Origin of the sequence: Methylobacter marinus A45 (assembly GCF_000383855.1) — a bacterium.
Lineage (GTDB): Bacteria > Pseudomonadota > Gammaproteobacteria > Methylococcales > Methylomonadaceae > Methylobacter > Methylobacter marinus.
The window spans coordinates 2,212,658-2,326,294 of sequence record NZ_KB912877.1 but is presented as its reverse complement, the minus strand read 5'-3'; the positions used below and the strand labels follow the sequence as shown (position 1 = coordinate 2,326,294).

Sequence of the window (113,637 nt, the reverse complement as noted above, 5' to 3'; positions counted from 1 at the left end):
ACCGACGCGCGGCGAGACATTGGCATCGGGATCGGTGGATTCATAATATTGCTTGTCCAGAAGATTGCGGATATTGACCTGGGCCGTGACGCGAGATTACCCTAGCGCCCATTTATAGGCCGCCATCGCATCCAGGCGCACAAAGCCCGGCAATTGAAAACTGTTGGCAACATCATCTTCGCACTGGCCCCCGGCTATGCCGCCCAGCCCCATGCTGAACCCGTCAATCGCCTCGATGCCTTTAAATTCGTACTTGACCACAGACTGCCCGCGTGTTCAGGCACATTGTTTTCAGGACGGTAGCAATCGTCATACCATGAACGCTAGGCATTGAAAACAAACAAGTAATTTTTATGTTTTTCCAAAAACCTATTAAAAAACTGTGTTATTTGCCGCGGGGGTTCGGGGTATATGCCCGCTTGTTAGCGCTTTCGTCTGGCCTGAATGAAATCACTCACAGCGTTGAAAGCAGGGGTAAACGTTTTAAAATTATGACGGCGCGGCAACAAAATGTTCGGAATAGGTTTAGGAAGGGTCGATCGTATACAATACGAACACGCTTTAATTTTTAGATATTAATTGGATTCAGTGGAGCAATTCACCAACATGCCGACTCATCATCAACTAATCCTGTGCACATGCCCTGACAGAGACACGGCCGACAAAATCGCCCGCCTGCTGGTGACCGGTCGATTAGCCGCTTGTGTGAACATTTTGCCCGGCATCCTGTCCGTCTATACCTGGCAGGGGCAAGTTGAGTCAGCGCAGGAGCATCTGCTGCTGATCAAATCGAGTAAAGATCGCTATCAGGCGCTTGAAGCCGCAATACGCGACAACCATCCCTACGACGTTCCTGAAATCATAGCCGTCCCTGTTGAAGCCGGCTTACCTGAATACCTGCATTGGATTGACTCATGCCTATCTTCAAAATAATTTTTTTCTGCTTTTTATCACTGGCTCATCTGCCCGTTTTTGCGCTGGGCAATGACGAACTTTTACCACCCGAGCAAGCCTTCAGAATTTCCGGCCGGGCCACTGCCGCCGACCGGCTTGAAGTTTCATGGGATATCGCCGAAGGCTATTACCTGTATCGCGACAAGATGCGTTTCGAGTCCAGGACCGAGGCCATCCAGACGGCGCCGCCCGCTTTACCGGACGGCGAAATCAAGCATGACGAATTCTTCGGCGAAATGGTCATTTACCGGCACGCCTTGACCATCCCGGTACCTTTGACGGTCAGCGACGGCGCCTCATCCCTTCAACTGCGGGTGCGGTATCAAGGCTGCGCCGATCAAGGCATTTGCTATCCGCCGCAAACAACCGTGCTGGACATCACGCTGCCCGCGGCAGCGCCGGCCGTTCAAGCCAACCCGATACAGCAACTGGTCAAGAGCAATCGCGGCATCACCTTGAATCTATCCGAAGACGACTTATTGCCGCCGGATCAGGCGTTCCAGTTTCTGGCGTCGGTAAAAGACGCCCGGACGCTGCGGGCCGATTGGCGGATCGCGGACGGCTATTATCTTTACCGGGAAAAAATCCAGCTTGAACTGATCGACGCGGCCGGCGCCCAGCTTGGCGCTTACGACATACCCAGAGGCATGTCCAAATATGACGAAGCCTTCGGCCAGGTGGAAACGTTCCATAACGAACTGGGCTTTGACCTGCCCCTGCTTCGCTCAAACCCGGCAGCGCAAACCATTACCCTGCGGGCCAAATACCAGGGCTGCGCGGACCGCGGCGTGTGCTATCCGCCCATGACCCAAGAAATCAGCCTTGACCTGCCGGCATCGCCGCAAGATGCCGCGCTCGTCAAAAGCATCCCGTCGGCCGGTAACGCCGCAGCGTCTCCTGAGCTGTCCGAACAGGACCGTATCGTGCAATCGCTACAGCAGGATACCCTGTGGATGACACTGCTGAGCTTTTTCGGCTTCGGCCTGCTGCTGTCGTTCACGCCCTGCGTGTTCCCGATGATTCCGATCCTGTCGGGCATCATCGTGGGTCACGGCAACCGCATCACGACCGCCCGGGCCTTCCTGCTGTCGCTCAGTTATGTCGTCGCCTCGGCCGTGACCTATACGGTCTTCGGCATCCTGGCGGCCCTGTTCGGCAGCAATCTGCAAACCACCTTCCAGCAACCCTGGATCATCGCTTTGTTCAGTGCCGTATTCGTACTGCTGTCACTGTCGATGTTCGATTTTTACCATCTGGAAATGCCGAAGTCACTGCAGGCCAAACTGCACAACTCCAGCGAAAAACATCGCGACGGCTCATTATGGGGGGCGGCCATCATGGGCTCGCTGTCATCGCTGATCGTAGGCCCATGCGTGGCCGCGCCGCTGGCCGGCGCGTTGATCTATATCGGCCAGACCGGCGACGCCGTGCTGGGCGGCAGCGCCTTGTTCACCATGGGCCTGGGCATGGGCGTGCCGCTGTTGCTGCTGGGCGCCTCGGCCGGCAAACTGCTGCCGAAAGCCGGCGGCTGGCTGAATTCCACGAAAGCCGTATTCGGCGTCATCATGCTGGCCGTCGCGGTCTGGATGCTGGACCGCATTTTACCGGCGCCGGTCACCATGCTGCTCTGGGCCATGCTGCTGATCATCCCGGCCATTTATCTGAGCGCGATCGACCCGTTGCCCGAACACGCGACCGGCTGGCGCAAGCTCTGGAAAGGCGTGGGCCTGATCATGCTCTCTTATGGCGTGCTGGTACTGATCGGCTTCAGCATCGGCAATACCAATCCGTTAAAACCGCTGAACGGCCTGGGCATGGGCTCCCTGCAAGCCGCGACGACGCAGGGCATTGCCTTTGAGCGCGTGGCTTCGGTGACGGAACTGGACGCCAGAATCCGCCAGGCCCAGGCCAACAATCAACCGGTCATGCTGGATTTTTACGCCGACTGGTGTACCTCGTGCAAGGAAATGGAGGCCTATACCTTTACCGATTCCAGAGTCAAACAGGTGCTGGCCAATTTTGTCGTGCTGCAGGCCGACGTCACCCAAAACTCCAATGACGACAAGGCGCTGCTGGCGAGATTCAACCTGATCGGGCCGCCCGGCGTGCTGTTCTTCGACACGGACGGCCAGGAACAGGCCGCCTTGCGCGTCATCGGCTATCAGGATGCCGATACGTTCCTTAAGACATTGACCCGGATTCAATCATGAGACCTGCCTTTATCATTATCATCGCCGCCGTTTTGGCGCTGGGCGGCGGCATTGCCGTCCGGCATTTCCTATCTTCGCCCGCCGCGCAAGACAGCCCGTCCGCATCCGCGCCTTTGCCTGATTTCAGCTTTCCCGATGCTTCAGGAAAGGTGCGCCGTGGCGGCGAGTGGCGGGGCAAGATCCTGGTCCTTAATTTCTGGGCCACCTGGTGTCCGCCCTGCCGCGAGGAAATCCCTGAATTTATCACGCTGCAGAAGCAATATGGCGATAAAGGTCTACAATTTGTTGGTATTGCCATCGAGGAGCGCGAACCGGTCGACGAGTATCTCCAATCGATTGCGATCAATTATCCAATATTGATTGGCGGCGATGACGCCATCGCCCTGTCCCAGCAAATGGGCAATGTCATCAATGCCGTTCCGTTTACGGTCGTCGTCGATCGTGAAGGCCGGATTATTCATCGCCAGCCCGGGGAATTTTCCAGGGACCGGATACTGGAAATAATTACACCGCTGCTAGATTAAACCTGACAACCACAGCCTGTTTCCGGAGCCTGCTTTCGCCAGGAAAATGACCGATAATGAAAGTAATAACGGCAAAATCCGCGTTTTTTGTCGCTAACTGTACCGAAAAACGGAATACCTAGACAAACCCATACAAATTAGGCAAAATTAGGGGTTCATTAAGCCCTTTTAACCCGACTGAAAAAAATACTTTAATGGCCAATATTACCGTATTAAATGGACCCAATTTAAACTTGTTGGGCATCCGAGAACCCGGCCATTACGGAAACAAGACACTCGCCGACATACAGAATTCGCTTGAAAAGACTGCGGCCGACCTGGGCCATCAGCTGGATTTTCATCAAAACAATGCCGAACACGAAATCGTGGAATTGATTCATCAAGCCTATACCGACCACGTCGATTTCATCATTATTAATCCAGCAGCCTTCACGCATACCAGCGTCGCCATTCGCGATGCCTTGCTGGCGACCAGAATCCCGTTTATAGAAGTACATTTATCCAATGTGCACGCACGGGAGTCTTTTAGAAAACATTCCTATTTCTCGGACATTGCCAAGGGCGTTATCTGCGGATTGGGAGCAACAGGGTATGAATTGGCCTTAACGGCCGCACATCAAATACTAGACGAGAGACTATAAAGTAATGGATATTAGAAAAATAAAAAAACTCATCGAGATCATTGAAGAATCCGAAATTGCCGAACTGGAAATCAAGGAAGGGGAAGAATGCATCCGCATCAGCCGTTATTCCGCGCCGCCCGCGCAGGTAGCGTATGCCGCCGCCCCCGCGGCACCGGCTCCAGCGCCGGCCGCTGTATCGGCCGCGGCACCCGCGGAAGAAAAAATTACCGGCCACGTCGTTAAATCGCCCATGGTCGGCACGTTTTATCGTTCGGCCTCGCCCGGCTCGAAAGCCTTTACCGATGTCGGCCAATCCGTGCAAGTCGGCGACACGCTGTGCATCATCGAGGCAATGAAAATCCTGAATCAGATTGAAGCCGATAAAAGTGGCGTCATCACTAAAATACTGGTTGAAAACGCCCAACCTGTCGAATACGGTCAACCCTTATTCATCATTGAATAATACAAAAAAGCGGGAAACTCATGTTCGATAAAATAGTGATCGCCAATCGCGGCGAAATCGCACTGCGCATTCTGCGCGCATGCAGAGAATTAGGCGTTAAGGTGGTGGCCGTCCATTCCGAGGCGGACCGCAATTTGAAACACGTGCGCTTGGCCGATGAATCCGTCTGCATTGGCCCGGCCGCTTCCGTGGACAGCTACCTGAACATTCCGGCCATCATCAGCGCCGCCGAAGTGACCGATGCCGAAGCCATTCATCCGGGCTACGGTTTTCTCGCCGAAAACGCCGATTTTTCGGAAAAAGTAAAGCAAAGCGGCTTCGTGTTCATCGGCCCCAACGCCGATACCATCCGCCTGATGGGCGACAAAATTTCCGCCAAAAATGCCATGCTGAAAGCCGGCATTCCCTGCGTGCCCGGCAATGGCGAGCCGCTGACCGATGATGCCAAAAAGAACCTGAAACTGGCTCAGGAAATCGGCTATCCGGTCATCATCAAGGCCGCCGGCGGCGGTGGCGGCCGCGGCATGCGCACGGTACATACCGAAGCGGCCCTGCTGAACGCGATCGCCATGACCAAGGCCGAGGCCAGCACCGCCTTCGGCAATGCGACCGTGTACATGGAGAAATTCCTCGAGGACCCGCGCCACATCGAGTTCCAGGTCATGGCCGACGCGCACGGCAACGCCATCCATCTGGGCGAGCGCGACTGCTCCATGCAGCGCCGCCACCAGAAAGTCGTCGAGGAAGCGCCGGCCCCCGGCATCACCGAGGAACAGCGCCGGTTCATCGGCGAGCGCTGCGCCAAAGCCTGCGTCGATATCGGCTATCTGGGCGCCGGCACCTTCGAGTTCCTGTATGAGAAAGGCGAGTTTTATTTCATCGAAATGAACACCCGCGTACAGGTCGAGCATCCGGTCACGGAAATGGTCACGGGCTTCGATATCGTCAAGGAACAACTGCGCATCGCCGCCGGCGAGCCGCTGTCGATCACGCAGGACCAGGTCAAAATCCAGGGCCATGCCATCGAGTGCCGCTTGAATGCGGAAGATCCGAAAACCTTCATGCCCAGCCCCGGCACGATCGAGCAGTTCCACATGCCGGGCGGTCCCGGCATCCGCTGCGAAACGCATATTTACAACGGTTACAAGGTGCCGCCGTATTATGACTCCATGATCGGCAAGCTGATCGCGCACGGCGAAGACCGCAAAAGCGCCATCGCGCGCATGAACACCGCGTTAAGCGAGATCATCATTGAAGGCATCAAGACCAACATCCCGCTGCAGCACGATATCATGACTGACAGCGCTTTCGCGGCCGGCGGCCAGAACATCCATTATCTGGAAAAGAAACTGGGCATTTATTAAGCCCGGCTGAATGACAGGGCGGCCAAGCCGCCCTGTGTTTTTTCTCGTTACACAAGTCCGATTTTTTTATGGCCTGGCATCAAATCTCCGTCATCACCAACGAAAACACCGCCCCCGAACTTGCCGATTTGTTCAGCGATCTCGGCGCGGTTTCCGTCACTTACATGGATGCCGAAGACGAGCCGGTTTACGAACCCGCGATCGGCGAAACGAAAATATGGAGCAATACTCAGGTCATTGCGCTCTATGAGCTCGACGCGGACCCGGAGTTGGTCAAAGACCAGGTCTACAAGCAGTTTCCGCCCGAACAACTGCACAGCTGGCATGCCGAGGAAATTGCCGACCAGCCGTGGGAGCGCGCCTGGATGGACTATTATCATCCGATGAAGTTCGCCGACAGGCTCTGGGTCTGCCCGACCGGTCAGGAACAGCACGAGCCCGGCACGGTCTGTCTGACACTGGACCCGGGCCTGGCCTTCGGCACCGGCACGCATCCGACCACGGCACTGTGCCTGGAATGGCTGGCCAGCCATGATCTGGCCGGCAAAACCATCATCGATTACGGCTGCGGCTCGGGCATCCTGGCCGTTGCCGCGATCCTGCTGGGCGCCCGTGAAGCGCATGCCGTCGACATCGATCCACAGGCGATCACCGCCACCCAGGACAATGCCCTGAAAAACAAGGTCCAGCACAAAATCCACAGCTATCTCCCCGAACAGTTCGCGCCCTTTCAGGCCGACATCGTGCTGGCGAATATCCTGGCCAAGCCGCTCATCGACATGGCCGGACAGATAGCCGCTCTGGTCAAGCCGGGCGGCCAGCTGATCCTGTCGGGCATCCTTCAGGAACAGGCCGAGTCGGTCATGCAGGCCTACCAGCCCTATATCGACTTCGATCCTCCCACACAACAGGAGGACTGGATCCGGCTGCAAGGCATCAAGCATTGAAAGCCATGTACACCCTCTGCCCCGATTGCCAGACCGTTCACAAGCTGACGCTGGCGCAATTGCGCTCCGACCGGGGCATGATGCGTTGCACTCATTGCTCGTCCTTGTTTGATGTGCTGGAGTTTATCAGCGAGTCGAAGCCGGCCGTTACCGGCAAGCAGGTGGAGCAGAAAGCCCCCCCCGAGCGTCTGCCCTGGGAGCCGGAAAAGAAAACGGGCCGCGCCTACTGGCATGTCGGCCTGATCATCGGCCTGCTGCTGCTGACCGCGCAGATCGTCTATTTTGAAGGCTATGCCTTCAGCCAGAATCCGGACGTCCGGCCCGGTCTGGAAAAATTCTGCCGTTACCTGAACTGCCGGCTGCCCGTCTATAAAAACCTCGACGAGTTCAGCGTATTGGAAGGCTCGTTTACCTTACAGCCGGATCACAATTACGCCTTCCGGGCCATCATCGTCAACCAGGCCAGTTTTTCCCAGGCCTATCCGACTATTAAATTGACGTTATTGGATTATAATGAAAAACCTTTCGCGCAAAGGGTATTTAAACCACAGGATTATTTGCCTGAAGCCGCCGGCGTAACCGCCATGGCGCCTGACGCCGTAACGGAAATACGCCTGACTATCGCGCGCCCCGCCAGCAAAATTGGCGGTTATACGTTTAAACTCATATAAGCTATGTCCCATCCGGAAATTTATTTAAAGAAAAACGAAGACAAACGCCTGCGCAAAGGGCATTTGTGGGTTTTCAGCAATGAAATCGACATCCGGCGCTCGCCGCTCGAGCAGTTCGCGCCGGGCGATCTGGTCCAGGTCACAAACGACGACGGCAAGGCGCTGGGCACGGCTTACATCAATCCGAGGGCACTGATCTGCGCGCGCCTGCTGTCGAGAAAGTCCGTCAAATGCGGCGCCAATTTCTTCAAGGAACGCTTGACTACCGCGTTGGCCCTGCGGGAAAAACTTTTCGACCGGCCCTACTACCGGCTGGTCTTCGGCGAAAGCGACGGCCTGCCGGGTTTAGTGATCGACCGTTTCGGACCCGTCCTGTCGGTGCAGATCACCACGGCCGGCATCGACCGGCGCAAGGAATTTTTGTTTTCGGCGCTGATTGAACTGCTGAATCCTGAAGCGATTGTTCTGAAGAACGACAACAGCCAGCGGCAACTGGAAGGCCTGAGCCTGGAATCGGAAATCGCCTACGGCAAGCTGCCTGAACGCCTGATCATCGAAGAAAACGGCGCCCAGTTCAAAGTCGACATTCTGGACGGCCAGAAGACCGGCTGGTTTTACGATCATCGCTGCAGCCGCGCCCTGCTGGCCGGCATGGCGAAAAACCGGCGCGTACTGGATCTGTTTTCCTATACCGGCGCCTGGGGCGTTCCGGCCGCCATGGCCGGCGCCGGCGAAGTCACCTGCGTTGACGCCTCGGAGGGCGCGCTGGCGCTGGCTCGGGAAAACGCCGGGCTCAACCGGGTCGAAGAGCGCATGCACTTTATCCGCAGCGATGTGTTTGAATTCCTGAAGCAGGCCCGCCAGGACAACCAGCTTTACGACATCGTCGTGCTGGACCCGCCGGCCCTGATCAAGCGCAAAAAGGACTTCAAGCAAGGCTACGAAGCCTACCGGCGCCTGAATCACCTGGCCCTGCAGGTCTTGAGCAAGAACGGCATCCTGGTCTCGGCCTCCTGCTCGCATCACCTGAGCCGCGACAATCTGCAGGAAATTCTGCGCTCATCGGGCCGCCACATCGACCGCCACCTGGTCTTTATCGCCGGCGGCGGCCAGGGACCTGATCATCCCATCGATCCGGCCGCGCCTGAAACAGAGTATTTAAAAACATTCTTTTGTTCGGTATCCTCAAGCCTGTAGTATTGAGGTTTTTTGTATGACCCGGCCAGAAACTAAAGAATATTGCCCCCTTTGCGGTCAACCGGTGGAAATTCAGGACTATGTCCTGAATACGCCAACGGCTAGACTGCACTTTTGCTGCACGGGCTGCCTGAGTATTTATCAGCTCGTCAATAAAGAAAAACTGACAACAACAACCTCCACCACTCAGCTTAATAATAAAGAGGACACAAAAAAATGAAAGCCTGTGAATCCTGCGCCAGCCGCGTTGAAATCGCCAAAAACCACCGAAAAATCCCTGTTCTGCAGCGCGGCATCGGCATGATTTTAATCTATCTGCCTATCCTGACTTTTCCATTCGTCTTCATCAGCGCCTATTTGACTTACTATCATTTGCGCATGGTCGGCGGCAAAAACATCAAAACCTATTCCGATTTCATTCCCGACCGCGCCAGCCACCGTTATGACCTGAAAAGCCAGATCACGATGAAGCCCACTTTCAAGGCCAGCATGGCGCAATCCAAGCTGTTCTGGATCTTGAACTGCACCTGGTATTGTCCTTATAGCGTGGCACTGTTCGAATGGCATGCCTATATGGTCAAGATCGTCGAGAACTGGTGGTGTCCGTTCACGCACGAGAAAAAAGAAAGCTATAAAAATGCCATGATCGATAAATCATTCTGGCATTTATACCCGGAAGATCTCAGCAAACTGGACAAAGAAGACCGCGACAACCCGATCTGGAATGATGCCAGCGACTTGCCTGTCGACGACCAGTCCCAATCGGAAGGAAACCTCGATAACACGCTTGCGGCCAGTTCCAGTATTAAGTAATTTTTGCCCCAGGAGCACGAAGCCTGGATTTTTCTTCGTGCTCTTCCCATGGCGCCGCGTCCCGTCGCTGAATTTTCATTAAAAAAACTCATTGCCATGCCCCGCCGGGCGGTTTTTAGGTTATGATAGGCGCCCTTTTTTGTACACGTGGCAGCTCATGCAAATCGGTCCCTATCAACTTGCCAATAAACTGATACTCGCGCCCATGGCCGGCATCAGCGACCGCCCGTTCAGGGAACTGTGCCGCCGGCACGGCGCCGCGCTGACCGTATCGGAGATGGTCGCTTCCAATCCCGCGCTGAGCCAGCATAAACGGACCTTGCTGAAAACCGACCTCAGCGGCGATACGGGCATCCGTGCGGTACAGATACTCGGCACCGATCCCCGACAAATGGCCGAGGCCGCGAAAATAAACGTGGCGCGCGGCGCCCAGATCATCGACATCAACATGGGCTGCCCGGCTAAAAAAGTCTGCTCGGTGGCGGCGGGCTCGGCATTGCTGCGCGATGAAGCCCTGGTCGGAAAAATTCTTGATGCGGTCGTCGGCGCGGTCGATGTGCCGGTGACGCTGAAAATCCGCACCGGTTGGGATTTATACAGCCGCAATGCGGTCGAAATCGCAAAAATAGCGGAAAACGCCGGTATCTCAGCCCTGACCGTGCACGGACGGACCCGGGCCTGTAAATTCAACGGTCAGGCCGAACATGAAACCGTCAAAAAAGTTAAGCAATCGATCGGCATCCCGGTGATCGCCAACGGCGATATCGACAGCCCTGAAAAAGCCGCATCGGTTCTGCGCTCGACCGGCGCCGATGCCCTGATGATCGGCCGGGCCGCTCAAGGCAACCCGTGGCTGTTCAATCAGATCGATTGTTTTCTAAAAAACGGAAAATTCCTTGAAAGACCGTCGCTTGCCGACGTACACGAAACACTGCTGGCGCATTTGGAACAGCTATACGGTTTCTATGGCAATGTAAGCGGTGTTAGAATAGCGCGGAAACACATCGGCTGGTACTTCAAGCAGCTCGGAACGATGCCCCCGTCCCTACAAGACAAGATCAACCGGGCTCAAGTACCGTCGCAACAACTAGCGCTGATTAATTCGGCTTTTAATCTTTTAACAATCGATCATGCTGCATAATATGAAAGCATCTCAAAAAAGCGCTGAAATCATTGATTTAGATAGCACAAAAAATGCCTCTATCCCTCTGTCCGCTTATGTCAAGAAAGCAGTAGAGATCTATTTATCGCAATTGAACGGTCATGACGCGGTCGGCCTGCACGCCATGGTCATCAGCGAAGTCGAAAGACCCCTGCTGGAAGCGGCTCTGGAGCATTCAGGCCATAATCAGACCAAAACCGCCAAAGCGTTAGGCCTAAGCCGCAGTACCCTACGTAAAAAACTGGACCAATACGGACTATCCTGAGCCTCGCTGCCCAGCCATTTTAAATTTATCTAACTTACCTTGCATCAGAGGTCCGCATGAACAAAAAAATCACCCGCGCCTTAATCAGTGTCTCGGATAAATCCGGTATTGTCGATTTCTGCCGGGAACTGAGCCAGTTGGGCGTAGAAATCCTGTCCACCGGCGGCACGGCCAAAACCCTGGCCGATAACCGGATTCCCGCCACGGAAGTCTCCGACTACACGGGCTTTCCGGAAATGATGGACGGCCGCGTCAAAACCCTGCACCCGAAAGTGCATGGCGGCATTCTGGGCCGTCGCGGCGTGGACGATGCGGTCATGGCCGAGAACGGCATCAAGCCGATCGACATGGTGGTCGTCAACCTGTATCCGTTCGAGCAGACCATCGCCCGGCCGGACTGCAATTTTGACACCGCGATCGAAAACATCGATATCGGCGGCCCGACTATGATCCGCGCGGCCGCCAAGAATCATGCCGACGTTGCCGTCGTCGTCAATCCGGCCGATTATGCCGGCATCATAGCCGAACTGAAAAACACCGACAGCAGCCTGTCCGCCAAGACCCGCTTCAGCCTGGCCCTGAAAAGCTTCGAACATACGGCCCGCTACGATACAGCCATTTCGACCTATCTGGGCAATCTGACCGGCGAGCGTTTTCCGGAAACACTGAACCTGCAGTTTTACAAAAGCCAGGCCATGCGTTACGGCGAAAATCCGCATCAGCAGGCCGCTTTCTATCGCGAAAAAGCGCCGGCTTCGGGCACGATCTCCGCTGCGAAACAGCTGCAGGGCAAGGAACTGTCCTACAACAACATTGCCGATACCGACGCGGCGCTGGAATGCGTCAAGTCCTTCACCGACAAGCCGGCCTGCGTGATCGTCAAGCACGCCAACCCCTGCGGCGTTGCCGAAGCCGACACGCTGCTGGCCGCCTACGATCTGGCCCACGCCACCGACCCGACCTCGGCCTTTGGCGGCATTATCGCGTTCAACCGCGACCTTGATAAAGAAACCGCGGCCGAAATCATCAAACGCCAGTTCGTCGAAGTCATCATCGCGCCGTCCATCAGCGCCGATGCCCAGGCCGTAATTTCCGCAAAAGCAAACGTGCGCGCCCTGGAATGCGGCAACTGGGCCGGCACGGACGAAACCGTGCTGGATTTCAAACGCGTGGCCGGCGGTCTCCTGGTCCAGGACAAGGATCTCGGCAAAATCGCTGCCGCCGACCTGAAAGTCGTCAGCAAACGCGCGCCGACGGAACAGGAACTGGCTGACCTGCTGTTCGCCTGGAAAGTCGCCAAATTCGTCAAATCCAACGCCATCGTCTACTGCAAGAACGGCCGCACCATCGGCGTCGGCGCAGGGCAAATGAGCCGCGTTTATTCGGCCCGAATCGCCGGCATCAAGGCCGCCGATGAAGGACTGGTCGTGTCCGGCTCGGTCATGGCGTCCGATGCCTTCTTCCCGTTCCGCGACACTGTCGATGCGGCCGCCGAAGCCGGCATCACCGCCATCATCCATCCCGGCGGCTCAATGCGCGACGGGGAAGTCATCGAGGCGGCCGATGAACACGACATCGCCATGGTCTTTACCGGCATGCGCCATTTCAGGCATTAATTAAGAAACAGACTGTGGGGGCGGCTTCAGCCGCCCTTTAAAACACTGGCGACTGAAGTCGCCCCCACAAAACATACGAGAATCACCATGAAGATACTGATCGTCGGCAGTGGCGGCCGAGAACACGCGCTGGCCTGGAAAGCCAAGCAGTCGAGCAAAGTCGAGCAAGTTTTTGTCGCGCCGGGCAATGCCGGCACGGCACTGGAACCGGGCATCGAGAACGTGGCGATTGCCGTCGACGATATCGTCGCCCTGCTTGCTTTCGCCCAAAAAGAAGCGGTCGGGCTGACTATCATCGGTCCGGAAGTGCCGCTCGTGGCCGGCATCGTCGACCGTTTCCAAGCCGCCGGCCTGAAATGCTTCGGCCCTACCGCCAGAGCCGCGCAACTGGAAGGCTCCAAATCCTTCTGCAAGGATTTCATGGCCCGTCATCGCATCCCGACGGCCGAATACCAGACCTTTACCGACAAAGCACAGGCGCTGGCCTATATTCAGCAAAAAGATGCGCCCATCGTGGTCAAGGCTGACGGCCTGGCCGCCGGCAAGGGCGTCATCGTCGCTCAGACCGTGGAGGAAGCGAACGCGGCCGTTGAAGATATGCTGTCCGGCAATGTCTTCGGCGAGGCCGGCCACCGCGTGGTCATCGAAGAATTTCTAGCCGGCGAGGAAGCCAGCTTCATCGTCATCGCCGACGGCAAGCACGCACTGCCGATGGCGACTTCCCAGGACCACAAGGCCCGCGACAACGGCGACAATGGCCCCAATACCGGCGGCATGGGCGCTTACTCGCCGGCTCCGGTCGTGACGCCCGAAATTCATGCGCGCGTCATGCGCGAAGTCATCGAGCCGACCTTGAGAGGCATGGCCGCCGACGGACATGCCTATACCGGTTTCCTGTACGCCGGCCTCATGATCGCTCCTGACGGTTCCGTCAAAGTGCTGGAATACAATTGCCGCTTCGGCGATCCTGAAACGCAGCCGATCATGATGCGTCTGAAAAGCGATCTGGTGGTGTTGTGCGAGGCGGCCCTGGCCGGCGAACTGGACAAGATCGACACGGACTGGGACGAGCGCGCGGCGTTGGGCGTCGTGCTGGCGGCCGGCGGCTACCCCGACGCCTACCGCAAAGGCGACGTGATCTCGGGTTTGCCGGCGCAGGAAAGCGAGGACCGCAAGGTGTTTCATGCCGGCACGCAGCAGCTTGATGACAAGATCGTCACGGCCGGCGGCCGCGTATTATGCGCCTGCGCCTTGGGACGCGACATTCAGGAAGCGCAGAGCAAGGCCTATGAGTTAACGCGAGCTATTCATTGGGACAATGTCTACTACCGCACCGATATCGGATTCAAGGCGATAAAGTAGCGTTATTTCGAAGTAGGGTACGCACTGCGTACGAGGCTGTGAAAGAATTAGTGAAAAACGTCATAAAAAGCCTTATTCACCACGAAGATCACGAAGGACACGAAGAAAAAATTAAGTTAATCAAATACTTAAAACTTCGTGCTCTTCGTGTCCTTCGTGGTTAAACCCTTTAAATTGAATACTTTCACAGTCTCGTACCTTTTGGGCTTGAAAATGGTACGCGATGCGTATCTACAAAGCTTGTGTAATAAGCCTGTGGGGGCGACTAAAGTCGCCCCCACATATTGTTAGGCAACAACTCTGCGAAACGTCAGGTTAATCCGGGGCGTTTTCAATTGCTTCGTTTTCGGCAGCGCATGCAGCCAGTGATGCTGCATAGCTCCGGCCATTAACAGCAGATCGCCATGGCCCAGCATGATATCCAGCGAGACCTTCTTGCGTTTTTTATGATGCAGCCTGAACAGGCGCTCATCGCCGAAGCTTAACGAGGCAATGACCGGATCGGGCCCCAGTTCCTTTTCATTATCGGCATGACAGCCCATCGAATCGCGCCCGTCGCGGTACAAGTTGGCCAGGACGCTGTTGAAGCGCTGCCGGCACTGCCGCTCCACCTTTTCTCTGATGGCCTGCAATTCGGCCGTCCAGGGCAGCGGCGCATGGTCGACGCCCGAATAGCGGTAATGCGCATCGGCATCGCCGTACCAGCACATCAGACGCGGCACCTTGACCCATCTGCCGAAGATGAAAATATCCTCCGCCTGCCAGGCCATCCCAGTCATCAGCGCAGCGAACAACCGATCGGACTCGGGCGGCGCATAGAACTGGCGGATCAGGTACAGCCCGCCGTCGAACGGCAGCAGATTGTCGCCGAAGCCAACGACATTATCGTGCAACGCATCGGCTCCGGCATCCATCTTCAATTATCGAGGAAAAAACGCCGCATAACGCGGATCATGGCGTCATGGTCGGACACGCCGGCGCTCTCCCGGATGCTGTGCATGGCCCACATCGGATTGCCGACGTCGACCGTACGGATGCCCAGCCGCGCCGAGGTCATCGGGCCTATCGTGCTGCCGCAGGGCAGATCGGTCCGGTGCGAATATTTCTGGTACGCAACGCCGACCTGTTCGCACCAGTCCGCGAACATGGCCTCCGAAACGCTCTCGGTGCTGTAGCGGTGGTTGGCGTTAACCTTGATCACCGGCCCTTTGTTGACGATGACTTTATGGTCGGGGTCATAAGCATTCGGGAAGTTGGGCTGATAGGCGTGCGCCATGTCGGCGCTGATCATGAAGCTGCGCGCCAGGGCCCGCTGGTAATCGTCCCGGTCAATGTTTGATGCGATGCGCTGCAGCACGTCCGGCAGGAAGCTGCCGTCCGCACCTTTATGGCTTTCGCTGCCGACTTCCTCGTGATCGAAAAAGGCGCAGACCAAGGTGCTGTCGGCCTGCAGCACAGCTTCATCGAGCAGCGCCGATAAACCGGCATGGCATGAAGCCAGATTGTCGAGCTGGCTGTCGGCATAAAACTCCTGCTGCGCGCCCCAGATCACGCCTTTCTGCGTATCGTAGACATTCAGGTCCCAGGACAGGATACGCTCGGCCTCGATGCCTGACGCTTGCGCTAGCAACGACAGGAAATACGGCTGCGGCAACTGCTCTTGCGCAATCGCGGACAGGATCAGCGGCAGCTCCAACTGCTTGTGCAGCTTCAGGCCGTCCTCGTTGACGCCGCGGTTCATGTGGATCGCCAGGTTGGGCAGACGCAGCAGGGGCTGCTCGAACCGGATCAGCCGGCTCGCGATCCGGCCCTGCTCATCCTTATAGCTCAGGCGCCCTGCCAGACTCAGGTCGCGGTCGGTAAAGGTCGCCAGTATCGGCCCGCCGTACACTTCGACGCCCACCCTGACCAGACCGTCGACCCAACCGGCGGCATTGGGCTTGATCCGCAGGCCTGGCGAGTCGGTGTGGGCGCCGATGATTTTGAAGCCCGTCTCGACCAGCGGCTTTTGCCCGTGCACGAACGCGATAATGGAGGAATCGCCGCGCACGACATAATAGCGCCCGCCGGGCTTCAGCATCCATTTTTCGGTTTCATCGAGTTTTGCAAACCCTGCGGCCCCGAGCCTGACCGTCATAGTGCTGACGGCTTGCCAGGGGCTGGGACTGGCATCGATAAACGCCAGCAAGTCCTGAACCTGTGCCTGCGCGCTCATGATCGTTCTTTCAGGTCTAAGGATGCGGAATTGATGCAGTAACGCAAGCCTGTCGGCTGCGGGCCGTCTTCGAAGACATGGCCCAGATGCGCACCGCAGGCTTTGCAGGTTATTTCAACGCGGCGCATGCCGTGACTGAGATCGGTATGGCGGGCCACGCTGTCTTCGGACATGACATCCCAGAAACTCGGCCAGCCCGAGCCTGAATTGTATTTGGTTTCGGAATCGAATAAGGGATTGCCGCAGCACACGCAATGATAAATGCCGTCTTTCTTGCAGTCGGTATATTTTCCGGTAAAAGGGGCTTCGGTGGCTTTATGGCGGCAGATATTGAATTGTTCGGGCGTCAGTTTTTCGCGCCATTGTTCGTCATTCATAATGTTATCCGTCATGCATCAATTGGTAAAACCGCTCATTGTACGCTTTCAAAACCGCATCGCCAAAGCAGACTAAATAGACTTCTTGCGGATCATGAGCGTCTTTTAAACACTCGCTGATGGTCCTGATGGCAATTTCAGCCGCCAGCGACACCGGAAAGCGGTACACGCCGCAGGAAATGGCCGGGAAAGCTATCGACCTGATGTCATGAGCCCTGGCCAGCGCCATGCATTCCCGATAACAGGAAGCCAGCAAGGCCGGCTCGCCCTGTTCGCCGCCGGACCAGACCGGCCCGACCGTATGAATCACATAGCGCGCCTGCAGACGATAGCCTCGGGTTATTTTCGCCTGCCCCGTCTCACAGCCGCCCAGGGTTTTGCACTCGGCCAGCAGTTCAGGGCCTGCCGCCCGATGGATCGCGCCGTCGACGCCGCCTCCGCCCAATAACGAACGATTGGCGGCATTGACGATGGCATCGACCGCCAGCTTTGTGATATCAGTCTCAATAATTTCGATTTTCGCCATTATCATGCCGTTATCATAGTGATCAAAACTCGATTAGTACCGATTTAGGCCTATGATACAATGCCGAGTTTAAAAAATTTTAGAATGATCATGACAGAACTGATGACAAGCGGGATAGAGCTAATGATGGTCGGCATGGGCCTCGTCTTCCTGTTTCTGGCCATGCTGGTGCTGGCCATCAACCTGATGTCGGCGCTGGTGCAGCGCTATTTCCCGGACGCGCCACCGGCCGGCGGGAAGGGCATGGACGCCGGCGTGATCGCCGCGATTGCCGCGGCCGTGCATCAATACCGGACCCGGCCTAAATAACGCTCGGCGTCCGGCGCCGCCGGAACGCCCGCGCCAGCCGCCGTCGTGGGGGACGGGCGGCGCGCACCGATTTCTATTCAACGGATCAAGCGACCCACAAGGTCTTCGATTCAAAACCCAAAAAGGTTATATAGCATGGCCCAAAACAACAACAAGCCGTTAGGCATTACCGACGTCGTCCTGCGCGACGCCCATCAATCCCTGCTGGCCACGCGCCTGCGCATCGACGACATGCTGCCGATCTGCGACAAGCTCGACCGGATCGGCTACTGGTCGCTGGAGACCTGGGGCGGCGCCACCTTCGACGCCTGCATCCGCTACCTGGGCGAGGACCCCTGGGAGCGCCTGCGCCAGCTGAAGGCGGCCATGCCCCGCACCCGCCAGCAGATGCTGCTGCGCGGCCAGAACCTGCTCGGCTACCGGCATTACGCCGACGACGTGGTCGACACCTTCGTCGAGCGCTGCGCCGTCAACGGCATCGACGTGTTCCGCATCTTCGACGCCATGAACGACATGCGCAACATCGAGCATGCCGTCCAGGCCGTGCTGCGCACCGACGCCCACGCGCAGGGCACGATTTCGTACACGACCAGCCCCGTGCACACCCTGGACCTGTGGGTCGACCTGGGCCGTCAGATCGAGGACCTGGGCGCCCATTCGATCTGCATCAAGGACATGGCCGGCCTGCTCAAGCCCTATGACGCCTACGAGCTGGTCAGCCGCCTGAAAGCGAGCGTCGCCATCCCGATCCACATGCAGTGCCACGCCACCACGGGCCTGAGCACCGGCGCCATCCTGAAGGCCGCCGAGGCCGGCATCGACAACGTCGACACCGCCATTTCCTCGATGAGCATGACCTACGGCCACACCCCGACCGAAACCATCGTCGCCAGCCTCGAGGGCACCGGGCGCGATACCGGCCTGGACCTGGTGAAACTCGAGGAGATCGCCGCCTACTTCCGCACCGTGCGCAAGAAATACGCCCAGTTCGAAGGCAGCCTGAAAGGCGTCGACGGCCGCATCCTGGTCGCGCAGGTGCCGGGCGGCATGCTCACCAACATGGAAAGCCAGCTCAAGGAGCAGGGCGCCGAGGACCAGTTCGACGCCGTGCTGGCCGAGATCCCGCGCGTGCGCGAGGACCTGGGCTTCATCCCGCTGGTAACGCCGACCTCGCAGATCGTCGGCACCCAGGCCGTCATGAACGTACTCAATGGCGAGCGCTACAAGACCATCACCAAGGAAACCGCCGGCGTGCTGAAAGGCGAGTACGGCGCCACCCCNGCNCCGGTCAACGCCGANCTGCAGGCGCGCGTGCTGAACGGCGCCGAGCCGGTCANCTGCCGGCCGGCCGACCTGCTGGAACCGGAAATGGACAAGCTGATCGCCGAGGTCCGGGAGAAAGCCCGCGCCGAGGGCGTCACGCTCAGCGAACACATTGAAGAGGACGCGNTGATCAACGGCCTGTTCGCGCAGGTCGGCTGGAAATTCCTGGTCAACCGCGGCAACCCGGCCGCCTTCGAACCGGCGCCGGGCAGCGTGGCCGTGGCNCCGCCGGCGCCGGTCGCGGCCCGCGCCGCGCCGGCCGTGGAAACCTACAGCGTCAACGTCGACGGCCGCCACTACAACGTCGCGGTCGGCCCCGGCGGNNGNGCCCTGAGCGTGCAGCCGGCCGCGGCCGTCAGCGCCCCGGCCACGGCCGGCAACGGCGCGGCGATCGAGGCGCCGATGGCCGGCACCATCCTGAAAGTGCTGGTGCAGACCGGCAGCGCCGTCGCCGAGGGCGATGTCGTGGTGATCATGGAAGCGATGAAAATGGAAACCGAAGTGCGCTCGAAAGCCGGCGGCATCGTGTCCGCCGTGCACGTCAAGGAAGGCGCCGCCGTCACCGTCGGCGACACGCTGATCAGCCTATAACAACAACAGCCCCGGCGGCCGCTTCGCCCCGCGGCGAGCGCCCGGCCGGCGGGGCTTCCCTGATTATCAGACGAGACACATCCGATGGACAATCTGCTTTCACTCTGGCACAGCACCGGCCTGTACAATATCACCGGCGGCCAGGCGCTCATGATGCTGGTCGGCTTCCTGCTGCTGTTCCTGGCCATCAAGAAAGGCTTCGAACCCCTGCTGCTGCTGCCGATCGGCTTCGGCGCCATTCTCAGCAACATCCCGGTGGCCGGCATTGCCGACGAGGGCGGCCTGCTGTACTACCTGTATTTCGGCATCAAGACCGGGCTGTTCCCGCTCTTGATCTTCATGGGCGTCGGCGCCATGACCGACTTCGGGCCGCTGCTGGCCAACCCGAAAACCCTGCTGCTGGGCGCCGCCGCCCAGTTCGGTATTTTCGCCTCCCTGCTCGGCGCCCTGGCGCTGAACATCGTGCCGGGCCTGGAGTTCACGCTGAAGGACGCGGCCGCCATCGCCATCATCGGCGGCGCCGACGGGCCGACCGCGATCTACGTGGCCTCGCGCCTGTCGCCGGAACTGCTCGGCGCGATCGCGGTCGCGGCCTACTCGTACATGGCGCTGGTGCCGCTGATCCAGCCGCCGATCATGCGCGCGTTGACCACGGAAGCCGAGCGCCGCATCGAGATGCAGCAATTGCGCACGGTCGGGCGCAGTGAAAAGATCGTCTTCCCGCTGCTGCTGATCGGCCTGACCGCGCTGCTGCTGCCGTCGGCGGCGCCGCTGGTCGGCATGTTCGCGCTCGGCAACCTGATGAACGCCTGCGGCGTCGTCGACCGCCTGAGCCAGACCGCCCAGAACGAGCTGATCAACATCGTGACGATTTTCCTGGGGCTGTCGGTCGGCTCCAAGCTCAGCGCCGAGGCGTTCCTGCAGATGGAGACCTTAGGGATTCTGGCCCTGGGCGCGGCGGCGTTCGCGATCGGCACGGCCGCCGGGGTGCTGATGGCCAAGCTGATGAACAAGTTCAGCAAGACCCTGGTCAACCCGCTGATCGGCGCGGCCGGCGTTTCGGCCGTGCCGATGGCGGCGCGCGTCGCCAACAAGCTGGGCCTGGAGAGCAATCCGCACAACTTCCTGCTCATGCATGCCATGGGCCCGAACGTGGCCGGCGTCATCGGCTCGGCGGTCGCGGCCGGTATTTTGTTGAGTCTGGTGCAGTAACCGGCAACGGCCTTCGCTTAAACAAAAGCCCTGCCCGGCGTAGCCGGGCAGGGCTTTTTTATCGCTTCCAGCAAATTGATTAAGTCCCGGTACCAGGATCAATAAGTCACTTCTATGTTGTTATTGCCGTTCCAGAACGATGAATTCTTGACGGCTTCCGCTATATATTCAACACCCCGGTTAATCAGCGCTTTTATTTGGCCGACCGACTTTTTCAGCCACGCCAAGGCATAAGAATAAACGTTCCGTCCCAAATCAGGCAGCATGGCAATTTGTTGTCTGCCAGGGTCGGCCAGCCATACCTGGAAAATGATCCGGCTTTGCGCGGGCAATGCCAGCAAGGCAACGACAGCTTCCTCATACCAGACTTTACAGGGATGGAGAATTTTTTGCTCGACCAAGCCCCGGACGGCTTTCAAATAACTGTAGGCTGAACCGATCTTTTCATGGACCAGCAGGTTGACAGGTTCGACGACGGCTTGCTCAAAATACCGCCTCGCTTGTTCGGGCCACTGTTTGACCAGCTCGGAATGACCCTGGATATTCTCGTGAATAACCGTCAGTCTTTTATTGACGACATCCCTGGTTTCATAAACCAATCGCTGCATGACCTCAATCCGCTGACGAATTTTCGCCAATGCCGGATTGATTATTTTTTCGTCCACGCCGTTTTTGATTTGAATCTTGCAACGGTCGATCCAGTTTACCGTTGTTTTCAATTGCGCGTTTTGCGCCTCAATCAGTTTTGCTTCCAGATCTAAAATTTGCGCATCGCGCTCGGTTAGCGACAATTTTAACCGGCTGATGACTTCCTTACTCGATTCCAACTCCGTGGAAAGTGTTGCAACCTGGTCTTCCAACCGGGTTAATTTAACTAATAAGCCGCCCGTGACGACACTGTCGTTAGTGTCCATAATGGCCCTCCCCTCATGTAATTATTTGTGTTTATTATATTTTTGCTAGTATGCGGGCTCATTCATAACAAGCAAAACCGGCAAAGTCAATCAAAAAAGCAGTTCGTGACAGAGCAGGCCGAGCGGCCCCTTACAGAGGTTGATAAACGGGCGGTTACTGCCCGCTCTTTTTGTGAATGCGCCGTCTCGCGCTGCGCTCAGTTGCAGTATCCTCTGGCCATCTGTCTCTGAGTAAGGTCGGTTAGTAAAGAGCATGGAATAAATCACGGAATTGTAGGTGCGAATGAATTCGCGCCTACACCGGAAATTCATCCGCATACCTGAGGAAGTTATTTTATGCGCATTCCTTAGTTATTGATTTCGTCCAGGCTGACTCGCTCGCCCGATAGCTCCGGCCGGCTGCCGCTTTCGGCCGATTGCAAATACGCCTTGGTCACCCTGAACAGCACCGGGCTTAATAGCCCCAAGGCCAGCAAATTCGGGATCGCCATGAGCCCGTTCATGACATCGGCCAACGACCAGATGACGGTCAGTTTGCCCATCGCGCCCAATGGAATCGCGCATAGCCATAACAAACGGTAGGGCTTGATGATCTTGACGCCGAACAGAAACTCGGCGCAACGTTCGCCGTAATAGCTCCAGCCCAGAATCGTCGTGTACGCGAACACGACCAGACCAAACACGACGATATAGCCGCCCCAGCCGGCCAATCCGGTATTGAACGCCAGCGTGGAAAGCGCCGCGCCATTTTCGCCGCTGTTCCAGGCTCCGGTCATGACGATGACCAGGGCGGTCATGGTGCAAACGACCAGCGTATCGATAAAAGTGCCCAGCATCGAAATCATGCCCTGCTGGACCGGGTTGGCGGTTTTTGCCGCCGCCTGCGCAATCGGCGCGCTGCCCAGCCCCGCTTCATTCGAGAAGGCTCCGCGCGCCACGCCGTAGCGCATCGCGGCCCAAACCGCCGCGCCGGCAAAACCGCCGGTGGCGGCCGTGCCGCTGAAAGCGCTGTCGATGATCAGCCCCAGGGCGGCCGGCACTTTTTCCACGTCGAGCATGATAATGACCGCGGCCCCGGCAATATAGGATATGGCCATAAACGGCACCAGCCTGGCCGCGACATCGGCTATGCGATTGATGCCGCCCAGGATGACGAAGGCGGTCAGCACGGTCATGACCGCTCCGCTGAGCCATTCAGGTATCTGAAACATGGATTCGACCGCGTCGGCAACCGAATGGGCCTGCACCATGTTGCCGATACCGAACGAGGCCAGGGTGCCGAACAAAGCGAATGCGACAGCCAGCCATTGCCATCTCGCACCCAGGCCGTTCTTGATGTAATACATGGGGCCGCCGACATATTTGCCTAATTCATCGACTTCGCGGTATTTAACGGCCAGCACCGCCTCGGCATATTTGGTCGCCATGCCGAACAATGCCGTCATCCACATCCAGAACACGGCGCCCGGGCCGCCCAGAAAAATAGCCGTTGCGACACCGGCGATATTGCCCGTGCCGATCGTGGCCGATAACGCCGTCATCAAGGCGGCAAACGCGGTGATATCGCCTTCCTCGCCCGGCCTGGACTTGCGCCCGCGCCAGAGCAGTACAAAGGCATGCGGCGTCTTGCGCCACGGCAAGGCTTTCAGTCCTATGGTCAGATAAACGCCGATGCCCAGCAATAACGCCAGCATTACCGGTCCCCAAATCAGACCGCTGATCTGATTTAGCCAAGCTTCGATGATTTTCATGACGGCAGTTGACCTACTTCCGATCCCTTATCGAAATCGACCCCGACGCTGACGACAAAACTGGTGGCTTCTTCTATGTTCATAGTGGATTTTATGATCTTTGACTTATCGACGATGATAGTAAACCCCGACGTCGGATTCGGAGAGGTCGGCACGAACAGCACATATTTGTCCTCAAACCGGTTGGTGACATAAGCAGGCACCCAGGCGCCCTCTTTTGGATATTCCACATACACCACTTCTTTCGCGATAGCCTTGTCATGGGAGGAGAACATATTCACCACTTTTTTAATAACCCTGTAAACGGTATTTAAAAAGGGAATTCTCTCGATAACATGTTCAAAAGCGGCAATAAACCAGGGGCGCCCCTGCTTGGCGATCTGACGGCCAATGGATACCAGGATAAAGAAACTGACTAAAAAAATCAGCAGCGTATACAAATAGCTGACCGAATAACCATACACCAGCAGAAACAGATCGGACACCAGTGCCTTTACAAACATGATAATTTGTAAAATCAAGACGATGGGAATAACCGCCAGAACCCCGATCAAAAAATAATTAAATAGCTTCTTGATTAACGCGCTCATTTTTCCTCCACTGCTTATAGGGATTTAATCAATAGTAAAATGCCCGATGCCAGTAAAAAGCCGGCAAATAGCCTATTGTATTTTTCATTATCAATTTTGCTGTACAGCATTTCCTCGGTCAGCAGGAATGTCACGACTCCCACCTGAAGAAAGCCGATATTGTCCGCGTAAGACACATCAAACTCATGCCGGATGAAAAACAACGTAGCCAGCTGAAACAGGGCAAAGGTTGCATAACAACTGGCCACGGTCGCGCGTATTTGGTGTTTTTGATACGGTTTGCTGTATACGATCGCGGTTAATAACGAGCCGCCGAGATTAGTCATGCCGTGCACGATTCCCATAACCGCCAGATAGGTTTTTTCATAATTGAACAGGGACTGCAGCGCTTTATCGATGGCCGGCGAAATATTTTTCAGCGCGACGAAAATAAGCAACCCACCCACCAGCAGGCTGATATTGATCTTGATGACAGTGATGATCCATAGGAACAGGACGATGAAAGGGATACTGTAAATCAGTACGTTTTTGAAAAATCCGACATCGATATACCGGTAATGCTTCAATAGCTGCAGGGAACTGATCGCGATGGAAATAGGCAACAGTACCAGCAGCGTATTGATAAAGTCATACCCCAGCAGAAGCAGTATAGGCGTACCGAACAACAATACGCCGACACCGAAAACGGATTGAATGGTAGCGGTCAGAATGACCGTAAGCAGAATGTCGACCGGCATTGAGTTCCTCTTAATTGTTTTTGTTTGCCCGTCTCAATTATAAGCGAATTTATAAGCCCTGCCTGCCGAATTAAAATGCATGCCTATTGAGGAAGAACCATTGGAGGGAAGGAACAGCGAGGTATCGGCAGCGGCCGAAGCCGCTAAAACACGATCAGCGGCAAGCCCGCGTCACCGGAAAACAACAGCTGAAACAACTGCCCTTGCCCGGTTCGCTGACGATATTCAGCTTGGCGTCATGACGCATCAGCACGTGCTTGACGATAGCCAGGCCCAGCCCGGTGCCGCTGACCTTTTTGCTGCGCTTGACTTCCACCCGGTAAAAGCGTTCGGTGATGCGCGGAATTTCGGCGGCGACAATGCCTTCGCCCTGATCTTTGACATCCAGTATGACGGCGCTTTCGGACCGATGCCAACGTATTGTTACCGTGGAATCGTCAGGCGAATACTTCAGCGCATTGCCTAGCAGATTGGTGAAAGCGCTGCGCAATTCCTGTTCCTCGCCGGTAATGCGGGTATCGGTTTCGAGCAATAATTCGATGCGCCCGGCCGCCGTTTCCAGCGCATCGCTTTCCTTGCAAATCTGCTGTAATAACGCCGGGATATCGACACACTGCACTTTCTTCTGCTGCGTTTCCAAACGTGTCAGTAACAACAGGTCATCGACCAGATGCTGCATGCGTTCGGTCTGCCCCTGCATTTGCAGAACCGAATGCGTCAGTAATGGCGAATTGCCGTCATCCATGTCCCGCATGGTTTCCAGATAACCTTTCAATACCGTCAGCGGCGTTCTGAGTTCATGCGATACATTGGCAACGAAATCCTTGCGCATCCGCTCCATTTTTTTCAGCTGCGTGACATCCTGGGCCAACAGCAGCCGCAGACCGGCGCCATATTTAACGACCCGCACGGCCAGCGTTATACGGTGGTCCACCGGCGCGGGCAGGATAACCGCTTCATGGTAATTGCCGGATTTAAGGTAACGGATAAACTCAGGGAAACGGATCAGGTTGGGAATACGCTGACCTTTATCGGACTGATGGAGCCCCAGCACGTCCCGGGCCGCTTTATTGGTCCACTCGATTTCGTCGCTCGGGCCCAGCACTACGGCCGCATCAGGCAAGGCTTCCGTTGACTTGCGAAACTGATCCACCATTTTGCCCAGTTTCTTCTTGCGCTTTCTTTCGTTTTTTTTAATACGGTAAACATGGTGGTAAATATCTTCCCAGATACCGCTCACCCTGGGGTATTCGCCCCGCCCTCCCATGCTTATCCATCTTTCAAAGCGGCTGATCTGTAACAGCTGGCGAATCCAGAGCCCCAGCGTCAGCAGGAACATGAACAGCAGAATATGCCCGGTCAGACTGCCTGAGATCAGCGCAACCAGAAACAGCAGCAGCGCAAAGCCGATCTCCTTTTGCCAGACACTCATAAACTAGTGTGTCAATGAGAATCGGTAGCCGAAACCGCGCACGGTCTGAACCAGGTCCTCCCTGCCGTATTCGCCGAGGATTTTCCTCAGCCGGCGGATATGCACGTCGACCGTGCGCTCTTCGATATAGACGCTGCGCCCCCAGACCTGATCCAGCAACTGCGTGCGGTTGTACACCTTGTCGGGATGGGTCATGAAAAACTGCATCAGGCGGAACTCGGTCGGGCTCACGTCCAGCAGCCTGTCGCCGATGCTGAGGCGGTGCTGTTCGGTATCGAGCACCAGATCGCCCAGCTCGATTTGCGCTGAACCCTGAATTTTTCCGCTTCGGCGCAATACGGCGCGAACACGCGCTATCAGTTCCTTGGGGGAAAACGGTTTGGTCATGTAATCGTCGGCGCCGATCTCCAGTCCCCTGACCTTGTCTTCTTCCTCGCCGCGCGCCGTCAATAAAATAATCGGCAGTTCCCGATACGTTTGGTCTTTCTTCAGGCGCCTGGCCCATTCGACGCCGCTGAGGCCAGGCAGCATCCAGTCCAGCAGAATCAAATCCGGCAGATTTTCATCGAGGACTTTCTGCGCGTCTTCAGCATCGCTTGCCGCAACCGGCGCAAAGCCGGCCTGCTCCAGTACCATCATTAACATGCCTCTGATGGCGTCTTCATCTTCAACAATGAGAATCTTAAATCTAGACATAAAATGAGAAAGAAAACTAAATCGTTGTATTGTAGAGTGCCTTTGTTACCTTTTTATGACAACAAGCTCGACCTGTTCAATTGCGCTATGAAATTTCATGAAACATGCCCCTGGGCGCCTTATCAAACAAGGCATTGCACTCGGCTTCCAACAGGCCGCCAACGATGCGGCTGTTTCGGAACGGTGTTCTGGCAATGACTTCCTCGGCCCGGATTTCGATCTGCCACCAGTTCCGCTTTTGCAGATAGGGAATGGACGTGCCGTAATAGACCGTAGCGATGCCCGCCCACTCGATGGCGCTTTGACACATGGGACACGGCTCAGCCGTCGTATACAGGTCGAATAAGCTCCAGTCAACCGAATGATGCGCCTGCGCGCAATGGTTGATGGCGACCATCTCGCCATGCCAGGTCGGATTCAGCACCGACTGATTAAAGCCTTCACCGACAATCTCGCCGGTCGCCCGCCGCACGATGACCGCGCCGAACGGAAACTCGGGAACCTGCAAAGCCAGCTCGATGGCTCTGCGCATGTAATCTTCGCTATTCATCTGTTCATCCCGTCTATTAATTTTCAAGCTCATTATAATTATAAAGCCACAAATTGACGGAGGCGCTGCGTTAATTTTTAATCGCCGCCGCCACACCCTCCCCCGCAACCGCCGTCGCTACCGCAACCGGAACTGTCCGCCGCCTCATCGGAAATGGCTCCAGAATCCCCCGCGCACCCCGATGAGCAGCCTATATGACTGGCGCAGTAAACGCCAGTCCCGCTTGCGCCCCGGTCACAATGCAATTGATAGGTGAACCCGTCGGGAATATTCAACATACTGTCGATGGCAAAAATCAAAGGCAGCTTGGCCGGTTTTTTCGGATCAATCTTTTCATGGATGCATGCCAGGCGCCAGGCTCTTTTTATGCCGACCCTGGCCCGGGTCGACGTTGCCATGGCCTCGGCGGGCGTATGATGCAAAAAGTAGCCGAACGCGCGCCGGCAAAAATCGCCATAAACCCTCGTCGACAGGATGAATTCATGCCAGGCATCGTCGACTACCCGGGACGGCATGGAGACCAGTTTGCGCTTGCTTCGCAAGCACATCAGAAAATAGTTCCTCAGCGCCTGCATAACCAGTTCAATCTCCTGCCCTGTCAACCCGGGATGCTTTTGTGTTAATTTACTGACGATGCCCTTATGGAAATCATAGCCGGTTATGTATTGTTCGCGCCTGGCCGAAGCGGCCCGCTTGGCGCTAAACCATACCACCGTTGCCACAACCGCTAAAACGATAAGAATTAAAGTCATAGTGATAAATTAATCCGTTAAATGGTGATTCCAGCTTATCAATTTACAAACTCGATTGCACTGCCGGATACGATCTCAACATTCGGTCGCATTGGTAAACCCCGCTACACGCCTATATAATTCATTAGTTACTAATGTTCTTAAGTTCAATATGAAACCCAAACATTACGAACTGCCTGTCACCGGCATGCAATGCGCGGAATGCGAAAACCATATTGTCGAGGCCGTTGCTGAACTCCCCGGCATTATCAAGGCCCGGGCCAGCTTTACCGATGAAACGCTGACATTGGACCTGGACGACGACATCATATCGCTGAAAACAGTTTGCGCGGCAGTCAAGTCGGCCGGCTATGAATGCTCGAACCGCACCCGGCATAAACCGGCCGGGCTGGGCAGACGCTTGTTCCTGATCGTCATTGCCATAGCGGGCATCATACTGCTGCTGCAATTGAACAAATGGGTACAGCTCGATTTGTCCCTGGAAGACATTGGACAAACGGCCAATTACGGCTTGCTGTTTCTGGTCGGCGTGTTGACCAGCTTCCATTGCATCGGCATGTGCGGCGGTTTTGTCATCAGTTATACAGTGGCGGGCACAAACTCGGGCAAGCCTGCTTATCTTAACCACCTGCTTTACGGCCTGGGCAAAACGCTGTCCTATTCCGGTTTTGGCGCCTTGTTCGGGTTGATCGGCGGCGCCCTCACCTTTACGCTGGGCATGCGCAGCATGGTCTCGGCCGTAGCGGGCGTATTTTTGATGCTTTACGGCTTGAGCATGATGGATGCCTTCAGCGGCTTGAGGCGCCTGCATCTGCGCCTGCCGACGTTCATTAACCGTTTTTTGGTTCATCGACGCCAGCGCACATCCAATCCCTTCATCATCGGTCTTCTGAACGGCCTGATGATCGCCTGCGGCCCCTTGCAAGCTATGTATATCATGGCCGCGGGCACGGGCAGCGCCTTGACCGGCGCGACGCTGCTGGCCGTATTCGCGTTGGGTACGCTTCCCGTCATGCTGGCATTCGGCTACTTCGCCGGCATGATTTCCAGCAATGCCACGCGGCGGTTCATGAAAATCTCCGCCATCATCATCCTGCTGCTCGGCGCGGCCATGCTCAACCGCAGCCTTCTGATCTCCGGCACCGGCTATGATGTCAATTCACTGCTGTCGAGGGCGTCGCAAGCGTTAAAAGCACACTTTATGACCTGGCAGCATGACCATGCCGATGCCGGATCGCACCTACAAGAGGGCTATCAGGTTATTTATATGGAAGCCGAGGCGATGGCCTACAAACCGGACGAATTCACCCTGCGCTATGGCGTTCCGGTCAAATGGATCATCAACGTCAAGGAACTGTCCAGTTGCAATAAAAGAATCATCATTCCGGCGCTGGAGATGGGCATCGACCTGAAGCCCGGCCTGCAAGTCGTCGAATTCACACCGCGGCAAGTGGGCGCGATCAGCTGGAGCTGCTACATGGGCATGATACCGGGGACGTTTATCGTGAAGAAATGATGCAGCGGCTAAGTCCAGTCCCTACCGGCATCTGAATCAATGTTCCGAGTAACATCAAATACTAATGCCGATCGAACCAAACACGTTTACCATGTCCATCGACATGTTTACAAAGCAACTCCAAATAATCACCATGAATGAGGCCAACTTTATAGTGATGATCAGGGTTCAAATCGTAATGGCTCAAGTCATGGACAATGAGAGGCATCTCCTCACTATCTATATAACCCGTGCTTACAACTTCGTTTCTTTCCAGATCTTTAATTTCTACTTTGTGAGTTTCCATAATGTTCGCTCTTTAAAGTCAATGAGAAAAATTACAGGATTCATGATTAAAAACCGGTTTTCCTAAACTTTTAGAAAAGAAACTCTGGTTACGGTTCAAACTCGTAAGTGTTTACTACAGCGTATAGATTGGACTGGAACCCTGGCGGAAACCCGGCAGGCCCTCCTGATGTGGAAATTCAGCAACCGGCCTTCGAGCTGTTTGCTGATTTCCTTAGGAACGCGCATAAAATAACTTCCTCAAATGCGCGGAGAATTTCCGGTGCAGGTGCGGATTTAGCCGCACAGTGCGAATACCCTGAAGGGCACAAGTGAATTCGCACCTATACTTATCTGAAAAAATGCGGATACATCACCCGCCCTCTCCTTGAACTGTCACCACCAGACTGCGGCTGCCGCCATGGTTTCGGTGTTCGCACAGGTAAATGCCTTGCCAGGTGCCCAGGTTCAGCCTGCCGTTGGTGATGGGAATGGTCAAGGTGGCGCCCAGGATGCTGCTTTTTAAATGGGCAGGCATGTCGTCGCTGCCTTCGTAGTCGTGCCGATAGTAAGGCTCGTCTTCCGGCACTGATTTGTTGAAGAAACTCTCAAAGTCCTGCCGTACCGTTAGATCGGCATTCTCGTTAATGGTGAGCGAGGCAGAGGTATGCTTCAGCAATATATTCAGCAACCCGCACCGGATGCTCCGCAGCTCCGGTATGGCGCTGAGCACTTCATCGGTGACAAGGTGAAAGCCGCGGGGCCGCGCTTTCAGCCTAAATTCTTTTTGAATCCACATGGTAAGCCCTTAAATAGAAAAATGGCTACAGGCCGAGTTCGCTGAGCCCCGGATGGTCATCGGGCCGGCGTCCCTGGGGCCAGCGGAATTTGCGTTCCGATTCCTTGATGGGCAGGTCGTTGATGCTGGCAAAGCGCTTTTGCATCAGGCCGTTCTCATCGAATTCCCAGTTTTCGTTGCCGTAAGAGCGGAACCAGTCGCCGGCGTCATCATGCCATTCATAGGCGAAGCGCACCGCGATGCGGTTGTTTTCATACGCCCAGAGTTCCTTGATCAGCCGGTATTCCTGTTCGCGAACCCATTTGCGCTGCAAAAACTGGATGATGGCCTCGCGGCCGCACGGAAACTCGGCCCTGTTGCGCCACTGGCTGTCTATTGTATAAGCCAGTGCGACGCGCTCCGGGTCACGGCTGTTCCAGGCGTCTTCAGCCATGCGGACCTTCTGCATGGCGGTTTCGCGCGTGAAAGGCGGCAGTGGCGGTCTGACTTCATTATTCATGGTTATTCTCCAATGATGCGCTTCAAGATTATTATCTGCTGTTAGATATGGATTATCCTCTTGCCGCGCCAAGCATCGCTGCCCTTATCCCGCTTCCGTTAAGTCGACTGAATTCGGCTGCGGCAATTTTGGATGGACAGCATTACGCTGCCCACCCGATAGCGTTTAGCCTTTCAAAAACACCAGCTGGTCATTTTGCACATCCACCTTGACCACATCGCCGGCTTCAAATTTGCCGGCCAGGATTTCCTGGGCCAGCGGGTTTTCCAGCTGATGCTGGATGGCCCGTTTCAGCGGCCGTGCGCCGTAAACCGGATCGAAGCCCGCTTCGCCCAGTTTTTCGAGCGCCGCCGTGCTGATCTCGAAGCCGATTTCGCGGTCCTGCAGCCGCCGGCGCAGATAATCGATCTGGATTTCGGAGATGGCCCGGATGTGATCACGGCCGAGCGGATGGAAAACGACCGACTCGTCGACCCGGTTGATAAACTCGGGCCTGAAGTGCAGGCCGACGATCTCCATGACCGCGGCTTTCATCTCGGCGTAATGCGCCTCGCCGGCCAGTTCCTGAATACGGTCCGAAGCCAGGTTCGAAGTCATGACGATGACGGTGTTCCTGAAATCCACGGTCCGGCCCTGGCCATCGGTCAGGCGGCCGTCATCCAGCACTTGCAGCAGCACATTGAAGACGTCGGGATGGGCTTTTTCGATTTCATCCATCAGGATGACCGAATACGGCTTGCGCCGGACCGCTTCGGTCAGGTAACCGCCTTCCTCATAGCCGACATAGCCCGGAGGCGCGCCGATCAAACGCGCGACGGAGTGCTTTTCCATGAATTCGGACATGTCGATGCGGATCATCGCATCGGCCGTGTCGAACAGGAACTCGGCCAGGGCCTTGCACAATTCGGTCTTGCCGACGCCGGTCGGACCGAGGAACAGGAACGAGCCGTTCGGCCGGTTCGGATCGGACAGGCCGGCTCGCGACCGGCGGATGGCGTTACTGACCGCTTTCAGCGCCTCTTCCTGGCCGACCACGCGCTTACTGAGCGCGTCTTCCATGTGCAGCAGTTTTTCGCGCTCGCCTTCCATCATTTTGGAAACCGGTATGCCGGTCCATTTCGACACGACTTCGGCGATTTCCTCTTCGGTGACCTTGTTGCGCAGCAAGGTCATTTTATGCGGCTCGGTCGATGCCGCCGTATTGAGCTGTTTTTCCAGCGCCGGAATGATGCCGTACTGCAGTTCCGACATGCGCGCCAGATCGCCCGCGCGGCTGGCCGCCTCCAGTTCGATCCGGGACTGATCCAGCTTTTCCTTGATCGACGCGGTGCCCTGCAGCGAGGATTTCTCGGCTTTCCAGATTTCCTCCAGGTCGGAGTACTCTTTTTCCACCTCGGCAATTTCTTCCTCGAGAATCTCCAGGCGTTTTTTGGATGCCGGATCGGCTTCTTTTTTCAACGCCTCGCGTTCTATTTTCAGCTGGATCAGGCGCCGGTCCAGTTTGTCCATGGCTTCCGGCTTGGAGTCGATTTCCATGCGGATGCGGCTGGCCGCCTCGTCGACCAGGTCGATGGCCTTGTCGGGCAATTGCCGGTCGGCGATATAACGGTAGGACAGGCTCGCGGCCGCGACGATGGCCGGGTCGGTGATATCGACGCCATGATGGACTTCGTATTTCTCTTTCAGCCCGCGCAGAATCGCGATCGTGTCCTCGACGGACGGCTCGTCGACCAGCACTTTCTGGAACCGGCGCTCCAGGGCCGCGTCTTTTTCGACATATTTGCGGTATTCATCGAGCGTGGTCGCGCCGACGCAGTGCAGCTCGCCGCGCGCCAGGGCCGGTTTCAGCATGTTGCCGGCATCCATGGCGCCTTCGGCCTTGCCGGCGCCGACCATGGTATGCAGTTCGTCGATGAACAGGATGATCTGGCCTTCCTGCTTGGCCAGATCATTCAGGACGGCTTTCAGGCGTTCCTCGAACTCGCCGCGGAATTTGGCGCCGGCGATCAGCGCCGCCATGTCCAGCGCCAGCACGCGTTTGCCCTTGATGCCTTCCGGCACCTCGCCGTTGACGATGCGCTGCGCCAGGCCTTCGACGATCGCGGTCTTGCCGACGCCGGGCTCGCCGATCAGGACCGGGTTATTCTTGGTGCGGCGCTGCAACACCTGAATGGTGCGGCGGATTTCGTCGTCGCGGCCGATCACCGGATCCAGCTTGCCGGCCTCGGCGCGCTCGGTGATGTCGATGGTGTATTTTTTCAGGGCCTGCCGCTGGTCCTCGGCATTGGGGTCGTCGACCGTCTGGCCGCCGCGCATGGCATCGATGGCTTTCTCGACAGCCTGCTTGGTGACGCCGGCTTTATTAAGGAGATTCTGCAGCGCGCCTCTTTCGTCCAGCGCCGCCAATAAGAACAGTTCGCTGGAAATGTAGGCGTCGTTACGCTTCTGCGCCAGTTTGTCGGTCAGGTTCAGCAATCGGCTCAATTCATTGGAAATCTGCACATCGCCGCCCGAGCCGCTGACCGTGGGGAGCCGGTCAATCTCTTTGTTCAGCTCGGCCCTCAAAGTGTGGGGATTGACACCGACCTGGGTCAGCAGCGGCTTGATGCTGCCGCCTTCCTGATCCAGCAAGGCAAGCATGACGTGCACCGGCTCGATGAACTGATGGTCCTTGCCCAAGGCCAGACTTTGAGCATCGGCCAGCGCCATCTGGAACTTGCTGGTTAGTTTATCCATCCGCATGTTGTTGTACCTCAGATAATTTTTTAAGTTAATGCTAACATAGGGGTAATTCGGCCGTTTTCAAGCCAGATATGTTAATTAATAACGGATGTTACGCAGGCGCAGGGTCAAATTCATAGGCGATGTAGGTTATCTTCCCCGGGACACGAGAAAGATTTATACGTAATACCTGTTAATGACCGGCATTATTCCAGCCTCAAGCACGGCTTGATTTATAGCGGGATTGTTGATTAACTTGATCAGATTAATGAGGAAGAATTTATCTTAAATATGCGATTTCTGAACCACCCGTTTATCAAGCAGCTATTCAGCAGCTTTCTGGATCTGTTGCCGATCCTTGCTGTCGTGATTATCTTTCAGGTTTTCGTAATTCAGCTGCCCATTCCCGATGTATCCGATTTAGTTATCGGCACGCTTTTGGTAGTGCTCGGCCTCACCTTGTTCGTTCAAGGTCTGGAACAAAGCCTGTTTCCGCTGGGAGAGTCGATGGCCCATGCGTTCGCCCGCAAAGGCAGTGTGTTCTGGCTATTGTCCTTCGCCTTCTGTCTGGGTTTTAGCGCGGCGATTGCCGAACCGGCACTCATAGCCATTGCCGAGAAAGCCGCCAATATAGCCGGCACGGGAGGACTTATTGAACAGACTGAGGCTGCCAAGGACAGTTATGCATTAGGGCTACGAATTATCGTCGCCCTGTCCATCGGTTTCGCTATTTTAATAGGCATACTCAGAATTATCCGCGGCTGGCCGGTCTATTACCCGGTTTTCCTGGGTTTTGGCGGCGTTGCAGTCATGACGCCTTTTGCACCTGCGGAGATCGTAGGCATCGCCTATGACTCAGGCGCTATCGCCACATCCACCATTACCGTGCCGCTGGTGACCGCGCTCGGCGTCGGCCTGGCCACGGCCATCAAAGGCCGCAACCCGGTAACGGACGGCTTCGGGCTTATCGTCTTCGCAGTATTGATGCCGATGATTTCCGTCATGGCTTACGGGATGATCATATGATTGAATGGTCAATACATTTGCTAACTGAACTGCTGAAAACCTGCCGGGATATTCTGCCTATCGCGGCAACGATTATCGGTTTTCAGCTATGGGTAATTCGAAAGCCCCTGGCACATCCCAAAAGAACGCTGATAGGTTTTTTCTATGTCCTGCTTGGCATCGTTGTTTTTCTGGAGGGTTTGGATATGGCCTTGTTCCCGCTTGGGAGTCTGATGGCATCTCAGCTGACTTCGCCTGAATTCCTGGGCATCAATCCTACCAACCAACCTGTATCCTGGTTCGCCTATTTTTGGGTGTATGTTTTTGCCGGCAGTATCGGTTTCGCCACAGCTTTAGCCGAGCCTGCCCTGCTGGCGGTTGCCATCAGAGTCGAACAAATTTCAGGCGGAACCATCAATGCCTGGGGATTGCGAATCGCGGTTGCCTTGGGAGTTGCTTTGGGCTTGGCTTTGGGTACATTCCGGATTGTCACCGGCCTGGACCTCTCTTTGTTCATTATTGCGGGCTACGGCATCGTTGTCATACAAACGTACTTTGCGCCCAAGATGATTATCGGCCTGGCATATGACTCCGGCGGCGTGACTACCTCGATGGTCACCGTGCCGCTGGTTACGGCCCTGGGTCTGGGACTGGCCGAAGCCATACCCGGCCGCAACCCGTTATTGGATGGCTTTGGCCTGATCGCCTTTGCCAGCCTGTTTCCTATCATTGCTGTACTGGGTTATGCGCAAATTGCACACTGGCTCGCCAGCAGAACTTCTTCTAAATCCTGAGGTTAACCATGCATTTCAAACTAATTATCGTGCTTGTCGATGATGATAAAACCGATCTGGTGCTTGAAACGGCGCGTAAAAACGGCGCCAAGGGCGCAACCGTTGTCAATAACGCCCGCGGCGAAGGCCTTAATCAATCCAAGACTTTTTTTGGCCTGACGCTGGAGACACAACGCGATGTTCTGCTGTTGTTGGTGGAAGAGCATCTGAGCCGGCATATTCTCGAGACTGTCGCGCAAGCCGCCCAATTTGACAGCCGGCCCGGCACCGGCATCGCTTTCCAGATCGATGTCGAGGATGCCATTGGCGTCATGCATCAGGTCGAAGAATTAACCCATGAAATCGAGGACAAGATATGAATGACAACAAGCCAATAACCCGCGTCAGGGATATCATGAAAACCCAGGTCGGCACCATTGACGGCATTGCCACCGTCTCCGATGCCCTGAAAAAAATGAAAACACTTAAAACCTCCGTGCTGATCGTCAACAAGCGCCATGATGACGATGAATTCGGCATGATCACGTCCGGCGACATAGCCCGCCATGTGCTGGCGAAAGACCGCGCCCCGGAACGGGTCAACGTCTATGAAATCATGACAAAACCGGTGCTCAGCGTGCCGCCGGATATGGATATTCGCTACTGTTCGAGATTGTTCGCCAATTATAATCTGGTCAGGGCGCCGGTCGTTGAAAATAAAGAAGTGATCGGCATGGTAAGCCCCAATGCACTGGTGCTGGACGGGCTCTATAAAATTTTCCAATAGATGGCATCCAGCTAAAAATAACAGTACAATAGCCCGCGATCAGAAGGCAGATGTTGAGTTAGGGATCCCTAGGTTGTTAGGTTGTCCGGTTATCAATGTTTTAGTTCTGTGTTAACCGTAAGTTATTTTTTCAGGAGTTTTCAAAATGGCAACAGGCACTGTAAAGTGGTTTAATAACACAAAAGGTTTTGGTTTTATTGAACCTTCAGAAGGTAGCGAGGATGTTTTCGTTCACCATTCGGTTATTCAGGGAGAAGGTTTTAAAACATTGTCTCCAGGCCAAACAGTCATCTTTGACATCGAATCTGGTCCAAAAGGCTTAACCGCCGCTAACGTGCAGCCTAAATAAGGGATTGCATTCAGATTCCGAAAGGCCCTGATGAGTCATCATCCGGGCCTTTTTTATAGCTGTCGGCAAGCTATTTTAAAGGACGGCCCTTGGCGTCCTTGTCCAGCTGCCCGCCAAAAAGCAGAACCCCTTCAACAAACCCCCAGAGCAAACCGAACCCGCCTGTTACAAAAGTCAGCGCCAACTGGGCCAGGCCGATCCAATAATGCCCCAGATAAAAGCGATGGGCGCCGATGCCGCCTAAAACCAGCCCCAGCACGGCCGCCAGATACCGGTATTTAACGGCTTCCGGCTTAGCCAGATACGCCCCCACCAGGTTCACGTTGACGGCCGCATTGCCCTCCGCGTCAAAACTGACATCATCGCCTGTTTCCGGCAATGGTTCCGCCATCCAGTCACCGGTCTTGAATTCAAACAATGCTTCATCGCTTTTTATGAACCCGGTTTTTGCCTCAGGATCATAGCTTTCAATCTGTCCAATCATTTATAGTTACCTTTCAATATAAGGGCGCTTTATTAATTTTTAGTCAGGTGCGCCCAATCAATTTTTTACTCATTTTTCAAACGCACGGCCAGCACATCGCAATGCGCGTGATGCAATACGCCGTTTGCCGTCGAACCAAGCAACAACGCCAGGCCATGCCGGCCATGCGAGCCGACGACAATCAAATCGACGCCGGTTTCCTCGGCTATCCGGATTATTTCCAGCTTCGGGCTGCCGACCGCAATGCACCGGCGATCCTCGGCGATACCAAGCGTTTCGGCCAGGGTGGCCAATCTGCTTTTTGCCGCCGTCATCAGTTCTTCGGTCAAGTCCAGATCGAACGGAATAACCGGCCCATAGGCCGCATCGGTCAGCGGCAGATTGTCCACGACGTGCACGATGCTCAGCTTTGCCTGATATTTGTCAGCCAGATCCTTCGCTCTATTTGCGACTTCCTCTCCGTGCTTGGAAAAGTCGGCCGCCAATAATATATGTTTATACTCTCCCATGATGCCTCCTATTCAATGCCGGCCGCTTCAGGAAACAACAAGGCCATTACCTGATACGATGCCAGTAAGTATAAAAACGCCAGCCCCAGGCCAAACATTAATGTCTGGTCCAGCGCATGGCGGATAATATGACCGGTAATCGCCCAATGCCAGATCATCAGACCTATCATGACTGAAAACGCCAATAAAGTCATGCCCCCGGTCATCATTGAAGCAACCCCGGGCATGGCGAAAAAACTGATCATGGCGTCCGTACCCAATAGCGCGGAGGTGGTTTGATAGAACCGTGCCCGCTTATGTCCGAAGTACAGCATGGTCCAGCTGAATCCGACCACGAGCAGGATGCCAACACCAACCATCAGCAAGGTATAAAGCCGGTTGACGCCGATATTGATCATCAAAAAATTGACCAGGGCATAAACCACTACGGTTATGCGTAGCAGCCAGGGCGAATAGGGCAAATGCTGCGGCCCTTTCCTGAACAGGCAGATATCAAACAACAGCTTTATGATTTCAAACATTATCTTCCTTCCTGATGCGCGTTAAACCTCGGCAATATTTATTATTATTGGCCAGCATCGACTCAAGCAGAAAGTCCGTCTATTCAATAGCTGAAAGGGATTCGCAATGCGTACCCCACGACTTGACAATGCCCTCGTTCATGGTCCCATGCTTTAAGTTGATGATGCTGTCTTTATTTCGTTTACCCGGCTTTATTTAGCCTCTTCCAGCCTTTCCTCGGCTTCCATCCAGGCGGCTTCGGCTTCATCCAGCGCCTTGTCGACCTGTGCTTTCCGCTCCATCAGTTTTTTCAAGCGCTCCTTTTCCGAATCGATATAGATTGCGGGATCGGCCAACTGCAGTTCCAGTTGCCGCTGTTCGGCATGATATTTTTCAACGGCCTGCTCGGCTTTTTTCAGCGCATCGAACAAGGGCTTGAATTTCTGTCGGCGTTCCGCGTCCAGTTTTCTCTGGTCTTTGCGCGAAACAGTCGGCGCGGCTTCGGCCACGGCTTTTTCCTCGCCTTTTTTCTGCTCGGCCAGCCACAGGCGGTAATCATCCAGATCGCCGTCGAACGGCCTCGCCCTGCCGTCGGCCACCAGCAGCAGCTGATCGGTCACCGAACGCAGCAAGTGCCGGTCATGGGATACGACCACGATGGCGCCTTCGTAGTCCTGCAATGCCACGCTCAAGGCATGGCGCATTTCCAGGTCCAGGTGGTTGGTCGGCTCGTCGAGCAGCAGTAGATTAGGATTTTGATAAACCAGCATCGCCAGGACCAGGCGCGCTTTTTCGCCGCCGGAAAAGGGCTTGACCGCTTCCAGAACCTTGTCGCCCTGAAAGTCGAAACCGCCCAGAAAATTACGCAAATCCTTCTCGTTGGCCTGACTATCCAATTTTTGCAGATGCCACAATGGACTCTCATCCGTGCGCAATTGTTCCAGCTGATGCTGGGCAAAGTAGCCGATTCTCAGCGCGTCCGCTTCCAGCCGCGTTCCCGATAACGGCGGCATGGTGCCGGCCAGCACTTTGATCAGGCTGGATTTTCCGGCGCCGTTCGGGCCCAGCAGACCGATGCGGTCGCCCGGCGATATCGACAGGCCGGCCTGTTCGATCACGCGCGTCTGGCCATAGCCGATATCGGCCTTATCCAGTATCAATAAGGGGTTGGGCATTCTGCCGGGCTTTGGAAAGCTGAAGTTGAACGGCGAATCGACGTGCGCCTGCGCGATCAGCTCCATTCTTTCCAGGGCCTTGATGCGGCTCTGCGCCTGCCGCGCTTTCGTGGCTTTGGCCTTGAACCGGTCGACAAAGCTTTGCATATGAGCGATTTCGCGTTGCTGCTTCAGGTAGGCGGATTGCTGCTGCGCCAGCTTTTCGGCGCGCATTCTTTCGAAGGCCGAGTAATTGCCGGTATAGATTTCGGCCTTGCTCTGCTCGATATGCACGATATGGTCGGTGATGGCGTCGAGAAAGTCGCGGTCATGCGAGATCAGCAGCAGCGTGCCGGGATATTTGCACAGCCAGTCCTGCAGCCAGATCACGGCATCAAGGTCCAAATGGTTGGTCGGCTCGTCAAGCAGCAGGACATCGGAGCGGCACATCAGGGCCTGGGCCAGATTGAGGCGCATGCGCCAGCCGCCCGAAAACGAACTGACCGGGTTCCGTTCCTGATCGGCCGTAAAGCCCAGGCCGCTCATCAGCCGGGAGGCCCGCGCCTGAGCCGTATAACCGCCGATGGTGTCCAGTGTCGCGTGCAGCTGCGCCTGCTTCAAGCCGTCATCGGCCTGTTCGGCGGCGGCCAGTTGCTGTTGCAGATGTCTTAATTCGCGGTCGCCGTCGATGACATAATCGATGGCCGAGCAGCCGACGGCCGGCGTTTCCTGCGCCACATGCGCGATTTCCAGGCCCGGCGGCATGGAAAAATCGCCCTCGTCCAGGTGCAGCTCGTTCCGAAGCAGCGCAAACAGGCTGGACTTGCCGACACCATTGGCACCGGTCACCCCGACCTTCTGCCCCTTGTGGATAGTGAACGAGGCATTGGCGAACAACACCCGGGCGCCCCGGCGCAATGAAATATTTTTAAAATTCAACATGAAAGTACAGCGTTAAAATCAGCTAAAATAGCCAGATGAAAAACAAATCCCGCAAGCCGCCGCATCCCTTGTTCAGGCCGCAAGATAGATATTATGTCAATGAACAGGGCTGGTGGTTTTATACCGTCGACATGATCAGCGGACCGTATAAAACCAAACCTGACTGTGTGGATGCCTGCCGTTATTACATTCAAAAAAGAGATGCCGGCCTTTAAGGAATGGGAATGAAATAAGACCCGCAAATGAGGCAGGATTTCTGTTCATATTCAAGGCGCGCAAACAGGCGCATAGCAAGCTATGTAACTGTTTGCGCAACGCCGAAGATGGACGGAAAGACAAGTCAGTTGCGGAAGTTATAAAATTCACGTTCCTAACTCGCTCTTTCTATCATTTTTTCCACCTGTTCGGCGAATTGTTCCAGATTGCCTTTTTTCACCGTTTCCACGGGAATAACCAGGGCCGTATTCAAATCGACATAAATATAGACATAGCGCTTGCCGTATTCGACCCGCACCAAGTCCTCCCAAGCCATTTTATGCTTGCCGCTGGGCGATTTCTCCAGCAGGTATTTCGGGTTGGCCGGATCGATGGTCAAGGTATAAGTCCCGAACATATTGACCTTTTCCTTGTTGGTGTAATTGGCCAATATCTGCCGGCGCAAATCCAGCATCATAATCTTGGGCGACAGCAGTCCCCACAGAACGGCGATAATCATGACATAACCTGCCGACATCATGTCCCGGTAATAGATGTAATAGAAAAAACCCACCAGCGCCAGGATGCCGGGGACGATCAGACGGTTTTTCCGGATGTTTTTTTGTATTTCCTCGGACCTTGTAAACTGTAATTCATTAAAATGGATCAGGTCTTCTTCGCGGAACTCGTATTCAATTTCTAACATGATAATTTCTGGTAAATTTAAAAAAATAAGGCGCTGTTAATGCATTTTTATTTTTGCATGCGCGCTGCGTCTGAACAGATTGGAAAGGGTCAGCATCGCCGTCCTGAAATAGCCGTGTATCGCCACCTGGTGCATTTTATAAAGCGACAGATAAACCACGCGTGCAATGAAACCGCCGACGCTGACCGAGCCCATCAGATTGCCCATCAAATTGCCGACCGTGGTGTATTTGCCCAACGCAACCAGCGAGCCGTAATCGCGATAAACATAGTTGACCGGCGGGCGGCCGTTTAACCGGTTGACAAGGGTTTTGTATAGCGCCGATGCCTGCTGATGGGCGGCCTGCGCCCGGGGCGGGACATTTTCATCATGGTCGGGCCAAGGGCAGGCGGCGCAATCGCCCATTGCGAAAATAGCGTCATCGCTGGTTTTCAGCGTTTGATCGACCACCAGCTGGTTGATGTGATTGGTTTCCAGTCCGTCCAGTTGTTTCATCCAGTCCGGCGCTTTAATGCCCGCGGCCCAGACTTTAAGGTCGGCTTCGATCATTTCTCCGTCATGGGTTTTGATGCCCTCCTTCGTCACCTCGACCACGCGGCGGCCCATCTTAAGATCGATGCCCAGCTTGATCAACTGCTGTTGCGTCGCGATCGCCAGTTTGCTCGGCAAGGCCGGCAGCAATTGGGTCGCCGCCTCGATAATGGTCAGCTTGACGTTGCTGGATTCATCCAGCCCATAAACGGCCAGCAGATCGGTGACTTCATGCAGTTGGGCCGACAGCTCAACCCCGGTGGCGCCGGCGCCGACAATGGCGATCGACAGCGGTTTATTGTCGGTGTTGCTGCCGGCATGGCTCTTCATATAGGCTTCAACCAGTTGCTTTTGAAACTTGAACGCCTGTGAAGTCGTATCCAGAAACATGCAGTGCTCGGCCACGCCTTTAATGTTAAACGTGTTACTGACGCTGCCGACCGACATGACCAGCGTGTCGTAGCTGAAAGTGCGCCGGGGGATCAGTTCTTCGCCTTTATCGCCCAGGGTCGGACTGACATAAATTTCCTTTTTCCTGCGGTTCAGGCCCTCCATTCGGCCCAGCCTGAAACGGAAATGATTGCGATGCGCCTGATTCAGATATTCGATTTCTTCGGTTTCGCCGAGTGTGCCGGCGGCCACTTCGTGCAACAGCGGTTTCCAGATATGCGTCGATGAAGCATCAAGGAGCGTGATTTCAACCAGCCCTTTTTTGCCTAATTTATTGCCGAGACGGGTAGCCAGCTCAAGACCCGCGGCCCCGCCCCCCACAATCACTATTTTATGTTTTTCGTTATTGTCAGCCATTGTTATCCCCCAAAATGTCCGCCCGAACTGAACGGACCTGAAAAACCAACCCCTCGTTATATGCGCTCTGTGCATATTGCCGAATCGCACAGGCTCTTTTTTACGGCATTATAGCGAATCAATGTACCGGCGACTGATTTTGCTCATATTCAAGCTTGCTTTTAATCAAGCAAACCGCTGCAAACTGTAATAAGATAGGCCAGTTTTTATTCTCAATGAGGCACGACCATGCGCCGTTTTATATTTCTTGGCCTTGTGGCCTTTCCAGCTTTTGCTGTTGATGAGCAACCGCCCAGAATTGAGGCCGTACCGGAAGTGCCCGAACCGCCCATGCCCGTGCAAAGCGGTGAGACGCTCGAACCCGATATCACCATTATCCGCAAAGGCAAGCAGACCATACAAGAATATCGCCGGGGCGGCAAACTATATATGGTCAAGGTCATACCGGATATCGGCCCGCCTTATTATTTTCTGGATACCAATAATGACGGCAAAATGGATGTGCGCCGCGATGACGCCAACAGAGAGGGCAACATCAACATGTGGAAACTGCTGGAATGGTAACAATATAACCGGTGTCTGTTTATACGCCCGTAACCCGCCAACAACTCGAACGCTTCTTCAGCACTTACAGCCTCGGCAAAGTCATCGATTTCGAAGGAATCAAAGACGGCATTGAGAACACCAATTATTTCGTCACGACCACGCGGGGCCGCTTCGTCCTGACCCTGTTCGAGTCGCTGACGGCCAAAGACCTGCCGTCGTTCATGGCGTTAATGACGTACCTGGACAAAAACGCAATTCCCTGCCCCCGTCCCTTGTCCGGCCTGCAAACGAATCCGCTGCGCGTGCTGAACGGCAAACCGGCTGCGCTGTTCAAGCGCCTGACGGGCAGCGCCGTCGACTCGCCATCGATCGCGCATTGCCGGCAGATCGGCCTGCACCTGGCAGGTCTGCACCGCTCCACGCAAGACTACGTGTTTCCGGTAAACAACCGCCGAGGGCTGGACTGGTGCCAACGCGTGTTCGCGGATATCGGCCCGTCCTTATGCCAGGCGGACCGAGCCTTGATCGACGATGAACTGCGTGTTCAACGCCAATACCGCACGGACCGTCTGCCGCGCGGTGTTATTCATGCCGATCTGTTCACGGACAATGTCCTGTTCGCGGACGGGCAACTCAGCGGCCTGCTGGATTTCTACAGCGCCTGCACCGATACGCTGCTGCTCGATATCGCGATTACGGCCAATGACTGGTGTTGCGACAGCGGCACCGTGAATCCGGAAAAATTCATGGCTTTGCTGTCGGCTTATGAATCCCTGCGGCCGCTGGACGCGCTGGAAAAACAGCGCTGGCCGCTGATGCTCAGAGCCGCCGCTTTGCGCTTCTGGCTATCGCGACTGTTGCATCGGCTACAGCCGCGTCCCGGCGAAATAACCCAGCAGAAAGACCCGCTGGTTTTCAGGCATATTCTGGAACAGCACCGACGGCAAACACCGGCTATCCCACCTCGGCCTGCAGCTGGGCCATCATGCTCTCGGCCTGGCGCAGGTAACCGCCGCCGAACAGATTCAGGTGATTCAGAATATGATACAGATTGTACAGCGTCTTCCTGACACGGTAGCCGTCATCCAAGGGCCAGGCATCCCGATAGGCGGCATAAAAATCCCGGCCGAAACCGCCGAACAGTTCGGTCATGGCCAGGTCGGCCTCGCGATCGCCGTAGTAACAGGCCGGATCGAAGATAACGGGAAGCCCCTGCTTGTCCACGGCGGCATTTCCAGCCCATAAGTCGCCGTGCAGCAGGGCAGGTTCGGGCGCGTAACCGTCAAACAAGGCGTCCAGATCGCCGAGCAGCCGCTCGCCGCTCGCTTGCAGCCGGCCGCCGTGGCCATTCGCCGCCGCCAGTTGCAACTGAAAGCCCAGGCGTTGCTCGCGCCAGAAGCCCGGCCAATCGTGGTATTGCCCGTTGGGCTGTCGCGTGCTGCCGATCGTGTTGTCGCGGTGCCAGCCGAAATACGGCTGTTTCACGGCATGCAGGCGTGCAAGCTGCTGACCCAGCAGTCGCTCGGAGGCCCTGTTCGATGAGCCGAACTCAATGTTTTCCAGCACCAGAAAGGCATGATCGGTCGTGCTGCCGGCAGTGATGGCCGCCGGCACGCGCAGGGCTTGCGTCGATGCCAGTTCCTTGAGCCCTTCGAATTCGGCCTCGAACATAGCCGCCAGGCCGGCGCGATTGAGCTTCACGAAATAGCTCCTGTCCCGCCCTTGCAGCCGAAACGCGGAATTGATATCGCCGCCGCCCACGGCTTGTGACGATAAGACCGTAAAAGGCTGCCCTGTCGCCGCCTCGATGTGTTCTGAAATAGTCTGCCAATTCATGATTACCTGCCAGATTGCCAAAATACTCTTCAAAAACGGGCTTATTTGCCGTTATTGCACGGCATCGGGCGTGAATAACGCCTGGCCGTCTTTTTTAAAGGAACGAATAATGGCCTGTCCCTCTTCGCCGGTGATGAAATCGATATATTGCCTGGCCAGATCATAATTCACATGCGGGAAGCGCGCAGGATTAACGGCTATGACATGATAAGGGTTCAGCAGGTTCTCGCCGCCCTCGAATACGATGACCAGGTCGGTTTTGTCCTGATACGCGATAAACGTGCCTCTGTCGGCCAGGGCATAAGCCTGTTTTTCATCGGCCATTTTCAACACCGCGCCCATGCCCTGCCCGGCCGATACATACCAGCTGCCTTTCGGTTCCACACCGGCCGTCCGCCACAATTCCCGTTCTTTCTTGTGCGTGCCTGAATCATCGCCTCGGGAAATAAAAGGCGCGGCGGCACGGCTGATTTTCAAAAAGGCTTCCGCGGCCGATCCGGACGCCTTCACGGCCGCGGTGTCGGCTTTGGCGCCGACCAGGACGAAATCGTTATGCATGACGGCCTTGCGGTCGACGCCAAAGCCGGCATTGACGAAGGCTTCCTCGGCCTTGGGCGCATGCACGAAAACCACATCCACATCGCCGTTTTCGCCCAGTTTCAAGGCCTTGCCGGTACCGACCGCAATGACATCCAGGCGCGCACCGTATTTTTTTTCGAAAACCGGATTCAATACCTGCAGCAGCCCCGAGTTCTCGGTGCTGGTCGTCGTCGACATACGCAGTATGCTTTCGGCGCTGACCCGAGCGGTAAATAATATGGCGCACAGTGCCAATCCTATGGTTATTTTTTTCATGGTTTGAAAGCCTGTCGTTTGAATGAGAAATTCTGTCACTTCACCATCTTGCCGAAGTGACCGCCTTGCATAGTTTACTGATAAAATGGCGTTTTGTTTCCGTAATACCGGCCTTATGACCCATATTTATCGCGGCTGCCCGCCAATGCCTTGGAAAGACGAGGACGTTAGCAGGTGACCTGTGCCTACCAACTGGATAATATCCGCTTTCGCTATGGTGAAAAAACCGCCTTGTCGTTGCCGGCGCTCACCGTTCATGCCGGAACAGTCACGGCGCTGATCGGTCCCAATGGTTGCGGCAAGAGTACGCTGCTGCATTTGCTGGCGTTTCTTGAGGCGCCCGCCACGGGCCGTATCGTGTTCTTCGGCGAGCCGGTTAAAGCCATCGATCCGTCGCTCAGAAAACGTATCGGGTTCCTGCCGCAAAAACCCTATATGCTGCGCGGCACTGTACGGGACAATCTGACCCTTGCCTTGAAACTGCAGGGCCTGCCTAAAACCTTATGGCCGGAAAAAATCCATGCCGCACTGGAACGCCTTGATATCCTCCATCTGATCGATCTGCAGGCCAAAACCTTGTCCGGCGGCGAACTACAAAAAGCGGCGCTGGCGCGCGCCCTGATCACCGGTCCCGACGTGCTGTTGCTGGATGAGCCGTTCAGTTATCTGGACCAGGCCAGCGCGTTGCGGCTGGAGGCATTTATTTCATCGTATATCGAAGAAACACAGGGAACCCTGGTTTTCAGCACGCATAACCGTCTCCAGGGACTGGCGCTGGCCCAAGATGTCATTTCGCTGGTTCAGGGCGAACTGATCAGATCGCCGCTGATCAATCTGTACCATGGCCAGGCCGGGAAAGAGCATATTTTCGACACCGGCAAGATACGGATCATGCTGCCTCGTGACACGCCCGCCTGCCGGCATGTCTCCATCGATCCGCGCGAAATCGTCCTATCCAGGCAGCCGCTGGTTTCCAGTATTCGCAACCGCTACCACGGCAGAGTCGTATCGATCTCGGAGGAAATGGGTAAAGTCAGAGTCGCCGTCGAGGCCGGCGAGATTTTTCAGGTATTGATCACCTATGAGGCGCTGCAGGATTTGGATCTTTCCCTGGGCGACCTGGTCTGGATCCATTTCAAATCCAATTCGGTGGTTGTGTTTTAGCGGTAAAGAAAGTTCAACAGACATTCGGTTTCAGTTAAAATCGCGAATCGCCCGCGACTTTAAAAGTTGATCTTATCCCCTACCGGCACTCGCTGTAGACCATGATCGGACAAATCCATAAAGCTGTAGGCCTTTTATTATAATTCGGCTTATCATGTGAACTGTTTTGCCCATGTATCCCTATTGGGCGCATGGTTGTCGACTATGATTTTTATAGAACACCTCATGAAAAATTATAAATTGCTACTATTATTACTGCTAGGCTCAGTCGCCGCAGGCTGCGGACAGCCGGGCCCGCTTTACTTGCCGGATCAACCCCCGCCAATTCATGCAGAACCGGAAGAAGACCAATAAAAATGGATTATTTTAATTACCGAAACGACGAACTGTTCGCGGAAGATATTGCCGTGCAGGATATCGTCTATAAATACGGCAGTCCGTGCTACATTTATTCCAGAGCCACACTGGAACGACACTGGCAGGCCTTTGACCGAGCCTTTGGCGGCCAGGCGCACCTGATCTGCTATGCCGTCAAGGCCAACTCCAACATTGCCGTTCTCAATCTGCTGGCCCGCCTGGGGTCCGGCTTTGATATTGTCTCGCTGGGTGAAATGGAGCGCGTTCTTGCCGCCGGCGGCGTTCCTGAAAAAATCGTCTTCTCAGGCGTCGGCAAGCGCGAAGACGAAATCCTCGCCGCGCTGAAAGCCGGCATACGCTGCTTTAATATCGAAGTCAGCGGCGAGTTGGACCGGATCAATCGGCTGGCCGGGCAACTGGGCGTTATTGCGCCGGTGTCTTTCCGGGTCAACCCCGACGTCGACGCCAAAACCCACCCTTATATTTCGACCGGCCTGAAAGAGAACAAATTCGGCATCGACATTGACCAGGCCCTGCACGAGTATCGCCGGGCTGCCGCCATGCCTCACATCAAGGTGATCGGCATAGACTGCCACATTGGCTCGCAACTGACCGAAACCCGGCCTTTCCTGGATGCGCTGGACCGCGTACTGAATCTGGTGTCAGTTCTCAAGGACGAAGGCATCCAACTGCATCATCTGGACCTGGGCGGCGGACTCGGCATCCGCTATAAAGACGAACAACCGCCCGAGCCGGTCGACTACATTCAAGCCGTGCTGGCGCACCTGGGCGCCAACGATTTTGAAATCCTGCTGGAACCCGGCCGCGCCATCGTCGGCAATGCCGGCATCCTGGTGACTCAGGTCGAATACCTCAAACCCACGGCCCACAAGAACTTCGCCATTGTCGACGCGGCCATGAACGACCTGGTGCGCCCGTCCTTATACAGCGCCTGGCAAGACATCATTCCGGTCAACAAGCAAAGCCAGGAGCCAGAGATGCGCTGGGATATCGTCGGTCCGGTCTGCGAGACCGGCGATTTTTTAGGCAAGGAGCGCATGCTTAAAATTTCCCAGGGCGACTTATTGGCGATACGGTCTTCGGGCGCTTATGGTTTCACCATGAGTTCAAATTATAATTCCAGGCCGCGTGTTGCCGAACTGATGGTCGACGGCGGCAATCTGCATTTGATCAGGGCAAGAGAAACGATCGCCCAGCTTTGGGCTGGAGAGCAGTTACTGCCTTGAGCATTGGTGCCGGAACCTAACTATCCACTCTATTCCTTAACAAGCCACGTAAATGATCAACTTCACTAAAATGCACGGTCTCGGCAATGACTTTGTGGTCATTGACGCCATCAATCAACACGTCGACTTAACCGCCGATCAGATCAGGCAGCTGTCCGACCGGCACTTCGGCATCGGTTTCGACCAGCTGCTTTTGGTTGAAAAGCCGCTCAGTGACGATGCCGACTTCAAATATCGGATTTTTAACGCCGACGGTAGCGAAGTCGCCCAATGCGGTAATGGCGCGCGCTGCTTCGCCCGTTTCGTGCGCGATAAACAGCTGACCGACAAGAACGAAATACGCGTCGACACCAATTCGGGCCAACTGCTGCTGCGATTTGACGAGGATGACCTGATTACGGTCAATATGGGGGTTCCGCGGCATGCGCCTGACGAAATCCCTATGCTGGCCGAGGAGGAATCCAAATATTACACGGTCACGGTAAACGATACGGAGAAAGCGTTCGGCGCGGTTTCAATGGGCAATCCGCACGCCGTGCTGCAGGTTAATGATATTAAAACCGCGCCGGTGACCGAACTGGGCCGAGAACTGGAACGTCACCCGGTTTTCCCGGAACGCGCCAATATCGGCTTTATGCAAGTGGTTGACCGCCAGCGAATCAAACTGCGTGTTTACGAGCGCGGCACCGGTGAAACGCTGGCCTGCGGCAGCGGCGCTTGTGCCGCCGTGGTAATCGGTATCGAGCATAATCTGCTGGAGCCTGACGTTTTCGTCGAATTGCCCGGCGGCGAACTGAAAATAAGCTGGGCCGGCCGCGGCGAACCGGTATTCATGAGGGGACCTGCGGTCTCCGTTTTCGATGGGACATTAAATTTATGAATGCACGGCGAACACCCGAACTGACTGCGACTCAGGTTGAAGAGTATCTGCTGTGTCATCCGGAGTTCTTCAATGACCACCTGCATCTGCTGGAGAAGATGCGCATCCCGCACCCTTGCGGCAACGCCGTATCCCTGATTTCAAAACAGCTGGAAATTTTCAGAAACAAACATCAGGAGCAGGAAAACCAGCTGACGGCGCTGATTGAGATAGCCCGGGACAACGATACGTCCATCAACCGCATGCACAAGCTTACCCTGGCACTGCTTGACGCTTCCACGCTGGAAGAAGCTGTCGCCAATCTTGAGATGGTGTTGTCCGACTATTTCCTGACCGATTTTGTCGCGATCCGCATCATCAAGCACAATCCGGACGCCTCGATTGCCAACCTGTTTATCACGCCGGGCTGCGAAGATCTGGAGCCCTTCAGCAAAGAGCTGGTCGCCAATCAGCCAAAATGCGGCCGCCCGACTCTGGCCCAGGCCAAAGTGCTGTTTGGTGATGCCGCGCTGGACGTCAAATCCTGTGCCATCATTCCCATGATTTTTACCGAGCTCGAGGGCATCGTGGCCATCGGCAGCCGTGAAGAAGGCCGGTTTCATTACAGCATGGGCAATCTGTTCCTGACCCAGATGAGCGAAATCATCGGTACCCGGCTGATTTCATTGCTTGCCGCATAACGCCATGCATACCGATGCCGAACATGCGTTAACAGCCTTTTTCGACCAGCTCCAGGTTGAGGTGCGCGCTTCCGAACACACGATAAACAGTTACCGACGGGACATCCGACAGCTGACTCGCTATTGCACGGATAAAGCCATCGACCGCTGGGTTGATCTTACGCAGAGCGATATCCGGGCCCATATCGCCGGCCGGCACCGTCAGGGCATCGGCAGTAAAAGCCTGCAACGCGAACTGTCTGCAATTCGCAGCTTTTACAATTTCCTGTTGAAAAACCGTCTGGCCGACAATAATCCGGCCCAATATGTCAAAGCCCCCAAACAAAGCAGAAAGCTGCCTAAAACGCTGGATGTGGATCAAGTCAACGGTTTGCTGGAAGCCGGGGCAGACTCCGTGCTGGAAATACGCGATCTGGCCATGTTTGAATTATTTTATTCGTCCGGACTGCGTCTGAGCGAACTGGCCGCCCTGAACCTGACCGATATTGATTTGCCCGACCGCTCGCTGATCGTCCGCGCCGGCAAAGGCGGCAAATCAAGGCTATTGCCTATCGGCCGCAAAGCCGTCGACAGCCTGGAGAACTGGCTGGCTCAGCGTTTAAAAATGGCTATCGCCGCTGAACCGGCCTTGTTTATTTCCAGCCGGGGTACGAGACTGGGGCAGCGCAGCATCCAGTTACGGCTGGCGCAATGGTGTAAAAAGAAAGGCATTGCCGAACACCTTCATCCGCATATGCTCAGGCATTCCTTCGCCAGTCATTTACTCGAATCCAGCCAGGATTTAAGAGCGGTGCAGGAATTGCTCGGGCACAGCAATATCAGCACGACGCAAATCTATACTCATCTGGATTTCCAGCATCTGTCTGAAATCTACGATAAAGCCCATCCGAGAGCCAGAAAAAAATCAGACTAGGCTGTCGCTTGGACCGGGCAAAGATCTAAAAAATCTGCTACCATGTGAACTAATTTTAGTATACAAAGCATCTGTTTTATCACGCAGACATTCTTCTTTACAGGACACCTGAAATGGCGGCAAGCGATACATTGCAAGACATAAAATCTAAAGGAATACTCTGGGGCTTTGGCGTTTTAGTCCTGATTGTACTGGTCGTGCTTTTCATCCTGGGCGCTTGGTGGGGAAGTGAACCGGATCAATTCAATGTACAGGAAGAGGCTCTGCTGAGAGCCAAGGAAACCAACAACACTGAAATGCCGGTGGGCTATACCTACGCCAACACGCTGGCCCATATCGCCGAAGTCCTGCTGCACAAGCCCGGCGGCTACATCACCAATGACGTCGCGCCTCCCGGCGTTTTTTTGGATAACATTTCCAGCTGGGAATTTGGCGCACTGGTCATGTTGCGCGATGCCGCGTCGGCATTAAGAAACCATTTTGCCCGGGACCAGTCACAATCCGCCGAAGATCCGGATCTGGCTGTGGCGGAACCTTATTTCTACTATGAACACAACTCATGGGCCTTGCCGTCAACGGAAGCGGAATATGAAAAAGGCATCGAGGCGCTGCACAAATATATGGTGCGCCTACACAAATACGGCGGCCCCGTAAAGCACGCGCAGTTTTATTCCAGAGCCGACAATCTGTGGCAATACGTGGAGATTGTGATCAAACGCCTGGGCGGCTTGTCCACGCGCCTGAGCGCCAGCACGGCCGGCGCGGAGCTCATGCCCGGCATGGCCGTCATTGAACCGGGCGCCGCGCTCCAATCCGGCCAAGCCAAAACCACACCGATACTAGCCCAGACCCCATGGCTGGAAATCGACGACGTATTCTATGAAGCGCGTGGCGCCAGCTGGGCCTTATTGCATATCCTCAGGGCCATCAAGCATGATTTCCATGACATTCTGCTGGATAAACGCGCCATGAACACAGTCGATATTATGATCAAGTCACTGGAAAACGCTCTCGCCCCCATCTTGAGCCCGATGGTTTTAAATGGCGGCGGCTACGGCCTGTTCGCTAATTATTCCTTGACCATGGCCACCTATATCGCCCGTTGCAACGCGGCGGCGCTGGATTTGCGTGACATCATGAACCGAGGCTAATGCCAAGCATGCAAGAACAAATCAATGAAAACCTGAAACAGCTCGGCACCTGGAAACGGATTTTCTTTATGCTGATTTTCGCCGCCATCATCAGCCTGGTCAGAATGCTGTTATGGGCGGTTATTCTGCTGCAAGTCGCATCGATGTTGTTGACCGGCAAAGCCAACAGCAACATTCTCAATTTCGGACGCAGCCTTTCGGCGTACACCTACCATATCCTGCTATTTCTGACTTTCAATACCGACACGATGCCTTTCCCGTTCTCGGACTGGCAGATAACCGAGGAGCTGAACCTGCCCAAGCCGGGGAACTCCAAAAAATAGTACGCCATGGATGATATCCGCAAAATCATTCATATCGATATGGATGCTTTTTTCGCGGCTATCGAGCAACGGGATTTCCCCCAATATCGAAACAAGCCATTGATCGTCGGCGGCGCGCCCGACTCGCGCGGCGTCGTCGCCACCTGCAGCTACGAGGCCAGGCAATACGGCATCCATTCGGCAATGCCGTCATCGCAGGCTTACCGCCTGTGTCCCCAGGCTATTTTTGTCAAGCCCCGCTTTGATGCCTACCGGCAGGCATCGCAAACCATTCGAAAAATTTTCACCGACTATACCGAACGGGTCGAACCGTTGTCATTGGATGAAGCATATCTGGATGTCAGCGATGTCCAATTGCATCAGGGCTCGGCCACGCTCATTGCCAAAGCCGTCAAGGCAACGATTAAACGCGAAACCGGACTGGTCGCCTCGGCCGGCATCTCTTACAACAAATTCCTCGCCAAGATTGCTTCGGACATGGATAAACCGGATGGACTTTATGTCATCACGCCAGAACGGGGAGCATGTTTTGCCGGACAACTCAGTATCGATAAATTTCACGGCATAGGCAGAGCGACAGCGCGGAAAATGCAGGCATTGGGCATACAGACCGGCAAGGATTTAAGGAAACTGTCGCTGGCGCTCTTGCAGCAGCATTTCGGCAAGTCCGGACACCATTATTACAACATCTGCCGCGGCATTGACCACAGGCCCGTCAACAGCCAGAGAACCAGCAAGTCGGTAGGCGTGGAAACGACGTTTCAGCAGGACATCAAGGCCCGGCCGGAGGTGATGGCGCAACTGCACAGCCTGCTGGAAAAAGCCCTGGAAAAAGCCGCCGAGAAACGGCTGGCCGCCTATACCTTGACCGTCAAGATAAAATACCACGACTTTGTCCAGATCACGCGCAGCCGGACCCTGCCCCATGCCGTGACAGCCACAACGGGCACGTTCGCTATCCTGGAAGATTTATTACGAAATACCGATATCGGCACACGTAAAGTACGGCTGCTCGGAATCACCCTGTCATCGCTGGAAAACCAATCCAGACTGACGCATTTTCAGCAAATGGATTTGTTTAACTGAGCCGCTACAGATCCGACTCCGGCTCATCGTCAACCGGCTCACCCTCTTCGAAATTGAAGACTTCTTTCAGATAGCGGTATAACAAGCGCGAGGATTTAGGCGGCTTGGCCGCCGCTGCTTCCTTCTGGGCATTGCGTATCATCTGCCTTAACTGCTGCCGGTCCGCCTGAGGCTGTTCATCAAGCAACTCGGCCAGCGCCTCATCGCCTTCCGCAATCAGCCTGTCCCGCCAGCGCTCGACGATATGATGCTCCCTGACGGCATGGGCGCTTTTGCTTTTAAAGCGCGCCAGTTTTTCCTGAATGGGCGCTATATCGATTTTATGCAATTGTCCGGCAATAAATTTCAGTTGCCGTTTTCTTGCCCCTTTAAGCGGCATGCCGGCGACCTGAGCGATAGCTTTATAAAGGTTTTCAGGCAATTCAAGCATTTTCAATTGCGCCTCGGGCAATCCCGACAATTCTTCGCCCAAGGCAAAAAGCGCCGCCATATCGCGCTTTTGCTGTGACTTGTTGGGGCGGACCGCATAATACTCCACCTCCTCGTCGTCATCGTATTCATACTCGTATTCGTATTCTTCTTCGCTCATTTGATCTAAACCACTACCATTAAAAAAATCACAAACAGCACGACCAGACCCAGAGGCACCAACACCGCCATCCAGTCTGCCGGCGCTTTCCGGCTGTGCTCGAATGATGCCTTGATACCGGGCCGCATCCAGAAAATAATCAGCAGCACCATGACACCTAACAATAGACTTTCCCAGCTTGAAAATGCTTCCATCTCTGCCTCGCCATAATAAATACGCTACTTTACCACAGGCTGTTTAATGACTTTCCATGCTTCAATCTTTTGCGCTAAATTCAGCGATGCATGGGCCGGACTCGTTGACGGCAGACGCTGATAGGCAAGATAGGCGAAACGTTGATCCAGGCCCGGCAAAATATGTTTTTTATACACCTTTTCAGCCATACCGCCATTAAAGAACACACGCCTGATCAACCGGTACTCGCCAAGAAAACCGGCAAAATCATTGATTCGTATCGATGACAACTTGATATTCGAGTCCAGGCTGCCGTGCCGATGGCAACTTTGCAGCACATCCCAGACCGCGATACCGTTTTCCATCAAAATGGTTTTGCGCCGTTCATAGCAAAGCTCCGGGAATGCGCCGAATAACGCGCCCATGATCGGCCAGAATGCATTGCTCGGATGACCATAGTACTGTTGCTTAAGCAAGGAAACCTCGCTGGGCATGGAACCCAATATCAATACCTGCGCATTTTTGGAAACAATCGGAGCAAATCCTTCAATTTCAGCCATACTTACTTAGGTAAAATTTAATTTCTAGCCCATCAATTTTGCGATAATACGCACTCGTTAATTTCATAGAGTATCAGTTACGTCATGTGGTTTAAAAATCTTAGTATTTTCCGCCTTACCGAGGACTTCACTTTATCTCCAGCCGAACTCGAACAAAAACTTGAGCAAATGGCATTCCGACCCTGCGGCAATCATGAGGAATCCACTTTTGGCTGGACCGCGCCCCTAGGCAAAACCTCGCAGCAGCTGGTGCATAGCACGAATGGTTTTATGATGCTGTGCGGAAAAAAAGAAGAAAAAGTGTTGCCGGCCGCCGTGGTCAATGAAATGCTTCTGGAAAAAATTATCGAGGAGGAAGACCGGCAAGGACGAAAATTGGCCAAAAAAGAACGTACTGCCATAAAGGATGAGCTGGTCTTTGAGTTACTGCCCAAGGCTTTCAGCTTTTCGCGCAAAACCTACGCTTATATCGACCCGAAAGGCGGCTGGCTGGTCGTTGACGCCGCCTCGGCAAAAAAGGCCGAGGATTTGCTCAGCAATCTGCGCAAATGCCTGGGCTCATTGCCGGCCGTACCGCCCAATACCGTGGAAAAACCGGTTGCCACGATGACCCATTGGCTGCTCCATCATGAGACACCGGCCGACATCACCATTGAGGACGAATGCGAACTGCGCTCCCCCGAAGAGGAAGGCTGCATTATTCGCTGCAAGCGACATGACCTGGCGCTACCGGAGATTAAAAACCATCTCGACACCGGCAAGGAAGCGATTAAACTGGCCATCAGCTGGGACGACCGGCTATCCTTCATTATCGACGAACATTTAGCGATCAAACGCCTGCGCTTTCTTGACTTGATCCAGGATCAGGCCGCCAATATCGAAGCCAGTGATGAGGCCGAACAGTTCGATGTGGATTTTTCGATCATGTCGCTGGAACTGGCCAATTTTTTACCTCGTCTGATGGAACTATTCGGCGGAGAGAATAAGGCATGACCCTTTTAACGACCAGTCCCTTAAGAAAATACCTTCCGGCATTTTTTGCCGCAGCACCTTGTGCCAGACACAAGTTAACGATCGGCATTTTTATCCGCGGACTGGTCGTTTTATTGCTGCTGGCGCCCGGCCTGCCTGTTTCGGCCGCAACCTATGACCGGCCCGACAATCCGGGCGACAGTTTGATCAGCGACGAGCTGGCCGATGAACTTTACACTACCGCCAAGCATGAGGACACGCTGCTCGATATAGCCCGGAATTTCGATATGGGGCAGATCGAAATCCTGCTGCTAAACCCGGACGTGGACAGATGGCTGCCGGGGCAAGGCACCCGGGTCAGATTATCCAATCTGCGCTTGCTGCCCGATACCCCCAGGCAAGGCCTGACGCTGAACCTGCCTGAATATCGCATGTATTATTTCCCTGCCCCTCAAGCGGGCGAAAAACCGGTCGTTAAAACCTTTCCCATGAGCATTGGCCGCGTGGACTGGCAAACGCCACTAGGGCAAACCAAAGTTATCCGTAAAGTCAGGAACCCGACCTGGACGCCACCGGCATCGATCCGGGCGGAACATGCCGCCAAAGGCGATATTCTGCCGGCTGTCTGGCCGGCGGGGCCTGACAATCCGCTCGGACTGTTTGCGATGTATCTTGGCACACCGGGCTATTTGATTCACAGCACCAACAAGCCTTTCGGCGTCGGCATGAGAGTCAGCCACGGCTGCATTCGCATGTATCCGGAAGACATTGAAAAACTGTTTCCGGAAATAAAAGCAGGCACGCCCGTCTATATCGTCAATCAACCGATCAAGGTCGGCTGGCATCAAGACACGCTGTATATCGAAATTCATCCGACCCTGGCCGAAACCGAGTCCGAAGACGAAAACGGAACCGTTCCCGAGCTGACCGAGGAAAGATACATGGCCAGCCTGGAGTTGGCGCTAAAATTGATTGAGCGCGCTAACAGCCAGCAAATGCCGGTTATCGATGGCGAGGCATTAAAAAAGGCCTTGCAACAGCACAACGGCATCCCTACTGCTATTTATAAACGCCCCGCCACGAGTCAGGAAGCCCCGGAGTCCCCTTAAAATTTTCCCAAAAAAAAAGCCCGCTGGGTAATCCCAACGGGCTTTTTCATGCTCCCAAAAATAATGACTTATTTCATCATTGATTTTTTGAACATACGATCCAGTTTACTGTTGGTGTCTTGCGCGTATTGAGCCGCACGGTTAGCAGCCGCTTCCGCGTCAGCAGCTTTTGCAGCTGCATCGGCAGCCGCGCGTTGTGCGCTAGCCGCATCGGATGATGCTTGTGAAACCTTGGAATTCAGACCATCAATTTGTGATTGCAGATTATCAATGTCTGAAGTGCTGGCGCAACCAACAGCCAAAGTAGCAGCCATAGCAATCATTGATAATTTAATTACTTTTTTCATATTATTTTTCCTTATTTTCAGAGTTGTTACTACATAAAGAGTACTTCCAGGTTAGAATTTTGCACTGTTTTTGAGTTTCTTTCCAGCTTTATTTTATCCTGACAATCGTCCCTTTATCTATCCATTGACTCAAGTGATCAATCTGCCTATTGGTTAAAGCAATACAACCATGAGTCCAATTCATCATCTTATGAATTTTCTCATCGGCCCGTCCCAAACCGTGAATACCTATGCGCCCGCCTAGCGGCGTATTTTGCGGAGGCACTTGATGATGCTTGTGCGCATATACGATGTTATTATAGGTGGCACGGTCTATCAACCCCTGTTCCATTGCCTTTTCGGCATCTTTCGCGGAAGGGTAGGTTAAACCAAAAAACCGCCTGAAAGCACTCTTCTCACCAATCCAGCCGATCCTGTAGTCCCCGTAAGGCGTAATATTGTCGCCCCGATGGTGCTTGAACCCGGCACCTCCCTGGCCGATCGCAATGTCATTCAGGGTATCAAGCGTCTGGTCCCCCTTTTTTACCTCAATCTTTAGCGCGCTCGTATCGACCAGCAGCCATATATCCTCAACTGCCGATACAACCGTAGCATAACAACTACAACACAGTAATAAATAAATTCGCCACATAAATAATCTACACTGGAATAAAGGTCACTTATACTTTAGCTTATCAAGATAATTCATAAGCATTAAGGTACAGCCATGCAAATAGAAACTATCACCACCCATCCTTATGACGACCAGAATCCAGGCACATCCGGGCTGCGAAAAAAAGTAAAAACATTTCAGCAACCGGGTTATCTGGAAAATTTTGTTCAGTCCATCTTCGATTCCCTGGACGACTTTGCCGGCAAAACGCTCGTACTGGGCGGTGACGGCCGCTATTTTAACCGAGCTGCCATACAAATCATCATTAAAATGGCGGCCGCCAATGGTTTTGGCGAACTGATCATCGGCCAGGGCGGTTTACTGTCCACCCCCGCCGCATCGCATCTGATCAGAAAGAACCAGGCATTCGGCGGCCTGGTTCTTTCCGCCAGCCACAATCCGGGCGGTCCCGATGAAGATTTCGGCATTAAATACAATGTCGCCAACGGCGGGCCCGCGCCGGAAAAATACACGGCGGCCTTCTATCAATGCAGCCAAGCCATCGACTGTTACAAAATTGCAGCCATGGCTGATATAGACCTGGACAGCATCGGCACGCAACAAGTCGGCGATATTAAAATCACGATTGTTGATCCTGTGACTGATTATGCCGAGCTGATGCAGTCTATTTTCGATTTCCCGTTATTGAAACAAAGCATCGGCTCCGGCTATATCCGCTTGTGCTTCGATGCCATGCACGCCATTACCGGCCCTTACGCCAAAAGAATACTCGAAGACATGCTCGGCGCCAAGCCCGGTTCTGTCATCAATGCCGAACCGCTAGAGGATTTTGGCGGCCATCATCCCGATCCCAACCTGGCGCATGCGCAGGAATTGGCGGCGAAAATGTTCGGTCCTGACGCGCCGACGTTCGGCGCGGCTTCCGATGGCGACGGTGATCGCAACATGATCATGGGCAGCCATATCTTCGTCACGCCCAGCGACAGCCTGGCCATTATGGCGGCCAACGCCCATCTTATTCCGGCCTATGCCAAGGGCTTAAGCGGCGTTGCGCGCTCCATGCCGACCAGCCAGGCCGTCGATCGGGTCGCGGCCAAATATGCTATTCCCTGCTATGAAACGCCGACCGGCTGGAAATTTTTCGGCAATCTGCTCGATGCGGGCAAGATCACGATCTGCGGCGAAGAAAGTTTCGGCACCGGCTCTGATCATGTCCGGGAAAAAGACGGTTTATGGGCCGTGCTGTTCTGGCTGAACCTGATCGCCAGAAAGCGTCAACCGGTTGCCGATATTGTCCATGACCACTGGCTGAAATTCGGCCGCGATATCTACAGCCGCCACGATTATGAAGCCGTGTCCAGCGACATCGCCAACGGCATTATCGAACATCTCAGGTCCCGGCTGCCGACACTGGCAGGCCAGGCGTTCGGTGAATACATCATTAAATACGCCGACGAATTCAGCTATCAGGACCCTATAGACAACAGCATCAGCCACAATCAGGGCATACGCATCGGCTTTGAAAACGGCTCGCGCATTGTCTTCCGCCTGTCAGGCACCGGCACGGTCGGCGCCACCTTAAGGATCTATCTGGAACGGTTCGAGGTCGATGCCGAAAAGCACGATCAGGATGCGCAAGCCGCGCTGGCCGATTTAATCGATCTCGCCGAACTGCTGTGCGAGATCAAAAAACGCACCGGCCGGGCCGAACCGACGGTCATTACCTGACAAAAGGCGAAGGGTGCGGGGTTCAAGCCCTGCACCTATAGCTCAATATCATGGGCAATGCCATGCATGAGGCAAATTAGCAGTACACCGGCCAGGATCAGGGTAATCTGCTGCAAGGAGGTCTTCATATCGGTCTTTTTGTGCAGCGACGGTATCAGGTCCGCGACCGCGATATAAATAAAGCTTGAAGCCGCCAAGGCCAGAAAATACGGCAGACTGTCATGCAAATCACCCAGGCTGAAATAGGCCAGCACTCCGCCCACCACTGTGGTCAGACTGGCCAGCACGTTATAGAGCAGCGCCTTGCCTTTGCTATAGCCGCTCTGCAATAAAATCGCGAAATCGCCGACTTCCTGCGGGATCTCGTGCGCGGCGACCGCCAGGCTGGTCACGATGCCCAGCTTCACGTCGGTCAGGAACGCGGCCGCGATCAAAACCCCATCGACAAAGTTGTGAATGCTGTCACCCAGGATGATCAATGTGCCGGCAGACTTGCCATGACCATGACTGTGCGCATGCCCATGATCATGCGCCTCTTCATCGCCGTGTGCCTCGCAACCGCCGCCGTAATGGCAATGCCGCCAGATCAGCAGTTTTTCCAGCACGAAAAAACCGAGCACGCCAGCCAGAATCGTCCCGGACAAGGGCTGAATCTGTTCCGGCCTGACATCCTCGAACGCATGAGGAATCAAGCCCCAGAAAGCGACGGCCAACAGCGCGCCAATGGCAAAACTGATGCCATGCGGCAAAACCGCTTCCCTATGCTTGTCCGGCATTAATAGAAAGACTGCGGCGGCCATCACGCTTAAAAGACCACCTATGGCGGTAAAAATAACAATAAATACCAATAAACTCACTACTTCAGTCTCTCCAGATTAATGTCGCCATACGTCCTGTCTCTTTATCCCGGCGATAAGAATAAAAACGCTCATGATCCGTGACGGTGCAGAAATGACCGCCATAGATATTATTTATGCCTAGTACGGCCAGATCGATACGGGCCAGCTGATAAATATCAGCCAACCATTTGCCGTTACCGCGCGCTTTAAACGCCGGCGCGAAAGCCGCTGCCTTTTCAATGAAAGCCTCACGCACTTCGGCACCGACCTCAAAACGCTCGGGCCCGATCGCAGGCCCCAACCAGACCAGCAGTTCCCGGCTGCGCATCGCCGCGACCGTATTGCCGATCACGCCGGACAGCAAGCCTCGCCAGCCGGCATGGATGGCCGCAATCTCGGTACCTTCGGTATTACAGACCAGCAGCGGCAAGCAATCGGCGGTCAGCACCGCGCAGACGATCCCCGGCTTATCGGTGTAGCTTGCATCGGCCTGTACCAGCGCCCGGATTCTTCCGGCGTCAATGGCATTATTGCTGTGTATTTGCTCCAGCCAGACAGGTTCGGCAGGCAGTTTCAGCATGGTTTTGATAATATGCCGATTCCGCTCGACCGCACCGGCCTGATCGCCGACATGGGTGGCCGGATTCAAACTGCTGAAGCCGCCGCCGCTGATGCCGCCGGTGCGCAATGTGGTCACGGCATGCACGCGGCCGGGGGCGGGCCAGTCCGGCTCCAGCCAGTGTTTATTGCTGGTCATTTTCGGATAACGCTTCAAGCAGACTGACCATGTCTTCGGGCAGGGGCTGCTCCCATTCCAGATATTCATCGGTGACCGGGTGCTGCAGTCCCAGTTTTGCCGCGTGCAGCGCCTGACGCTTAAAATTGCGCAATTCCAGTTCCAAGCGCTCACTGCAGTTAGGCGGCATTTGAAAGCGCCCGCCGTAAACCTGATCGCCGACCAACGGATAGCGGATATGCGCCATGTGCACGCGAATCTGATGGGTCCGGCCGGTTTCGAGTTTGACCCGGATCAAGGTATGGCCGGTAAAGCGCTGAATGACCCGGTAATGGGTCACGGCAAACTTGCCCGATTCCCTGACCGCGTAGCGTTTACGGTCGGTGGGATGCCGGCCGATCGGTTCCTCGACCGTGCCGCCGGCGGTCATGCGCCCGCGCGTAACGGCCAGGTATTCCCGGGTAATCTCGCGCTCCTGCAGTTGCTGCGCCAGGCTGTTGTGCGCCTGCAGGGTTTTGGCGATCATCAGCAGTCCGCTGGTATCCTTGTCGATCCGGTGAATAATGCCGGCGCGGGGCAAGGTCTCCAGATTCGGTTCATGATGCAGCAAAGCATTCAGCAAGGTGCCGTTCCAGTTCCCGACCGCCGGATGCACGACCAGTCCGGCCGGCTTGTTGACGATCAACAAGCTCTCGTCTTCGTAAACAATGTCCAAGGGAATTTCTTCAGGCTCGCAGGCAATCACCACTTCCGGTTCGGCATCCAGGGTTATTTCCTCGCCGCCCTCCAGCTTGTCCTTGGGCTTGAGCAACAAGCCGTTAACCTGCACGCGGCCTGATTTGATCCAGGTTTGCAATTTGCTGCGCGAATAATCGGCAAACAACTCCGCAAGCACCTGATCCAAACGCATACCGGCCAATTCTAAAGGCACTTCTGCCGTTAATCTGGTCATAACAAATTCTTCTGATTAACTCGATGTTAAGTTATACTCGCTGGTTATATGGTCATTTCAAGCACCGCGGCCATATCCTGCGAGAAAACCTCTAATATTACAACGTGTCGTTAGCACCATGCGATTAATTTTAATAAAATTTTTATTCATCGGCTGTTTAAGCCTGTCTATCGGGGGCTGCGAGACGCTTAAAGGCTTGACCGCCGGCGACGCTGCCGATACAACGGACGAATACGTGGACTGGAATGCCGAGAAATTTCGCACGGAGGCCAAGGCGGCCGTGGATGCCGGTAATTATGAAAAGGCCATCAAACTCTACGAGGCGCTGGAATCGCGCTATCCCTTTGGCGCAGAGGCGGCGCAAACCCAGTTGGATGTGGCTTATGCCTATTTCAAAGGAGATGATCCCGAAGCGGCAATCGCCGCCGCCGACCGCTTTATCAAGATCAACCCTAGAAGTCCCGGCGTCGATTATGCCTACTATTTGAAAGGACTGGTCAATTACAACCGCGGCATCGGCTTTATTGACCGTTTTCTGCCGACCGATACGTCGCAACGCGATCCGGGCAGCGCGCGCGATGCCTACGATAATTTTGCCGAACTGCTGCGCCGGTTTCCGGAAAGCAAATACGTACCCGATGCCAAACAGCGCATGATCGCGCTCAAAAACAACCTGGCCATGCATGAAGTCCACGTTGCCCGCTTTTACATGAAGCGCAAGGCTTATGTGGCCGCCGTCAACAGAGCGAATTACGTCGTGGAAAAATACCAGCGCACGCCCGCCGTTCCCTATGCGCTGCAAATCCTGCAGGAAGCCTATACGGCGCTTCAGATGACCGAACTTGCCGCGGATACGGCCCGAATTTACGAAATGAATTATCCGGACGGCCCGCCGGTGCCCGAACATAAAAGTTCCACGTTATCCCACAAAATCTGGGATTTCATCGGCCTGGAAAAATAACGATGGGACCCGCGTTTAAAGCGCAGGCCTGGAAGGCGGGTTATCCTCTAATACTCGCCTTTTTAGGAATGGGCATAAAATAAGACCCGCAAGAGGCAGGATTTCTGTTCATGTTCAATGACTGCATGGACAGGAAATGATCCCGTCATTTCTCTGCATTCACCCCATCCATGGTGCTCATGCAGTCGTGCTCACGCCCCTTACCTACATCCCTGTAGGCAAAGCTTCCGCTCCTGCTCACGCCCCTTACCTACATCCCTGTAGGCAAAGCTTCCGCTCCTGCTCACGCCCCTTACCTACATCCCTGTAGGCAAAGCTTCCGCTCCTGCTCACGCCCCTTGCCTACATCCCTGTAGGCAAAGCTTCCGCTCCTGCTCACGCCCCTTGCCTACATCCCTGTAGGCAAAGCTTCCGCTCCTGCTCACGCCCCTTGCCTACATCCCTGTAGGCAAAGCTTCCGCTCCTGCTCACGCCCCTTGCCTACATCCCTGTAGGCAACGCCGGGGATGGTCGGCAAGACAAGCCGGTTGCGGGAATTATAAAACTCCCGTTCCTTTTCATCTAACCTTTATTTTACCCTCGAGTTCTACTATTTTATCCTCGAGTTCTGCCTGGCTCATATGCCGCACATCCTCGCCCTTGACCATGTAGATAATGTTTTCGCAGATGTTGACCGAATGATCGCCGATTCTTTCAAGCGACCTGGCCGTCCACAGAACATCCAGCGTGCGCGTGATGTTTCTCGGGTCTTCCATCATGCGCGTGATCAATTGCCGGATAATGCTGCCGTATTCACGGTCGACATATTCATCTCTCCCGGTAATAGCCGTCACGTCCTCGATGCTCATCCGTGCAAAGGCATCCAAGGCGCCATGCAGCATCTCCTTGACCAGATCGGCCATATGCTGCAGTTCATAATACTGCTCATGTTTACCTTCAGTATCCGATAGACGCATCGCCATTTCGGCAATGCGCTCGGCCATGTCGCCGACTCTTTCCAGCTCGTTAATGGTTTTGATGACCGTGATCAACAACCGTAGATCGAATGCCGCCGGCTGTCTCAGTGCCAGGATCTGCATGCATTCCTGATCGATGAGCATTTCCAGCGCGTCGACCTGATTATCCTGCTTGATGACCAATTCAGCCATTTCCGTATCGCCGGTCATGAAGGCTTCTACCGCTTGCGCTATCTGCTGCTCGACCAGCCCGCCCATCGTTAATACATTATTGCGGATGTCTTCCAGTTCTTTATTGAACTGCCCTGAAATATGTTGCCCAATTTTACTGTTATCCATGATTCTCTCCCGGTTTAACCATACCTTCCGGTAATGTAATCTTCTGTCTGTTTCTTTTTGGGATTGGTAAACAGCTCGCTGGTATGTCCCATCTCGATCAATTCGCCCATGTACATAAAAGCCGTGTAATCCGAAACGCGTGCCGCCTGCTGCATATTGTGCGTCACGATAACAATGGTGTATTTTTCTTTCAGTTCATTGATCAGCTCTTCAATTTTCAAGGTTGAGATCGGGTCCAGGGCCGATGCCGGCTCATCCAGCAACAACACTTCAGGCTCGATGGCAATGGCTCTGGCAATGACCAGTCGTTGCTGCTGGCCGCCCGACAATCCCAGGGCATTATCATTCAGGCGGTCTTTGACCTCGTCCCAGATGGCCGCGCCGCGCAAGGCGTTCTCGACCGTTTCCTCCAGGGTGCGCTTGTCGTTGATGCCCTGAATCCTGAGTCCATAGGCAACATTTTCAAAGATCGACTTGGGAAAAGGATTGGGCTTTTGAAACACCATGCCTACGCGTCTGCGCAAAGCCGCGACATTAACCGACCTGTTATAGATATCTTCATTTTCGAGCAGAATTTTACCTTCGATCCTGACATTATCGACCAGATCGTTCATGCGGTTGATGCAGCGCAGCAGCGTGGATTTGCCGCAACCGCTAGGGCCGATATAGGCGGTTACCTTTTTCTTGGGCATTTCCATATTGATGCCGTGCAAGGCCTGCTTTTCGCCATAGAACAGTTTCAAGTTTTCTATTTTGATACAGACTTCCTGCCGGCCCTGCGATTTTGCCTGACTGCGTAAAATGGAATCCATATCGATTGCGTGAGTTCGTACGTTTTGTGTTGCCATTCTTGATTAACCTTCCAGTGCCCGGTATTTTTCGCGCAAGTGATTTCTGATTTGAACCGCCGCCAGATTAAGTCCGATGATGACTATGACCAGCAGCAATGATGTGGCGTAAACCAAAGGCCTGGCCGCCTCTACGTTCGGGCTTTGAAAACCGACATCATAAATATGAAATCCCAAATGCATAAATTTTCTGTCCAAATGTAAAAAAGGGAAATTGCCATCCAACGGTAATGACGGCGCCAGCTTGACCACCCCGACCAGCATCAAGGGCGCCACTTCGCCGGCCGCCCGCGCGACGGCCAGAATCAGGCCGGTCATCATGGCCGGACTGGCCATCGGCAATACCGTGCGCCACAGCGTCTCCAGCTTGGTCGCGCCCAGAGCCAGACTGCCTTCGCGTATCGACTTGGGGATACGCGCCAGGCCTTCCTCGGTAGAGACGATCACTACCGGCAACGTCAACAGCGCCAGCGTGATAGAGGCCCACAGCAGTCCCGGCGTACCGAAAACCGGCGCGGGCGCCGCTTCAGGATAAAACAGCCGGTCGATGTTGCCGCCGACGATATAGACGAAAAAACCCAGGCCGAAGACGCCGTAAACGACCGAAGGCACCCCGGCCAGGTTGTTTACGGCAATCCTGATCAGCCGCGTCATGAAGCCCTGTTTGGCGTATTCGCGCAAATACACGGCGGCAATCACGCCAAACGGCGTCACGATAATCGACATGATGATCACCATCATGACCGTGCCGAAAATCGCCGGAAAAATACCGCCTTCGGTATTGGCCTCGCGCGGACTGTCAGTTAAGAACTCGATCAGCTTGCGGCCATAGTGAACGGTTTTATCGCCTAGGCTCATGGCATTCGGCCGATACAGCCTGACCACTTTGTCCAGCGGTATTTCAAGCTCCTTGCCGCTTGCGGTTCTCGCCACCAGGCTATCGCGCCGGATTTGCCGGTACAGTTCGCCCAATTGCTCCTGATAGCGTTCATAGTCGGCCTCATAGTCCGCTTTTTCGGCCGCGATCCGTTTCTCCGCCGCCGGCTCCCAACGGTTTTCCAGTTCGAAGCGCTTCTGTTTAAGCCTTAAGCGCTCCAGGCCATAGTTGATGGCGCCGATTTCTTTTTTCTCGATCCGCGTTATCTCCTTGAAGATCGCCGCGGCCGCCGCTATTCTCTCCTGCACGACGGGCAACGCCTGCTCGCCGGCAGCGATCGTGTTGCCGCCTTCCTTAACGGCAATCAGATAACCATAAAAATTGCCCCATTCCCGACGCTCCAGAACGATGATGTCGGCGGGGAAACGCTGGCGCTGGATATTGCGCTCCCGTATCCAGCGGAAGTCGGCGCCGGTCAGGTCACGGTTGCCGGTCTTGATCAGGTATTGCACCAGCGTGTCTTCATCTTCCGCCATGTCATAGCCGGCCGCTTTTGCCATGGCGGCGCCGGTGACACTGGTATCGGTGATCTGGCCGACCAAGGTTTCGGGCTGCCCGCCCTGTTCCTGATAGACGAACTCGGCTACCTGGAACGGCCAGAAGTGCCCGCCCCCTTTGACAGTCACCAGGCCCAGCAAGCCGACGACAAAAATAAGGCAGATACTGACCGCTCCCGCATTGAGCCATATCCACGGCGACCCGCTTTTAAACCATTGCTTGATCATAACGAACTGTATTTTTCACGTAAGCGCTGGCGAATGATCTCGGCCAGCGTGTTAACAATAAAGGTGAACAGAAACAATACCAATGCCGCCAAAAACAGGACCCGGTAGTGTGTGCTGTTGACTTCCGCTTCCGGCATTTCGACGGCAATATTGGCCGATAACGTGCGCATGCCTTGAAAGACGCTTAAATCCATGACCGGCGTATTGCCCGTCGCCATCAAGACAATCATGGTCTCGCCGACGGCCCGTCCCAACCCGATCATGATCGCCGAAAATATGCCGGGACTGGCCGTCAACAGCACCACCCTGATCATGGTCTGCCAAGGCGTGGCGCCCAAGGCCAGGGAGCCGACCGTCAAATGTTTCGGGACGCTGAAAATGGCGTCCTCGGCAATCGAAAAAATCGTCGGGATCACGGCGAACCCCATTGCCACGCCGACCACCAGGGCATTGCGCTGGTCATAACCAATGCCCAGTTCGGCTTTAAGCCACTCGCGCAGACTGCCGTTGAACAATAACGCTTCCAGCGGTTCGCTGACCGCAAAAGCCAGCCAACCGCTTAATAAAATGACCGGTATCAGCAACGCCGCGTCCCAGCCTTCCGGTACTTGTTGCCGTATGGTTTCGGGCAGATTATGCCAGAACGCGGCAAACAGCATCACGGCCAGCGGCACCAGCATAAACAACGCAAACAGCCCCGCCAGGTGCGTCTCAATAAAAGGCGCCAGCCAGAGACCCGCCAGAAAGCCCAGAATAACGGTCGGCAACGCGCCCATCATTTCGATGCTCGGCTTGACGTAGCGGCGCATGGCCGGCGCCATGAAGTAGGCGGTATAAATAGCCCCCATCAATGCCAACGGCACGGCAAACAGCATCGAATAAAACGCCGCCTTCAGTGTGCCGAACACCAGCGGCACCAGGCTGTATTTAGGTTCAAAATCATTGCTTGCCGAAGAAGACTGCCAGATATAATTGGGCTTCTGATAGCTTTCGTACCAGACTTCCTGCCAAAACACCTGCATCGAAACTTCCGGATGCTCATTATCAACATGCCAGAAATGCACCGAGCCATCCCCGGATTGCACCAGAAAGGCATTGGCCTTCGGCGCCAACGTTGCCGCGACAGCCCCCGGCTCACCGATCGTTTCTTTAACCAGCTCTCGTTCGGCCGTTGAATGATAAATGCCGACCACGCTATCGGCGTCCAGCGTCATAAAACCTTTACGGCGCTGCTCGGCATGGATGCCAATAACGGGGCTGTTGGACACTTTAAATGATCTGATTTTTTGCAGTGCGGGACGATTTAACTCGTCCCTGACCTGGCTCCATTGCGATACCAGGCCGCTGGAATCGCCAATCAGCAAGGACAGATCTCCATTTAAAAAGGCGAGGCTGGTAATTTTTTCTCCCACCGCCACGACATTCTGATGCTGTCGGATAACCGGATGGCTTTTATTGCTGATATCAAAGAAACTCAGGCGCCCATCGCTGCTGACCAGGTATAGGTTACGCTGATCCTCATCGATAATCATATCGGTCAGGTTATAGACCGGCATGTCCAATACGGCATCCGTGCGCTCCAGTCCTGCCTCCTCGTCGAATAAGGATTCCTGTTTCTCAAAGCTGACCAAGCGGATCTTATTGCCGGCCTTGGCTACAATTGTGGCTTCGTCATTGGCCTGCACGGCGATTTTTTCCACGGCGGCCCCGGTATCGTCCACCACTAACGGTGTCTCGCCCAATGGAAAGGCCAGTGAGGGCGTGATGACCCGCTCGCCATTCGGATAGGTTTGTTTATATTGCTGCTTTACGATGAGCGCCCGGCCGTTCGACAACCCGTAGACAACCACACCTTCGGCCGGATCGCCTTGGCCAAAACTGGTGACAGTCGTCCCTGCCGGTATCGGTACCGTCTCGGTTGACACCGTCTTGCCCGTTGCCGCTTCAAAAAACACGACCTGTCCGCTATCGGTAAATCGGGCGGCCACTTCATTCTGCTCTTCCATCGCCAGCAGCACGGTACTGCCCGGCATTTTCCCCGGCACCTCGTAGTGCGCGACGGATTCCGCTGTCGCCGGCATAAACAAGGGAAACACCGAATACAACAAGAAGAAAAAAATCAGTGCGATAGCGACAATGACGCCCAGTCCTCCCACTATGACGCCATAGCGGGCCAAATGGTCTTTTAGCAGTCGCCATTGAAAGTAATAACCGCCGGCATGAATTTGGGTGCCCGCGGATTGAAAATTTAAATTGGTTTCAGACATGCCGACATTTTGTAAATTAGTAGGACAGTGATAAAAAACAAAAAAAGGCCGAGATTCGTATAACAAATCTCAGCCACCTTTTGTCCGGATTAACCTCTGAGTACCGAGAGGAGGAGAAGCGAGCATTAATCCAGCTCAACATCCTTGTTTATGCATCCCTGCACAACAGTTAAAGCCCTTTCCACAACTTTTCCATAATCAGGGACCCTTATTGAATGACCGCCAGCGCTTTCTCAACGACTTTAGCAGGTAAAGGGATATAACCGTCTTTTATAACAGCCTGCTGGCCTTCTTTTGATAAAACCATTTTCATAAACTCATTTTCCAATGGCGCCAACGGCTGGTTGGGTTTTTTATTCACATAAACATACAGGTAGCGTGCTAAAGGATAAGTGCCTGACAGCGTATTTTCCGGAGTCGCATCAATAAAGGCCTTGCCGGCATCCTTCGCCAGCGGCACGGATCTCACGCCTGACGTGGTATAACCCATGCCGGAATAACCAATGCCATTCACCGATGTGGTCACCGCTTGAACCACCGAAGCGGAACCGGGCTGCTCATTGACGTTATCTTTAAAATCGCCTTTGCACAGCGCTTTTTCCTTGAAAAAACCGTAAGTACCGGAAACCGAGTTACGTCCGTATAACTGCAGGGGTTTGCCCTGCCATGAGCCATCCAGCCCCGCTTCGCCCCAGGTCGTGATGTCTTTTTCATAGCCGCATTTGCGGGTCGGCGAAAAGATCGCATCAACCTGGGCCAGTGTCAGCCCTTTAATCGGATTGTCTTTATTGACAAACACAGCCAGGGCATCGATCGCCACAGGCACCGCGGTTGGTTTGTATCCGAATTTGCTTTCAAAGGCATCAATCTCGTCATCCTTCATTTTACGGCTCATAGGTCCGATATTTGAGGTACCTTCGGTTAACGCCGGAGGCGCGGTGGAAGACCCCGCCGCCTGAATCTGAATGTTGACGTTCGGGTAATTGCGGTTAAATTCCTCGGCCCACAGGGTCATCAAATTTGCCAGCGTGTCGGAGCCGACGCTGGACAGATTACCTGAAATACCGCTGGCTTTTTGATACGCCGGAATATCCGCGTCAACCGTCTGCGCGGCCAACGCATGACTGCTGACTAACGAGACGGAAACCACCCCCATTGCTGTAACTAACCGCTTTATTCTAAATAATAATTTCATAACCAGCCTTTACTGAAGTAATTTAACTTGCAAGCATTATGCAAACAAAACATGACAAGAATATGACAATCCACATATTTTCTTGTCTATGCGATCAGCAGACGTCGGGCAAATCCCGCGCGTACGTAATCGACAACAGTTCCGCGCTGCCCGTGCGCAAGTGCTGCCAGTCGCAAGCTAGCGCGAGCCTCGCCAGGGCGGCCGTCGGCAGTAATTTATCCGCGTCTGGCACGGCCGCACGTCCTGCCAGATCAATCAGCAGCGCTTCCAATTCCGGATTATGGCCAACCAGCAGAACCCGCCGCGCCCTGGCCGGACATCCGGTAAGCGCGGCCTTCAGCCCCGCAAGGCCCTGCTCATACAAACGCTTATCCTGATGGATGGCCTGAACCGCCAAGCCGGCTTCGGCACAGACGATTTCCGCCGTCGCAACGGCTCTTAACGCCGGCGAACTTACGATGAAATCAGGCCTCAGTTGTTGCAGCTTCATCCAGGCACCCATCCGCCGGGCGGCGCGCTTCCCTCTTTTATTCAGCGGCCGATCGAAATCATCGGCATCGACATGCCAGTCCGATTTTGCATGCCTTAACAGCCATAATTCTCTGTTCATGCTTAACTTGACCTGTTTACGATTAAAAGAAAGCCTGTCATCAAATAGTAATACGGTATTGGTAAGCTTGATAGGCTTATGGCAGACGTTCCTGAGTTTATTACCCTTTTTACCCTATGTCCCTACAGTTTGACTTACCGATAAAACTAACGACGGAAAAGTTTATCGCTCAATTAAGCGATAAAGTCGCTTTGAAACAGGTCAGCCGTCAATATACTCTCAAGACCTATTTCGACAGCTTCGACTGGCGACTCCATGGCCATGGCATCACCTGCGAGCTTAATCAATCCCGGTCCTCGTCAAGGCTGGTGTTAAGACATCTTAAAACCGGCCAGATCATCGCCGAAGAGGAACTCGATAGCGTACCCGCTTTCAGCAAACAATTGAAACCGGGAAAAATACGCAGCGTGCTCGAACCGGTACTGGAGATGCGTGCCCTGCTGTCTGTCTGCAAACTGGATTATCAGTGTTACCGGTTCAACATCATCAATAAAAACGAGGAAACCATTCTGCGCCTCTTCCTTGAAGAACATGAACTGTACAATAGCCGTGTTTCATTGCAGTCGGTAGCGGGCCATGACCATGCCAGCACGAAAATCAGCAAGTTTCTGACCTCCAAACTTAACCTGCGGCCTTCCGAAACGCTTCTGCTGGCTGCCCTCAAACTGCAAGGGATTAAACCTAAGGCCTACACCTCAAAGCTGACGATTCACCTGGACCCGGACATGCGCGCCGATATTGCCGGCAAATTCATCTACAGCCACCTGCTGAAAACCATCAAGGACAACGAGCATGGCGTCATTGCCGATACAGACAGCGAATTTCTGCATGATTACCGCATCGCCGTGCGTAAAACCCGCTCCGGCCTCAGTCAGATCAAAGGCATACTGCCCGAGTCTGTCAGCGCCTATTATGCCGGCTTTTTTTGCTGGCTCGGGCAGGTTACAAGCCAGACCCGTGATTTGGACGTCTATCTGTTAAATTTTGAACACTATAAAGACAGCCTGCCGGCTACAATCCGGAATGACCTGGATCCTTTACATGAATTGCTCCAGGCCAAGCAGCAAAAAGCTCAAAAAGAACTGGCGGCCAAACTCAAATCCAAAAAGTACTTAAGCACATTAGCCGAATGGGAACAGTACCTGAAAGAACCGGTTGCCAAAAAGCCGCCACACCCTAATGCCAGGCGTCCCGTTAAAGAACTGGCCGACCTCAGGCTACGGAAAATTTACCACCGCATCCTGCAAAAAGGCGAAACCATTACCGACCAATCTCCGGCGCAAGCGCTGCATGAGCTGAGAAAAACCTGCAAGAAACTGCGCTATTTAATGGAGTTTTTTCAATCCCTTTATCCTGAAGACCGGATCAAGCCTTTCATTAAATCCCTGAAAGCACTCCAGAAAGCGCTAGGCGAATTTCAGGACTGCGAAGTGCAGGCCGATGCACTGAAACTGTTTCGCGAGGAAATGCTGGCCGCCTCTGTATCAGCCAATACCGCGCTGGCGATGGATCTTTTGATTGAGCATCTGAATGTACGTCAGCGCCAGGCCCGCCATGATTTCAGCGAGCAATTCACCGCTTTCAGACAGCCCAAGAACCGCGCGGCTTTTAAGTCGCTGTTTGACGCCAAGTCCTGAATCCGCGGCCATGCGACAGGTCCGTCGCACCACTCTGACCGGTTAAGCCGCCAGTCAGGCCGGACACGTGTCCGGCCTGACTGCGTGCTATTCCGCGTCCCCGACCGGGGCGGCAAAGGCATCCGAAACCAGTTCCCGGACATTATCCCCGGTCAACGCGTTCAGGAAAGCTTCCAGCTCATCCATTTCCTGCGCCGTCAGATGCAACGGTTTGATCAAAGGATCGAGATTTTCATTGGCGATGCCGCCGCGATTATAAAATTCAATCACCTGCCGCAATGTCTGGAAAAAGCCGTTATGCATATACGGCGCGGTCAGGCTGACATTGCGCAACGACGGGGTTTTGTATTTCCAGCGATCGGCGGGATCCTGCGTGACTTCATAACGGCCGAGGTCGTTGGGCCTGGCTGCGGAAACCTCGTCGATCAACTGTGCCGCGACATCCAGGTAAACGCCCGGCGCCACCTGCACGCGCTGGCTGTCTTCGGTTTTGCCCATCGCGACGGCATAACCGATGCCGGTGTTATGCAAATCGTTATCGGTAAACAAGGCATGCTCCGAGGTGACGGCATGGCAGCTGGAACAATTGGCCTTACCGGTAAAGAGCTTGAACCCGCGCTGCGCCCTGGTATCGAGCGCCCGCCGATCCTTGCCGTAAAACCAACGGTCGAAAGGCGAATTCGCCGAGTTCAGGGTTCGCTCATAACTGGCGATCGCCATGCCCAGGCTTTCCATATCCGGCCCCTTGCCAAAGATTTTTTGAAACAGATCGTTGTAATCGCCGGTGTTTTTGATTTTGTCGAGCACGTAGCCGATGGACGGATTGGCCATTTCATTATGTGCCAGCAGCGGCATCCAGACCTGTTGCTCCAGCGTGTTTTCGCGCCCGTCATGAAACAGCGTCCGCGCGTATGCACTGTTATAGATTGTCGGCGCATTACGCCTGACCGTTCGCCCTTCCACGCCGACGGCCGTGGCCATTTCATTGCTGGCAAAACCCTGCTCCGGAATATGGCACATGGCGCAGGAAAACGTGTTGTTGAGCGACAGGCGGCGGTCATAAAACAGTTTGCGGCCCAGATCGACCTTGTCGGCGGTCAACGGATTATTGTCCGGCACGGGCACGGCGGGCAGCCCCAAAGGCGGCTGCCGCACGGTCTTCATCAGGTCAGCCGGCCGGCCGTTGCGGTCGGTCAGGGCCATCGAATGGGTTTCATAATCACTGTGCTCGTAACGGCTTTTGTTGTCGCCGGCGGCATACAATGCTTCCGAATCGACCGAGACGGCCTGGATCTCGGGCTTTTTTTCCGCCAGCAGCACGGTCTTGATGTCATTGATCAGGATATCGGGCTGCAAAAACGAGACGCTGTAAATATTGCGCAGCTGTTTGTCCTTGTCGATCAGATAAACGCGCAGAAGATGCGAGAACGTGCCGGTAAAGCGGCCTTGATCGTCATACACTTTTTCGATGGTTTGCTTGTACTGGTCCAGTATCGGTTGCAACTGCCGCTCCGAGCGCGTGGTCAGAAACAGCCATTCGACGCCCTGTCCCTGGAACCCTTGGCCGTACTGCTTCATCATGGCCGGCGTATCGTGCTCGGGATTGAAGCTTAAGGTCAACAGCCGTACCTGTCCGGCCAGCTCCGGCTCTTTTTTCAGGCGGTTTTTGATTTTGTGCAGGACCGCGGTCGCCAGCGGGCAACCGTTAACATCGCTGCAGGTGGCATAGATAAAGCTCAGCAGCACAGCCTTGTCGCCCATTAAACCGTGCAGTGTGACATCGTTGCCTTCGGTGTCCAGCACGGCGCCGTCGGCGGCCAAACCCATCGCCGGCAACCGGTACGTGCCCGGTTCCGGCGGAGTAAATTCAAGGCGCTCATAGGACGGGGCGGGCGCCGGGACTTGAGCGCCGGAATCGGCATAGCCGGTGGCTATGAACAAACAGAGTAACAACAATAACTTGATGGGATAGGAACCGTTCATGAGTCACTTCCGGTCAGAAAACTGAAAAGGGCGGCCGGTCGGCCGCCCCCTGGTATTGATCACTGGCTTGATGCGGTTTTATAAAGCGAGTAGGCGCCGAACTTCATCTGATGGGCCCGGCCCAGTTTTTCCTTGATGAAATCGATTGCGAATTGTTCTTTCAGCTGTTTGCCGTCCCAGTGATAGGCTTTGAAGAACTGCTCGTTTTCAGCGCCTTTTTTGTCCCAGTTGGCCAACAGCGAGGACGTGTAATAAAGGCGTTTGCCGTCCCAGCTCGAGGATACCATGTTGACCTGGGAACCGATTTTCTGCTCATACACCTGTTTCGGCTTGAACGGATCGCTGATATCGAACAGGCGGGTCTTGCCGTCCATGAAGGTATTGACCCAGAGCCTTTTGTCGTCGCTGGAAATGGAGATATCGACCGGCAACGGGATTTTCGACGGATCGCCGATGTCAGCGACTTCCTTGGCCTGCCATTCGCCGCCCTTGTCTTCGTAAACCAGCCAGATCTTCGAGGTCAGCGCGGTGGTGCTGAAGCAGTAATTGTGAGTCGGCTCCCAGGCACAGCGAATTTCCAGCGGCGCGCCCGGCACGTCAAAGACTTTTTTCGGCTGCCGCGCGTGCAGGTCCCATTGCACCATCGTGTTGCCGAAGCGTTTCATCGCTTCCTTGTCGCCGAGCATTTTGCCGAAATCCATCATGTAATTCGACCAGCCCGTAAACGATGACGTCAACATCAGATTGCGCCGAGGCAGCACGCGTACATCATAGTTGTAGCCGTCGGCGTATTTGCCGGTTTTGATGGCGCCCTGCAGATTGCTGTCGGTCGGCAGCCAATAGGTCGCGACATAATCGCCTTCATTGGTGTATTCAACCAGCGCCGTGCGGCCACCGTGGTCTTTATTATTGGAAAGGCCCGTGATGATCATGCGGCCCGGCAACGCATAGGTCGAATGCGGTCCCACCACGCCGCCGCTTTTGGCGACAAAATCGGTAATGGTCTTGACCAGTTTGGGCTTGGCCGGATCGCTGTGCACGTCAAAGACAAAAATCTTATTGGTATCGAGCGTGCCGGCCCATAAATAGCGGCGGTCGTCGGTAAAGTCGGAATGATGCGCCTCATTGCGGCCGCCCACGGAAACGCTGTGGATGACCTTGCCGTAAGTCTTCGACTTGGGATTGACATCGACGGTCACCATCTTGTCCTGCTCATCGCCCACGCCTTCCATACCTAAGGTCCAGACATAAACCACATCCTCCTGGCCGGTAATCTTGACCATGTAAGGCGATTGGCAGGTCTCGTCGGCCTGCGCGGCGGTGATGCCGGCCAAACCGAGCGTGGATGCGGTAAAGGCGCACGCCGTCATGAAGCGGTTCAGCCGCTGTTTGTTCGATTTCATAATTACTCCTATTCGTTTTCGGCCGTGGTTGGGTCGATCACGGTTTTAACCTGGGAAATCCGGTTGGCCGGGAATCCGCCTTTTTCGGCATGGGTTCTGAGCGTCGCTTCATCGGGCGCGATATAGACGCAATACACTTTATCGTCGGTCACATAGCTCTCAAGCCACTGTATCTGGGGGCCCATGTCTCGCAAAATGCCGCACGATTTTTGCGAGATGCCTTGCAGTTCCTGGGGACTTAACGCGCCGGCACCGGGTATCTCCCGTTCGATAATGTATTTGGGCATACAACTTCTCCTATTGGATTAATAAATAGATGACTGGTCGTCTCTATTTTGGTGACAAAAAAAATCAGGCCTTGAAAAAATCCTCCAACAATTCCTGACAACATTGCTTCAGCGGCGCCGAAGACTTTTCTATCTTCATCCTTAACAAAGCGCCCTGCCAGGCATTGACCAGCAAATCGGCCATGTCGGCGGCCGATTTATCGGTTCTGACCGTGCCTTGCCGTTGCGCTTGTTCCAATCCTGTCTGTAATAAATCCCGGTACCGGCCGACGGCGCTTTGCAGCGAGGCCCGGCAGATTTCGCTGGTATCGCCGATCTCCCCCATCAGGTTGCCGAGCAGGCAGCCGCCCTTGAAGTCCGCTTGTTCCAGTTCGCTGATCAATTCAGCAAAATAGCGTCGCAACGCGGTCAAGGCGTCCATGTCCGGATTCCGCAGATGGCCGCTTAATTGCTCGATAAACGGGTTGATGTAGTGTTGGATGACGGCCGCGCCGAATGCTTCCTTGCTGCCGAAATAATTGTAGAAAGAGCCCTTGGGGATTTGCACGGCATCAAGGATTTCCTTCAGGCCGGTGCCATGGTAGCCTTGCTCCATCAACAGCGTGACGCCCTGACTGAGCAGATTTTCCCGATTGATCTGTTTTTGGGTGATTTTTGCCATGGCGAAAATAATACGACCGGTTGTCTTGACTTGTCAAACGGTATCTTTTACCGGTCTCAGCGGAAAAGCGTGTGATATGCCTTATTCGAATTAGGTGATATGCCACAAAAAAAATCCGAATGCGCCAGAGTAATCGGCGCAAACCCTGATGATCAGCGGGTTTAAATCAGGCAAAACAGATATATCCAGCATTCTCCATGCCAAACAGAGCGGCATATTGTCGCGCGGCAATATGACACACGACAGCGCCGTATTAAGCCGCTAGACTTTGTCCCACTTTATATCTGTACTCAACAACAGAGTTATTAATCCTTACCTCACGCTAATGCGGGCAGCCGGGATCGCCCGCATTTCTTTTAAAAAAATGGAGGTTATTAATGAAACGTAGCGAACCCTCTCATGCGGCCAACCAGGTCAACTATCAGGAGCTGATCCGGCAAACCGCCATCCATGAAGCAGGCCATGCCGTGGCGATTTATCTGGGCAACCGGCAAAAATTGCTGCCGCCGGTGTTCTTTCAGATTGTCGTTAAAAAACTGGCCACTGATTCCCCCCGGTATTTATCAGCATTCCAGGCCTGTGGCACGGCCAAGGTGGAAGGCGGCCGCCTGATACATACCTTGCCTTCAACAATTGAAGAGGCGACACATGATTTTTCCCCGGAGCAAAAACAAGCCTATCAACAGGCTTTTGAAGCCGATATTGTCAATCTGCTCGTAGGGCCGCTGGCTGAAGCCCGATACATCGCCTGGCGCGATGATGAAGTGATTAATGCCCGTTTAGTTAACCTGAATGCGCTGCGCTATTACGGCGGCACTTCGGACCTGGATCTGGCCGGCGAGTATCTTGAATGCTTTATCGCGGGCCGGGAACAGCGCGAAAACAAAATCGGCGGACTTTTCATGGAGGCTTTCGCATTTATCAACGATGCCTCGAACTGGCGGGCCATCACTGTTCTGGCGGATTATATTCTGGCCAGCCCGAAAACGATCATCGAGTGCGAAGAAGTCATGGCGTTGCTGGACGGTTATTTTATCTGAGCCCTTTGATGGCCATGGGTTGGATTAGCACTAGGCATAATCCCGTGCGCCGAACAATGCCGTACCGATCCTGACGATCGTAGCCCCTTCCGCAATCGCGGCCTCCAGATCGCCGGTCATGCCGAATGAAAACGTATCCAACTCCGGCCTGTTAAGTGCCGCCACAGCCTGATAAAGCGCCTTGTAAGGCTCGCGCTGCCGCTCGAAATCCTCCTCGGGCGCGGGAATGGCCATGACCCCGCGCAGCCTCAAACGCGGCAATCGCGCGACCTGCCCGCACATCTCCGGCAGTTCGGCCAGGGTGATGCCGGACTTGCTGGCCTCACCGCTGATATTCACCTGCAGACAGATATTGAGCGGCGGCAGTCGCGCCGGACGCTGTTCGTTTAATCGTTGCGCGATTTTCAACTTATCGACACTGTGAACCCAATCGAAATGCGCGGCGATAGGCTTGGTTTTATTGGACTGGATGGGGCCGATGAAATGCCAGGTAATGTCAAAAGCCCCCAGTTCCTGTTGTTTCCTCAACGCTTCCTGCAGATAACTTTCGCCGAAATGACGCTGCCCGGCTTGATAAGCGGCGGCAATGTCATCCGCCGGCTTGGTTTTACTGACCGCCAGCAATAAAACCGATCCGGGTATGCGGTGATGGGCGTGCTCGGCCTGGCTGATCCGTGTCTGTATCTGTTTGAGTCGCTCGGCAATCATGATCCGTGGTATTTAAAAATGCTTTACGGGTTATTAAACAACACGGCTTTAAAAAAGCAAAGACTTGAACTATGGTATAGAGATGATTTTTATTTAAACGCCTCAAGAGGACATTATGGATATTGCCGAGTTATTGGCCTTTTCAGTTAAAAACAATGCATCGGATTTACATCTGTCGGCCGGACTGCCGCCCATGATACGGGTCGATGGCGATATCCGCCGCATCAACATTCCGGCCCTGGAGCATAAAGAGGTGCATGCGCTGATTTATGACATCATGAACGACAAGCAGCGCCGCGATTATGAAGAATTCCTGGAAACCGATTTCTCTTTTGACCTGCCCGGCATTGCCCGGTTTCGTGTCAACGCGTTCAATCAGGAACGCGGCGCGGCCGGCGTGTTCAGAACCATTCCGTCCAAGGTCTTGAGCCTGGAGGACTTGAAGGCACCCAAGTTCTTTGAGGAAGTGACGCGCAAACCGCGCGGCCTGGTTTTGGTGACGGGGCCTACCGGCTCGGGCAAATCGACGACGCTGGCGGCCATGATCAATCATATCAACTGTAATGACTATGCCCATATCCTGACCGTTGAAGACCCGATCGAATTCGTGCACGAAAGTCAGAAATGCCTGATCAACCAGCGTGAGGTGCACCGCGATACGCACGGCTTCAACGAAGCATTGCGCTCGGCCTTGCGTGAAGATCCCGATATTATTCTGGTCGGCGAGATGCGGGACCTGGAAACGATCCGGCTGGCGCTGACCGCGGCCGAAACCGGTCACCTGGTATTCGGCACCCTGCACACTACCTCTGCCGCCAAAACCATCGACCGTATCATCGACGTGTTCCCGGCTGCCGAGAAAGACATGATCCGCTCGATGCTGTCCGAATCGCTGCAGGCGGTTATCTCGCAAACCCTGCTCAAGAAAATCGGCGGCGGCCGTGTTGCCGCGCATGAAATCATGGTCGGCACGCCCGCGATCCGAAACCTGATCCGTGAAGCCAAGGTCGCGCAAATGTATTCGGCCATACAGACGGGCCGGAAAGACGGCATGCAGACGCTTGACCAGAACCTGAAAGAGATGGTCGATAAAGGCTTGATCGCGGCCAAGACCGCGATGGTGAAAGCCGTCAATAAAGATATGTTCCGCTAAGAGGTCAGCATGGATTTTAAAGCCTTACTTGCACTGATGGTGCAGAAAAAAGCATCCGATTTGTTTATCACGGCAGGCCGCGCGCCGACCATGAAAGTCGACGGCTCGCTGGTGGAGGTCTCCAAATCGCCATTGACGGAAGAGCTGGCAATGAAAATCGTGCTCAGCATCATGAATCAGAAACAAAGGGATGAGTTTGAAAATACCAAGGAATGTCAGTTTGCCATCAGCGTACCAGGACTGGCCCGGTTCAGGGTCAGCGCCTTCACGCAGCGCGATGCGGCCGGCATGGTGCTGCGGCGCATTGAGAATGAAATCCCGGACGCCGATAGCCTGCACTTGCCGCCCGTATTGAAAGACCTGATCATGGAAAAACGCGGCCTGGTGATTTTCGTCGGCGCGACCGGCACCGGCAAATCCACCTCGCTGGCGGCCTTGATCAAATACCGCAACCAAAACAGCAGCGGCCACATCATCACCATCGAAGACCCGATGGAGTTCGAGCATCCGCACCTGGGTTGCATCGTCACGCAACGCGAAGTCGGCGTCGATACCGAATCGTATGAAGTGGCGCTGAAAAACACCCTGCGCCAAGCGCCCGATGTCATCCTGATCGGCGAGATCAGAACGCGCGAAACCATGCAGAATGCGATCACCTTCGCCGAAACCGGGCATTTATGCCTGTCGACGCTGCACGCCAACAATGCCAACCAGGCGCTGGACCGGATTCTGCATTTCTTTCCTGAAGAGATGCACGACCAGCTGTTCATGGACTTGTCGCTGAACCTGCGCGGCATTGTGGCCCAGCAATTGATCAAGCTCGCGGACGGCAAGGGCCGCTATCCGGCCGTCGAGGTCCTGATCAACACGCCGCTGGCCAAGGATTACATCCGCAAAGGCGAGATCAACAAGCTCAAGGAGCTGATGAAAAGCTCACGCGAGCAAGGCATGCAGACCTTTGACCAGGCCCTGTATGACCTGTATGTCGCCGGCAAGATCAGCTACGAAGACGCGCTCAACTCGGCCGACTCCAGAAATGAAGTCCGCCTGATGATCAAGCTGGGCGCGGATAATGCCGGCACTTTCGACAGCGACGGCATGGTATTGACAGAAACCGACGATGACAAGGGCACCGTTTTTTAAGCCGGTGTTTTTTGCCAGGGAACGGCCCGACCGTTCCCTGGCGTATTTTCAACGCTTTCCGCCTGCTTTCTGAATCGTCTCGTAAGCCTTTCTGATCCGTTGGGTTTTTTCCTTGGCGAGAGTCATCATTTCTTCCGGCAGTCCCTTGGCCACCAGTTTGTCCGGATGATGCTGGCTGATCAGGCGCCGATAGGCTCTTTTCACTTCGGCATCGCTGGCCGCGGGCGTCAGGCCCAGCACTTCATAAGCATCCTGCAGGCTGGAATGCCGCCTGGTCTTTTGATACTGCCGGCCCTGGCCGAAAAACCGATACTGAGCCCGCAACTGGATTTTCAGCCGCTCATAGTCAAAACGCGAAACCCGCAGCTGCCCGCAGATATGCAGAAGCACCCGCTCTTCGCTGTCATTGAGCCGGCCATCCGCAAAAGCCGCCTGCAACTGGATTTCGACAAACATGCGTATCAGGTCGATGCGCCAATGGCATTCCCGGCGAAACTGCGCCAGCACCTCATCAAGCGGGAAATCGGCCTGTTTGCCCTGCCGGAACAGATTGATCGCAGTCGTGCGCATGGCGCCTGAAATCGCCATTTGATCCATGATCCGGTTGGCCAGAGCGATTTCTTCCGGCGTGACGCGGCCGTCCGCCTTGGCGATATGCCCCATGACCGAAAAAGTCGCGGTAAAAAACGCCATCTGCGCGCGTTGCTGCTCACCGGGGCTGAATGAACCGTTGCCCTCGATACCGGCCGCAATGCCTTCGTCAAACTGATGACCGACGGAAGCCCCGAGGATCGCCCCTAGGGGCCCGCCGAACAGGAATCCGAACGCACCGCCCAGAAATTTGCCTAACCAGCTCATTGATATCAATCCTGCTTAATAGAAAACAATGATAAAATTATCACATTTCTATTTTGAACGTTTAGCGAGGTCTTATGAATGCTCCGGCAGCTCTTTACGAATCATCACTGTCTTCTTTAAGACTACGCGCGCGCGGCAAGGTCCGCGATATTTACGACATTGATGACAAGCACATGCTGATCGTGACGACAGACCGGCTATCCGCATTCGATGTGATCCTGCCCGACCCGATTCCCGGCAAGGGCCGCGTTTTAACGCGCGTTTCCAATTTCTGGTTTGCAAAACTCAGCCATATCCTGCCGAATCATCTGGCCGACATCCCGCTGGAACAGATCATTTCCGACCCGGCCGAGCGGGCACAAGTCGAGGGCCGCGCGGTGGTCGTCAAAAAAATGCGGCCGCTGCCGGTCGAAGCCATCGTGCGCGGCTACCTGATCGGCTCCGGCTGGAAGGATTACCAGAAAACCGGCGCGGTCTGCGGTATCCGCTTACCGGAAGGCTTGCAGCAGGCCCAGCAACTGCCGGAAGCCATTTACACACCGTCGACCAAAGCCGGCGTCCATGAGCACGACGAGAACATCGCCTTTGAAAAAACCGTGGAGCTGATGGGCCAGGACCTGGCCGAGCAGGTGCGCGACGCCAGCCTGCGCCTGTACACGGAAGCGGCCGCCTACGCCAAGGAACGCGGCATCATTATCGCCGACACCAAATTCGAGTTCGGCCTCGACGATAACGGCGTCCTGCACTTGATCGATGAAGCCCTGACGCCGGATTCATCACGCTTCTGGCCGGCCGATGAATATCAGGTCGGCATCAGCCCGCCCAGCTTCGACAAGCAATACGTGCGCGATTACCTGGAGACGCTGGACTGGGACAAAACCGCGCCCGGCCCGTCCCTGCCCGCCGAAGTGGCCGAATTCTGCGCGGCCAAATACCGCGAAGCGGAAGCCCGGCTGACGCAAGGCTAGGCATCACAAAAACTAGCCGGACGGGGCATGCTGCCCCGCCCGAAACGTTCAACTTTGGTTAATGCAATCGCTTAGCCAGGATACCGTAGAATTGTTAGGAACGCGCATAACATAACTTCCTCAAATGCGCGGATGAATTTCCGGCATAGGTGCGGATTTATTTATGCCCTATGGGTACTTGTGAATTCGCACCTACAATTCTCTGATTTATTCCATGCCCATTACTTAGGAAGCATTCCACTTGAGAAATATAAACTTCGTGTTCTCTGTGTTCTTCGTGGTTAATCGATCCAAGTGAATGCTTATGCAATCAATCGGATTGTCACGACTTACAGCAGCCCGTGCTCGGCAAACGAATAGGGCTGCCCGTCTCCGATAATGAAATGATCCAGCACGCGGATATCGAACAGCGCTAACGCCTGCTTGAGTTTTTCGGTAATCAGCCTGTCGGCCTGGCTGGGTTCGGAAATACCCGAGGGATGGTTGTGGGCGAAGATGACCGCCGCGGCATTATGGCGCAAAGCCTGCCTGGCCACTTCCCGGGGATAAACGCTGGCGCTGTCTATGGTGCCCCTGAACAATTCGTCCAGCTGTATGACCCGGTGCTGGTTATCCAGGAACAGGCAGGCGAACACTTCATAGCTGTAACCGCGCAACTGCGCGCTCAGATAGGCTCGGGTGATGTCCGGGCTGGTCAGCGCATTGCCGCGCCGCAGGATTTCCTTAAAATGCCGCCGGGCCATCTCCAGCACCGCCTGAAGCTGTGCGTATTTTGCGCTGCCCAGGCCGTTGGCCTGGCAAAAGCGCGCTAAATCGGCGTCCAGCAGCGCTTGCAATGAGCCGAAATCGGTCAATAACTCGCGAGCCAGGTCGACGGCCGATTTCCCGGGCGTGCCGGTGCGCAAAAAGATGGCCAGCAGTTCCGCATCGGTTAACGCCGTCGAGCCGCGCTGCAGCAACTTTTCCCGGGGCCGCTCTTCGGCGGGCCAATCCTTGATAGCCATAGTATCTCCTTCTGCTGATGAGAATTTAAGCATAGAAGAATTTTTCCAGACTTGCCATAATAACGCGTCCAATAATTTTTCAGGTATTCCCCATTAACATGCATATTTTATTGGCTGTCAGCGGCGGTATCGCCGCTTATAAGTCAGCCGAACTGGTCAGGCTGCTGCGTAAAAAAGGCGCCGCTGTCCGGGTCGTCATGACACGGTCCGCCATGCAGTTTGTCAGCCCATTGACGTTTCAGGCGCTGTCCGGCAACCCGGTGCATACCGAACTGCTCGATGCCGACGCCGAAAATGCCATGGGCCATATCAGTCTGGCGCGCTGGGCCGACAGGATCATTATCGCCCCGGCAACCGCGGATACCATCGCCAAGCTGAGCCATGGCCTGGCCGACGACTTGCTGACCACGATCTACCTGGCCGCCACCTGTCCCGTGTATGTCGCGCCGGCCATGAACCAGGCCATGTGGCACAAGCCCGTGACCCAGGAAAACATCAACCGGCTCATCGCGCATGGCGTAACGACGATAGGCCCAGGCCAGGGCGATCAGGCCTGCGGCGAGACCGGTTATGGCCGCATGTCCGAACCGGCTGAAATCTGCGAGCGTTTACTGGGCAGACCTTCAGAACAGTGTCTGCGGAACAGGAAAGTCTTGATCAGCGCCGGCCCCACGCGCGAGCCGCTCGACCCCGTGCGCTACATCACCAACCGCAGTTCCGGCAAAATGGGCTACGCGCTGGCCCGCGCGGCGCTCAAGGCCGGCGCCCGGGTGACGCTGGTCAGCGGCCCCGTGGCACTGGCGCCGCCTGTCAATGTCGACGTGATCAACGTGGAAACGGCGGCGCAAATGCACGAGGCCGTCATTTCCAGAGCCGAAGCGCATGATATTTACATCGGTGCGGCGGCCGTGGCCGATTACACGCCGGCAGAGGTACAGCCTGAAAAGATCAAGAAACAGGATGAGCAGGTCACGATATTGCTGCAGAAAACCCGCGACATTCTGGCTGAAGTCGCGCAACTGCCTAACCGCCCATTCACGGTCGGGTTCGCCGCCGAAACCCATGAACTTGAGACCTATGCGCTAGGCAAGCTTACCGGCAAAAATCTCGACCTGATCGCCGCCAACTGGGTGGGCCGGGACCAGGGCGGCTTTGACAGCGAACAGAACGCCCTGCGGGTTTTCTGGCCAACGGGGCGGCAAACCCTGGCCATGACCGACAAAAGTCATCTGGCGGAACAATTGATCAGCTTAATCGCGAAGAGATGTGATGAAAAAAATACAGCTTAAAATTCTGGATAACCGACTCGGCAAGGAAATCCCCTTGCCGGAATACGCGACTGCGGGCTCGGCCGGCCTGGATTTGCGCGCCTGCCTGGACGGGCCGGTCGAATTGAACCCCGGCGACACCGTATTGATTCCGACCGGACTGGCTATCCATATCGACGATCATCAGCTGGCGGCGGTTTTATTGCCAAGATCGGGTCTGGGACATAAACACGGCATTGTTCTGGGCAATCTGGTCGGCCTGATCGATTCCGACTACCAGGGCCAGGTTTTCGTATCATGCTGGAATCGCGGCGACACGACCTTCACCATCAGCATCGGCGAGCGCATCGCGCAAATGGTGTTTGTGCCGGTTGCCCAGGTGGCGTTCGAACAGGTAGCGGAGTTTGACGAAAGCAGCCGGGGCGCCGGCGGGTTTGGCCATACGGGCCGTCATTAATACGTTGTTAAAGAGAGACAATAAAAATGGAACGTATCTTCCTGTGGCTGTCGGCAGTAGCCGTTTTAATGATTCTGGGCGCCGGTGTCGGCGTCTATTGGATGTCCGCATCGGAGATCGCGCAGGCAAAACAGGACTCAGCGGCCGCTACCGCGCAAGGCGTCGCTTTAGCGCTATCCGAACAGATAGCGATGCGGCAAAAAGTACTCGATAAATTAGCCCAGGCCCCGGAAGTGCTGGCCGCCGTTTCCAGCGCCGATCCGGTTCAGTTGAACGCGGTGGCCTTGACATTGGAAAAACAGGTTGCCGACATCCTGAAAATCAGGCTGTTATTACCCGACACCAACGAACTGGACGAAAAAAGCGTGCCGCGCATGGGTTATGCCGATCTGGATATGGTGCATGAAACCTTCGCTAAAAATCAGCCGGCGGCCATACAGGGCGATCAGGGGCCTGATCGGCACCTGGCCATGACCAGCCAGATCATGCACAATGACCAGGTGATTGGCGTTATGCTTGCCAGCCTGAGCCATGAGTTTGTCAGTGAAAGCCTGCAGGCCGCGCGGATCAAAGACGGCTACCTGGAGTTGCGGCAGGCTGCACTGGTCCTGGGCGCTTCCGGCGACCAAACCGAGGGCCAACTCGATGCCAATAAAAAGATCAACGTCGCGGGTACGGACTGGCAACTTCATTACGGGTACACACTCGGCACCGGTATCGAAAAACTGTCGATGATTGCCGGCCTTATCTTTATTCTCGGGCTCTTTGCCGCCCTGGCGTTTTTTGTCGGCTATCGGAAACTTTCGGAATTGCTGGGACAGGATGTCAGCATTGTGCTGAAAGCCTTCAAGGATATGATCACGCATAAGTCTCCCGGCAACTATCCGGTCCAGTTAAATGAAATGCATGGCGTTATTTCAACCCTCGCGCAATACAAACGGGTTATGGACGGTCTTGACGATCAAGGCCTCACCATCGATTATGATGAAGCTTTCAAACCGGATGATATTTTTGATGATTCCATGGATTTTGGCTTGCTTGAATCGGTCATTGAAGAAGACCCGCTTGCCAAACATTCTGTCCCGGCAACTGCCATAACAACAAAAACCATCGAGAAAACCATGTCTAACCCAGTTGAAAAGCCCGACACCCTGGCCGCTATTTTCCGCGCTTATGACATCCGCGGCATAGTCGGCAAGACGCTGACCAAGGAAGTCGTTTATGACATTGGCCGCGCCCTGGGAACAGAAGCCCGGAAACACGGATGCGGAACGATTGTGGTAGGGCGGGACGGCCGGACCTCAAGTCCTTATCTGGCCGAGGCCTTGGCCGACGGCATCATGGCGACCGGTCAAAATGTGCTGGATATCGGCATGGTTCCGACCCCCGTGCTTTATTTTGTGGCCCGCCATACCGAAGGCCAGTGCGGCGTCATGATAACCGGCAGCCATAACCCGGCCAATTATAACGGCCTGAAAATGGTCATTAATGGCGAAACGCTGGCCGGCGACAGAATTCAGCAGCTTAAACAGTGCATTATCGACCAGGCTTACGCCAAAGGCGACGGCAGCCTGGAACGAAACACCCAACTCGCCAATGAATACATTGGCGCGATTGCCGAGGACATCCACATCGGCAGGCCGATGCGGGTCGTGCTGGACTGTGGCAACGGCGTCGCCGGCGAATTAGGTCCCGTACTGCTACGAACCATCGGTTGCGAAGTCATCGAATTGTTCTGCGATGTCGACGGCACCTTCCCTAATCATCACCCGGACCCCAGCAAGCCCGACAATCTGGCCGACCTGATCTCGTCAGTCAAGCATTACCAGGCGGACCTGGGCATCGCCTTCGACGGCGACGGCGACCGTCTGGGCGTGGTCGATTCAAACGGCAAAATCATCTGGCCGGACCGGCAGATGATGTTGTTCGCCAAGGACGTGCTGGCCTCGAAACCGGGCGCTGAAATTATTTATGATGTCAAATGTTCGCGGCATCTGGCCACACAGATTGTCAAACATGGGGGCCGGCCGGTGATGTGGAAAACCGGCCATTCGTTCATGAAGGCGAAACTGAAAGAAACCGGCGCCAAGCTGGCCGGCGAGATGAGCGGCCATATCTTCTTCAATGACCGTTGGTTCGGTTTTGATGACGCCCTGTACTCGGCCGCGCGCCTGATCGAAATACTGTCGGCCGATACGCGCACCAGCGCCGCCGTGTTCGCCGATTTTCCGGACAGTATCAATACCCCGGAACTGAATATCGAGCTGGCGGAAGGCGAAAACTTCCAGTTCATCGACCGCCTGTTTTCGTCGGCCAATTTTACCGGCGGCAAAGTCACCAATATTGACGGCATGCGCGTGGATTTCGCCAACGGCTGGGGACTGGTGCGCGCCTCCAATACGACGCCGTCTCTGGTTATCCGTTTCGAGGCCGATACCAAAGCTGCCCTGAACGATATTCAGGCACAATTCCGGCAGATCATGCAGACTATCAAACCGGATATTGCGCTTCCTTTTTAATTGATAGCGCACATGAAAAACACGGACGACCGCACTGACCGAAATTCCCCGTCCTTGCTCAAACGGAGCGGGGGACTTGCGCCTAACGCTTCGGCAATGTTCGAGCCAAGCATCCGCATTTAACCGATGCCGGATGCTTCGAATCAGGTCCTGTCCTATGTCATGAACACGAAAAGGCTTCGCCGCCTGCGCGGAAAAAATTTCCTACCATGCCGCAACAGCAACTTTAATACTGGAAAATCAAAAACATGCAGAAAAAAACAGCTCACCAAATAGCGGATGTCCTGATCGAGGCCCTGCCTTATATCCAGCGCTTCAAGGACAAAACCGTCGTGGTCAAATTCGGCGGCAACGCCATGGTCGATGAAGCGCTGAAACACAGCTTTGCACGCGATATCGTGCTGATGAAACTGGTCGGCATCAATCCCATCGTCGTGCATGGCGGCGGTCCGCAAATCGGCCAGCTGCTGGACAGGCTTGGTAAAACTTCGGACTTTATCGACGGCATGCGCGTCACCGACAGCGAGACCATGGATGTCGTGGAGATGGTGCTGGGCGGACTGGTCAACAAGGAGATCGTCAACCTGATCAACATGCACGGCGGCAAGGCGGTCGGCCTGACCGGCAAGGACGGCAATTTTATCCATGCCAAAAAAATCACCCTGAAAAAATCGGCCCCTGAAGCCCACGCGCCGGAAATCATTGATCTCGGCCATGTCGGTGAAGTCAGCAGCATCGATCCGGCCGTCGTCGACATGCTCGGCCACAGTAACTTCATTCCGGTCATTGCACCGATCGGTGTCGGCGAGGACGGGCATTCCTATAACATCAATGCCGATCTGGTCGCGGGGAAAGTCGCTGAGGTCCTGAAAGCCGAGAAACTGATCCTGTTGACCAATACGGCCGGCATTCTCGACAAACAGGGCAAGTTGCTGACCGGCCTGTCGATAAAAGCCATAGACGAGCTGATTGCCGACGGCACTATTTCCGGCGGCATGATACCGAAAACCCGCTGCGCGACCGATGCCCTGGCAGGCGGCGTGACCAGCGTGCATATCATTGACGGACGCGTCGATCACGCCGTGCTGCTGGAACTGTTTACCGATCAGGGCGTCGGCACTTTATTGATCAGTCGCTAGCCAACGCGGATTCGATATAAGGTCTGAATGCGGACCTTATATCGCGCACTTTCTGGCTGGCGCACAGTTCCGCGCCCAGCAGCGATTCACGGCAGCGGATATCCAGAAAAAGCTGTTGCTTGCCCTTGCCGCCGTCTATTCTTGTAATGGATAGGCTCAAATCATTGTCCTGGACAGGCGGCAGGCTCATAATCAGTTTATCGGTATCAACATCGGTGCCGGTTGAAGCATGCTTATTGATAAAGTCATGGGCAATTGCCCATGCTTTCGCGCATTGCGCCTCGCTGCCGCAGCGGAACAGGCCCAGTTCCGACGCTTTATCCTGGGCTGTGTTGGCGTTCGCCGCCGACGCGCCTGCGTCCGATTGCGTCAGCAACTTGTAGCGTTCAACATCGGCGGCGGCTGCCGCTTTAGCCTGTTGAATTTTTTCGGACTGCTTGCCTATTTCCGTCTGCGTGAGCCGAATTTGCGCCTGGGTGGACTGAATGCCGTCCAGCAGGCGTTGAGGGAGCTTTTTGCCATCGCGTTCATGCGCCGCGGCTTGCTTTTGCTGCGCTTTCAGCTGGTTTTCAAGCCGCTTCAGATTGCTCTCTATGACGCTTTTCTGGATCTCCAGGTTTTTCAGGCTATTTTCCTGGGCCGCTTGCATGTCCTCCAGATTCCGGAAAGTGCTGAGTAAAACCTTATCGTGCGATTCCTGCGCGGCGATAATTTTTTCCTGGGCTTTTCTGAGCGCCTGCAATTGCCGCTCCTGAGCCTCTTGCTCTTTTGCTTGCGTGACTTCAAGCACCCTGCCCTTTTGATTGAGCGACTCGCGGCGGTAGCCGATATGTTCCGGCGGCACCTGATCGGAAAAATAGATATTGCCGTGCTCATCCACCCACTTATACATATTTTTTGCCGATACGGTGTGAGTGCCGAATAGACAAATCAAACCGACTACATAAAGGCTTGCAGTAAAAACGCGCATTGACATGGCTTGAATCGACGATTTTTTACGGTTTTGAAACATAGGGTAAAAATAGCAGATATCAACAGCTTTGCCCGGGCAAATCCTTAGCTTACCGTGAAATCAAACCGCAGAGGTTCGGGCAAGTCAGGCAACTTGCGCGGTGCGGTAATGGCGACGCGCTTTTCCCGGCCTGATTCACCCGCTATCAGCGTACAGGCGGATTTACTGACACCGAATTCGCCGGCTATGAATTTAAGCAAGTGCTGATTGGCCCTGCCGTCAATCGGCGGGGCCTTGATCCTCAGCTTTAGCCGGTCGCCATGCAGCCCCGCCCATTCGTCCTTGCTGGCTTTGGGCTGGACATGGAGGCTCAGGGTCAAAACCCCCTGCTGGTAGATGTACCAGTTCATCCGATCAAGCCGGCCAATTGCTGCAATGGCGGCAGAATAAGCATTTTCGCCAGTTGCAGCAATAGCAGCGCGGCCAGCGGCGATAAATCGATACCGCCCAGATCGGGAATGAAGCGGCGGCAGATGTCGAGCAACGGCTCGGTCAGGCTGTACAGGATGGAAGAAGCCGCGTTAAAAGTCCCGGGGTTCAGCCAGCTGAGCAGGGCTCTTGCGAAGACCGCGAAGATGAAGATATTGATCAGCAACGAGACCAGCTGCGTGATCGACAATATTGCCAGCGCGCCAATACCGATCGACACGCCTTTCAGCATCAATATGGAGAAATCAGCCAGCATCTGCAGGGCCAGTACCAGCACCAGCGAAGAGGTGTCGATTTTGCCGACAGGCGGCACGAAACGGCGCAGTATCCTTAACGGCGGATGCGTGACCTTGACCAGAAATTGCGAGATCGGGTTGTAGAACTCGGCGCCGCTCCATTGCAGCAGGAAGCGCAGCATGACCGCCAGGATGTACAGGGAAAACAGTGTGTCGATTATAAAAATAACCGGGTTGGTCATATAAGTAGAGTCCATCAACTATTCTCCGTTGGTTTAGACATTTCGATAGAGCGGTCCCGCGCGGCATGCATGGCTTTCGAAACCAGTTCGGCGAATCCGCCCTGCTCAAACGTTTCTATGGCCTGCTGCGTGGTGCCGCCGGGCGATGTCACGCGTTTGCGCAGTTGTTCCGGCGACTCGGACGATTCCAGGGCTATTTTGGCGGCGCCCAATGCCGTTTGTTGAACCAGCAGGCGCGCGGTGTGTTCATCCAGCCCCAATTCCAGGGCGGCTTTTTCCATCGCCTCCATGAGCAGGAAATAATAGGCGGGTCCGCTGCCTGAAACCGCGGTAACGGCATTGAGTTCGCTTTCATCCTCAACCCAAAGGGAAATGCCGACCGAACGCATAATGTTTTCGGCCAGGTCGCGCTGCGCGGCGGTAACGTTGCGATTGGCATGCAGGCCCGTGGCGCCGGTCAACACCAGGGACGGCGTATTAGGCATGCAGCGGACGATGGCGATATCTGAACCCAGCCATGAGCTGAGGCTTTCCTGAGTGATACCGGCCGCAATGGAGACAACCAGCGGCTTTTTTTGCTGGATCAGGTCGGCCACGCTTTCGGCCACCTGGCGCAGCACCTGAGGCTTGACCGCCAGCACTACGACTTCCGCTTCCTGAATGACGGCCTCGTTGCCAGGCGCGATATTGACATGCAGATTGGCCGCCAGAGACGCCAGCATATCCTTGTTGATATCCGATACCCAAAGCTGCTGTGGGGAATGGCCGCTGGCGATCAGTCCGCTCATCAGACTCGATGCCATATTGCCGCCGCCGATAAAACCTATTTTTTGTGTTTTCATATATACAGTCTATTTGGTTAGGGTTAAAAGTATTTTAACCTATATAGGGACTGTGCAATCAATCACAAGTCTTTTAAGATATACCCCGCCGTGCTGACTTAAGCGCTCGCCAAATCACAGAGCCCATGATTGAAACCATTTATATCGAAGAAAACATCCGCAAGCACGCCCGCGTTATCGACATTACCGCCCGTTTCCCGCACGCCCGGATCATCACCTGTGAGCGCTACGCCCAGGTGTTCAACCCCAAGGCCCAGAACTTCCGGCTGCAAAAACAGCAACCGGCCCTGATACTGGCCGAGAAATATAAAAACTTCGTGCTCGAGGCACCCACCGGCTATGGCATCGGCGCGAGCAGGAATTATTATTTTTCGCACATGCTGAATTGTTTGTATGATTGCCGCTACTGTTTTCTGCAAGGCATGTATCAATCGGCCAATTACGTACTGTTTGTCAATTACGAGGATTTCCAGCAGGAAATCAGGCAGTTGTGCAACGCCACCCCGGCCGAACCCATACATTTTTTCTCGGGCTATGATTGCGACAGCCTGGCGTTGGAGCCGGTCACGCATTTTGCCGGGCAGTTTCTGCCGGTGTTCGAGACCCTTCCGAATGCCTGGCTGGAACTGAGAACCAAAAGCACGCAGATCAGAAGCCTGCTGGCGCGCGAGCCGATACCGCGCTGTATCGTCGCCTTTAGCCTGTCGCCCGATGCGGTAGCAGCCAAAGTCGAGGCCAGGGCGCCATCGGTACAACGCCGCCTTGAGGCGCTAGTTAAATTGCAGGAGCAGGGCTGGCAGGTAGGCCTGCGTTTCGACCCGCTGATTTATCAGACCGGCTACCGGCAGCAGTACCGGCAATTGTTCGAACAGGTGTTTGCGCGCATTGATTTAAACCGTCTGCATTCGGTCAGTCTGGGCGTCTTCAGATTGCCGGAGAGCTATTTTAAAAAACTGCACAAACTGTATCCCGAGGAAAAACTGTTCTCGGGCCCGATGGTCAGTCAGAAAGGCATGATCTCCTACCGCCAGGAACTGGAACAGGAAATGATGCAATACTGTACGGAACAATTATTAGCCTTTATGCCTCAAAACAAATTTTTCCCATGCACGCTATAAAACGCACCGTGCTGGTTACGGGCGCCAGTTCGGGCATAGGCCGTGCCATCGCCAGAAACCTGCTGGATCAAGGCCATCATGTGATCGGCCTGTCGCGCGACCGCACGCGCTTCAGCCGCCCCATGGCGAATTTCAGCCCGGTGCAGATGGATTTGAGCCGATTGCCTGAACTGCCGCAAAAGCTGCGTGAACTGGCGCAGGCTTTTCCCGACATCGATGCCGTGGTCTTTTCCGCCGGCCGCGGACAATTCGGCTCGGTCGAGGAATTTTCCTACGAACAGATCGAAGCGCTCATGGCCTTGAACTTTACCAGCCAGGCTTTTCTGACGCGCGCCCTGCTGCCTTCGCTGAAGCGCAAAGCGCGCGGCGATCTCATTTTTATCGGTTCCGAGGCGGCGCTGAAAGGCAGCCGCAAGGGCGCGGTCTATTGCGCCAGCAAGTTCGCTATGCGCGGTTTTACCCAGGCGCTGCGCGAAGAGTGCGGCAGAAGCCATGTGCGCGTCTGCCTGATCAACCCGGGCATGGTCAAAACGGAATTCTTTGAACAACTGGCCTTTGAACCGGGCGATGAGGCCAGCAATTACCTGTTGCCCGAGGATGTCGCGGAAACGGTCGCCTACGTGCTTAATGCGCGCAGCGAGATCGTCATAGACGAGATCAACCTGAATCCCATGAACAAGGTTGTCAAATTTAAAAAATGAATGAATTGTGGATTCCGCCTTCTTAAAGCAGCCGGCATGATTAAAAGCGCGAATGAAATAAGACCCGCGATTGAGGCAGGGTTTCTGTTCCTGTCCGTGCAGTCGTCGGCAACTGCTCCTGCGTCGCCTAAAGCGCCTACTGTTGGTGCTCTACCTACATCCCTGAAGGCAATGCCGAAGAGGGACGGCAAGACAAGTCAGTTGCGGGCATTATAAAATTCACGTTCCTTTAGGATTTGGTTAAAAATGGCCTCCTGAAATTAGCATCTTGCATAGGATGCGCCGACCAAAAGCAGGCGCTCCAGGAGGCGCATCCTATATAAACAGGGAAATTATTGACGACCAAATCCTTTTTGGCGTTATCGATAAGGCATCAGGCAAGGAATTGCAGTTTGCAATCGGTGAGAAAGAGCATAATCTGAACACAGGCAATGCCCTGGAACATGAGCCTGGCAAGGGAATTATGATTATTTAATGAAGAAATTGAGCATGTATAAATTAAAATTGAATTCGAGAATCTGGTTTTTTTTGGGCTTCCTCGGTTGCGCCGCACTGCTGGCGATAGGCGCTTACCTGCAGTTTATTGAAGAGCAGGAGCCCTGTCCGCTGTGCATTTCGCAGCGTATCGCCATTTTATTGACCGGCATCGTGTTTTTGATCGCGGCGCTACACAATCCCGAGCGGACCGGCATAAAAATTTATGCGGTTTTCGGCGCGCTGGTGGCGCTGGGCGGCGCTTCCATTTCAACGCGCCATGTCTGGCTGCAGCATTTGCCGCCCGATAAGATACCGGAATGCGGCCCTGGGCTCGAGTATGTGTTCGAGAATTTCCCGCTGTCCGAAACCATCAAATTAATGCTGAGCGGCACCGGCGATTGCGCCGAAGTGTCATGGACCATGCTGGGCTTGAGCATTCCCGAATGGACCTTGATCGCCTTTATCATGCTGGCGCTATTGAGTCTGCTGCAAATCTGGAATCCCGAGAATAACTGGCCCAAGTCATAAACCGGCGGAGCTGGCAATCCGCGGAAACAACCGGTAGCCGACACGCGCCGCCAAACTCCAGCTACACTATAATTACCTCAAAATTTATTGTTAGCCACATAAAACAAGCGAGATCAAATAATGAAAAAAATTTTATTGGCATTGCTGCTGGTTGGCGGCTTTTCATCCGTTCAGGCTGCCGGCGAGACCGCCCCGTTGTCCAAGGTGATTGCCGGCGCACATCGCCCCGCCGAGCACAAAGCCCGGGACCAATACCGGCATCCGCGGCAGACACTGGAGTTCTTCGATGTTAAGGAAGATATGACCGTGGTCGAAATCTGGCCCGGGGACGGCTGGTATACGGAAATCCTTGCGCCCTATTTGAAAGAGCACGGCAAACTGTATGCGGCGCATTTTTCTGCCGATGCCGAACTGCCTTACTACCAGAAAAGCCTGAAAAACTATGTGACTAAACTGAGCAAGCAGCCGGACCTGTACGGTAAAGTCGAGCTGACAGAGCTACAACCGCCCGAGGCGCTGAAAATTGCGCCGGATAACTCGGCCGATCGGATTTTGACATTCCGCAACGTGCATAACTGGATGCAAAACGGTCAGGCGGCGGCCGTATTCAACGCCATGTATAAGGCCTTGAAACCCGGGGGTATTCTGGGCGTCGTGGAGCACAGAGGCTCCTCTAAAAAGCCGCAGGATTTTACAGGGGCATCGGGTTATGTCAGCGAGGACTATGTTATTGCCCTGGCCAGAAACGCGGGCTTTGAGTTTTTGGCCAAATCCGAGATCAACGCCAACAGCAAGGATACGAAGGATTATCCTAAAGGCGTCTGGACCCTGCCGCCGTCTTTAAGGCTCAAGGATCAGGACCGCGAAAAATACCTGGAGATCGGTGAAAGCGACAGGATGACGATTAAGTTCATCAAGCCCATACAGGCATTTTATAGAGCCGCCGGCCTGTCACCCGTTTAAAATCGGATACAGTTTGACTGGCCGCGCCATGATCTTCGTTAAATATACACATTAAATCGCCATCAAATAAATTCAGCCGACAAGGTTCGGCAATCGCGGCACAGCGGCTTATATTGATTAATAAGCAATTGAAATATAAATAAATATTATTACCCCCTAAAATCACAGGATGCAAAAACGGTAATAAAAAACGGTCATTAAGCCTATTTTAATCATCGTTTACCCACAGAGTTATCCACAGCTTTTGTGGATAACTCAATCTCCAGATCCGTTTAAGCGTACGGTGGCAGAGAGCATTGCCTCACAATAAATATAAATCCCATTTGAATACCATGGCTAAGTCGCACGGCGGGAAAGAACTGATCTTCAGGGTCGCCATTCCCGCGCCACTCTATCGATTATTTGATTATCTTGCCCCGCTCGACCCCGGACCGGGCCCGCTCCTTCCCGGCATACGCCTGGAGGTGCCGTTCGGCAAAGGCAGCAAAATCGCTTTTCTGATTGCCATAACACACCACAGCGAATTCGATAACAGCAAACTAAAGCGCATTGCCCGTATTCTGGACAACGAACCGTTATTGTCGGTCAAAGACTTGCGCCTGTTGCATTGGGCCAGCAGCTATTATCATCATCCGATAGGTGAAGTCTTCAGCGCCGCCTTTCCGGTCTCGCTGCGTCAGGGCAAACCGGCCGAGCTGCATGTTGAAAAGTGCTATGTCCTGACAGAGGAAGGCCAAACCATCGATAGCAGTCGGTTGAACCGCGCCCCCAAACAGAAAAGCGTCCTGGAAAAATTTCAGAGCCATGCCGGGCGGCTGTCTGAAACCGAGTTGTCGTTATGGAATGAAAACTGGCGGCCGGCCGTGAAAGCCTTAATCGATAAGCAACTGTTACGGATCGATCAATCCGGAGACGCCCCCGCCGACGCGGACTTACTGGTTCGTGACAGCGCGCTGCAATCCAATCCGCACCAGCAGGCGGCGATTGCCGCGGTCCGCGAATCGCTGGACCAGTTCGGCGTTTTTTTGCTGGAGGGAGTGACCGGCAGCGGCAAGACCGAAGTGTACATGCAGATTATCCGCCATGTGCTCGAACGCGGCCAGCAAGTGCTGGTATTGCTGCCGGAAATCACGCTCACGCCGCAACTGGAAGAACGATTCCGGCAGCGCTTTGCCGTCACCATCGCCATCTCCCACTCGAAACTGACGGATGGGCAGCGGCAAAACGCCTGGCTCTCGATGCAGCAAGGCGCTTGCTCGATATTGCTGGGCACCCGTTCGGCCTTGTTCACACCGCTGAAAAAGCCCGGCCTGATTATTCTCGATGAAGAGCATGATGCCTCGTTCAAGCAACAGGAGGGCTTTCGCTTTTCGGCGCGCGATGTCGCGGTCGTCCGCGGTAAGCTGCTGAACATTCCGGTTTTACTCGGTTCCGCGACACCGTCATTGGAAAGCCTGCACAATGTCGACCAGCGCCGTTACCGTTTTCTGCATCTGCCGGAAAGGGCCGGCAATGCCACGGCGCCGGTCCTGCAGTTGCTCGATATCCGCAACAAACGCATGCAGGAAGGCCTGTCCGAAGCGCTGATCGAGGATATCAGAAAAACCCTGGCCCGAAACGAACAGGTCCTGCTGTTTCTGAACCGGCGCGGCTATGCGCCGACGCTGATCTGCCATGGTTGCGGCTGGGTTGGGCGCTGCCGGCGTTGCGATGCCAATCTGGTCATTCATTATGATGAAGGGTTGCTGCGCTGCCATCATTGCGGCAAGGAACAGCCCTTGATTCAACGGTGTCCGGCCTGCAAAACCGGCGAACTGACGCCGCTGGGCATGGGCACCGAGCGTGTCGAAAAAGTGCTGGCCGCGCTGTTTCCCGATAGAACGGTCGTGCGTCTGGATCGCGACTCCACGCAGCGCAAGGGGGCGCTGGAAAAATACCTGCAACAGATCAGTCAGGGCCGCGTGGATATCATTCTGGGCACGCAGATGCTGGCTAAAGGCCATCACTTTCCGAATGTAACGCTGGTGGCGATTCTCGATGTCGACAGCGGCCTGTTCAGCATCGATTTTCATGCCGCCGAAAAACTGGCGCAGATGATCGTGCAGGTGTCGGGGCGGGCCGGGCGCGCCGAAAAGCCCGGCAAAGTAATCATGCAGACCCGCAAGCCCGAACATCCGTTGCTGACGACATTGATCAGGCAGGGCTATAGCGATTTCGCCAGAACGGCACTGGCGGAACGTAAAGAGGCCTCATTGCCGCCTTTCAGCTATCAGGCGCTGCTAAGGGCGCAGGCTCTTGACGACAAGATGCCGCCGCTATTTCTGGAAGCTATCGGCAAACTGGCGCGGCAATACAGCCGCGGGCACATCCAGATTTTAGGACCGGTTCCGGCGCCCATGACCAAGCGCGCAGGACTTTACCGCTATCAATTGCTGTTTCAGAGCTCAAAGCGTCAAGACTTGCATGGCTTGCTCGATACGCTGATGCCGGAGATTGAAAAACTCAAGCAGGCCAAGAAAGTACGCTGGTCGCTGGATATCGATCCTGTGGATTTGTATTGATGTTGTTTGGATGGATAATTAGATGATTTTCATGGATAATGTGCCACTCATTTGACCTACCTAGTGCATTAAGCAATGAAACAACAAATAGAGGCACTGATCCTGCAAGCTGTTGAAACACTTAAAAACCAAGGTGTTCTGAGTCAGGAGATTACCCCGCGTATTAATATTGACCGCAGCCGTGATCCGCAACATGGCGATTTTGCTTCCAATCTGGCATTAATGCTGGCAAAGCAGGCGAGATTAAACCCCAGACAATTGGCCGAGCAGGTAATTGCCGCACTGCCGCGGCATGAAGCGATTACCAAGGTTGAACTGGCCGGCCCCGGGTTTATCAATTTTTTTGTCAATGCCAATGCTCAGTACCAAGTTATCAAACAAATCCATGACGAAGGCCGCCACTTCGGCTTGAGCACCGTCGGCGCCGGTCAAAAGGTTCAGGTGGAGTTTGTTTCCGCCAATCCGACCGGCCCCCTGCATGTAGGCCATGGCCGTGGCGCCGCTTACGGCTCGGTCGTTGCCGATTTGCTGCAGGCGGCCGGTTTTGATGTGCACCGCGAATACTATGTCAACGATGCGGGCCGTCAGATGGATATACTCGCGACCAGTATCTGGCTCAGATATCTGGAGGAATGCGGCGAGGTCGTCAATTTTCCCAGTAACGGCTATCGCGGCGAATATGTACGCGAAATTGCCTGGGATATTCACAAAAATGCCGGCAACGAATACCGCCGGCCGGCGGAACTGGTATTGGAAAACATACCGGCCGACGAGCCGCAGGGCGGCGATAAGGAAGCTCATATCGATGCCCTGATCGCCAGAGCCAAAACCTTGCTCGGGCCGTCACTGTACCGGGACTTTTTCCAGATCGGCTTGAACACGATTCTGGCGGATATCAAGCTTGACCTGCAAGAATTCGGTGTCGAATATCAGGAATGGTTCTCGGAGTGCCAGCTAATGGAAGACGGCTCCGTGGAGCAAGCATTGGAACGCCTGCGCGCCGGCGGCCATCTTTATGAAAAAGACGGCGCCACTTGGTTTGCCTCGTCCAGGCTGGGCGATGAAAAAGACCGGGTCGTGGTCAGGGAAAACGGCCAGACCACCTATTTTGCCTCCGATATCGCCTACCACATGAACAAGCTGGATCGGGGCTTCGACCGCATCATCAATATCTGGGGTGCCGACCACCACGGCTATATTCCCCGGGTCAGGGCTGCCATGACCGCGCTGGGCGCCGATGAATCAAAACTCAAGGTATTGCTGGTGCAGTTCGCGGTGCTGTACCGGGGTGAGGAAAAGGTCCAGATGTCCACGCGTTCCGGCGAATTTGTCACGTTGCGGCAATTGCGCAACGAAGTCGGCAAGGATGCGGCGCGTTTCTTTTATGTCATGCGCCGGTCGGAACAGCATATGGATTTCGATTTGAAACTGGCGACCACCCGATCCAATGAAAACCCGGTATTTTATGTGCAATATGCCTATGCCCGCGTGTGCAGCGTATTGCGTCAACTGGATGAAAAAGATTGGGAGAGAAACCTGTTGCAGGGTATGGACAATCTGGACCGGTTGACCGAAGACCACGAAATCAGTCTGGTAGGGACGCTGGCGCGCTATCCCGAAGTCCTGGAGCGCGCGGCATTGCAGTATGAGCCGCATCAGCTGATCCAATATCTGCGTGAACTGGCCACGGAGTTTCATACTTACTATAACGCGCATCAATTCCTTGTTGATGATGCCCGGCTCCGCGACGCCAGGTTGAACTTGATCTGTGCTGTAAAACAGGTTCTGGCGAACGGCCTGGGACTGTTGAAGATCAATACGCCCGAATCAATGTGATATATGGCCATAGATTACAAAAATAGAACCCAGAGAGGAAAAACAGCGCCGCGCGGGCAAAAACCAGGCCATCAAGAGAATCTTGGTGTTTTTAAATGGATGCTGATTACGGCGTTGATTATTGCATTTGTCGTCTTTCTGGTTTATTTGCGCAGCACGGGCTCAACGCAGAGCGACCTGCAACCGGTAGCGCTTTCGGAGGCGCAGCCCGCCAAAAGCGAGCCGGTAAAAAAAGAGCCCGCTCAGCAGCAGAAAACGCCTGCACCGGCGCATCAGCCGCCGCGGTTTGATTTTTATACCATTCTGCCCCAAAAAGAAGTGGTCGTGCCTGATTACGAGATTAAAACCCGGGCCCGGGAAGAGTTGATCGGCAAGAGCAAAACGCCACAAAACGCCACGACGCCAATCCTGGGAATTTCTGATAACGGCACTCAATATATGGTGCAGGCCGGTTCTTTCAGGGCGTTTCAGGAAGCCGATAAACTAAGGGCCAAGCTGGCCTTGATGGGTATTGAATCGCGGGTCGAAAAAGCCAAGGTAGGCAGTACGGTCTGGTATCGGGTAAAAATGGGGCCTTATGCCCACATGACCAGCGTTAGCACGATCAGAACCCGGCTAAGACAAAACGGCATCGATGCCATCGTCACCGAATCCGGCCGTTAACCTATCGCGTGGCGACTGTGGCACAGCGCCGCGCTACTGGTGGATTATCAGGACGCATCGTCCTCTTTATCCTCGTCAAGCGCCATATCGGAGATCTCTTTCAATCTGAAGATGGCTTTGTAATTAATGCTGTTTTCAGGGTAGTTGCCTTCGCTGTCCAATGCCCCGGCCGGCTGGTCGGTCAGCAATTCCAGGGCTTCATTGACATTGGACACGGCATAAACGGCAAACAAGCTCTGAGCAACCGCATCCACGACTTCCTGCTTTAGCATCAGGTTGCGCTTATTGGCGGCCGGGATAATGACCGCATGCTGGCCATTGAGGCCGCGCGCCTGGCATAGCCGGAAAAATCCTTCTATTTTTTCATTGATGCCGCCTACCGCCTGGACTTCGCCGTATTGGTTAATCGAACCGGTCACGGCAAACGTTTGCTTGATCGGCGTGCGAGTCAATGCCGAAATCAGGCAGCAAAGTTCCGCCAGTGCCGCGCTGTCGCCATCGATATAGCCATAGGATTGCTCGATGGCGATACTGGCTGAGATGGCCAATGGGAATTGCTGGGCGTAACAGTGACCCAGATAACCGGTCAGGATCATTACGCCTTTCGAGTGTATGGACTGCCCCAGTTCGGCCTCGCGCTCTATATCGACAATGCCTCGGGAGCCTGGATAAACGGTCGTGGTAATGCGCGCGGGCGCTCCAAAGCTGCTGCCCCCCACTTCCAGCACCGTTAATCCGTTAATTTTGCCGATCGCCGAACCTTCGGTATCGATCAGTATCGTACCGACGAGCATCTCCTCGAGGACGTCCTGGGACAGTCTGCCGTTACGCTGCTCTCTTGCCGCTAACGCCTGTTCGACATGCACCCGGTCAATCTGGTCGGCCTGGGCTTTATGGCAAAACAGATTGGCTTCGCCGATAATGTCCAGCGAGTCATTGATGCGGGCGGAAAAATGATACTGATTTTCGGACAGCCGGCAACTATGCTCTATCAACCCTTCAATCGCGGCGCGCGTCAGCGGTTTGGCGCCGGAATCCGCGGCCTGCCTGATCATTAACGTGGCAAAGCGCTGTATGGATTCGTCGGTCAATTGTATATAGCTGTCGAAATCGGCCAGTACTCTGAACATCTCGTTAAATTCGCTATCCAGTTCTTCCAACAGATAATAGATCTCGGGAGAACCGACCAGGATGACTTTGACATTCAACGGGATCACCTCGGGTTTCAAGGTGATCGTATTAATGCCCAATTCAGAATAAGGCGACTCGATTTCGATGCGGTCCGATTGTAAAGCCCGTTTCAGCCCTTCCCAGACGAACGGGTAAGTCAGCAGTTTTTCGGCATCCAGAATCAAATAACCGCCATTGGCCCTATGCAGGCAACCGGCGCAAATCCTGCGGTAATTGGTAACCAGCGTGCCTTGATCGCTGACATATTCGATACGCCCGAACAGGTTCTGATAAACCGGATGCGATTCATAAATAACCGGAGCCCCGCTGTCCTGCTTGTAATCGACCAGAATATTAGGCCCATACAATTCAGTCAGCATGAGCCGCTTGGCGGAGATGTCTTTCTGCTCCAGAGAGCGTCCCGGCATCAAATTGTCGGTAACCGTGACGGTCAGGTTTTTCTTGATTTCGGCCAAAAACGTAACGGCATCATCAATATTCTGGTATTTGTCTTCCAATTCCGAAAATAGCGGCTCTATCGCCAGATTGATCGTATCTTTATCAAGTTGCTTGAATTTTTCCACCATCGCCCGACGCCACTGGGGCAACTCGAGTAATACATCGCTCAGATATTCCTCCAGTTCTTCCACGTGCTTGTGAAAGACTTCGCGTTCCGCTTGCGGCAGTAGCGTAAACTGGTCTTCATCCAGCGATTTACCGTCCATGATGGGAGCAAAGGTAATCGAATCGCTCTGTCTGAACAGCGCGATGTTCAGGGACTGGGCCTTTTTATCGACCAAATCGATAGCGCTGTTGTAGCGCTGGTTAAAGTGCCGTTCAATGGCACTCTTTTTTTGCTGATAAGCGGGACTTTCAAAGGCGGCGGGAAAAGTAACCAGCACATTATCGATCAATCTTTCGATATCCTTGCTGAGTTCCTGCCCATATCCGGCCGGCAATTCAATCTTGACCGGCTCCCTGGGATTCTCGAAATTTTCCACATACGCGTAAGATGGCGGCGCGGGCAACGCTTGCGCAATCGTATCAAGATGGTTGGTGATCATGCTCAGCCGTCCGGTCCCGGATTCTCCCATGACAAAAATATTGTAACCGGGATTGCGCATCGCGACGCCGAATTCCAATGCCGACTGGGCACGCGACTGGCCTAGAATAGTCGTTTGCAGCCTGGGCGCTTCCGGCAATTCAATATGCGTCAAATCGACATTTAATTTAAGCGATTCAAGTGGAAGCTTTAGCGTAATAGACATGGATTAAAATAACGTCGGGAAGTTGCAAGAGAATCGACAATTCTAGCATTGTTACAGAGGAATTCCGATAAGTCGGAATCAGGTTTCTCCGTAACTCACCCTGAAAAGACGCTAAAACGGATAGCCTGTACAATAAGACTTTTCCCTATAAATTGATATGAACAATCTTTCAGATAACAAAACCCGTCTCTGGTTATTACCGGTTCTGTCCGGCATTTTTATAGGCACCAGTTATATTCCCTTCCCACCTTGGGCGTCATTATTCTGTTTTGTGCCGCTGTGGATGTTTTGGAACCGGCAATCCAGTCTGAAAGGCGTTTTTTGGGGCGGCTTACTCACATCCTTTATTTTTACGCTGATCGGCTTTAACTGGGTCACTTATCTTTTACATGAATTTGCGCATCTGGATTGGCCCGTGGCTGTCCTCGGCATGCTGTTCTATGCCTTGATCGCGCACTTGTTTGTACCCTTGGCGGGTGTTTTGTGGTTTCTGGGGCGGCGCTGGTTCGCCTGGTCAGAACCGCTTTCGCTGGCATTAATGGCTTTGATCACTATTTTATGTGAGGCCTACTCACTGACCTTGTTCGACTGGAATTTCGGTTATTCCTGGTACGGCGCCGGCGTTCCCATTTATCAATGGGCTGAAATCATAGGTTTCAGTGGCCTCAGTGCCGTCACCTTACTCTGCAATCTGCCGCTTTATATCGCGTGGCAAAAGCGCAAACAAACCGCCGGGAAAAAAATTTTGCTGACCGTAGTCTGGGGATTTGTGTTACTGAATGCAGGAGGAATTTGGCTTAAAAGCAGACTCCCTGAGCCAGATGCCTCTTTTAAAGCATTACTGGTTCAGGCTAATATCGGCAACTCGGAAAAGCTCGCTGCCGAACTGGGCAAAGGCTATAGCCAGGAAATTCTCAGACGCTATACCGATCTGACAGATCAGGCGCTTAACACGACAGAATCCAAAGTCGATTTTGTACTGTGGCCCGAAACAGCATTTCCGGCATTGTTGGGGGAGGCTTTCAAATTCGATACCCATCCTGCTCAATTAAGTCGCTTCATTCAGGAACGCGAACTGCCGCTGATTACCGGAGCCTATAGCGTCGACAGAGACTCAGGATTGATTACCAATTCACTGTTTGTGCTGGACAAGACCGGAGAAATAGTACCGCCTCATTACAGCAAATCCATTTTGCTGGCTTTCGGCGAATATATCCCCGGTGAACAATTTTTCCCGCAGATTCGCGAATGGCTGCCGCCGACCGGGCATTTTGCCCGCGGCCGGGGCCCCTCCACTTTATTGAACTGGAACGGCTACAAAATGGGGCCGCAAATATGCTACGAAAGTCTGTTCCCGGGATTCTCGCGTTCGCTGGCCGAATTAGGCGCCCAATTTATCGTTAACGTTACCAATGATGCCTGGTACGGAACCTGGCAGGAACCTTATCAGCATATGTATATGACACTGGCACGAGGCGTCGAATTTCGCAGGCCTGTACTCAGAGCAACCAATACCGGCGTTTCAACAGTATCACTGGCATCCGGAGACATCCTGCAGCGCTCCCCTTTACATCAGGCCTGGGCCGACATTTACGAAGTCCCTTATCTGACTAATCCGCCTTCGACTTTCTATCAACGATGGTTCTGGCTAGTGCCTGGTCTGCTTTGGACGGCACTGCTTGCACTCATCGGCATAGGCATCCGTGACCGTTCTAAAAAACAATGAAATTTGCCCAGCCTGTTCAACTATTTCTTGCTCTCCTGGAACGGTAAGGTGTAATGTTCAAGGGGGTGGGAAAACACCCGACATTAAAATTTAGCATTAATGAAAGAAAAGTCAGAGACACTCTATTACAAAATAAGAAACAAAATGAGGTTCTTCGTGCCGCTATATGCCGGCTGAGAATTTTTCCGGACGGCCTTAAAACAGGCGGATTCTCACAGCTGGAGAAATGCCGTATGCAACTTTACCGATAGCACAAGGCGCTTTATTAATGGGGTAAGGAGGCTAACCTCATACGGAAATTAATATTGGACTAAAAGGTACAAAAAATCATGAAGAAAACGGCAGATTCAAACCCAAAGGTATATAGGAATTATTTTCGCCAAAGAACGGCAAATCAATGGCATAAAATCGAAGCCGAAGTCGGTATTCCCGGAGCGATCAGACCGTTTCTGGCCGGTAATTGGAAAATGAATATGATTCCGCTGTCGGGCGTCGCCCTTACGGCAAGAATCCTGGATATTTGCCGCGGAATCAGAGACGTCGATATAGGCCTTGCGCCTCCTCATACAGGACTTTCCACCCTCGCCGATTACATCAAACCCGATTTTCTCCGGACAGAATATGGTTTAGGCAGAAACGTATTTCTGCTGGCACAAGATACGTTTTTTGAATCCAAAGGCGCATTTACTGGCGAAATTTCGCCCGAAATGCTGGGAGCCATTGGTGTCGACCGCGTCATCATTGGCCATTCGGACCGCAGAGCCAACCTTGGGAAATATTATGGATTTGCCTCCAGTGTCGCCAGACGGCTGACAGACAGCTTTCTTTCCGACAAGTTGAAAAAACTGAAAGCAAAAGACGGCGCCGATGCGCAAGTTATAGCAACTTTGGAGTATCTGGTCGCCAAAGAGAATCATGAACTCCTGAGCGGGTTAACCCGATTTTTAGAAGAGGAATTAAGAGAACGAGCCGGGGAAAGCGATCAATCCATTCAGCTAAAAATCCAGGCCGCTCTGGGCCAAGGACTACAAGTCATCCTTTGTTGTGGTGAGAACAGAGAAGCCAGATTGGCAAACGAAACTTTCAGTCTGCTGGACCGACAATTACGAATGGCGTTTGAAGTCGTCTCACCCAGGGCCGTCAGCGAAGTAATTATCGCTTACGAACCGGTATGGGCTATCGGTGAAGGCGCAAAGCCTGCCACATTAGAACAGATAAAGGAGGTGCATGACTTTATTAGAAATCTGATCATGGACTTGTACGGCGAGCAAATCGCTTCAAACATCAGAATTCTTTATGGCGGCAACGTAAAACCGGACAATATTGTCGACATCATGAACATATCAGGTGTCGACGGTGCTCTGGTTGGCGGGGCAAGCTTAAAAGCCAATGATTTTGCCTCGATAATAAGATTTGGTTTAAATACTTGACATTATTAACAATGGCCCGGCAACCGCTTGTATTTGACTAAACCAAGTTGCCGAGCCATTTCTTGAACTGCCCTATTTTCTTAAAGAATTCATCTCCCTCACTATCAACTTAAAAATCCCTGCAATTAATGCCAGTCTCTATAATTAAGAAATGAAATAAGACCCGCGATTGAGGCAGGATTTCTGTTCATGTTCGAAGCGCGCAAACGAGTGCATGACTGGCTATGTAACTGTTTGCGCAAAGCTTCCGCTCCTCGGCAACTGCTGATTTACAGGGGTGTAATGAATGCAGAAAATGCAGGAGCATTTTTCTGCCCTGCGTCGCCTAAAGCGCCTACTGTTGGTGCTAAGCCACAGGGATGTGGCGAATGTCGAAAACGCAGGAGCAGTTTTCTACCTACCTCCTGCATAATCCCCATGGATGGGGTGCATGCAGAGAAATGACGGGATCATTTCCTGTCCATGCAGTCGTCGGCAACTGCTCCTGCGTTGCTCTACCTCCTGCATCCATGCAGTCGTGCTCACGCCCCTTACCTACATCCCTGTAGGCAACACCGAGGATGGCTGAAAGACAAGTCAATTGCGGAAGTTATAAATTCACGTTCCCAATATAGGGATTTACACTTGAATACACAGACAAGTTCTTATTTTTATTGGCATCCGCTCTATCTTGTGAAAATGATTGAACAACCGCATCACAGAGGAATCTCAAAAAAATAAGTTAGTACTTTAAGGCTGGAGTTGTACTTTAAGTTATTATTTTGCATAAAAGCGGCCATTAAATATTCCTAAATCAGGAGAAATTTTATGCCAAAAAAAATTAAATCAAATTCCGCGGATACGCAAACACCAAGCGAAAAGTATCCCAAAAGTCCAATGCCCCCTCAGCACCAGGAACGCCCTGGCGTTGAAGCAGAAATAACGCCACGACCGCAATATCTTGCACCTGATTATAAAGGTGCGGACAAATTAAAAAATAAAGTCGCCTTGATTACCGGTGGCGATTCAGGTATTGGTCGAGCCGTTGCCGTTCTTTTTGCCCGTGAAGGTGCGGATTCCGCCATTACTTTTCTTCCATCGGAACAGGTCGACGCAGAAGAAACTCAACATCAAGTCGAAAAAGAAGGCTATCGGTGCTTGCTAATTCCAGGGGATGTGACTAGCCCGGAATTTTGCCAGAGCGCGGTTGAGAAAACAGTCCAGGCATTCGGCAAATTAAACATCTTAGTCAACAATGCCGCTTACCAACACAATCAAGAATCCCTTGAAGATATTTCTGATGATCAATTCGACACCACTTTCAAAACTAATATCTATGGCTACTTTCGCATGGCGAAGGCGGCGCTCAAACATTTGAAAGACGGTGATGCAATCATCAATTGTGGATCAATTACCGGGCTGGAAGGAAATAAACATTTAATTGATTATGCCTCCACAAAAGGTGCTATTCATGCCTTTACCAAATCGTTGGCGCTGAACCTGGTCGAAAAAGGCATTCGCGTCAATTGCATTGCTCCGGGGCCAGTCTGGACACCGCTCAATGTCGCCGATAAACCCGCCGAAAAAGTAGCCAAGCATGGCGGCAATCAGCCGATGAAGCGCCCTGCCCAACCCGAAGAAGTGGCGCCTGCGTTTGTATTCTTTGCTTCAAACACCGATTCCAGCTATATCACCGGTGAAATTTTAACACTGCTCGGCGGTGAAACCCGAGCCGCGTAAGCCGGGCCCGGGCCAGTCGCCCGATGCGGGGGCGGCTTGCCGGGCAAAAAAAAACCCAGGCCTGTCGTCAGGTCTGGGTTTTCGGTAAGGCGCTTGGCAATTCCCTACTTTCGCATGGCAAATCGCCACACTATCATCGGCGCTAAGCGGTTTCACTTCCGAGTTCGGGATGGGATCGGGTGGGTCACGCTCGCTATGGTCACCAAGCAAACTGGTCTGACAAGCCGGCTGTCGCCGCCTGCCGCGTTGGAAATCTGTAACTCTCGCTGAATCAGCGTGTCAGTCTGTCAACCCAAACTGATTGGGTGTTATATGGTCAAGCCTCACGGGCAATTAGTATCAGTTAGCTTCAACCATTACTGGCCTTCCACACCTGACCTATCAACCTTGTCGTCTTCAAGGGCCCTTCAGGGGACTCATGGTCCCAGTGAGATCTCATCTTGGGAGGGGCTTCCCGCTTAGATGCTTTCAGCGGTTATCCTGTCCGAACATAGCTACCCGGCCATGCCACTGGCGTGACAACCGGAACACCAGAGGTTCGTCCACTCCGGTCCTCTCGTACTAGGAGCAGCTTCCCTCAAATCTCAAACGCCCACGGCAGATAGGGACCGAACTGTCTCACGACGTTCTGAACCCAGCTCGCGTACCACTTTAAATGGCGAACAGCCATACCCTTGGGACCTGCTTCAGCCCCAGGATGTGATGAGCCGACATCGAGGTGCCAAACACCGCCGTCGATATGAACTCTTGGGCGGTATCAGCCTGTTATCCCCGGAGTACCTTTTATCCGTTGAGCGATGGCCCTTCCATACAGAACCACCGGATCACTATGACCTACTTTCGTACCTGCTCGATGTGTCTATCTCGCAGTCAAGCACCCTTATGCCATTGCACTCATTGCCTGATTTCCGACCAGGCTGAGGGTACCTTCGTGCTCCTCCGTTACTCTTTAGGAGGAGACCGCCCCAGTCAAACTACCCACCAGACACTGTCCCCAGCCCAGATCATGGGCCCAGGTTAGAACTTCAAACATACCAGGGTGGTATTTCAAGGATGGCTCCACACCAACTGGCGTTGGTGCTTCACAGCCTCCCACCTATCCTACACAAGTAGGTTCAAAGTCCAGTGTCAAGCTATAGTAAAGGTTCACGGGGTCTTTCCGTCTAGCCGCGGGTATACGGCATCTTCACCGCAATTTCAATTTCACTGAGTCTCGGGTGGAGACAGTGTGGCCATCGTTACGCCATTCGTGCAGGTCGGAACTTACCCGACAAGGAATTTCGCTACCTTAGGACCGTTATAGTTACGGCCGCCGTTTACCGGGGCTTCGATCAAGAGCTTCGCGTGAGCTAACCCCATCAATTAACCTTCCGGCACCGGGCAGGCGTCACACCCTATACGTCCACTTTCGTGTTTGCAGAGTGCTATGTTTTTGCTAAACAGTCGCAGCCACCAGTTTATTGCAACCTCCTTCGGCTCCAGTCGCGAGGACCTTCACCTACCAAAGGCATACCTTCTCCCGAAGTTACGGTATCATTTTGCCTAGTTCCTTCACCCGAGTTCTCTCAAGCGCCTTAGAATTCTCATCCCACCCACCTGTGTCGGTTTGGGGTACGGCCACTGATAACCTGAAGCTTAGAGGTTTTTCTTGGAAGCCTGGCATCAATCACTTCGTCACTCAAAAGAGCGACTCGTCGTCACGTCTCAGCATAGAGTCTCCCGGATTTGCCTAAGAGACCTGCCTACTCGCTTAAACTGCCACTTCCAACCGGCAGCTGACCTAGCCTTCTCCGTCACCCCATCGCAGTTACCACCGGTACAGGAATATTAACCTGTTTGCCATCGACTACGCCTTTCGGCCTCGCCTTAGGTACCGACTAACCCTGCGTCGATTAGCGTTGCGCAGGAAACCTTGGGTTTTCGGCGTCAGGGTTTTTCACCCTGATTATCGTTACTCATGTCAGCATTCGCACTTCTGATACCTCCAGCCGACTTCTCAATCGACCTTCGCAGGCGTACAGAACGCTCCTCTACCGCTCATCCATAGGATGAACCCGTAGCTTCGGTACTATGCTTAGCCCCGGTAAATCTTCCGCGCAAGCCGACTCGACCAGTGAGCTATTACGCTTTCTTTAAAGGGTGGCTGCTTCTAAGCCAACCTCCTGGCTGTCTGGGCCTTCTCACATCGTTTCCCACTGAGCATAGATTTGGGGACCTTAGCTGACGGTCTGGGCTGTTTCCCTTTTCACGACGGACCTTATCACCCGCCGTGTGTCTCCCGTGCTCAAACTTGTTGGTATTCGGAGTTTGCATCGGGTTGGTAAGTCTAGACGACCCCCTAGCCGAAACAGTGCTCTACCCCCAACAGTTATACACGAGGCGCTACCTAAATAGCTTTCGAGGAGAACCAGCTATCTCCGAGCTTGATTAGCCTTTCACTCCGATCCACAGCTCATCCCCGTCTTTTTCAACAGACGTGGGTTCGGCCCTCCAGTCAGTATTACCTGACCTTCAGCCTGGCCATGGATAGATCGCCCGGTTTCGGGTCTAATCCCAGCGACTGAACGCCCTATTAAGACTCGCTTTCGCTACGCCTCCCCTAGTCGGTTAAGCTTGCCACTGAGATTAAGTCGCTGACCCATTATACAAAAGGTACGCAGTCACCCCACGAAGGGGCTCCCACTGCTTGTACGCATACGGTTTCAGGTTCTATTTCACTCCCCTCTCCGGGGTTCTTTTCGCCTTTCCCTCACGGTACTGGTTCACTATCGGTCAGTAAGGAGTATTTAGCCTTGGAGGATGGTCCCCCCATATTCAGTCAAAGTTTCACGTGCTCCGACCTACTCGATTTCACCTCTATCACGTTTTCGTGTACGGGGCTATCACCCTGTATCGCTGGACTTTCCAGACCATTCCACTAACGTCATAAAGGCTTAAGGGCTAATCCCCGTTCGCTCGCCGCTACTAAGGGAATCTCGGTTGATTTCTTTTCCTCCGGGTACTTAGATGTTTCAGTTCTCCGGGTTCGCTTCCTTAAGCTATGGATTCACTTAAGGATAATCAGGTGATCCTGATTGGGTTTCCCCATTCGGACATCCGCGGATCAAAGCTTGTTTGCAAACTCCCCGCGGCTTATCGCATGCTACAACGTCCTTCATCGCCTCTTACTGCCTAGGCATCCACCGTATGCGCTTATTCACTTGACCATATAACCCCAATAAGTCTGGCGGTTATACGGATCAGCTGACATTTTCGCTTTTTCTGCTTGAGTACTCATTCTTGCTGTCGTTCTTTCAAACGACGCTTGAACTCGTCAGTCGCATCATCTCATGGCGCTTGACAGTGCCGATGATGTGACTTATTACAGATTTCCACATTGTTAAAGAGCTATCAGTGCATTAAGCACCAATGCTATAAACCCTAGTCAAGGCTTATAGCATTGGTGGAGCCAGGGAGGATCGAACTCCCGACCTCCTGCGTGCAAGGCAGGCGCTCTCCCAGCTGAGCTATGGCCCCAGATATTCCAGGTTCCCTAGCCCGTTCACCGTTTTCTACGTCGTCCGTAAAAAATTGGTGGGCCTGGGAGGATTTGAACCTCCGACCTCACCCTTATCAGGGGTGCGCTCTAACCAACTGAGCTACAGGCCCAGGCTCATATCGTGCTCGATCAAAATAATTTGTTGTGGACGCTCATGACAACGATTAGCTGTCTTTGTAAGGAGGTGATCCAGCCCCAGGTTCCCCTAGGGCTACCTTGTTACGACTTCACCCCAGTCATGAATCACAAAGTGGTGAGCGCCCTCCCGAAGGTTAGACTACCCACTTCTTTTGCAACCCACTCCCATGGTGTGACGGGCGGTGTGTACAAGGCCCGGGAACGTATTCACCGCGACATTCTGATTCGCGATTACTAGCGATTCCGACTTCATGGAGTCGAGTTGCAGACTCCAATCCGGACTAGGACCGGCTTTCTGGGATTTGCTGACTCTCGCGAGTTCGCTGCCCTCTGTACCGGCCATTGTAGCACGTGTGTAGCCCTACCCATAAGGGCCATGATGACTTGACGTCGTCCCCACCTTCCTCCGGTTTATCACCGGCAGTCTCCCTAGAGTTCCCACCATCACGTGCTGGCAACTAAGGATAAGGGTTGCGCTCGTTACGGGACTTAACCCAACATCTCACGACACGAGCTGACGACAGCCATGCAGCACCTGTCTCAGAGTTCCCGAAGGCACTCCGCTATCTCTAACAGATTCTCTGGATGTCAAGGGTAGGTAAGGTTCTTCGCGTTGCATCGAATTAAACCACATGCTCCACCGCTTGTGCGGGCCCCCGTCAATTCATTTGAGTTTTAACCTTGCGGCCGTACTCCCCAGGCGGTCAACTTAATGCGTTAGCTGCGCCACTAAGCCTGTTAAAAGGCCCAACGGCTAGTTGACATCGTTTACGGCGTGGACTACCAGGGTATCTAATCCTGTTTGCTACCCACGCTTTCGTACCTCAGCGTCAGTTTTAGTCCAGAGAGTCGCCTTCGCCACTGGTGTTCCTTCAGATCTCTACGCATTTCACCGCTACACCTGAAATTCCACTCTCCTCTACTAAACTCTAGTTACCCAGTATCAAATGCAGTTCCCAGGTTAAGCCCGGGGCTTTCACATCTGACTTAAATAACCGCCTACGCACGCTTTACGCCCAGTAATTCCGATTAACGCTCGCACCCTCCGTATTACCGCGGCTGCTGGCACGGAGTTAGCCGGTGCTTCTTCTAAAGGTAATGTCAAGCTGCCGGGTATTGACCGGCAGGTTTTCCTCCCAATTGAAAGTGCTTTACAACCCTCAGGCCTTCTTCACACACGCGGTATTGCTGGATCAGGCTTGCGCCCATTGTCCAATATTCCCCACTGCTGCCTCCCGTAGGAGTCTGGGCCGTGTCTCAGTCCCAGTGTGGCTGATCGTCCTCTCAGACCAGCTATAGATCGTCGCCTTGGTAGGCCTTTACCCCACCAACTAGCTAATCTAACGCAGGCTCATCTCATAGCGCGAGGCCCGAAGGTCCCCCGCTTTCCCCCGTAGGGCGTATGCGGTATTAGCTTGAGTTTCCCCAAGTTGTCCCCCACTATGAGGCAGATTCCTACGCGTTACTCACCCGTCCGCCACTCGTCAGCGCCCGAAGGCCTGTTACCGTTCGACTTGCATGTGTTAAGCATACCGCCAGCGTTCAATCTGAGCCATGATCAAACTCTTCAGTTCAATCTGTTTTTGCCACTCAGGAAGATGAGTGACCAATCTTGGCTCGACCAAAAAC

General features: G+C 54.3%; 111 protein-coding genes, 2 tRNA genes and 3 rRNA genes. 60 read left to right on the top strand and 56 right to left on the bottom strand.

The features are described from left to right. Positions 1-96: 96 nt before the first annotated feature. Complete coding sequence (locus METMA_RS28135; RefSeq protein ID WP_020159112.1) at positions 97-261, bottom strand: hypothetical protein; 165 nt, start codon at positions 259-261, stop codon at positions 97-99. Positions 262-606: 345 nt separating this feature from the next. Here METMA_RS28135 and cutA point away from each other — a divergent pair, with 345 nt between their 5' ends. The 15 genes from cutA to purD all read left to right on the top strand — a co-directional run bounded on the left by cutA (position 607) and on the right by purD (position 14,171). Beyond that, entirely contained in the window at positions 607-933 is a 327-nt protein-coding gene (gene cutA, locus METMA_RS0110805; RefSeq protein ID WP_020159111.1) for a divalent-cation tolerance protein CutA, read from the top strand. After that, positions 915-3,164: a protein-disulfide reductase DsbD gene (gene dsbD / locus METMA_RS0110800; RefSeq protein WP_020159110.1), complete on the top strand. Its 2,250-nt coding sequence runs from the start codon at positions 915-917 to the stop codon at positions 3,162-3,164. Before cutA ends, dsbD begins: the two co-directional genes overlap by 19 nt. After that, positions 3,161-3,688, top strand: coding sequence for a TlpA family protein disulfide reductase (locus METMA_RS0110795; RefSeq protein ID WP_020159109.1), 528 nt, complete (start codon positions 3,161-3,163; stop codon positions 3,686-3,688). Before dsbD ends, METMA_RS0110795 begins: the two co-directional genes overlap by 4 nt. Positions 3,689-3,882: 194 nt before the next feature. Next, a complete protein-coding gene (aroQ, locus tag METMA_RS0110790) occupies positions 3,883-4,329 on the top strand; it encodes a type II 3-dehydroquinate dehydratase (protein WP_020159108.1) in 447 nt (148 codons plus the stop codon). A 4-nt stretch (positions 4,330-4,333) separates the two neighbouring features. Then, a complete protein-coding gene (accB, locus tag METMA_RS0110785; RefSeq protein ID WP_020159107.1) occupies positions 4,334-4,774 on the top strand; it encodes an acetyl-CoA carboxylase biotin carboxyl carrier protein in 441 nt (146 codons plus the stop codon). 20 nt (positions 4,775-4,794) lie between these two features. Further along, the gene (accC, locus tag METMA_RS0110780; RefSeq protein ID WP_020159106.1) at positions 4,795-6,138 is read left to right on the top strand and encodes an acetyl-CoA carboxylase biotin carboxylase subunit; all 1,344 of its coding nucleotides are present in this window, start codon (positions 4,795-4,797) and stop codon (positions 6,136-6,138) included. 68 nt (positions 6,139-6,206) lie between these two features. Continuing rightward, complete coding sequence (gene prmA, locus METMA_RS0110775) at positions 6,207-7,085, top strand: 50S ribosomal protein L11 methyltransferase (RefSeq protein WP_020159105.1); 879 nt, start codon at positions 6,207-6,209, stop codon at positions 7,083-7,085. Between the two features lie 5 nt (positions 7,086-7,090). Then, positions 7,091-7,756 carry a zinc-ribbon and DUF3426 domain-containing protein gene (locus METMA_RS0110770; protein ID WP_198014499.1) on the top strand — a complete coding sequence of 222 codons (666 nt, stop codon included), beginning with the start codon at positions 7,091-7,093 and terminating at the stop codon, positions 7,754-7,756. 3 nt (positions 7,757-7,759) lie between these two features. After that, positions 7,760-8,953, top strand: coding sequence for a class I SAM-dependent rRNA methyltransferase (locus METMA_RS0110765; RefSeq protein ID WP_020159103.1), 1,194 nt, complete (start codon positions 7,760-7,762; stop codon positions 8,951-8,953). Between the two features lie 16 nt (positions 8,954-8,969). After that, positions 8,970-9,173, top strand: a complete 204-nt coding sequence (locus METMA_RS26960; RefSeq protein ID WP_152565116.1) for a metal-binding protein — start codon at positions 8,970-8,972, stop codon at positions 9,171-9,173. Further along, positions 9,170-9,766 (top strand): hypothetical protein, encoded by a 597-nt coding sequence (locus METMA_RS0110760; RefSeq protein ID WP_020159102.1) that lies wholly within the window; start codon positions 9,170-9,172, stop codon positions 9,764-9,766. The genes METMA_RS26960 and METMA_RS0110760 overlap by 4 nt, the downstream gene beginning before the upstream one ends. Before the next feature lie 157 nt (positions 9,767-9,923). After that, entirely contained in the window at positions 9,924-10,907 is a 984-nt protein-coding gene (gene dusB / locus METMA_RS0110755) for a tRNA dihydrouridine synthase DusB (RefSeq protein ID WP_020159101.1), read from the top strand. A gap of 1 nt (position 10,908) precedes the next feature. Next, the gene (locus tag METMA_RS0110750; RefSeq protein WP_027147224.1) at positions 10,909-11,193 is read left to right on the top strand and encodes a helix-turn-helix domain-containing protein; all 285 of its coding nucleotides are present in this window, start codon (positions 10,909-10,911) and stop codon (positions 11,191-11,193) included. Between the two features lie 56 nt (positions 11,194-11,249). Continuing rightward, positions 11,250-12,809 carry a bifunctional phosphoribosylaminoimidazolecarboxamide formyltransferase/IMP cyclohydrolase gene (gene purH, locus METMA_RS0110745; RefSeq protein ID WP_020159099.1) on the top strand — a complete coding sequence of 520 codons (1,560 nt, stop codon included), beginning with the start codon at positions 11,250-11,252 and terminating at the stop codon, positions 12,807-12,809. Between the two features lie 87 nt (positions 12,810-12,896). Further along, positions 12,897-14,171, top strand: a complete 1,275-nt coding sequence (purD, locus tag METMA_RS0110740; protein ID WP_020159098.1) for a phosphoribosylamine--glycine ligase — start codon at positions 12,897-12,899, stop codon at positions 14,169-14,171. A 287-nt stretch (positions 14,172-14,458) separates the two neighbouring features. On the opposite strand, the gene METMA_RS0110735 is transcribed toward purD, so the two are convergent. Genes METMA_RS0110735 through METMA_RS0110720 form a run of 4 tightly spaced genes read right to left on the bottom strand, consistent with a single transcriptional unit; the run spans position 14,459 to position 17,289 of the window. Then, positions 14,459-15,085 (bottom strand): alpha-ketoglutarate-dependent dioxygenase AlkB family protein, encoded by a 627-nt coding sequence (locus METMA_RS0110735; RefSeq protein ID WP_020159097.1) that lies wholly within the window; start codon positions 15,083-15,085, stop codon positions 14,459-14,461. A gap of 2 nt (positions 15,086-15,087) precedes the next feature. Next, entirely contained in the window at positions 15,088-16,386 is a 1,299-nt protein-coding gene (locus METMA_RS0110730; protein ID WP_020159096.1) for a M18 family aminopeptidase, read from the bottom strand. Beyond that, positions 16,383-16,778 (bottom strand): peptide-methionine (R)-S-oxide reductase MsrB, encoded by a 396-nt coding sequence (gene msrB / locus METMA_RS0110725; protein WP_020159095.1) that lies wholly within the window; start codon positions 16,776-16,778, stop codon positions 16,383-16,385. Before msrB ends, METMA_RS0110730 begins: the two co-directional genes overlap by 4 nt. After that, entirely contained in the window at positions 16,768-17,289 is a 522-nt protein-coding gene (locus METMA_RS0110720) for an O-acetyl-ADP-ribose deacetylase (RefSeq protein ID WP_020159094.1), read from the bottom strand. Before METMA_RS0110720 ends, msrB begins: the two co-directional genes overlap by 11 nt. Positions 17,290-17,379: 90 nt before the next feature. Here METMA_RS0110720 and METMA_RS0110715 point away from each other — a divergent pair, with 90 nt between their 5' ends. From METMA_RS0110715 to METMA_RS0110705, 3 genes are all read left to right on the top strand, one after another. Further along, entirely contained in the window at positions 17,380-17,598 is a 219-nt protein-coding gene (locus tag METMA_RS0110715) for an OadG family protein (protein WP_027147222.1), read from the top strand. Positions 17,599-17,733: 135 nt separating this feature from the next. Next, entirely contained in the window at positions 17,734-19,512 is a 1,779-nt protein-coding gene (gene oadA, locus METMA_RS0110710; protein WP_020159092.1) for a sodium-extruding oxaloacetate decarboxylase subunit alpha, read from the top strand. An 84-nt stretch (positions 19,513-19,596) separates the two neighbouring features. Beyond that, a complete protein-coding gene (locus METMA_RS0110705; RefSeq protein WP_020159091.1) occupies positions 19,597-20,724 on the top strand; it encodes a sodium ion-translocating decarboxylase subunit beta in 1,128 nt (375 codons plus the stop codon). Between the two features lie 98 nt (positions 20,725-20,822). Here METMA_RS0110705 and METMA_RS0110700 read toward each other — a convergent pair whose 3' ends face one another. From METMA_RS0110700 to METMA_RS0110665, 8 genes are all read right to left on the bottom strand, one after another. After that, positions 20,823-21,638 (bottom strand): PspA/IM30 family protein, encoded by an 816-nt coding sequence (locus METMA_RS0110700; RefSeq protein ID WP_020159090.1) that lies wholly within the window; start codon positions 21,636-21,638, stop codon positions 20,823-20,825. Between the two features lie 347 nt (positions 21,639-21,985). Further along, complete coding sequence (locus METMA_RS0110695) at positions 21,986-23,389, bottom strand: alanine/glycine:cation symporter family protein (RefSeq protein WP_020159089.1); 1,404 nt, start codon at positions 23,387-23,389, stop codon at positions 21,986-21,988. Continuing rightward, positions 23,386-23,979, bottom strand: a complete 594-nt coding sequence (locus METMA_RS0110690; RefSeq protein ID WP_020159088.1) for a DUF502 domain-containing protein — start codon at positions 23,977-23,979, stop codon at positions 23,386-23,388. The genes METMA_RS0110695 and METMA_RS0110690 overlap by 4 nt, the downstream gene beginning before the upstream one ends. A gap of 14 nt (positions 23,980-23,993) precedes the next feature. Next, positions 23,994-24,716, bottom strand: a complete 723-nt coding sequence (locus METMA_RS0110685; protein WP_020159087.1) for an anion permease — start codon at positions 24,714-24,716, stop codon at positions 23,994-23,996. A 154-nt stretch (positions 24,717-24,870) separates the two neighbouring features. Next, positions 24,871-26,148, bottom strand: coding sequence for a phosphate regulon sensor histidine kinase PhoR (phoR, locus tag METMA_RS0110680; RefSeq protein WP_020159086.1), 1,278 nt, complete (start codon positions 26,146-26,148; stop codon positions 24,871-24,873). A 3-nt stretch (positions 26,149-26,151) separates the two neighbouring features. Further along, positions 26,152-26,844 carry a phosphate regulon transcriptional regulator PhoB gene (phoB, locus tag METMA_RS0110675; RefSeq protein WP_027147221.1) on the bottom strand — a complete coding sequence of 231 codons (693 nt, stop codon included), beginning with the start codon at positions 26,842-26,844 and terminating at the stop codon, positions 26,152-26,154. 85 nt (positions 26,845-26,929) lie between these two features. Further along, a complete protein-coding gene (locus METMA_RS0110670; protein ID WP_036292806.1) occupies positions 26,930-27,394 on the bottom strand; it encodes a nucleoside deaminase in 465 nt (154 codons plus the stop codon). 77 nt (positions 27,395-27,471) lie between these two features. Then, positions 27,472-28,146, bottom strand: a complete 675-nt coding sequence (locus METMA_RS0110665) for a glycine-rich domain-containing protein (protein ID WP_020159083.1) — start codon at positions 28,144-28,146, stop codon at positions 27,472-27,474. 151 nt (positions 28,147-28,297) lie between these two features. Here METMA_RS0110665 and METMA_RS0110660 point away from each other — a divergent pair, with 151 nt between their 5' ends. Next, positions 28,298-29,662: an urease accessory protein UreH domain-containing protein gene (locus METMA_RS0110660; RefSeq protein ID WP_020159082.1), complete on the top strand. Its 1,365-nt coding sequence runs from the start codon at positions 28,298-28,300 to the stop codon at positions 29,660-29,662. Positions 29,663-29,723: 61 nt separating this feature from the next. Here the strand turns inward: METMA_RS0110660 and METMA_RS26955 are convergent, their stop codons facing one another. The 4 genes from METMA_RS26955 to clpB form a co-directional block, all read right to left on the bottom strand. Continuing rightward, positions 29,724-29,948 (bottom strand): hypothetical protein, encoded by a 225-nt coding sequence (locus METMA_RS26955; protein WP_152565126.1) that lies wholly within the window; start codon positions 29,946-29,948, stop codon positions 29,724-29,726. 351 nt (positions 29,949-30,299) lie between these two features. Further along, entirely contained in the window at positions 30,300-30,725 is a 426-nt protein-coding gene (locus tag METMA_RS0110650; RefSeq protein ID WP_020159080.1) for a secondary thiamine-phosphate synthase enzyme YjbQ, read from the bottom strand. A 25-nt stretch (positions 30,726-30,750) separates the two neighbouring features. Then, on the bottom strand, positions 30,751-31,224 hold the full coding sequence (locus METMA_RS0110645) for a nuclear transport factor 2 family protein (RefSeq protein ID WP_020159079.1): 474 nt from the start codon (positions 31,222-31,224) through the stop codon (positions 30,751-30,753). A 165-nt stretch (positions 31,225-31,389) separates the two neighbouring features. Continuing rightward, positions 31,390-33,966 carry an ATP-dependent chaperone ClpB gene (clpB, locus tag METMA_RS0110640; RefSeq protein ID WP_020159078.1) on the bottom strand — a complete coding sequence of 859 codons (2,577 nt, stop codon included), beginning with the start codon at positions 33,964-33,966 and terminating at the stop codon, positions 31,390-31,392. Positions 33,967-34,236: 270 nt separating this feature from the next. On the opposite strand from clpB, the gene METMA_RS0110635 reads away from it, so the two are divergent. The 5 genes from METMA_RS0110635 to METMA_RS0110615 all read left to right on the top strand — a co-directional run bounded on the left by METMA_RS0110635 (position 34,237) and on the right by METMA_RS0110615 (position 36,859). After that, entirely contained in the window at positions 34,237-34,971 is a 735-nt protein-coding gene (locus METMA_RS0110635; RefSeq protein WP_020159077.1) for a DUF1538 domain-containing protein, read from the top strand. Then, on the top strand, positions 34,968-35,744 hold the full coding sequence (locus tag METMA_RS0110630; protein ID WP_020159076.1) for a DUF1538 domain-containing protein: 777 nt from the start codon (positions 34,968-34,970) through the stop codon (positions 35,742-35,744). The genes METMA_RS0110635 and METMA_RS0110630 overlap by 4 nt, the downstream gene beginning before the upstream one ends. Positions 35,745-35,752: 8 nt before the next feature. Continuing rightward, entirely contained in the window at positions 35,753-36,103 is a 351-nt protein-coding gene (locus METMA_RS0110625; RefSeq protein WP_020159075.1) for a P-II family nitrogen regulator, read from the top strand. Beyond that, positions 36,100-36,510: a CBS domain-containing protein gene (locus METMA_RS0110620; protein WP_020159074.1), complete on the top strand. Its 411-nt coding sequence runs from the start codon at positions 36,100-36,102 to the stop codon at positions 36,508-36,510. The genes METMA_RS0110625 and METMA_RS0110620 overlap by 4 nt, the downstream gene beginning before the upstream one ends. 145 nt (positions 36,511-36,655) lie before the next feature. Continuing rightward, entirely contained in the window at positions 36,656-36,859 is a 204-nt protein-coding gene (locus METMA_RS0110615) for a cold-shock protein (protein ID WP_020159073.1), read from the top strand. Positions 36,860-36,929: 70 nt separating this feature from the next. On the opposite strand, the gene METMA_RS0110610 is transcribed toward METMA_RS0110615, so the two are convergent. From METMA_RS0110610 to METMA_RS0110595, 4 genes are all read right to left on the bottom strand, one after another. Continuing rightward, on the bottom strand, positions 36,930-37,343 hold the full coding sequence (locus tag METMA_RS0110610; protein ID WP_020159072.1) for a TM2 domain-containing protein: 414 nt from the start codon (positions 37,341-37,343) through the stop codon (positions 36,930-36,932). Positions 37,344-37,408: 65 nt separating this feature from the next. Beyond that, positions 37,409-37,852 carry a universal stress protein gene (locus METMA_RS0110605; RefSeq protein WP_020159071.1) on the bottom strand — a complete coding sequence of 148 codons (444 nt, stop codon included), beginning with the start codon at positions 37,850-37,852 and terminating at the stop codon, positions 37,409-37,411. A gap of 8 nt (positions 37,853-37,860) precedes the next feature. Next, positions 37,861-38,373 carry a hypothetical protein gene (locus METMA_RS0110600; protein WP_020159070.1) on the bottom strand — a complete coding sequence of 171 codons (513 nt, stop codon included), beginning with the start codon at positions 38,371-38,373 and terminating at the stop codon, positions 37,861-37,863. 192 nt (positions 38,374-38,565) lie between these two features. Beyond that, complete coding sequence (locus METMA_RS0110595) at positions 38,566-40,449, bottom strand: ATP-binding cassette domain-containing protein (protein ID WP_020159069.1); 1,884 nt, start codon at positions 40,447-40,449, stop codon at positions 38,566-38,568. 35 nt (positions 40,450-40,484) lie between these two features. On the opposite strand from METMA_RS0110595, the gene METMA_RS0110590 reads away from it, so the two are divergent. Next, on the top strand, positions 40,485-40,664 hold the full coding sequence (locus METMA_RS0110590) for a hypothetical protein (protein ID WP_020159068.1): 180 nt from the start codon (positions 40,485-40,487) through the stop codon (positions 40,662-40,664). Between the two features lie 155 nt (positions 40,665-40,819). Here the strand turns inward: METMA_RS0110590 and METMA_RS0110585 are convergent, their stop codons facing one another. Both METMA_RS0110585 and METMA_RS0110580 read right to left on the bottom strand, forming a co-directional pair. Continuing rightward, positions 40,820-41,350, bottom strand: a complete 531-nt coding sequence (locus METMA_RS0110585; RefSeq protein ID WP_020159067.1) for a YcxB family protein — start codon at positions 41,348-41,350, stop codon at positions 40,820-40,822. A gap of 36 nt (positions 41,351-41,386) precedes the next feature. Beyond that, positions 41,387-42,688, bottom strand: coding sequence for an NAD(P)/FAD-dependent oxidoreductase (locus tag METMA_RS0110580; RefSeq protein ID WP_020159066.1), 1,302 nt, complete (start codon positions 42,686-42,688; stop codon positions 41,387-41,389). Positions 42,689-42,916: 228 nt separating this feature from the next. Between METMA_RS0110580 and METMA_RS0110575 the strand changes: the two genes are divergently transcribed. Both METMA_RS0110575 and METMA_RS0110570 read left to right on the top strand, forming a co-directional pair. After that, positions 42,917-43,252, top strand: coding sequence for a DUF2782 domain-containing protein (locus tag METMA_RS0110575; protein WP_020159065.1), 336 nt, complete (start codon positions 42,917-42,919; stop codon positions 43,250-43,252). An 11-nt stretch (positions 43,253-43,263) separates the two neighbouring features. Next, positions 43,264-44,304 carry a homoserine kinase gene (locus METMA_RS0110570; RefSeq protein ID WP_020159064.1) on the top strand — a complete coding sequence of 347 codons (1,041 nt, stop codon included), beginning with the start codon at positions 43,264-43,266 and terminating at the stop codon, positions 44,302-44,304. Here the strand turns inward: METMA_RS0110570 and METMA_RS25785 are convergent. Together METMA_RS25785 and METMA_RS0110560 are read right to left on the bottom strand one after the other, a co-directional pair. After that, positions 44,189-45,070, bottom strand: coding sequence for a fructosamine kinase family protein (locus tag METMA_RS25785; protein WP_020159063.1), 882 nt, complete (start codon positions 45,068-45,070; stop codon positions 44,189-44,191). The genes METMA_RS0110570 and METMA_RS25785 overlap by 116 nt on opposite strands. A 51-nt stretch (positions 45,071-45,121) precedes the next feature. Next, entirely contained in the window at positions 45,122-45,925 is an 804-nt protein-coding gene (locus METMA_RS0110560) for a substrate-binding domain-containing protein (protein WP_020159062.1), read from the bottom strand. Between the two features lie 174 nt (positions 45,926-46,099). Here METMA_RS0110560 and METMA_RS0110555 point away from each other — a divergent pair, with 174 nt between their 5' ends. The 9 genes from METMA_RS0110555 to dinB all read left to right on the top strand — a co-directional run bounded on the left by METMA_RS0110555 (position 46,100) and on the right by dinB (position 53,726). Further along, a complete protein-coding gene (locus METMA_RS0110555; RefSeq protein ID WP_020159061.1) occupies positions 46,100-47,089 on the top strand; it encodes an ABC transporter ATP-binding protein in 990 nt (329 codons plus the stop codon). Positions 47,090-47,293: 204 nt separating this feature from the next. After that, positions 47,294-47,443, top strand: a complete 150-nt coding sequence (lptM, locus tag METMA_RS28205; protein ID WP_408605801.1) for an LPS translocon maturation chaperone LptM — start codon at positions 47,294-47,296, stop codon at positions 47,441-47,443. Between the two features lie 2 nt (positions 47,444-47,445). Continuing rightward, positions 47,446-48,693, top strand: a complete 1,248-nt coding sequence (gene lysA / locus METMA_RS0110550; protein WP_020159060.1) for a diaminopimelate decarboxylase — start codon at positions 47,446-47,448, stop codon at positions 48,691-48,693. A gap of 52 nt (positions 48,694-48,745) precedes the next feature. Next, a complete protein-coding gene (gene dapF, locus METMA_RS0110545) occupies positions 48,746-49,573 on the top strand; it encodes a diaminopimelate epimerase (RefSeq protein WP_020159059.1) in 828 nt (275 codons plus the stop codon). Beyond that, on the top strand, positions 49,570-50,253 hold the full coding sequence (locus METMA_RS0110540; RefSeq protein WP_020159058.1) for a DUF484 family protein: 684 nt from the start codon (positions 49,570-49,572) through the stop codon (positions 50,251-50,253). Before dapF ends, METMA_RS0110540 begins: the two co-directional genes overlap by 4 nt. 4 nt (positions 50,254-50,257) lie before the next feature. Next, positions 50,258-51,166 carry a tyrosine recombinase XerC gene (gene xerC, locus METMA_RS0110535; RefSeq protein ID WP_020159057.1) on the top strand — a complete coding sequence of 303 codons (909 nt, stop codon included), beginning with the start codon at positions 50,258-50,260 and terminating at the stop codon, positions 51,164-51,166. 113 nt (positions 51,167-51,279) lie between these two features. Further along, positions 51,280-52,317 (top strand): DUF2333 family protein, encoded by a 1,038-nt coding sequence (locus METMA_RS0110530; protein ID WP_020159056.1) that lies wholly within the window; start codon positions 51,280-51,282, stop codon positions 52,315-52,317. Positions 52,318-52,325: 8 nt separating this feature from the next. After that, positions 52,326-52,640 carry a DUF4389 domain-containing protein gene (locus METMA_RS0110525; protein WP_036292707.1) on the top strand — a complete coding sequence of 105 codons (315 nt, stop codon included), beginning with the start codon at positions 52,326-52,328 and terminating at the stop codon, positions 52,638-52,640. Positions 52,641-52,646: 6 nt separating this feature from the next. Next, complete coding sequence (gene dinB, locus METMA_RS0110520; protein ID WP_020159054.1) at positions 52,647-53,726, top strand: DNA polymerase IV; 1,080 nt, start codon at positions 52,647-52,649, stop codon at positions 53,724-53,726. A 4-nt stretch (positions 53,727-53,730) separates the two neighbouring features. On the opposite strand, the gene yjgA is transcribed toward dinB, so the two are convergent. The 3 genes from yjgA to METMA_RS0110505 are packed head-to-tail and all read right to left on the bottom strand — an operon-like array spanning position 53,731 to position 55,049. After that, positions 53,731-54,315 (bottom strand): ribosome biogenesis factor YjgA, encoded by a 585-nt coding sequence (gene yjgA, locus METMA_RS0110515; protein WP_020159053.1) that lies wholly within the window; start codon positions 54,313-54,315, stop codon positions 53,731-53,733. Between the two features lie 5 nt (positions 54,316-54,320). Continuing rightward, entirely contained in the window at positions 54,321-54,509 is a 189-nt protein-coding gene (locus tag METMA_RS0110510; RefSeq protein ID WP_020159052.1) for a hypothetical protein, read from the bottom strand. 24 nt (positions 54,510-54,533) lie between these two features. Beyond that, positions 54,534-55,049: a DNA-deoxyinosine glycosylase gene (locus METMA_RS0110505; protein WP_020159051.1), complete on the bottom strand. Its 516-nt coding sequence runs from the start codon at positions 55,047-55,049 to the stop codon at positions 54,534-54,536. Positions 55,050-55,133: 84 nt separating this feature from the next. Here METMA_RS0110505 and rdgC point away from each other — a divergent pair, with 84 nt between their 5' ends. Both rdgC and METMA_RS0110495 read left to right on the top strand, forming a co-directional pair. Further along, positions 55,134-56,042, top strand: coding sequence for a recombination-associated protein RdgC (rdgC, locus tag METMA_RS0110500; protein ID WP_020159050.1), 909 nt, complete (start codon positions 55,134-55,136; stop codon positions 56,040-56,042). After that, complete coding sequence (locus METMA_RS0110495; protein ID WP_020159049.1) at positions 56,039-57,130, top strand: L,D-transpeptidase family protein; 1,092 nt, start codon at positions 56,039-56,041, stop codon at positions 57,128-57,130. The genes rdgC and METMA_RS0110495 overlap by 4 nt, the downstream gene beginning before the upstream one ends. Positions 57,131-57,198: 68 nt before the next feature. Here METMA_RS0110495 and METMA_RS0110490 read toward each other — a convergent pair whose 3' ends face one another. After that, positions 57,199-57,477, bottom strand: a complete 279-nt coding sequence (locus tag METMA_RS0110490; protein WP_020159048.1) for an Lpp/OprI family alanine-zipper lipoprotein — start codon at positions 57,475-57,477, stop codon at positions 57,199-57,201. A gap of 88 nt (positions 57,478-57,565) precedes the next feature. After that, positions 57,566-58,108 carry a L,D-transpeptidase family protein gene (locus METMA_RS0110485; protein ID WP_020159047.1) on the bottom strand — a complete coding sequence of 181 codons (543 nt, stop codon included), beginning with the start codon at positions 58,106-58,108 and terminating at the stop codon, positions 57,566-57,568. Positions 58,109-58,183: 75 nt separating this feature from the next. Here METMA_RS0110485 and METMA_RS0110480 point away from each other — a divergent pair, with 75 nt between their 5' ends. Beyond that, entirely contained in the window at positions 58,184-59,818 is a 1,635-nt protein-coding gene (locus METMA_RS0110480) for an alpha-D-glucose phosphate-specific phosphoglucomutase (protein ID WP_020159046.1), read from the top strand. Positions 59,819-59,853: 35 nt separating this feature from the next. On the opposite strand, the gene METMA_RS0110475 is transcribed toward METMA_RS0110480, so the two are convergent. The 3 genes from METMA_RS0110475 to rluD are packed head-to-tail and all read right to left on the bottom strand — an operon-like array spanning position 59,854 to position 62,345. Beyond that, entirely contained in the window at positions 59,854-60,675 is an 822-nt protein-coding gene (locus METMA_RS0110475) for a ZIP family metal transporter (protein WP_020159045.1), read from the bottom strand. A 4-nt stretch (positions 60,676-60,679) separates the two neighbouring features. Continuing rightward, positions 60,680-61,414 (bottom strand): peptidoglycan editing factor PgeF, encoded by a 735-nt coding sequence (gene pgeF, locus METMA_RS0110470; RefSeq protein ID WP_020159044.1) that lies wholly within the window; start codon positions 61,412-61,414, stop codon positions 60,680-60,682. Further along, positions 61,401-62,345, bottom strand: coding sequence for a 23S rRNA pseudouridine(1911/1915/1917) synthase RluD (rluD, locus tag METMA_RS0110465; RefSeq protein ID WP_020159043.1), 945 nt, complete (start codon positions 62,343-62,345; stop codon positions 61,401-61,403). The genes pgeF and rluD overlap by 14 nt, the downstream gene beginning before the upstream one ends. A gap of 118 nt (positions 62,346-62,463) precedes the next feature. Here rluD and METMA_RS0110460 point away from each other — a divergent pair, with 118 nt between their 5' ends. After that, complete coding sequence (locus METMA_RS0110460; RefSeq protein WP_020159042.1) at positions 62,464-63,306, top strand: outer membrane protein assembly factor BamD; 843 nt, start codon at positions 62,464-62,466, stop codon at positions 63,304-63,306. A 557-nt stretch (positions 63,307-63,863) separates the two neighbouring features. Here METMA_RS0110460 and phoU read toward each other — a convergent pair. The 6 genes from phoU to METMA_RS0110430 all read right to left on the bottom strand — a co-directional run bounded on the left by phoU (position 63,864) and on the right by METMA_RS0110430 (position 71,183). Further along, positions 63,864-64,601, bottom strand: a complete 738-nt coding sequence (gene phoU, locus METMA_RS0110455; protein WP_020159041.1) for a phosphate signaling complex protein PhoU — start codon at positions 64,599-64,601, stop codon at positions 63,864-63,866. A 14-nt stretch (positions 64,602-64,615) separates the two neighbouring features. After that, a complete protein-coding gene (gene pstB / locus METMA_RS0110450) occupies positions 64,616-65,449 on the bottom strand; it encodes a phosphate ABC transporter ATP-binding protein PstB (RefSeq protein WP_027147219.1) in 834 nt (277 codons plus the stop codon). Positions 65,450-65,455: 6 nt separating this feature from the next. Next, positions 65,456-67,111, bottom strand: a complete 1,656-nt coding sequence (gene pstA, locus METMA_RS0110445) for a phosphate ABC transporter permease PstA (protein WP_020159039.1) — start codon at positions 67,109-67,111, stop codon at positions 65,456-65,458. Beyond that, positions 67,108-69,378: an ABC transporter permease subunit gene (locus METMA_RS0110440; protein ID WP_027147218.1), complete on the bottom strand. Its 2,271-nt coding sequence runs from the start codon at positions 69,376-69,378 to the stop codon at positions 67,108-67,110. Before METMA_RS0110440 ends, pstA begins: the two co-directional genes overlap by 4 nt. Before the next feature lie 208 nt (positions 69,379-69,586). Further along, complete coding sequence (locus METMA_RS0110435; RefSeq protein ID WP_027147217.1) at positions 69,587-70,573, bottom strand: PstS family phosphate ABC transporter substrate-binding protein; 987 nt, start codon at positions 70,571-70,573, stop codon at positions 69,587-69,589. A 94-nt stretch (positions 70,574-70,667) separates the two neighbouring features. Continuing rightward, on the bottom strand, positions 70,668-71,183 hold the full coding sequence (locus METMA_RS0110430) for a SixA phosphatase family protein (RefSeq protein ID WP_020159036.1): 516 nt from the start codon (positions 71,181-71,183) through the stop codon (positions 70,668-70,670). 116 nt (positions 71,184-71,299) lie between these two features. On the opposite strand from METMA_RS0110430, the gene METMA_RS0110425 reads away from it, so the two are divergent. Continuing rightward, positions 71,300-72,820 (top strand): CHAD domain-containing protein, encoded by a 1,521-nt coding sequence (locus tag METMA_RS0110425; protein ID WP_020159035.1) that lies wholly within the window; start codon positions 71,300-71,302, stop codon positions 72,818-72,820. 87 nt (positions 72,821-72,907) lie between these two features. Here METMA_RS0110425 and METMA_RS0110420 read toward each other — a convergent pair whose 3' ends face one another. From METMA_RS0110420 to METMA_RS0110405, 4 genes are all read right to left on the bottom strand, one after another. Then, complete coding sequence (locus METMA_RS0110420) at positions 72,908-74,803, bottom strand: cytochrome c peroxidase (RefSeq protein ID WP_020159034.1); 1,896 nt, start codon at positions 74,801-74,803, stop codon at positions 72,908-72,910. Between the two features lie 59 nt (positions 74,804-74,862). Continuing rightward, positions 74,863-76,206 (bottom strand): methanethiol oxidase, encoded by a 1,344-nt coding sequence (gene mtoX / locus METMA_RS0110415; RefSeq protein WP_020159033.1) that lies wholly within the window; start codon positions 76,204-76,206, stop codon positions 74,863-74,865. Between the two features lie 8 nt (positions 76,207-76,214). Further along, positions 76,215-76,493, bottom strand: coding sequence for a DUF4242 domain-containing protein (locus METMA_RS0110410; protein WP_020159032.1), 279 nt, complete (start codon positions 76,491-76,493; stop codon positions 76,215-76,217). A 64-nt stretch (positions 76,494-76,557) separates the two neighbouring features. Beyond that, positions 76,558-77,154: a TetR/AcrR family transcriptional regulator gene (locus METMA_RS0110405; RefSeq protein ID WP_020159031.1), complete on the bottom strand. Its 597-nt coding sequence runs from the start codon at positions 77,152-77,154 to the stop codon at positions 76,558-76,560. Positions 77,155-77,531: 377 nt separating this feature from the next. Here METMA_RS0110405 and METMA_RS0110395 point away from each other — a divergent pair, with 377 nt between their 5' ends. Further along, positions 77,532-78,194, top strand: coding sequence for a hypothetical protein (locus tag METMA_RS0110395; protein ID WP_020159029.1), 663 nt, complete (start codon positions 77,532-77,534; stop codon positions 78,192-78,194). 30 nt (positions 78,195-78,224) lie between these two features. Here the strand turns inward: METMA_RS0110395 and METMA_RS0110390 are convergent, their stop codons facing one another. Continuing rightward, the gene (locus tag METMA_RS0110390; protein ID WP_020159028.1) at positions 78,225-78,902 is read right to left on the bottom strand and encodes a YggS family pyridoxal phosphate-dependent enzyme; all 678 of its coding nucleotides are present in this window, start codon (positions 78,900-78,902) and stop codon (positions 78,225-78,227) included. Between the two features lie 115 nt (positions 78,903-79,017). Between METMA_RS0110390 and METMA_RS0110385 the strand changes: the two genes are divergently transcribed. Further along, positions 79,018-80,055 (top strand): type IV pilus twitching motility protein PilT, encoded by a 1,038-nt coding sequence (locus METMA_RS0110385; protein WP_020159027.1) that lies wholly within the window; start codon positions 79,018-79,020, stop codon positions 80,053-80,055. A gap of 9 nt (positions 80,056-80,064) precedes the next feature. Further along, positions 80,065-81,198, top strand: coding sequence for a PilT/PilU family type 4a pilus ATPase (locus METMA_RS0110380; protein ID WP_020159026.1), 1,134 nt, complete (start codon positions 80,065-80,067; stop codon positions 81,196-81,198). 48 nt (positions 81,199-81,246) lie between these two features. On the opposite strand, the gene djlA is transcribed toward METMA_RS0110380, so the two are convergent. Then, positions 81,247-82,056, bottom strand: coding sequence for a co-chaperone DjlA (gene djlA, locus METMA_RS0110375; RefSeq protein ID WP_020159025.1), 810 nt, complete (start codon positions 82,054-82,056; stop codon positions 81,247-81,249). A gap of 74 nt (positions 82,057-82,130) precedes the next feature. On the opposite strand from djlA, the gene METMA_RS0110370 reads away from it, so the two are divergent. After that, a complete protein-coding gene (locus METMA_RS0110370; RefSeq protein ID WP_020159024.1) occupies positions 82,131-83,024 on the top strand; it encodes a phosphoribosylaminoimidazolesuccinocarboxamide synthase in 894 nt (297 codons plus the stop codon). 329 nt (positions 83,025-83,353) lie between these two features. On the opposite strand, the gene radC is transcribed toward METMA_RS0110370, so the two are convergent. Beyond that, positions 83,354-84,028 carry a RadC family protein gene (gene radC, locus METMA_RS0110365; RefSeq protein ID WP_020159023.1) on the bottom strand — a complete coding sequence of 225 codons (675 nt, stop codon included), beginning with the start codon at positions 84,026-84,028 and terminating at the stop codon, positions 83,354-83,356. 98 nt (positions 84,029-84,126) lie between these two features. Between radC and coaBC the strand changes: the two genes are divergently transcribed. The 4 genes from coaBC (at position 84,127) to argB (ending at position 89,411) form a co-directional block, all read left to right on the top strand. Continuing rightward, positions 84,127-85,317, top strand: a complete 1,191-nt coding sequence (coaBC, locus tag METMA_RS0110360) for a bifunctional phosphopantothenoylcysteine decarboxylase/phosphopantothenate--cysteine ligase CoaBC (RefSeq protein WP_020159022.1) — start codon at positions 84,127-84,129, stop codon at positions 85,315-85,317. Further along, positions 85,298-85,753 carry a dUTP diphosphatase gene (dut, locus tag METMA_RS0110355; protein WP_020159021.1) on the top strand — a complete coding sequence of 152 codons (456 nt, stop codon included), beginning with the start codon at positions 85,298-85,300 and terminating at the stop codon, positions 85,751-85,753. Before coaBC ends, dut begins: the two co-directional genes overlap by 20 nt. Positions 85,754-85,779: 26 nt before the next feature. Then, the gene (locus METMA_RS0110350) at positions 85,780-88,272 is read left to right on the top strand and encodes a phosphomannomutase/phosphoglucomutase (RefSeq protein ID WP_020159020.1); all 2,493 of its coding nucleotides are present in this window, start codon (positions 85,780-85,782) and stop codon (positions 88,270-88,272) included. A 248-nt stretch (positions 88,273-88,520) separates the two neighbouring features. Beyond that, on the top strand, positions 88,521-89,411 hold the full coding sequence (gene argB / locus METMA_RS0110345; RefSeq protein WP_020159019.1) for an acetylglutamate kinase: 891 nt from the start codon (positions 88,521-88,523) through the stop codon (positions 89,409-89,411). Here the strand turns inward: argB and METMA_RS0110340 are convergent. From METMA_RS0110340 to proC, 4 genes are all read right to left on the bottom strand, one after another. Further along, positions 89,401-90,381 carry a DUF4124 domain-containing protein gene (locus tag METMA_RS0110340; protein ID WP_269634180.1) on the bottom strand — a complete coding sequence of 327 codons (981 nt, stop codon included), beginning with the start codon at positions 90,379-90,381 and terminating at the stop codon, positions 89,401-89,403. The two genes, argB and METMA_RS0110340, sit on opposite strands and share 11 nt — an antisense overlap. 86 nt (positions 90,382-90,467) lie before the next feature. Beyond that, on the bottom strand, positions 90,468-90,773 hold the full coding sequence (locus METMA_RS0110335) for a DUF167 family protein (protein ID WP_020159017.1): 306 nt from the start codon (positions 90,771-90,773) through the stop codon (positions 90,468-90,470). Continuing rightward, positions 90,770-91,345, bottom strand: coding sequence for a YggT family protein (locus METMA_RS0110330; RefSeq protein WP_020159016.1), 576 nt, complete (start codon positions 91,343-91,345; stop codon positions 90,770-90,772). The genes METMA_RS0110335 and METMA_RS0110330 overlap by 4 nt, the downstream gene beginning before the upstream one ends. After that, entirely contained in the window at positions 91,345-92,172 is an 828-nt protein-coding gene (proC, locus tag METMA_RS0110325) for a pyrroline-5-carboxylate reductase (RefSeq protein ID WP_020159015.1), read from the bottom strand. Before proC ends, METMA_RS0110330 begins: the two co-directional genes overlap by 1 nt. 125 nt (positions 92,173-92,297) lie before the next feature. On the opposite strand from proC, the gene METMA_RS0110320 reads away from it, so the two are divergent. The 8 genes from METMA_RS0110320 to METMA_RS0110280 all read left to right on the top strand — a co-directional run bounded on the left by METMA_RS0110320 (position 92,298) and on the right by METMA_RS0110280 (position 101,019). Further along, a complete protein-coding gene (locus METMA_RS0110320; protein ID WP_020159014.1) occupies positions 92,298-93,290 on the top strand; it encodes an SPL family radical SAM protein in 993 nt (330 codons plus the stop codon). Beyond that, entirely contained in the window at positions 93,278-93,991 is a 714-nt protein-coding gene (locus tag METMA_RS0110315; protein ID WP_020159013.1) for an SDR family oxidoreductase, read from the top strand. Before METMA_RS0110320 ends, METMA_RS0110315 begins: the two co-directional genes overlap by 13 nt. A 277-nt stretch (positions 93,992-94,268) precedes the next feature. Next, complete coding sequence (locus METMA_RS0110305; protein WP_020159011.1) at positions 94,269-94,466, top strand: hypothetical protein; 198 nt, start codon at positions 94,269-94,271, stop codon at positions 94,464-94,466. A 14-nt stretch (positions 94,467-94,480) separates the two neighbouring features. Continuing rightward, positions 94,481-94,996 (top strand): disulfide bond formation protein B, encoded by a 516-nt coding sequence (locus METMA_RS0110300; RefSeq protein WP_027147216.1) that lies wholly within the window; start codon positions 94,481-94,483, stop codon positions 94,994-94,996. A 120-nt stretch (positions 94,997-95,116) separates the two neighbouring features. Then, positions 95,117-95,959 carry a class I SAM-dependent methyltransferase gene (locus METMA_RS0110295; protein WP_020159009.1) on the top strand — a complete coding sequence of 281 codons (843 nt, stop codon included), beginning with the start codon at positions 95,117-95,119 and terminating at the stop codon, positions 95,957-95,959. Between the two features lie 332 nt (positions 95,960-96,291). Continuing rightward, positions 96,292-98,520, top strand: coding sequence for a primosomal protein N' (locus METMA_RS0110290; protein WP_027147215.1), 2,229 nt, complete (start codon positions 96,292-96,294; stop codon positions 98,518-98,520). Between the two features lie 75 nt (positions 98,521-98,595). Further along, positions 98,596-100,356 (top strand): arginine--tRNA ligase, encoded by a 1,761-nt coding sequence (gene argS, locus METMA_RS0110285; RefSeq protein ID WP_020159007.1) that lies wholly within the window; start codon positions 98,596-98,598, stop codon positions 100,354-100,356. Positions 100,357-100,359: 3 nt separating this feature from the next. Then, positions 100,360-101,019, top strand: a complete 660-nt coding sequence (locus tag METMA_RS0110280; RefSeq protein ID WP_027147214.1) for an SPOR domain-containing protein — start codon at positions 100,360-100,362, stop codon at positions 101,017-101,019. 47 nt (positions 101,020-101,066) lie between these two features. On the opposite strand, the gene METMA_RS0110275 is transcribed toward METMA_RS0110280, so the two are convergent. Then, complete coding sequence (locus tag METMA_RS0110275; protein WP_027147213.1) at positions 101,067-103,457, bottom strand: Lon protease family protein; 2,391 nt, start codon at positions 103,455-103,457, stop codon at positions 101,067-101,069. A gap of 157 nt (positions 103,458-103,614) precedes the next feature. On the opposite strand from METMA_RS0110275, the gene lnt reads away from it, so the two are divergent. From lnt to METMA_RS0110255, 3 genes are all read left to right on the top strand, one after another. Continuing rightward, entirely contained in the window at positions 103,615-105,183 is a 1,569-nt protein-coding gene (lnt, locus tag METMA_RS0110270; protein ID WP_020159004.1) for an apolipoprotein N-acyltransferase, read from the top strand. A gap of 329 nt (positions 105,184-105,512) precedes the next feature. Beyond that, positions 105,513-106,613 (top strand): triose-phosphate isomerase family protein, encoded by a 1,101-nt coding sequence (locus METMA_RS28040; RefSeq protein WP_020159002.1) that lies wholly within the window; start codon positions 105,513-105,515, stop codon positions 106,611-106,613. Between the two features lie 807 nt (positions 106,614-107,420). Next, positions 107,421-108,332: an SDR family oxidoreductase gene (locus METMA_RS0110255; protein ID WP_020159001.1), complete on the top strand. Its 912-nt coding sequence runs from the start codon at positions 107,421-107,423 to the stop codon at positions 108,330-108,332. A 91-nt stretch (positions 108,333-108,423) separates the two neighbouring features. Here the strand turns inward: METMA_RS0110255 and rrf are convergent. The 5 genes from rrf to METMA_RS0110230 all read right to left on the bottom strand — a co-directional run bounded on the left by rrf (position 108,424) and on the right by METMA_RS0110230 (position 113,582). Next, positions 108,424-108,539: ribosomal RNA gene (rrf, locus tag METMA_RS0110250) — 5S ribosomal RNA — on the bottom strand. 105 nt (positions 108,540-108,644) lie between these two features. Then, positions 108,645-111,538 (bottom strand): 23S ribosomal RNA (locus tag METMA_RS0110245). A gap of 234 nt (positions 111,539-111,772) precedes the next feature. Next, positions 111,773-111,848 (bottom strand) — tRNA-Ala (locus tag METMA_RS0110240). A gap of 55 nt (positions 111,849-111,903) precedes the next feature. Continuing rightward, positions 111,904-111,980: transfer RNA gene (locus METMA_RS0110235), tRNA-Ile, on the bottom strand. A 67-nt stretch (positions 111,981-112,047) separates the two neighbouring features. Beyond that, a 16S ribosomal RNA gene (locus METMA_RS0110230) occupies positions 112,048-113,582 on the bottom strand. The 16S, 23S and 5S rRNA genes sit together here with 2 tRNA genes alongside, the layout of an rRNA operon. Positions 113,583-113,637 lie beyond the last annotated feature (55 nt).

Excerpts from the sequence above, each read along its gene's own strand:
- aroQ (WP_020159108.1), top strand. The coding sequence starts at position 3,883 with ATGGCCAATATTACCGTATTAAATGGACCCAATTTAAACTTGTTGGGC.
- METMA_RS26955 (WP_152565126.1), bottom strand. The coding sequence starts at position 29,948 with ATGGAAACTCACAAAGTAGAAATTAAAGATCTGGAAAGAAACGAAGTT.
- METMA_RS25785 (WP_020159063.1), bottom strand. The coding sequence starts at position 45,070 with ATGAATTGGCAGACTATTTCAGAACACATCGAGGCGGCGACAGGGCAG.
- METMA_RS0110760 (WP_020159102.1), top strand. The coding sequence starts at position 9,170 with ATGAAAGCCTGTGAATCCTGCGCCAGCCGCGTTGAAATCGCCAAAAAC.
- METMA_RS0110695 (WP_020159089.1), bottom strand. The coding sequence starts at position 23,389 with ATGAAAATCATCGAAGCTTGGCTAAATCAGATCAGCGGTCTGATTTGG.
- rluD (WP_020159043.1), bottom strand. The coding sequence starts at position 62,345 with ATGACCAGATTAACGGCAGAAGTGCCTTTAGAATTGGCCGGTATGCGT.
- cutA (WP_020159111.1), top strand. The coding sequence starts at position 607 with ATGCCGACTCATCATCAACTAATCCTGTGCACATGCCCTGACAGAGAC.
- lnt (WP_020159004.1), top strand. The coding sequence starts at position 103,615 with ATGAACAATCTTTCAGATAACAAAACCCGTCTCTGGTTATTACCGGTT.
- METMA_RS0110770 (WP_198014499.1), top strand. The coding sequence starts at position 7,091 with ATGTACACCCTCTGCCCCGATTGCCAGACCGTTCACAAGCTGACGCTG.
- METMA_RS0110605 (WP_020159071.1), bottom strand. The coding sequence starts at position 37,852 with ATGGGAGAGTATAAACATATATTATTGGCGGCCGACTTTTCCAAGCAC.
- METMA_RS0110765 (WP_020159103.1), top strand. The coding sequence starts at position 7,760 with ATGTCCCATCCGGAAATTTATTTAAAGAAAAACGAAGACAAACGCCTG.
- dut (WP_020159021.1), top strand. The coding sequence starts at position 85,298 with ATGAAAAAAATACAGCTTAAAATTCTGGATAACCGACTCGGCAAGGAA.
- METMA_RS0110440 (WP_027147218.1), bottom strand. The coding sequence starts at position 69,378 with ATGTCTGAAACCAATTTAAATTTTCAATCCGCGGGCACCCAAATTCAT.
- METMA_RS0110425 (WP_020159035.1), top strand. The coding sequence starts at position 71,300 with ATGTCCCTACAGTTTGACTTACCGATAAAACTAACGACGGAAAAGTTT.
- METMA_RS0110385 (WP_020159027.1), top strand. The coding sequence starts at position 79,018 with ATGGATATTGCCGAGTTATTGGCCTTTTCAGTTAAAAACAATGCATCG.
- pgeF (WP_020159044.1), bottom strand. The coding sequence starts at position 61,414 with ATGACCAGCAATAAACACTGGCTGGAGCCGGACTGGCCCGCCCCCGGC.
- METMA_RS0110420 (WP_020159034.1), bottom strand. The coding sequence starts at position 74,803 with ATGAACGGTTCCTATCCCATCAAGTTATTGTTGTTACTCTGTTTGTTC.
- METMA_RS0110635 (WP_020159077.1), top strand. The coding sequence starts at position 34,237 with ATGCGATTTCTGAACCACCCGTTTATCAAGCAGCTATTCAGCAGCTTT.
- METMA_RS0110650 (WP_020159080.1), bottom strand. The coding sequence starts at position 30,725 with ATGTGGATTCAAAAAGAATTTAGGCTGAAAGCGCGGCCCCGCGGCTTT.
- METMA_RS0110590 (WP_020159068.1), top strand. The coding sequence starts at position 40,485 with ATGAAAAACAAATCCCGCAAGCCGCCGCATCCCTTGTTCAGGCCGCAA.
- METMA_RS0110460 (WP_020159042.1), top strand. The coding sequence starts at position 62,464 with ATGCGATTAATTTTAATAAAATTTTTATTCATCGGCTGTTTAAGCCTG.
- METMA_RS0110595 (WP_020159069.1), bottom strand. The coding sequence starts at position 40,449 with ATGTTGAATTTTAAAAATATTTCATTGCGCCGGGGCGCCCGGGTGTTG.
- METMA_RS0110435 (WP_027147217.1), bottom strand. The coding sequence starts at position 70,573 with ATGAAATTATTATTTAGAATAAAGCGGTTAGTTACAGCAATGGGGGTG.
- purH (WP_020159099.1), top strand. The coding sequence starts at position 11,250 with ATGAACAAAAAAATCACCCGCGCCTTAATCAGTGTCTCGGATAAATCC.
- METMA_RS0110305 (WP_020159011.1), top strand. The coding sequence starts at position 94,269 with ATGCGCCGACCAAAAGCAGGCGCTCCAGGAGGCGCATCCTATATAAAC.
- METMA_RS0110495 (WP_020159049.1), top strand. The coding sequence starts at position 56,039 with ATGACCCTTTTAACGACCAGTCCCTTAAGAAAATACCTTCCGGCATTT.
- METMA_RS0110300 (WP_027147216.1), top strand. The coding sequence starts at position 94,481 with ATGTATAAATTAAAATTGAATTCGAGAATCTGGTTTTTTTTGGGCTTC.
- dinB (WP_020159054.1), top strand. The coding sequence starts at position 52,647 with ATGGATGATATCCGCAAAATCATTCATATCGATATGGATGCTTTTTTC.
- METMA_RS0110720 (WP_020159094.1), bottom strand. The coding sequence starts at position 17,289 with ATGGCGAAAATCGAAATTATTGAGACTGATATCACAAAGCTGGCGGTC.
- METMA_RS0110380 (WP_020159026.1), top strand. The coding sequence starts at position 80,065 with ATGGATTTTAAAGCCTTACTTGCACTGATGGTGCAGAAAAAAGCATCC.
- lysA (WP_020159060.1), top strand. The coding sequence starts at position 47,446 with ATGGATTATTTTAATTACCGAAACGACGAACTGTTCGCGGAAGATATT.
- msrB (WP_020159095.1), bottom strand. The coding sequence starts at position 16,778 with ATGACGGATAACATTATGAATGACGAACAATGGCGCGAAAAACTGACG.
- accB (WP_020159107.1), top strand. The coding sequence starts at position 4,334 with ATGGATATTAGAAAAATAAAAAAACTCATCGAGATCATTGAAGAATCC.
- METMA_RS0110705 (WP_020159091.1), top strand. The coding sequence starts at position 19,597 with ATGGACAATCTGCTTTCACTCTGGCACAGCACCGGCCTGTACAATATC.
- METMA_RS0110625 (WP_020159075.1), top strand. The coding sequence starts at position 35,753 with ATGCATTTCAAACTAATTATCGTGCTTGTCGATGATGATAAAACCGAT.
- METMA_RS0110320 (WP_020159014.1), top strand. The coding sequence starts at position 92,298 with ATGATTGAAACCATTTATATCGAAGAAAACATCCGCAAGCACGCCCGC.
- METMA_RS0110660 (WP_020159082.1), top strand. The coding sequence starts at position 28,298 with ATGAAACCCAAACATTACGAACTGCCTGTCACCGGCATGCAATGCGCG.
- METMA_RS0110330 (WP_020159016.1), bottom strand. The coding sequence starts at position 91,345 with ATGGACTCTACTTATATGACCAACCCGGTTATTTTTATAATCGACACA.
- METMA_RS0110480 (WP_020159046.1), top strand. The coding sequence starts at position 58,184 with ATGCAAATAGAAACTATCACCACCCATCCTTATGACGACCAGAATCCA.
- accC (WP_020159106.1), top strand. The coding sequence starts at position 4,795 with ATGTTCGATAAAATAGTGATCGCCAATCGCGGCGAAATCGCACTGCGC.
- phoR (WP_020159086.1), bottom strand. The coding sequence starts at position 26,148 with ATGAGTGTCTGGCAAAAGGAGATCGGCTTTGCGCTGCTGCTGTTTCTG.
- METMA_RS0110750 (WP_027147224.1), top strand. The coding sequence starts at position 10,909 with ATGAAAGCATCTCAAAAAAGCGCTGAAATCATTGATTTAGATAGCACA.
- xerC (WP_020159057.1), top strand. The coding sequence starts at position 50,258 with ATGCATACCGATGCCGAACATGCGTTAACAGCCTTTTTCGACCAGCTC.
- METMA_RS0110575 (WP_020159065.1), top strand. The coding sequence starts at position 42,917 with ATGCGCCGTTTTATATTTCTTGGCCTTGTGGCCTTTCCAGCTTTTGCT.
- dsbD (WP_020159110.1), top strand. The coding sequence starts at position 915 with ATGCCTATCTTCAAAATAATTTTTTTCTGCTTTTTATCACTGGCTCAT.
- METMA_RS0110735 (WP_020159097.1), bottom strand. The coding sequence starts at position 15,085 with ATGGATGCCGGAGCCGATGCGTTGCACGATAATGTCGTTGGCTTCGGC.
- lptM (WP_408605801.1), top strand. The coding sequence starts at position 47,294 with ATGATTTTTATAGAACACCTCATGAAAAATTATAAATTGCTACTATTA.
- coaBC (WP_020159022.1), top strand. The coding sequence starts at position 84,127 with ATGCATATTTTATTGGCTGTCAGCGGCGGTATCGCCGCTTATAAGTCA.
- prmA (WP_020159105.1), top strand. The coding sequence starts at position 6,207 with ATGGCCTGGCATCAAATCTCCGTCATCACCAACGAAAACACCGCCCCC.
- phoU (WP_020159041.1), bottom strand. The coding sequence starts at position 64,601 with ATGGATAACAGTAAAATTGGGCAACATATTTCAGGGCAGTTCAATAAA.
- yjgA (WP_020159053.1), bottom strand. The coding sequence starts at position 54,315 with ATGAGCGAAGAAGAATACGAATACGAGTATGAATACGATGACGACGAG.
- purD (WP_020159098.1), top strand. The coding sequence starts at position 12,897 with ATGAAGATACTGATCGTCGGCAGTGGCGGCCGAGAACACGCGCTGGCC.
- METMA_RS0110395 (WP_020159029.1), top strand. The coding sequence starts at position 77,532 with ATGAAACGTAGCGAACCCTCTCATGCGGCCAACCAGGTCAACTATCAG.
- METMA_RS0110560 (WP_020159062.1), bottom strand. The coding sequence starts at position 45,925 with ATGAAAAAAATAACCATAGGATTGGCACTGTGCGCCATATTATTTACC.
- METMA_RS0110485 (WP_020159047.1), bottom strand. The coding sequence starts at position 58,108 with ATGTGGCGAATTTATTTATTACTGTGTTGTAGTTGTTATGCTACGGTT.
- clpB (WP_020159078.1), bottom strand. The coding sequence starts at position 33,966 with ATGCGGATGGATAAACTAACCAGCAAGTTCCAGATGGCGCTGGCCGAT.
- METMA_RS0110275 (WP_027147213.1), bottom strand. The coding sequence starts at position 103,457 with ATGTCTATTACGCTAAAGCTTCCACTTGAATCGCTTAAATTAAATGTC.
- METMA_RS0110430 (WP_020159036.1), bottom strand. The coding sequence starts at position 71,183 with ATGAACAGAGAATTATGGCTGTTAAGGCATGCAAAATCGGACTGGCAT.
- METMA_RS0110540 (WP_020159058.1), top strand. The coding sequence starts at position 49,570 with ATGAATGCACGGCGAACACCCGAACTGACTGCGACTCAGGTTGAAGAG.
- METMA_RS0110630 (WP_020159076.1), top strand. The coding sequence starts at position 34,968 with ATGATTGAATGGTCAATACATTTGCTAACTGAACTGCTGAAAACCTGC.
- proC (WP_020159015.1), bottom strand. The coding sequence starts at position 92,172 with ATGAAAACACAAAAAATAGGTTTTATCGGCGGCGGCAATATGGCATCG.
- METMA_RS0110295 (WP_020159009.1), top strand. The coding sequence starts at position 95,117 with ATGAAAAAAATTTTATTGGCATTGCTGCTGGTTGGCGGCTTTTCATCC.
- METMA_RS0110290 (WP_027147215.1), top strand. The coding sequence starts at position 96,292 with ATGGCTAAGTCGCACGGCGGGAAAGAACTGATCTTCAGGGTCGCCATT.
- METMA_RS0110350 (WP_020159020.1), top strand. The coding sequence starts at position 85,780 with ATGGAACGTATCTTCCTGTGGCTGTCGGCAGTAGCCGTTTTAATGATT.
- dapF (WP_020159059.1), top strand. The coding sequence starts at position 48,746 with ATGATCAACTTCACTAAAATGCACGGTCTCGGCAATGACTTTGTGGTC.
- METMA_RS0110390 (WP_020159028.1), bottom strand. The coding sequence starts at position 78,902 with ATGATTGCCGAGCGACTCAAACAGATACAGACACGGATCAGCCAGGCC.
- METMA_RS0110645 (WP_020159079.1), bottom strand. The coding sequence starts at position 31,224 with ATGAATAATGAAGTCAGACCGCCACTGCCGCCTTTCACGCGCGAAACC.
- pstA (WP_020159039.1), bottom strand. The coding sequence starts at position 67,111 with ATGATCAAGCAATGGTTTAAAAGCGGGTCGCCGTGGATATGGCTCAAT.
- METMA_RS0110700 (WP_020159090.1), bottom strand. The coding sequence starts at position 21,638 with ATGGACACTAACGACAGTGTCGTCACGGGCGGCTTATTAGTTAAATTA.
- METMA_RS0110600 (WP_020159070.1), bottom strand. The coding sequence starts at position 38,373 with ATGTTTGAAATCATAAAGCTGTTGTTTGATATCTGCCTGTTCAGGAAA.
- mtoX (WP_020159033.1), bottom strand. The coding sequence starts at position 76,206 with ATGAAATCGAACAAACAGCGGCTGAACCGCTTCATGACGGCGTGCGCC.
- METMA_RS0110410 (WP_020159032.1), bottom strand. The coding sequence starts at position 76,493 with ATGCCCAAATACATTATCGAACGGGAGATACCCGGTGCCGGCGCGTTA.
- METMA_RS0110615 (WP_020159073.1), top strand. The coding sequence starts at position 36,656 with ATGGCAACAGGCACTGTAAAGTGGTTTAATAACACAAAAGGTTTTGGT.
- METMA_RS0110405 (WP_020159031.1), bottom strand. The coding sequence starts at position 77,154 with ATGGCAAAAATCACCCAAAAACAGATCAATCGGGAAAATCTGCTCAGT.
- METMA_RS0110690 (WP_020159088.1), bottom strand. The coding sequence starts at position 23,979 with ATGAGCGCGTTAATCAAGAAGCTATTTAATTATTTTTTGATCGGGGTT.
- METMA_RS0110315 (WP_020159013.1), top strand. The coding sequence starts at position 93,278 with ATGCACGCTATAAAACGCACCGTGCTGGTTACGGGCGCCAGTTCGGGC.
- dusB (WP_020159101.1), top strand. The coding sequence starts at position 9,924 with ATGCAAATCGGTCCCTATCAACTTGCCAATAAACTGATACTCGCGCCC.
- radC (WP_020159023.1), bottom strand. The coding sequence starts at position 84,028 with ATGGCTATCAAGGATTGGCCCGCCGAAGAGCGGCCCCGGGAAAAGTTG.
- phoB (WP_027147221.1), bottom strand. The coding sequence starts at position 26,844 with ATGTCTAGATTTAAGATTCTCATTGTTGAAGATGAAGACGCCATCAGA.
- METMA_RS0110585 (WP_020159067.1), bottom strand. The coding sequence starts at position 41,350 with ATGTTAGAAATTGAATACGAGTTCCGCGAAGAAGACCTGATCCATTTT.
- METMA_RS0110670 (WP_036292806.1), bottom strand. The coding sequence starts at position 27,394 with ATGAATAGCGAAGATTACATGCGCAGAGCCATCGAGCTGGCTTTGCAG.
- METMA_RS0110580 (WP_020159066.1), bottom strand. The coding sequence starts at position 42,688 with ATGGCTGACAATAACGAAAAACATAAAATAGTGATTGTGGGGGGCGGG.
- METMA_RS0110510 (WP_020159052.1), bottom strand. The coding sequence starts at position 54,509 with ATGGAAGCATTTTCAAGCTGGGAAAGTCTATTGTTAGGTGTCATGGTG.
- METMA_RS0110715 (WP_027147222.1), top strand. The coding sequence starts at position 17,380 with ATGACAGAACTGATGACAAGCGGGATAGAGCTAATGATGGTCGGCATG.
- METMA_RS0110280 (WP_027147214.1), top strand. The coding sequence starts at position 100,360 with ATGGCCATAGATTACAAAAATAGAACCCAGAGAGGAAAAACAGCGCCG.
- METMA_RS0110505 (WP_020159051.1), bottom strand. The coding sequence starts at position 55,049 with ATGGCTGAAATTGAAGGATTTGCTCCGATTGTTTCCAAAAATGCGCAG.
- METMA_RS0110795 (WP_020159109.1), top strand. The coding sequence starts at position 3,161 with ATGAGACCTGCCTTTATCATTATCATCGCCGCCGTTTTGGCGCTGGGC.
- METMA_RS0110340 (WP_269634180.1), bottom strand. The coding sequence starts at position 90,381 with ATGCGCGTTTTTACTGCAAGCCTTTATGTAGTCGGTTTGATTTGTCTA.
- METMA_RS0110685 (WP_020159087.1), bottom strand. The coding sequence starts at position 24,716 with ATGCCGGTCGACATTCTGCTTACGGTCATTCTGACCGCTACCATTCAA.
- METMA_RS0110610 (WP_020159072.1), bottom strand. The coding sequence starts at position 37,343 with ATGATTGGACAGATTGAAAGCTATGATCCTGAGGCAAAAACCGGGTTC.
- METMA_RS28040 (WP_020159002.1), top strand. The coding sequence starts at position 105,513 with ATGAAGAAAACGGCAGATTCAAACCCAAAGGTATATAGGAATTATTTT.
- argB (WP_020159019.1), top strand. The coding sequence starts at position 88,521 with ATGCAGAAAAAAACAGCTCACCAAATAGCGGATGTCCTGATCGAGGCC.
- rdgC (WP_020159050.1), top strand. The coding sequence starts at position 55,134 with ATGTGGTTTAAAAATCTTAGTATTTTCCGCCTTACCGAGGACTTCACT.
- METMA_RS0110370 (WP_020159024.1), top strand. The coding sequence starts at position 82,131 with ATGAATGCTCCGGCAGCTCTTTACGAATCATCACTGTCTTCTTTAAGA.
- METMA_RS0110255 (WP_020159001.1), top strand. The coding sequence starts at position 107,421 with ATGCCAAAAAAAATTAAATCAAATTCCGCGGATACGCAAACACCAAGC.
- METMA_RS0110730 (WP_020159096.1), bottom strand. The coding sequence starts at position 16,386 with ATGAGCGCGCAGGCACAGGTTCAGGACTTGCTGGCGTTTATCGATGCC.
- METMA_RS26960 (WP_152565116.1), top strand. The coding sequence starts at position 8,970 with ATGACCCGGCCAGAAACTAAAGAATATTGCCCCCTTTGCGGTCAACCG.
- METMA_RS0110335 (WP_020159017.1), bottom strand. The coding sequence starts at position 90,773 with ATGAACTGGTACATCTACCAGCAGGGGGTTTTGACCCTGAGCCTCCAT.
- METMA_RS0110620 (WP_020159074.1), top strand. The coding sequence starts at position 36,100 with ATGAATGACAACAAGCCAATAACCCGCGTCAGGGATATCATGAAAACC.
- METMA_RS0110525 (WP_036292707.1), top strand. The coding sequence starts at position 52,326 with ATGCAAGAACAAATCAATGAAAACCTGAAACAGCTCGGCACCTGGAAA.
- METMA_RS0110530 (WP_020159056.1), top strand. The coding sequence starts at position 51,280 with ATGGCGGCAAGCGATACATTGCAAGACATAAAATCTAAAGGAATACTC.
- METMA_RS0110665 (WP_020159083.1), bottom strand. The coding sequence starts at position 28,146 with ATGACTTTAATTCTTATCGTTTTAGCGGTTGTGGCAACGGTGGTATGG.
- argS (WP_020159007.1), top strand. The coding sequence starts at position 98,596 with ATGAAACAACAAATAGAGGCACTGATCCTGCAAGCTGTTGAAACACTT.
- djlA (WP_020159025.1), bottom strand. The coding sequence starts at position 82,056 with ATGAGCTGGTTAGGCAAATTTCTGGGCGGTGCGTTCGGATTCCTGTTC.
- pstB (WP_027147219.1), bottom strand. The coding sequence starts at position 65,449 with ATGGCAACACAAAACGTACGAACTCACGCAATCGATATGGATTCCATT.
- METMA_RS0110490 (WP_020159048.1), bottom strand. The coding sequence starts at position 57,477 with ATGAAAAAAGTAATTAAATTATCAATGATTGCTATGGCTGCTACTTTG.